Genomic DNA, 99014 nt, shown 5'->3' on the forward strand with positions numbered 1-99014 from the left:
GCTTAACGGCTTCCCTGCGGCACCAGACGGGCTCTAAGCCCGTCTGACACCTAGCCCGCATCGTTTACAGCCGGGACTACCGGGGTATCTAATCCCGTTTGCTGCCCCGGCTTTCGCCTCTCACCGTCGGGCGCGTTCTAGCGGGACGCCTCCGCCACTGGTGGTCCTCCCGGTATCTACGGATTTCGCCCCTACTCCGGGAGTACCTCCCGCCTCTCCCGCCCCCTAGCCCACCAGTATTACCCCCAGTCCCCGAGTTGAGCTCGGGTCTTTAAGGGGTAACTTGGTGGGCCGGCTACAGGCGCTTTAGGCCCAGTAAGCGCCCCGACCACTCGCGGAGCTGGTATTACCGCGGCGGCTGACACCAGACTTGCCCCCCGCTTATTCCCCCGCCTTATTAGAGCGGGGAAAAGCCTCCTTTCGGAGGCACTCGGGGTAGCGCCCTCACGCTTTCGCGCATTGGGGACGTTTCGCGCCTGGTGCGCCCCGTAGGGCCTGGGCCCTTGTCTCAGTGCCCAACTGGGGGCTCCCGCTCCCACGGCCCCTACCCGTTATAGGTTTGGCGGGCCTTTACCCCGCCAACAGCCTGATGGGCCGCAGCCCCATCCTCGGGCGGCTATGAGCGGGAACAGCCCATAGCCCTTTAGGGGAAGAACCGTTCCAGGACTCTTCCCCTATCGGGGATTATCCCCAGTTTCCCGGGGTTATCCCCGTCCCGAGGGTAGGTTAGCCACGTGTTACTCAGCCGTCCGCCACACCCCCTTCCCGGGGGTGTACAACTCCCATGGCTTAGCCCTACCCCGATAGCGGTCGGGTCCGGCAGGATCAACCGGAATCGGGGCGGGAGAGCTTTTCACCACCCTCTGGCTCTCCTCTGTCAGAGGCAAGATGACCGAGGTTATCCCCAGCAAGGGGTTTTTGACCCCGGCTTTCTTGCCCCTCCATTAGTAAGCGTGAGTCCCCCGCGGAAGTGTTTCCCCCGCGGGGTCGTCCGCGAAATATATCTTATACATAAACTATATTTAAAGCTTACTTAGCGGTAAGTTGATCCTATAGCCGTGATCTAACGTCGGTGAGTTTTATAAGTAATGGTTGTGTACTAGTAAAATTTCGCCTTTTTCGTGTCCGAGGTTTTTACTTGCCTAAGTAAATACCCCACGTTAATTTCACATTTTAGTACAAGGGACTTTTGAAAGGGCTGAGGTAGATTAGATAGTATATTCCCGCTTTGATCCTAGAACGACTCTTAATATTTTATATTTTTCAGACCTTATTTTGCGTTTTATAAGTAAACCCGGTAGCTCGAATGCCGGTACCTTGATAGGATACTGCTAGTTTAACCGTAAAAAAGAGAGATAACGATTTACTAGAGGGGCTTAATTTCTTCATAATAGGACAAGTAAGCTTTTTCCACATGCACATTGGACTGTAGCTTTAACTTGTTCGTCTATGTCTTCATAGGGGTTTTATGACTTCTAAGAAGCATTACCCTACTTAACTTAAAGCTTTATAACCTCTCGCTCTGTTGGTCTTCTCCCTAGCCTTTTCGTCTTTTTGGGCAGTATTTGCTTAACTCCGCCGTCTGTTTTTGCCTTATTCTAGTGGTCTGCCATAAAAGGTGAGACTTTCAGCCCTTAATCCCAGTTTATTATTAATTGAAACTTTATTCTGGTTCGGGTGCGGAATTTAAAAATCTGGAAATATTGCACAAGACACAGTAAACGGGATCAACAGTAACGCATCACTACGACCAAATCTCCCAAGAAGTACACAATGCATACATGTGTGCAGGTATACGCGATCGACCTACGATAAGGAAGAGTTTTAGACTACTCTTTTTAAGCCCTTACCGAGGTTAAACCTATCGCTATACGAAGTACTTAACCCGCATAAACCGCCATCGTGTATCCCGCTACGCTGTGAGGTGAGCACAATTATAACCGGCAGACGTGGGATTTTTAACCCTTTAAGTAAAAAACGAGGTTGCCGTTGACAACAGTTTCAGATAAACCGTGAATTTTATGTCATTTGATATCATTTAACATTCCTAGCTCTTCTATAGAAAGTTTATAAATTTTGTAGTTACGTACTGAAATGTGAAGAAAGCCCTACAGTGAACTCGATGAGCAATGCGAGGGAGAGGATGGGTTCGATGAGGCTCCCTATGTCCTTGAAGGGAGTAGTTTAACTCCCGTAGACGGCATGGGGAGGGAAATAAGGGGCATCAGGACGAGAGGATGAATACAAATTAATGAAACCTCAATGAAAGTCCGACCCCTATGTCACAAGAACACTTCTATTACTATCTCGTCCCCATCCTTAAGCCCCAATTTCTCCCTTAAGAAGTAGGGTGAGATCACTTCAATTACACTTTTAGGGTGGGTTGTCCTAGCCGGAATTACGATAGCAGCAGGCGATACGGAGTTTACATTAGCCGGAAACGCTTTTACGCTGCCCAAAACTCTATTCGGTTCCTTATGTTCGGGGATTACTATACCCTTACTTGCGTCGAGGAGTATTCTGTTCTCCATCGAGTTCTTGTCATATATTATAGCGTTTAATGTCCCGGGGTAGGGCTCGAATCCGAGGAACTTCTTAAAGGACTCGGCGTAGTACGGTAGGGACAAGAAGAATCTGCCTTCACCGAGCCCTGAAGTGACCTTGGCTTTGATCTTTATGATTCTGCTTATCTTCAGGATCTCCTCTAAGTCTTTAACACAATGGCTGAAAGCCCTCTCTCCTTCTTCCGTAAGCCTTATTGTTTCCCCTTCCTTAGATATGACCCTCGTTATTATACCGTTGTCCTCTAATTCCTTCAACTTCCTAGACACAGTCTGTTGTGATACACCTAGCGTCTTGGCTATGTCTTGTTGCGTTATGGTATTGTTTAAGGCTACCTTTAGGATCCTGATTACCTCACAAGAGATGTTAAGTTCTTTTCAACTCACACCCTCCGAACAATCTTGTTCAGCTTCCTTATATTCTCCGCTTATATCGTCTTCTACGTCTTTTGTAGACCAGTCCCACTTTTCACTCCACGCGTTCCCGATCTGTATGGGTCTGTCTAATTTGCTGAGTAGTACTATCCTGCTGGGCACGTGTTCGGACAAGAGTTTATATCCCGTGTAGTTTGATAAAATTTTTGCGAATTCTCTCACTTCGCTGTGTCTGGGCATCGCATCTTTAGTCAGCCTGTAAGTCGAGGGACCTACGTGCATGTAAGCTTTTACCTCTATGTAAGTGGGTTGGGATAACTCAATGAGCTTTGCGAACTCTCTTGCGTCTTCTTCACTCATATTGAAGCCCTTGATCATGGTCATCCTGATTACCGTGGGGGAGCTGAAGCTGGGTAGTATCTTTAAGGTCTCCATTACGAGATTCCAAGAGTTTGCTACTATGGGACGGTTTATTATTTTGTGTTTTTTCTCGTTAGGGGCTTGTAAGGATAAGAAGAGTTGTGTGGGCTCTTCTTCGAGGCTGGCCAAGACGTCGGGTCTCACACCGCTGGTGACAAGGAACGTCGTCATCCCCCTCTTATGATACTCACTGATAAGTTCTCCCAGCCTGTTGTAGAGTGTGGGTTCGCCGGTAAGGCTTATTGCTACGTGTTTGGGCATAGTTGCTTCTTTAGCCTTTTCTTTAGGTACTCCTTCTCTGCCGAAATAACCCGAGACTGCTCTCATATGTTCTTCGATACTCTTTTCGGCTATTATCTCCGGATCGTCTTCTATTGGTATCTTAGTCTCGTCCCATTCAAGCCCTATATCTTCTGGCTCGAGCCTCCAGCAGTGTACACACCTGAACCAGCACCAAGCTGCCGAAGGGGACATCTGTACGCATCTGTGACTTTCAATACCGTAGAACTTACCTTTATAACAGTACCTACCGCTTGTGAGGGCTTCGTGAGTCCAGTGGCACTTCTTGTAAACGGAGTGACTGCCCACTATGTGGTATTTCTCTTTCTCGAGTTCTTTCATGATTACGCTGAGCGTATCGATCCTGAAGGTGGGTTTACTTTCCATTAGACTCAAGTATGAGTGTGAGGTAAAAAACTTAAAGGTTAGCCGTAAGGTCGTGATAACCTAGAACTCTTTCTATGGACTTTGAGAGTGAAATGAGGTAGTAGTCAGATAGGTACTTGCCCATCATTTGTAAGCCCACAGGTAGGTTGTTATAAAAGCCTGCAGGTTGGGAGAGTGCCGGGATCCCTGCTAAGTTAGCTAACACCGTGTTTAAGTCCATGGCGTACATCCTCACTGGATCGTCTATGACTTCCCCTATTTTCGGTGGGAGGACGGGCATTGTGGGGGAGAGGATCACGTCGTATTTGCTTAGTATTAAGTCTATTTCGTCTTTTATTAACCTCCTGACCTTTAGTGCCCTTAAGTAGTACTGATCATAATAGCCCGCACTGAGAATGAAGCTACCCAAGAGTATCCTCCTTTTTACCTCGATCCCGAAGCCGTCGCCGCGGTTTTTCGCAAAGGTCTCCTTCCAAGTTCCTTCGTAGTACTTACTGTAACCGTATCTCACACCGTCAAACCTGGCTAGGTTCGAACTGGCTTCCGACATGGCTATGATGTAGTATGTAGGAAGGGCGTAGTCGGAGTACTTTAACTCTACTTCCTCAATCGTAGCCCCTTCACTGGAGAGCTTGTTTATTGCTTTTTTGAACACTGACTGTACCTCTGGCTGGGAGGCGTCCAAGATGTTCTTGAGCAACGCGAACCTGGTCTTGCTTAGGTCTGCCTCGGTTTTAGGAGGAGATTGAGAGATGGTGGTAGCGTCCCTCCAGTCCTCTCCTGAGATCACTGAATAAAGAAGTTCTAAGTCTTCGGCGTTTTTAGCCATCGGACCTATCTGTTCGAGGCTGTTGGCGTAAGCTACTAAACCGTATCTACTCACGGTACCGTAGGAAGGTTTTAGACCGAAGACTGCGTTAAAAGCTGCAGGAGCCCTTATAGATCCACCCGTGTCACTACCCAGAGCTATGTCTACTACCCCGGAAGCTAAAGCCGCTCCGCTACCCCCTGAAGATCCTCCTGGAGTCCTTTCCAAATCCCACGGGTTGTGTGTGGGACCGAAGTAACTGGTCTCGGTTGTCGAGCCCATGGCGAACTCGTCCATGTTCGTCTTTCCCAAGATCACAGCACCTTCTTGCCTGAGTTTTTGAATCACGGTAGCGTCGAAAGGTGGAACGTAGTCTTCCAGCATCCTCGATGCACAAGTAGTCCTTACCCCCTTAGTGGAGATATTGTCCTTTACGGCTATTAACACGCCCTTTAATCTCCCTTGTTTTCTGTTAATTGCTTCCTTTACCTCTTTGAGTACTTCTTCTTTTTTCCTTAACGTTATAAACGCCCTGACTTTTCCTTCGACTCTTTCTATCCTTTCGTAAGTTTTATCTACATATTCTTCTGCTGTTTTCTCATCTGGTGTGAACACTTTAATCACCGTATGTTCTGGGACCTACTATGTACCCGTCTTCTTTTCTCTTTACGTTCTGTAGTGCTTCCTCTCTATTCAACGGCTCTATTGGCTCGTCTTTCCTGAGTTTGCCTGAGGAGAGCGGGTGGAATAGGGGTTCTACATTTGCGAGATCTAATTGATTAATCTTGTTGAAGAATTCTAATATGTTCTGTAGGTCTCTTTTAATTTTTTCTTTTTCTTGACCTTTTATCTCTACTAGGGCTAGGGCTTGTAATTTTTTGAGGAGTTTATCGTCAATTTCCATCTTTTTTCACACTCTCGGTTAACCATTGTAAGTATTCAGGTAAGCCGGAATTAAAGTCGATCGCTATGACTTCAGGGACTTGGTACGTGTGAAGTTCTTTTACCCTTTTTATCACTTTTTCTTTAGCTTCCGCTGTGGTCTTGATAATGACTAGGATCTCATCGTCTTCTACTGTCTTCCCTTCCCATACGTAAAACGACTTTATGTAAGGAACTATGTTCACGCATGCAGCTAGCCTTTCGTCTACTAAGGTTTTAGCTATTTTTTTCGCGTTTTCCATTGTGTTTGTAGTAGAGAGTAGGAGAGAGTACACAAAGATAATTTAAGCATGGGGAGTTAAAAATAGTCCGTGAGGATTAAGGAGCTTCTTGAGTTAGCCCCTTGGAGGGGATTCGAGGAAGGCTTATTTTTGGGCTTGAGTGAGGCTGAAGAGCTAGGGAAGGAGTTTTTGGGCTTTACTCTTTCCAACGGTCATGGGTTGGTTTTACATGTCAACCCTTACGAAGGGGAGGTAAAGGGTGTTTATTTGGTTTTACCGGAGAAGATCGAAGCTAATTACCTGAATTATTGTTGTGTGTTCAACACCAGGTTTGGTAATACCATTTTTATTTACGAGATAATTAATTTATCGGAATACATAAATAGTGTTAGATCTGAAAGTGTTATTTACGTTGAAGTGATCAAAGGTGAGCTTGAAGACTTTTTACATACAGCGTTGGTTAGATGAAGAGACTTTCAAGAAGTTGTTAACCTTCTCACGTTTCGTAGTCAGGGATCCGGAAAAGGGGTCGGTCTTCGTAATAGACCCGGAAAGGGCTAAGAAAAACAGGCTGAAGCTTGACGATATAAAGAGTTTACTTGAAGAGATAGGCGTAGAAGTTGATGAGGGGGTGTTGAAGGAACTGGAGAAGGAGTTACCTAATTACGACGTCGAGTTCTACTTGAGGGGAGAAAAGGTAATAATAAAGCCTCACGTCTACTTGATGGACTTAGTTAAGGACTACTATGAGCAGGGTGTGTTGAAGTACAATAAAGGGAAAAAGGTCTTTGAGACGTACCCTTACTATTATAACTTCTTGAAGACGCGTTTTGAGGAGAACGGGCTTAAGGTAAAGGATCTGGAGTTAAAGGTCAAAGACGTCAACATCAACTTCAGAGGGGAGCTGAGGGAGTACCAAAAGGAGGCACTTGACGTCTGGTTGGAAAAGGGGAGCGGTGTAATTGCATTACCTACCGGTGCGGGAAAGACAGTAATCGGGATAGGGGCTATTGCTTACGTTAAAAAGTCAGCATTAGTTGTGACTTTCACTAAGGTGCAGATGATGCAGTGGAGGGATTCGATCCTTAGGTTTACTGACGTGGAAAAATCGATGGTAGGTCTGTATTATTCTGGGGAAAAGAACGTAAAACCGATCACGGTTACCACTTACCATACGGCTTATAGGCATATGGGGGAGTTGGCTGACAAGTTCGAAGTCCTCGTGATAGACGAGGCTCATCACTTACCCGCAGATAAGTTCAAGGTAATTGCCTTGAGTTCCTTTGCTTCTAGGAGGTTGGCTTTATCAGCGACCCCGGTTAGGGAAGACGGTAAGCACGAGGAGTTGTTTAAGCTGATGGGCGGGTTAATATACTTCAAGACCCCTCAGGAGTTGATACAGAAGGGCTTTCTTGCCCCTTTCGAAATTATCCAAGTTAAGGTTGAGCTAACTCCTCAAGAGAAGTTAGAATATAATAAGCTCTTGAATAAGTTCAGGAGCTTGGCTAAGGGTAGGAAAGTCTCACAATTACTCGAACTGGTAAAGAAAGGTGAGGAGGACGCTGTTGAGGCTATTAAGGTGTACAACGAGTTAAAAAAGTTGACTAACTTGGCTAAGAAAAAAGTGGAGAAGGTTAAGGAGATAGTGGAGAAGGAAAAGGGTAACAAGATCCTGATATTCACTCAGTATGTGGAGCAGGCTGAAGAAATCGCTAACTTACTCAAAGCTTTCCTCATAACGGGGAAGATGAGTAAGAGTGAGAGAGAAAGGGTTTTGTCAGTTTTTAAGGGTATAAAGAGCGGTGTTTTGGTACTGACTACTGTGGGAGACGAGGGGTTAGATATTCCAGATGCTAACGTAGGAATAATAGTGACGGGGACTGGTTCTAGGAGGCAGTTCATACAGAGGTTGGGAAGGTTGTTAAGACCTAGCAACGGGAAGAAAGCAAGGCTTTACGAATTAGTTACTAAGGGTACAGCTGAGGAGTACCAAGCCGTGAAGAGAAAGGAAATAATTTATGAAGACTCGTTATTTTCAGACGAGATGTAATAGTAGACAGAGTAGGCTAAAGGTTCTAAGTAGTTTTTCAGTTGTGTTGTAGTCACGGTGACTTGTCCCGCCTTAAGGAGGAGGATGGGTAGCTCGTTTATCCCGACAAGTACGATCCCGTCAAATCTTTCATCGTTTATTTTGAGTTTGACCTTGCCTAGGGCATGTTTGAGTGTTATCGCGGGTAAAAACCTGGGGCATTTTACCTCTATTTCCCCTTCTATTTCTTTTTTTCCTTCTAGAAATAATACCTTTTCTTTTCCTGTAACTGTGTACCCTTCTACCCAGTTCGGTGTCTCCATTTCTTCTTTACAACTTGGCGAGATTATAGAGAGTGGAGGGAATTCAATTATGTAGCCCCTAATCTTTAGTAGTGCCGGGTGTACTAGTATAATGTCCCCTATTTCTATCTTGCTTTTCTCTCCTGGTCTGCAAATTTTATCGTTTTTATCCACGTAGGGCATTGTGTTATGTTAAGTTTAAAACTACGTGTTTATAAATAATTGTTCGATGAAAGGACTTGTAAGGTCTGAATTATGATGAGTAACTAGGCTGTTGAGTGATCAAGATGAGATGGCTGAAGAAGAGGGAGGTCGTAATTTATTATTTGCTCGAGAAGAAGTTCGGTGTTAATGAGTTCAACTTAGGCGAGGCTATTGATTACCTTTCTCCTTATTTTTCAAAGAAGGTAACAATTAACGTTATTCGTTATTTTTACAAGACTGGGATCCTTGTAAAAACCGGGGAGTTAAGGTATAGAGTTATCCCGTGGGAAGAGTATATGTTAGACGTATCTTTTAAGTACTTGAGAAGGAGGGCTACTCTTCGTCGTAGAATTCGATAGTGATCTTGACTTTAACTTCTTTGTTGCTAAGGGGAGGGATGTTTTGACCGAAATCAACTCCTACTACTACGGGATTTCCTAAAGAGTCTGTAAATTTCACTTCCGCCACATATTTTTTCGATGGTCCTTGGTTTAAAGATCTCATTAATTCCTCGTATATTCTGCTCAACGCCATTTGGAATGAGAGTGGGCTGGACAAGTCTTCAGGTCTAAGCTGTATTGGTACAAAGCCTCCCATGATCTCTCCTATTTTTGCTTTGCCTTCAAATTCTACTTTATAAGATGGTTGTGAGGAACTCATAGTATTCTAAAGATATTATTTACGCCGTAATAATTAAAATTATGTCTAAGAAAAGCGCGGGATAAAAACGCTTTATTACCTTTATGCCTTCTTCCTAATAGCTATTTCTATTGTTGAAACTCTGGACTGCCTACCGTCTTGGCTTGTTACGGTCTGGCTACCGATCCTTATTTCCTTAACCTCTATTTTGTCTGGTAAGAATCTATTCCTAACTATTTCTACAGTGTCTACGGCTTTGCTGATTGCTCTGCCTCTTGCCTTTATTATTATTTCACTTACACCTTGGTTTAGTAGGGTTAGGGCTGCTAATACATAGTTCATTACAGGTTTTTTACCTACTAATACTACATTACTTGGAGTTGCGGCGGTGCTCACATATATCACCCGAATCGCATTATCAGATACTTACTAAGGTAATAAAGTTATCTAAGAGAGTGAAGTGGATAAACTTAGTATTTAAGCTAGACGCCACGATATCACCTACTTCTACGTTTTATAAAATCATACTCTACAAATGCAACATTTAGCATGGTTAAGATTAGGTACTTATTCGGTTGCCCCAATTGTAATGGCCCGATTGAAGTTGACAGACTGTTAAAGGGCTTACCTTGCGAGTCCTGTTTACCCGGATACGCGAAGGAATTAGACGTTAAGACGATCTACGACTTGCTAGTTAAGAATGGCACGTTGAAGAGCTATGCAGAACTATATTATAACTTGGAAATGTTAGAAGAGTTGTCTGAACTGTTCAGGAAAGTAGTAGGAAAAGACCCTTGGCCTTTGCAGAAGTATTGGTTGAGAAAATTGATAAGGGGAGAGAGCTTTTCCCTTTCAGCCCCTACTGGGATAGGAAAGACCACGACTTTGATGGTTTACTCAGTTTATAGAGGGGAAACCACACTATTCATAGTGCCTACAAACTCCCTTAAAGATCAGATTTGTCAGAGGTTAAAGGCTATCACTCCAGAGGTCTCCTGCGGTAATGCAGAGGAAGGAAAGATTAACGTAACTACCTTTTACTCAGTTAATAGAAACACTAAGACTTACGCTGAGATAAAGCCTAAGGTAGTCATCGTTGACGACGCTGATATGATATTAAAAAGCGGGAAGACTACCGAGAGGGTTGCCACTATTCTCCAAATACCTCCTGAAGTATTTGACAAAGCAGTGCAACTGGTAAAGCTGAAGAGGATAGTCTCAGCGAAAGAGGATAAAGAACTCATGGTGAAAGTCAGGGAGCTTGAGGCTGAGGTTTATTCTTGGAGACCCACGTCGCAGTTTGTAGTGTCTAGCGCAACTCTGAGACCAAAAGGGGCTAAGCAGTTAGCGTTAAGGACTTTAGCTGGGTTCGAGCCTTCTACTGTCCAGATATACAGTAGGAATATTGTAGACTCTTACTATAACTCGTTAGATATGGTAGGATTACTGGAAAAAATAAACGATAAAGGGGCTTTGATCTTAGTCTCTAAAGACTATGGTAGGAGTAAGGTTAAGAAAATAGTTGAAGAGCTTAACGGGAAGGGGTTTAGGGCTATTCAAGCTATATCGGGAAGAAAGTTCATGGACAAGTTCTCCTCGGGAGAGGTAGACTACTTAGTAGGATCGGCGAGTTATTACGGTGTGACCGTAAGGGGACTGGACGAGCCTAAGAGGCTGAAATACGTGATCTTTTACGGTGTTCCCAAGACTAAGTTGCCCCTAGAGGAATCTCTAAATAATCCATTCACTACCCTTAGGGTAGCAGAAGGGTTGTCTCTGGACGTGAGTTTACTCAGGAGGAAGTTACTAACATTATCACAGTCTGAAGTACAAGCCTTAAAGTTTGCCCTGAGGAACTCCGAGAGCCTGAACGGTAAATTGGAGGAATTACGCGTCTATTTGATGAAGTTGAAGGAGGAAGTAGTGGATTCGCTCAAGGAGAGGAAGTTGCAAGTGTTGAAACTGGATAACTTCATAGTCAGGAGAGAGGGTAGGAAATATTTCATCTTGATCCCCGATGCGATTACATACATACAAGGTTCGGGAAGGGCGAGTAGGATCCTTAATAACGGTTTTACCTTGGGTCTAAGTGTGGTAATGGTGGACGATAGGGACCTCTTTGAGTTATTGATAAAGAGAGTAAGGAGTTACTCAGGGGAAGCTGTGTTTAAGAGTATTGAGGAACTGGACTTAGACGACTTAAAGAAGGAGATAAGAGAGAGTAGGGAGGGAAAGTCTAGAAGCCTTAACCTAAAGACCGCGTTAATCGTAGTTGAGTCGCCGACTAAAGCAAAAACCATCTCCAGAATTTTCAGTAGAGGCGTAAGGAGGGAGCTTTACGGAGTTCCTGTTTACGAGACTATAATTATAGACGGTAATAATGTAATAGTATCCAATGTTGTAGCATCTAAAGGACATGTAACCGATTTGACTACTGAGAGTATAGGATACCATGGAGTTGAATTGGAAGACGGGATAAGGGTAAACTATTCTCCTATATACAAGTGTTACAATTGCCAGAAGACTGTCACAAGGAGGGCAGATACGTGCCCGTATTGTGGTTCCTCATTACTGTTTTCTTCAGAAAGGATCATTAACGCGATTAGGCTATTGAGCTCTGACGTGGATGAAGTTTATATTGCTACAGACCCCGACCAAGAAGGGGAGAAGATAGCCTTTGACTTATACGCCTTGGTCAGTCCGTACAACAAGAATGTGTATAGGGTATCGTACCATGAGATAACTAAGAGTGCCATTCTGGAAGCAATAAGGAATAAGTCAGGGTTTAATTATAACGCCGTTGATTCACAAATAGCAAGGAGGATTGAGGACAGATGGATAGGGTTTGAGTTGAGCAGTGTATTAAAGTCTGTAATCGGAGATCAAAACAACGGGAGCGGTAGGGTTCAGGGACCAGTCTTAGGGTGGATCGTCCAGAGGACTGAGGAGTATAAGAGAAACATGAGCTGGGTAGTGTACGTAAAGATCGGTAACTATAGCATTAAGAGAATATTCAAGAGTAAAGCTGAAGCTGATGAATTCGTTAAGAGTTTAAACGTTAAAGTCTACAAACTAGGGGAGCGAGTGGAAGAGGTAACGCCTTTACCGCCTTACACTACTGATTCCCTCCTCATAGATGCTTATAATAGGCTTGGGTTAAGTGCCCCTGTCACTATGAGGATCACTCAGGAATTGTTCGAAAGTGGTTTGATCACTTACCACAGGACGGATAGTAGTCACATCTCACCTTTAGGTATCGGTATTGCTAAGGAGTACTTAAGTAAGGTGAACTTGGAAAGTGAATTCCAAGGAAGGAGTTGGGGAGAGAGTGGTACACATGAGGGTATCAGACCTACAAACCCCATGGATTTAAACGATTTGCAGAGGGATATTGAGGAAAACCCGTTTAAGTATTACGTAAAGTTTACTTGGGCTCACTTTAAGGTTTATGACCTGATCTTCAGGAGGTTTATTGCGAGTCAAATGAAAAGTACTAGGGTAACTTATGCAAAGGTCAAGATAGTGTTGAAGGAAGGGGTTGAGGAATTGGTAGAGGTACCGATAAAGGTCGAAGGTGGTTTCTCTCAAATTTATCCTTTAAGGGTCTTTGTGCTAGACGAGAGTAAAGTAGCGAGTGAGATCAAGAAGGGTTCATCGGTAACTCTGTTGGGATATGCAGATGTGATAAAGATCATGAAGGAGAAGAACATAGGTAGACCGAGTACTTACGCAAAGACCGTATCTTCTCTAGTTAAACACGGTTATGTTGTGGAGACTAAAAAGAGGTATTTTCTGTTAGCTTCTAAAAGAGGTATGAAGGCTTATGAGGTGTTAAGTAATAACTTTTCGGACTTCGTAAGCGAAAACAGAACTAGGTTGTTGTTGGACACAATAGACAAGATCTCTAAGGGGTCGTTAAAACTTGACGTGTTTGTTAGAGATTTGTTCGCTGAGGTCAGCAGTGCTGTAAGACCCTTAATAAACTCTTCTGAGCTTGAGGAGAAGGTATGACACCCTTCTCTTGTCTTTTACCTCACTTCCTATGTCTACTTTCTCGAGTTTTACTCCCTCTTTAAGTCTGTCCACGAGTTGGTTGTATATGTCAACTACTTTGTTTATCTCAAAGCCGTTCCCTTTTATTTCCACTTCTTGGGAGCCTTGGTTAAAGAGGCTTATTATATCTAACACGTAGTCTTCTACACTTTTTGTCCTTCCAACTACAATTTCGTTTGACTTTTTCTCACTCATCTAGGATCGGATAGTTGATTACGTTTGAAAAAATAAATCTGTGCTTTGAAACTTACGTGCTTTATCAGTAACACGGGCCAGAATCACCGTTCTTTATCGAAGGGCTTCATCATCCGAACTTTAGGTTCTGAATATAACTTATGGCGTTCAAAACTAAAAATCTGGCTATGCTCTTTTTAACAAAATAGTACTTAGGAGATATCGAAGCTACTAGAGAATCGTTCGGGTCTTTTAATTTCAGCTCTAATATTTCGTCGTACGGTATCCTTTTTAGGAACTCTTCTGGGTTTTTGACAAGATCCTTTACCCTGAATACTGATTCTGTAGCTCCTTCTGACTGGTATGCCCTCATTACCATTACATAGGACTCGTCGAGGTTAATGGGGTTGAAGGAATTATAGTAATCATCGGATTCGGCTATCTCCTTTAAGTCCTCTAATAACGCCCATCTAGTCTCATGAGTGTCCACGTCTATGAAGTTGCAAGTCCTGTACTTAGAACTGGGCTTCCTCATCTTCTTCAGCCTTAATTCTAATGTCTTCTTCGATATTCCTAACATATCTGACAGTTCCTCTACAGTGTAGGCTCCGCCTTTGAGGGCTTGGTAAATACGGATTGAGAGGTCGGAGATCCACGGTTTTATAGGAGAGTGGCTCAGTACGGCTTTACCTAACGGGGATAGCCCGTTGATGTTTATGATCCTTATTTTTCCTTCCTTGATCATCTTTACGTATTTCATAGTTCCCTTAATGCTGAAGTATTTGTTAACGGTCTGCTTTAGGGCTTCTTCTAATATTATCTTATCTTCGCTGCTTACTTTATTTATCTTACCGAAACTGTATTGTATTTCCTTAAGTGTGGCAAAGAAGAGAGGAGACCTTTTTACGGATTTTATAAGCAGGGATTTTAGCTGCTTTTCGTCTAGGTTTATGAGGTCTTGTAACAGATCCTTGTCTACTCCCTTTATTGAAAAGCCGTAAATTGAAGACCTTGCAGAGACATTAAGTGAGTACTTTTTAGTGGCTAAATACAATAGGGCGTGAGATAGTGTATTTGCTATCTTCTCGTTAATAAGGGTTGCATAAACAATTTCATCGTTTTCGTTTTCTATGTAGATCGTCCTTGTATTGGGCAGAGGCAGTTGATGAATACGATAGAATTCCACTAATTTATTCAAAGCGTTCTTCGACTCTTCATCTATAAGACTATCCTCACCGTATAAGTAGTCGTCGATAATGTGTAAGACTTTCTCGATTTGCTTTGTTATTAGACTGGACTTTGATATGTTTTCTCCTTTCCATATTGGGATTTCTCCGTTACCACTTGTAGCAGGGGCTACGTTAATTTGCATTTTATTGATGTCTATATTTACAATCCTCCACAGTTTTCCACTTATCCTAATAATGTCGTTATTTCTCAAGTGTTTGTAGACGTATACCGCGTCTATTTCGCCGATTGTTTTGTTTTCGTAACGTAAGTTGAAGGTTTCGTCGGTACTTATAAAGGAGAAGAATTCGGAAAAGTCCTTCATCCACGTTATTTTGTTGTCTTTATCAAACCTCCAGATCTTGAAGAAGGTTTTGCCGATTTTCACCTTATCGTTCTCCTTCTTTAACAATCCGTTTTGTATCATGTACTCTACTAGCGATAAGAACTTATCGAATTTAAGTCCTTTATAATAGGAGGATTTTGTTATTAGGTTATAGAGTTTTTCAACATCTATTTCGCCGTATTGAAGGGTTATACCTATTATTTCCCTTGCCACGACGTCCATGTAAGGCATGGATTTTGGCGGTTCTACTATCCCCGCTTTAGCGAGCTCATATAAGGATATTGCTTCTAAGATGTCGTAATCGTATAGGCATACGATTTCACCTTTAGAGACTCTGTTTATAGTGTGCCCGCTTCTTCCGAGCCTCTGGAGGAATGAAGAAACTGTGGGAGGTGGTCTATACATTATTACTTTCTTAATGTCTCCTATATGTATTCCAAGTTCTAGTGTTCTTGTACAAATAACAACGTCAGCCTTTCCTTCCCTGAGGTTGTTCTCTACCCTTATTTTCTCTTCTTTAGATATTGAGGAGTGATGGATAAAGATATTTTTCAGTTTACTCCTTTCTAGTTCTTCATACAATCTCTCTGTACTAAATCTTGAATTAGTGAAAAGTAATGTAGGTCTTTCTACCAGTTGGTTTACCAGTTTCGCGGTAGAGCCCCAAAGGTCTTCTCCTTCTTTTTGTTTTACTTTTAGTATTTTTACTTCAAAGTCTCTCGCTCCTTCGACTTTTACTATTTTACTTTCCCTATTTGAAGAACCAAAAATGAGATTGGCTACCTTCTGTTCGTTACCTATTGTAGCGGAAAGACCTATTCTCTGGAAATCGTAATTTGTAAAGTCCTTTAATCTTTCAAGTAATACAGATAATTGTGCCCCTCTTTTAGAGTTTACTAACTCGTGAACTTCATCAATTATTATCCACTTTATATTTCTGTAATTTTCTCTGAATTTACTCGCCCAGTCTAAATCGATTTCCAACCCTTCAGGGGTTGTGACGAGTATGTGGGGTACTTTCTTCAGCCTCAGGCTTTTTTCCTTTTGGGGTACTTCACCGTGTTTTCTGCTTACCGAAAAACCGAGTTTTGAAGTCCACCATTCGATTCTCAAAGTTATATCGTTTATGAGGGCTTTTAGCGGTGTTATGTACAGTACGGCTACGGGCTTGGTCTCGTTACGTAGCATTATGTTAAATATAGGTAACAAAGCGGCCTCGGTCTTACCGTAACCAGTAGGGGCTACAACAAGTACGTTTTTACCCTCGATAATTGGGGTAAAGGTCTCCTTCTGAACGGTAGTGAGGTCGTCCCATCCTTTTTCCTTAATGAGCGACTGCAGTTTACAGTGTAATTTATGCACTAATAATCACCGTTATTTTAATGCACAATACACCGCTATTTTTAAAAATTTAAATTCTCCGTTTGTTGTATGAAAGCAAAATTAGAGTGTATTGTATGCGGGAGAAAATTCCCTGAAGGCCAAGGGATTAAATTAACAATGAAGGGAGAGGATTACTATTTTCACAGCAAGGCTTGTGCTTATACGTTTCTAAAGGAAGCGGTTTATAATGTTGATGTGGACGAGATTTCAGGGATTTTTAAAGAGTTAAGAAAGAAGTACGAGGAAATTGACGAAAAAAAGAGGCAAGCTGCAAAGAAAGTTATATGAATCCGTTACTCAGCCCTCATCATGTTTATTTCAGTGTCCGCTATACTCTTCACAATTTAAATCAGCTTTATTAAAGTTTAAAATAATTTTCATATCGGAATGCCGGGCATTCAACCCAAGAGGGTTAACACTTACGAGTGGAGGATTGAAAAGGGAACCCAAGAGTGTATGAAAGTACCCGTAACAGTGTTTGCTGACGATGTGTTAATTGAGAAAATGAAACAGGACTTAACGTTGAAACAAGCGATGAACGTTGCATGTTTACCCGGAGTACAAGAATCCGTTTACGTATTACCGGACGGACATCAGGGTTATGGATTCCCGATAGGTGGAATCGCTGCTACAGCTATAGACGAAGGAGGAGTTGTTTCACCGGGCGGAATAGGTTACGATATTAATTGCGGAGTCAGATTATTAAGGACAAACTTAGACTACAAAGACGTAAAGGACAAGCTCAAGGATTTGGTCGAGGAAATTTATAGAAATGTGCCTAGCGGAGTCGGAAGTGAAGGAAAGGTTAAGTTAACTTTACAACAGTTAGACAACGTATTGGCTGAAGGCGTTAGGTGGGCTGTAGATAACGGTTACGGTTGGGACAGAGATATGGAACGCATAGAGCAACATGGTAGTTGGGATTTAGCTGATCCGTCGAAGGTAAGCCCTATTGCTAAGCAGAGGGGTCACACTCAGTTAGGTACTTTGGGAGCTGGAAATCACTTCTTAGAGATACAAGTAGTAGACAAGATATACGACCCAGAAGTAGCGAAAGCGATAGGAATTACCCATGAAGGACAAGTAACAGTGATGGTTCACACAGGATCTAGAGGATTAGGACATCAAGTAGCAAGCGACTACTTGCAGGTTATGGAGAGGGCTATGAAGAAGTATAACATTCAAGTCCCAGATAGAGAACTTGCAGCTATACCTTTCAATACTAGAGAAGCTCAGGACTATTTCCATGCTATGGTCTCAGCGGCGAACTTTGCGTGGACTAACAGACAAATGATAGCCCATTGGGTTAGGGAGAGCTTCGGGAGGGTTTTCAAAGTAGATCCGGAGAAATTGGACTTAAACATAATTTACGACGTAGCACATAACATAGCTAAAATTGAGGAATACGATATTGAGGGAAAAAGGAAGAAAGTATTAGTTCACAGAAAAGGAGCTACTAGGGCTTTTCCTCCGGGGAGTCATGAGATTCCCCCTGACCACAGAAGTACGGGTCAGATTGTCCTGATCCCCGGAAGCATGGGTACGGCCAGCTATGTCATGGCTGGTATACCTGAGGGAAGAAGGACTTGGTTTACGGCTCCTCATGGTGCTGGACGTTGGATGTCAAGAGAAGCAGCGGTGAGAAGCTACCCGGTTAATAACGTAGTACAAAACTTAGAGCAAAAGGGAATTGTAATAAGGGCAGCTACGAAGAGAGTAGTTGCCGAGGAGGCTCCCGGTGCTTATAAGGATGTAGACAGAGTGGCAAAAGTTGCACATGAAGTTAAGATAGCTAAGTTGGTTGCTAGATTAAGACCAATAGGTGTGACCAAGGGATGAAAAGAGAAGATTTACTTAAGGAACCTATAGAGGATATAACACTAGAGGATCTTAGAGGAGTAGAAAAGATTTTACCAGTATTGGATAAAATATATGGTTTTTCGGCGGAAGCCATAGTAAGGGGGTCTAGGATCTTAAAAGACATGATGAAAGATGCGGACCTCCGTTTTCTTTCCTTTACCGCTAATTTAGTCTCAACTGGACTAAGAGGACTCTTTGCTGATCTCATAAGGAAAGGGTATTTTAACGTTGTAATAACTACTGGAGGGACTATTGATCACGATATAGCCAGAGGCAACGGCGGTAAATACTACAAGGGATTGTTCGAATACGATGACATAATGTTACGGGAGTTGGAAATACATAGGCTTGGAAACGTGATAGTCCCGTTTGAAAGTTACGGTAAGGTAATCGAGGAAGTAGTCAGGAAAAATATTGAAGAACTCGTAAGGATAAAGAAAGAGTGGCCGGTTTATGAATTATTATGGGAGTTTGGTAAGAGGATAGACGATAAGAACTCTATATTAAGAGCAGCTTATGAAAAGAAAGTACCGATTATAGTACCCGGTGTAGTTGACGGATCCTTCGGAACGAATCTCTTTATATTTTCCCAATTTGACGGGCTGAGGATTAACTTATTTGAAGATATGAAGATGGTCAAAGACCTTATTTTTTCGTGCAAGAAGTCAGGAGCCTTAATAATTGGTGGAGGGATCAGTAAACACCATACCATCTGGTGGAATCAGTTTAAAGACGGTCTCGATTACACTGTTTACGTAACTACAGCTCAGGAATATGATGGGAGTCTTAGCGGAGCTAAACCCAGGGAAGCAATATCTTGGAATAAGATTAAGCCGGTTAGTGAAAACGTAGTTATATACGGAGACGCTACTGTAATTCTTCCGATCTTGTCAGCATCCTTATTAATGTAATCATACTATAATTAAAAATACAGTTTATACCGCGTGGTGCTCATGTCTTCCGAGAAATATACAAGTATTTCACCTGCAGAGTTCTTCAAGAGAAATCCAGAGTTAGCTGGATTCAGCAACCCAGCCCGTGCCTTATATCAAACTATAAGAGAGTTAGTAGAAAATGCGTTAGATGCCACTGACGTCCATGGTATTTTGCCTTCAATCAAAATTTTGATAGACTTAGTAAATCCGGATAAGCAGGTCTACAAGGTAAACGTAGAGGATAACGGTATAGGTATACCTCCTCATGTTGTACCTAATGCTTTCGGCAGAGTACTTTACAGTTCGAAGTACGTTTTAAGACAGACCAGAGGAATGTACGGGCTGGGTGTCAAGGCGGCTGTACTCTACAGCCAGATGTATCAGGATAAACCGGTTGAGGTTTATACTTCTCCTTTAAATTCAAAAAGGATTTACTACTTTAAACTGAAGATAGACGTAACTAAAAACGAACCAGTAGTACTTGAAAAATATTCAGTTTCCAACGATAAGGGGTGGCACGGAACCTCTGTGACGTTATACTTGGTTGCAGATTGGCAGAGGGCTAGGTCGAGAGTATATGAATACATTAAGAAAACTTATGTTGTAGCACCCTATGCAGAGATCACGTTTAGAGACCCTGATGGTAATGTAGTGTATTATCAAAGGCTAACCGAGAAATTACCTAAACCACCAGAGGAAGTGAAACCACACCCCTACGGTGTAGATATAGAGTTGATTAAATACCTTATAACTAAGTTGAATAAGCCATTACCGGTTAGGGATTTCCTGATTAATGAGTTCCAGAGCATCGGTGATGTAACTGCTGATAAGATTCTAGAGTTAGTAAATATAAACAAGAACAAGAAGGTTACTGACCTCACTGACGAAGAGATCTCTAGGCTAGTAGAAGTGATGAAGAAGTTTGAGGACTTCAGACCGCCTTCAGCAGAAGCGCTTTCAGTAATAGGTTCTGACATAATTGAATTAAGCCTTAAGAAGATCTTTAACCCTGAGTTTGTAGCTGCTATAACTAGGAAACCGAAAGCATATCAAGGGCATCCGTTTATTGTTGAGGCTGGAATTGCTTATGGCGGAGCAATACTGCCATCTCCTGAACCCGTAGTGTTAAGGTATGCGAATAAGATCCCTTTAATATATGACGAGAAGTCTGACGTGATCTGGAAGGTAGTAAGTGAGGAGATGGACTGGAAAAGGTACGGTATAGAGGAAGAACAGCCACCTTTAGTTGTCATGGTTCACTTGTGTAGTACTAAAGTCCCGTATAAGAGTGCTGGCAAGGAAAGTATTGCAGACGTCGAGGAAATTGAAAAGGAGATTAAGCTTGCATTAATGGATGTCGCGAGGCAGTTAAAGGCTTATATTAGTGAAAAGAAAAAGGAGGAAGAGGCTAAAAAGAAGCTTATTACATACCTTAAATATATTCCTGAAGTGAGCAGGAGCCTGGCGATATTTGTTACAGGAGAGAAGGAAAAAGTCCCAGAGGTTCAGAATTCAATTAGAGAACAGTTGCTTAATCTCGTGCTAAAGAAACTTGAAATTGAGGATAAACAATTAGTAGAGGAAATTAAAAACTATAAGGTTGAGGAGTTATGACAGAACTTACTTCAAAGGTCGACCGCGAGGCTAGGAAGAAGGCTTCTCAAATTTTACGAGACACTTTTCTTAAAGTGATAGAACAAATTAATAAGAGAGAACCACCCGTAATGGAAATCCCCAAGAGGACTTTGTCTAACACTATATACGACGAGAAAAGAGGTTTGTTGATCTTAGGAAAGGAAAAGTTAAAGAGAAACTTCCTAGACCTTAATGAGGCAAAGCGATTTATGCAAACTACTCTAATGGCGAGTATTATATACGATGCGTTAGTGAACGATGAGTACCCGACAATACGTGATCTGTATTACAGAGGTAAGCACTCTATAATACTTAAAGGAACTAACAAAACTTATGAGGAGAACACTTGGGATGAACAAAAAGAGTCTGACAGTGTGATCGTAGATATAGAGGTCTTCACCAATCTCTTGAGGGAGGACATGTTAATTCTAAGCAAAGAGAAGGGAAAAGTGGTAGGGGATATGCAGATTAGAAGTGGTAACGACGTTATAGACTTGAGTAAGATGGGTCACGGTGCATATGCGATAGAACCTACTCCTGATTTAATTGACTTCGTGAACGTGAACGCTGAGTTCGTTTTAGTCGTGGAGAAGGACGCTGTATTTCAGCAACTTCACAGAGCTGGTTTTTGGAGGCAGTATAAGGCTATTTTGATAACTAGTGCCGGTCAGCCTGATAGAGCTACTAGGAGGTTCGTGAGGAGGTTAAATGAGGAACTCAAACTCCCCGTTTATATTTTAACTGATGCAGACCCCTACGGATGGTATATCTATAGTGTATTCAGGATAGGTTCGATCCAACTATCCTATGAAAGCGAGAGGTTAGCTACCCCTAATGCTAAGTTTTTAGGAGTCTCGATGACGGATATTTTCGGAGACAAGAATAAGAAGCCCTACCTTTCAGAGCAGGAGAGGAGGAATTATATCATCAAGGCTAAGGAAGCGGACGTAAAGAGGGCTCTTGAAATAAAGAACTACGATTGGTTTAAGACGAAAGGGTGGCAACATGAGATAGAGATCTTCTTGGATAAGAAATCTAAGTTGGAGATCGAGGCTATGGCTAGTAAGGGATTAAAATTCTTAGCATTCCAATATATTCCAGAAAAGATTAAGAGCGGAGATTTCGTAAGTTAGAAGTCAGCCGAGACAGGTTATATCACCGGTCAACTTTATTGGGCTCTTCATCCCTTATTCAATGTATTCCAAGATGTCATTAAAAGTGTTTCTTCTACATACTTTACAATATTGGTAGATCGCCGGTTGTTTGCTTATGTCGAAACTGATATTTATTACCCATTCTGTCTTACAGTTTCTGCACCTTACTTTCCACGGCATACCCTTATATATGATCGAAGGTAAAAATAAGTTGCTGTGAAGAGGTTAGACTGGCTGAAATATGATGAAGGGCCAAAGCTCGGAGCTTAAATCTTCTAAACTTCGTGACAATGACAAAAGAGTTTAAAACCTAATGTGAATTAGGATAATTGGGAGTAATCGTGAGCATTCAGTACACCACGGTTGGCGATTTAAAGGTTGGAAGTTACGTAGTTATAGATGGAGAACCTTGTAGAGTTGTAGACATCACTAAGGCAAAGACCGGTAAGCACGGTAGTGCTAAGGCGAACGTCGTGGCAATCGGTATTTTCACCGGTCAAAAGAGGACTATAATGGCTCCCGTTGATCAGCAGGTTGAAGTTCCAATTATAGAGAAGCATGTAGGTCAGATACTCGCAGACAAAGGTGACACTGTTCAAATAATGGACTTAGAAACTTACGAGACTTTTGATATTGAGAGGCCTAAAGAACCTGAACTTGCGGATAAAATAAGGCCAGGTGCCGAGATAGAGTATTGGGACGTAATGGGTAGAAAAAAGATTGTAAGGGTTAAGTAACCTTGCTTGATAATTTAAAAGATGCAGTAAAGAAATTTTTAGGTTCTTCTGATTATAATAAGGCTGTTAATGATTTCATAAAAGACCTCCAGATTTCTCTCATAAAAGCTGATGTAAATATTAAACTGGTTAATGAATTAACTACAAAAATTAAGAATAGGCTCGCAAATGAAAAGCCACCATCTGCTATCGAGAGAAGAGAGTGGTTTATCTCAATAGTTTACCAAGAGCTAACTAACTTGTTTGGGGGAGATAAAGAACCTAATGTAATGCCTAAGAAACTTCCTTACGTGATAATGCTTGTAGGTGTACAAGGAAGCGGTAAAACCACTACTTCAGGAAAATTAGCATTATTCTACAAGAAAAAAGGGTATAAAGTAGGATTAGTGGCTGCAGATATATATAGACCTGCTGCTTATGAACAACTTCTACAAATAGGAAACCAAATAGGTGTACCTATATATGGTGAGCCTGGGAATAAGGACGCTATACAAATAGCTAAGAACGGTGTAGAAAAGTTCCTCAAGGAAAAATACGACGTCGTCATAGTAGACACTGCAGGAAGACATGGTTACGGGGAAGAGGTTAAACTGTTGGAAGAAATGAAGAACATTTATCAGAGTATAAAACCGGACGAAGTAATCTTGGTGATAGATGCTTCTATCGGACAAAAGGCTTACGATCTAGCTTCTAAGTTCCACACCGCGAGTCCTATAGGCTCTATCATAATCACTAAAATGGACGGTACTGCTAAAGGAGGAGGAGCACTCTCTGCTGTAGCCGCTACAGGGGCTGCTATTAAGTTTATAGGCACTGGCGAAAAGCTCGATGAGCTCGAAGTGTTTAATCCTAGAAGGTTTGTCTCACGCATATTAGGAATGGGTGATATTGAGGCTATAATAGAGAAGATCAAAGGAATAGAGGAATATGAGGAGATAGAGAAGAAAATGGAGGAAGTGTTAACGGGTAAGACTAAACTCACTTTAAGGGATGTTTATAAACAGTTGAATGCGATGAGAAAGATGGGTCCCCTCAATAAGATTCTCCAGATGATCCCTGGTTACAATATTTTATCACAAATACCAGAAGAACAACTTAAGTTAGGAGAGGAGAAGATAAGAAAATTCATGAATATCATGAATTCAATGACTTATAAAGAACTCGATAACCCTGACATAATAGACAAGTCTAGAATAAAGAGGATCGCAAAGGGGTCTGGAACTACGCCCGAGGAGGTAAAGGAGCTCCTTAAACAATATGAAATGACAAACAACTTATTAAAAATGATGAGGAGGAAGAAAGGTCTTGCAAAGCTTTTTGAAGGGAGAGATATTAAATAAGGCTTTTACTCTTCTTTCTAAATATCCTCTTTGTAACAGTTGTTTAGGCAGATGCTTTGCCAGATTGAGTTATGGACATACTAACAATGAGAGAGGTAAGGCAATGAAGTTGGCACTTTTGATGGAGATCGATAAGATGATTAAAGATCATGAGATTCAAGACCTTACAGAGCTAAAGGAGGTATTCTTCAACATTGGAGAGCTTGCTTCGCCTCTATTTTCCCTCTATTATAATGAGGGGTTCCAAAAAAGAAGCTGTTACATTTGTGGAGACAAAATAGAAGAGATTAAGGATAAATTCGAGAGAAACGCGTTACAAATCCTCAAGGAGAAAGGTTATAAGACTTTCGTTCTAGGTGTCAACTTACCTACTTATTTGAAGAGGTTGGAAGAGGATTTCATAGTTAGTAACGACTTGACCTATTACGAGAGTATTAAGAACGAGATTAAGAGAGATGTAGGAAAGAGGATAGCTGAGAAGGGCTTTACGCCTGCTTTTGAAGATGCAGAGGTCGAACTGATTTACGACATCGAGTACGATGCGGTCTTAGAGGTAAAGAAGAGCTATAAGACATTAGTTTTCTATAACCGGCTATCGAGAAATGTACCTATATCTAGCTGGTATGCTAAAGATGGAATATCCTTGGAGAGTTCTCTCACTAACACTAAGTTATACGTACCGTTTTCGGAGCCATCTGAGTATAGAATTTTAGAAGAGTATCCTTTGATAGTTGAGGGAGAAGTTAAGGACGTAGCAGGGTACTATTTTAAACCTTACGGAAAGGTTCAGGGTAGGGAGCTTTCAACAATATTCACCCTAAAACCTACTAACAGAACTTATAGGATTACCGTCTACTCAGAAAAACCGGTTGAAGGAGGTATGAACATTTACCAAGGAGTTTATGACTTGTTTTTAACGGTGAAAGAACCAGAGGAGCTAAAGGCAAAAATAAACGAACTTGAGAATAGAGGCATGGTTATACTAGGCATAGATTTAGTAACCACTTCAGGTAAGGTGAATACGTTATATACAATCCTTTACAAGGATAAAATAGGATAAACGTGAACGTGAATATAAACGGTAAAAAAGTACTTATTACCGCTTCAAGTGAAGGTATCGGTTTCGGGATAGCAAAGAAGTTAGCTAGAGAAGGTTGTAGACTGGTTTTGACCTCTAGAAACAAAGAAAAATTGAATAAAGCCGTTGAAAGTTTAAAAAAGTATAACCCTGAGGTATATGGTTTCCAGTCTGATCTCAGTAAGCTCGATAGTTTGGATGACCTAGTTAACTTTGCGTTAGAGAAGTTAGGGAATGATATTGATGCTCTAATTTACAACACGGGGAATCCTCCTTCAGAGCCCTCTACTTTCGCTGAAACTACCATGGAGGATTGGTTTTATTCTGTAAATCTTTATCTGCTTAGTGCTATAAAGTTAACTAAATCACTGCTACCGTATATGGTAAGGAAGAGAAGTGGTAGATTGATATATTTATCCTCATGGACTGTGAAACAACCTCAGAGTATATTCGTGTTAGCTGATGTTTCCCGTTCCCCATTGATACAATTGGTTAAAGTAGTCTCTAAAGATTACGGTCAATTTAACGTAACAGCTAACGTGATCCTTATGGGAAGTTTTGAGACTGAGGGAGCTAAGAGGAGCTTAAGGAGATTAGCTGAAAAATTGGGAATAAGTTTTGATGAGCTCTGGCAGAAAGAGGTAATCTCTCGCTCGCCGTTAAAGAGAACTGGGGACGTGGAAAAAGAATTGGGATCATTAATAACTTACCTTCTTTCGGAGTTCTCTTCATATATAACGGGGTCTGTAATACAAATTGATGGGGGAACTAGTGATGCAATATAATTTAAGGAAGTCCTTCAAGTTATCTTTAGCTTACTATTGGTATTATCCTTTACATGAGTTGTAAAAAGGTTTTTAAAGTTGTCTAAAATAGTATAGTAATGATTGATATGGCTGATAAAAAAGTAAAAGTAAAAACTCCAGGGGGTAAAGAGATGGAGCTTGCACCGGAGAAAACATGGGTATTAGCTCCTAAAGGAAGGAAAGGTGTAAAGATAGGGTTATTCAAAGACCCCGAGACTGGAAAGTACTTCAGGCATAAACTTCCAGATGATTATCCAGTTTAACGCGATTTTTATATGCTTAAGCTAAAACTTGTTTTTACTTGTTCTTTTGTTTGTACGATCATACAGTTGAGCTTTAATTTTACCTCAAATGATTTATTCCTCAAATGATAGTGACATTGAAGATAAGCGGGAAATTTTTTGATGACGAAAATCCGACTAATTTGGAAATTATAAAAAAATCCGTACTCTCTCTACTAAATTCTGGACATAGAGTAGCTATTGTGACTGGAGGAGGAGGTACCGCGAGAAAATACATAAACTTGGGAAGAAAAGCTGGTATCAAAGAAGCTCACTTAGATCTTCTAGGTATTTGGGCGTCACGCCTTAACGCCTACCTGGTAGCTTTCTATCTGGGAGACCTTGCTTATTCCAAGGTTCCCGAAAGTCTAGAGGAGTTTATTGAAAAATGGAGTTACGGTAAGGTTGTAGTTACTGGAGGTTTTCAGCCTGGTCAATCTACTGCGACCGTAGCGTCTCTGGTTAGTGAAGCTACCAATAGTGATCTTTTAGTTCTAGCCACTAACGTAGACGGAGTTTATGATAAAGACCCTAAAAAGTTCTCCGAAGCTAGATTATTACCTCGACTTAGCACTATTGAGCTGAAAAAAATCTTAGAGTTAACGCAGTCAGTTAATGCAGGAACTTATGAGCTTTTAGACCCATTAGCGATTAAAATTATAGAAAGATCGAAAATAAAAGTACTGGTTGTTAATTTCAAAAACTTAGACAAGCTTTTAGATATTATATCAGGGAATATAAGTATAGGAAGTTTAGTCCTTCCGGTGTAAAATATGTCAATAATGGATGAAGAGGAGTTTAAATTAATTAGACAATACAAGAATAAAATAGATTTACAAACTGTTATATCAATACTAGAGGAGATCGAACAAGATTATATGCACAGTGAGAATCTGACTTCATCTATAATTTTTGTGTATACTAATCACCTTGATGTTATAAGGCAAAATAGAGAATTTTATGAATTACTCTCAAAAGTTTTGGAAAAATATTCAAAGAGAATTGGATTTGAGAACATTTCACAACTCGTAATAAACTCTCTTAAATAGTACGGTTTTGAAACCACTCTTTACCATTTTATTTATAACCACATTACTGTCATAGACATTACAAATGAAAGTAGGAATCCTTGATTCAACACTTAGAGAAGGAGAACAAACACCTGGAGTAGTATTTACCGTAGAACAGAGAGTTGAAATAGCTAAAGCGTTATCTGATATAGGCGTTACAATGATAGAAGCAGGACACCCTGCAGTGTCTGCTGACATTTACGAGGGTATAAAAAGAATAGTCAAAATGAAGAAGGAAGGCGTAATTACTTCAGAAATACTAGGGCACAGCAGAGCAGTCAAAAGGGATATTGAGGTGGCAGCTGAATTAGAAGTAGATAGAATTGCAATTTTCTATGGTATAAGCGATATTCATTTAAAGGCAAAGCACCATGTCACCAAGGAAGAAGCACTGAAGATAATTTCAGAGACCGTGAGTTACGCTAAAAGCCACGGAGTTAAGGTCAGATTTACTGCTGAAGACGCTACACGAGCAGATTACCAATATCTTCTTGAAGTAATAAAGACTGCCAAAGACGCAGGTGCTGATCGTATAAGTATTGCAGATACTGTAGGAGTTTTGTACCCTTCGAAAACTAGAGAGTTATTTAAGGATCTAACTTCTAGATTCCCAGACGTAGAGTTTGATATACATGCACATAATGATCTGGGAATGGCTGTAGCAAACGCTTTGGCTGCGGTAGAAGGAGGGGCTACTATTATTCATGCAACCGTAAACGGACTGGGAGAGAGGGTAGGAATTGTTCCTCTTCAAGTAGTAGTTGCCGCATTGAAATATCATTTCGGTGTAGAGGTCGTTAAACTAGAAAAACTACCTGAGGTAGCCAGTCTTGTTGAGAAATATAGCGGGATTCCGATGCCTCCGAACTTCCCGATTACCGGTGATTACGCGTTTGTGCATAAAGCGGGAATTCACGTTGCCGGAATTCTTAACGACCCGTCAACCTATGAATTTATGCCACCCCAAACTTTCGGAAGAAATAGAGATTATGTAATAGACAAATATACTGGAAAACATGCCCTTAAAGACAGATTCGAAAAGTTAGGTGTCAAGCTATCTGATAGTGAATTAGATCAAGTTTTAGCTAAAATAAAAGCAAACCCTAGTGCAAGATTCTATCGTGACGTAGATCTACTGGAGCTTGCTGAGAATGTTACCGGGAGAATACTAAAACCGAGACCTCCTGAAAACATTCAGGCTATCGTATCCGTAAAATGTGACTCGAATGTTTACACAACTGCTATAACTAGGCGCTTATCGGTAGTACAAGGAGTTAAAGAAGTAATGGAGATATCTGGAGATTATGATATAATAGTGAAGGTTGAGGCTAAAGATACTAATGAGTTAAATCAAATAATTGAAAGTATAAGATCCGTTAAGGGAGTTAGGTCTACTCTTACATCTTTAGTCCTCAAGAAGTTGTAAAGTTTTTAACACCTTCTTGCGAATTCGTGAAGCATATGCGGATGAAAAGATTTTATTTTTAACTTTCAACCTACCCTGCTCATTTTTAATTTTTCAGTTACTTCATGAGAAGTAAGAGAGGAATCTCAAGTATATTAGGTGCTGTAATACTAGTGCAAATAATAATAATGTCATTATTAGTAGTTTTATCCGTAGAGCAACAGCTAGGTTCATCATCTCAAAATCTGATAAAGAGATTAAATTATTATTCACAGAACTCTCCTCTTTCTATAATAGAAATTAATGGAAATTATTATATAACTTCTCCCAACCAACAATACATATGTTACATAATATATCCGAATGAGTTAAAACCAATACATGAGAAAATCAGTATACCAGTTTCTATAAACTCATTATTAGGGGGATATCCATGGGCTATTATTATTACAAATAAGGGCACTTGGTATAACGTAACGTCTTTAGGAATATATTCCGATACAGGTAACAAATTATACTCTTTACAGCAACTGGTTAGTATGGCTGGAATTCCGTATTCAGGGAACTTCCCAATAACTGAGGTTGAAAGTCCGGATTGGGATTATCTAAGAGGTATAAGCACACCAGATCCCTTTGCTTTAGCACCTTTAAACCTCACTCTGGTATTACTCGATAATAATTGTGTACCGATAGGTAATATTACTTATCCATATGAGATTACAAACACAATTTTGAAGATTATCCCACCCGGTCAATACCAATGGATAAATTTGACGTTCAAAAAACCAAATTTAAATGAGCAGTTGACCTTAAACCCGATTGCCCCAACCGATTTTAGTTACTGTTTAGGTGGCTTATATCTACCTGTTTATAGTGAAACTAAAAATCATTATAGTGTCGGTTATATATATTATGCAATAGGTGTAGCGGAAGGTTTAAATAATCTCGTACCGAGTATTACGGGTTCAAGCTATTCATACTACGGTACTATATGTTACGATTACAATTATTATGGTGAAACATTCGTACCAGACCCGTTCCTTTTCTACACAGCATTTTTCCAAGTTGATATAAACCCATCTAATTTAACAGTATACTACTACGTAGAGTATGGCACGTATCTATACACAAATGGAGTAATTAATAAATGGCATTATATAGGCTCTGTGAAGTTTACTAAAAACGTATTATTTAATAATGCACCTTTGTACATAGCTATTCCAGAAGGAGTTTATTTGTTAAACGTTAGTACTTGAAAAATAAATTAAGAATGCAAGTTTCTATTCCTTTTTATTATCATCTTTTTTATTACAATACCTTTTTATTATCTCTTGAATTATAGAAGATGTACTCGAATGTTCATACGTGGATATCCTTTGAGGTAATCGCATAATTTGAACGTTTTCTAAACCTCTTTTTTTAAGCTCATCAATTAATTTACTTTCATCGACTTTCTGATCTGGTCCTAAGAATAACACGTCAGGACGCACTCGTTCCACACTCTTTAGGAAGTCGTTTTCGTCGCCTAGGAAGGCTTCGTAAACATATCTTATGCTTCTTATTACCTCTAATCTATGATTTTCGTCATTTATGGGTCTTCTTCCCTTTATTTTTTCCGAATTTTTGTCCCTAGCTACAGCTACATGTACTAACCCGTATTTAGACGCCTCTTTAAGTAGTTCTATGTGTCCAGGATGAATAATGTCAAACGTTCCTGCTACAAATACTTTCTTCGGTATTTGTAATTCTAAATTTATATTCTCGTTGAAAGCAATAGAATCTAGCAGACCTTCAGCATAGACTATATCTACTAGAGCAGTTATATAGTCTCCCTTTTCCAGATAGTATTTGGCATCCTGCGTATATTGTCGTGCTAAATCATAAATCTTTCTATATTTTTCTATAAAGAATGATGGAACTTTCTTAAGTCTTTCCTCCATTCCTCTAATATACTTTTCAGCCCTATTTTTTACCTCTTCATCAAACATTTTAACCCCTCGCTTTCCATGAAGTGTAGGGACTTAGAGGGATAAACTATTATATGTGGTTGGGGCTTAAACTGATAATTAACCACATCGCTAAGTTTCATTGCTACGACTTCTTCGTCTTGACAGCCCAATCTTTGTCCCACAATTATCACATCGTCTCGTGAAATAACTCTCATTTTCTCCATTTCTTCCATTTTAAGTAATAATGACACAGCTTCTATTGCACTCATTGGTTTATCGTCTCTTATATCTAAGTAAAAAACAGTATGAAGCTTACGCTCTTGATTTTCCTTAAGGACATAATAGGGTGTCGTATCTATTTTATCACCAAAAGGGTAAACTATAGTTACGGACTTTCCGAAACGATAAGAGGATAACATGCTTTTCGAGATCATGTAACAGTGAACCGAAACACCCGGAACAATTAGAAATTCGTGACCTCTATTCTTAGCCTCTGTTATTAGACTAATATGGGTAGTTGCTATCATAGGATCACCTATGGTAGCGATGGCAACGTTTTTTCCTTCATCTAGATATTGGAGAATTGTCTTGAAATTATTCTCCAATAGTGAACGATTCGCTGTAAATACATGAACATTATTCCCCGTTAGACTCGAGATTAACTCTTCATCAATGTCACACGATAGGGATGTATAGGAGTCTAAATATATTATATCTGAAGAGGATAACTCTTCTATAGCCTTTTTAGTCAGGAACTTACTGGACAAGCCTAGGCCGATTAGCTTTAACAGAGACACTTATGAAAGAGAGATTTATTAGATTTAAGATTTAGTATTACACTCATAAGTAAGGATATGATGAATTTAGCTTCTGAGATTTTTATTGCTGAAGACTTACCTGTAGTTTACGTAAAACCACTGAACGCCGTAGTTTTATCTGACGTTCATATAGGTTATGAGGAGGACATGGCTTCCAAGGGAATTTTTATACCTAAAATTCAGAAGAAAAGATTCCTAACAGTATACAAGAGAGCTCTTAAAGTCTTTAAAACTAATAAGTTAGTCGTGAACGGTGATTTTAAACATTCATTTAGTAAATTAAGCAAGCAAGAGAGGGCTGAACTTACAGAAATACTTACAACGCTTAAAGAGGAAGGAGTGGAGTTAAAAGTTATAAGGGGTAATCATGACAATTACCTTTCCTCACTTCTAGAGAAATTTGATAATGTAGAACTTCTAGATGAAATTGTTTATGATAAAATAATCATCTTTCACGGTCATAAAGAGATATCAATAGAGAAGGGTCGTATTTATATAATAGGTCATGAACATCCAAGATTGAGCATAAGGGATAAGCTGGGATTTGCACATAAAATTCAGTGTTTCTTAAAGGTACCACTGAATGAAGGAGCAACAGCCATTGTATTACCTGCAACCGGAACTTATCAGTCTGGTAACGACATCTCGTTAATTCACACGAATTATATGTCACCTTTAATGAGAAAAAACGGAGTACTAGAAAAGACTAAACCTTACGGGATTATAGAAGGACAAGGAATAATGGAGTTCCCTGAACTCAGTCTTTTAAAAGACCTCATCCTTTAAAAAACAAGTTATTTATAAATGTCTTTATAAACTATTTTTAGGTGGTCTAAATATCAGAAATACCCTATAAGGCAGTAGTTAATATCGAGAATATAGTAGCTACTGTAACCCTTGAACAGTCGTTAGACCTTTACGCAATGGAGAGAAGCGTTCCAAACGTTGAATATGACCCTGATCAGTTTCCAGGTTTAATTTTCAGACTTGAATCTCCCAAGGTTACTTCATTAATTTTCAAGTCAGGTAAAATGGTAGTAACCGGAGCTAAAAGTACTGATGAATTGATCAAGGCAGTAAAGAGAATTATAAAGACGCTTAAAAAATACGGAATGCAACTTACCGGAAAACCTAAGATACAGATTCAAAACATAGTTGCATCAGCTAACCTTCATGTAATAGTTAATTTGGATAAGGCAGCATTTCTCCTTGAAAATAACATGTACGAGCCTGAACAGTTCCCAGGTTTAATATATAGAATGGACGAGCCTAGAGTAGTTTTACTCATATTCAGTAGCGGAAAAATGGTAATTACTGGAGCAAAGAGAGAAGACGAGGTACATAAGGCTGTAAAAAGAATTTTCGACAGGCTTGCCGAATTAGACTGTATAAGACCGGTAGAGGAAGAAGAGTTAGAGTTTTAAGAAAGTGTTGAATAGGTGAGAAACATGGCATTAAAACATCAGAAATATCAATATGTTCAAATAAGTCCGGATCATTTTGTAAAGATCCGTGTCTTCAAGTCTAGACTTGAAGAGTCTAATCCGCCAGACGCATATCTCATTTTAAACAGACTTGTAAAGAAGCTTCCTAGAAAAGCTAAAGTAATAAAAGTAGAAGATTTACCCGTCGAAATTAGGGATAAATTAGGGACAAAAACAGAAGAAAAAACTGAAACTAAGAAGGAGCAGAAGTAGAGTTGAACTTATATTTTTCTATTATATTCATAAGTATATACACAGAGATTAAAACGAGTGTAGTTATAGATAAGGAATAAATAGTTTGTAAACCTACTTCTGTTGAATTCTGTTCTAGGTTTTTAGCCACTACCACTATAATGTAATATATTATGACTGTCGAAAAGATCCTAAAAATATCATGCCACACTTTTATATCTTTAGCTATTATTTTGTTAACAGCCTTACCTCCGAATAGAACTACAGAAGCAAAAACAACATAGGGAAGTATACTTAATAGAACCTGAAATTCCGTGAGTGCATCATAAGTTTTCAAGCTGATAAAAACAAAATAACCGTTTACTATACCGGCGATAAGAGAAATTAATGCAATAATTGATACTATAACCATAATAGTAGAGTTTTCCCACCAACTTTCTATTAAATCATCTATTCCCAAACCTCTAATTATGAGTGCTGTTGCTATAACCATCATGATTATAGGACCGGCATAAGCTGTTAAATTAAGCAGGGAAAAGAGACCTAATATAAACAAAATGATCCCTGGTACTCCTAAAAAAATCCGTGAAAATCTGGGTTCTGATAAGGCTCTCTTTATATACCTCCCAAGCAGAGCATAAGTCTCTTCAACTCCCCTATACTGCTCTACCAAAACTCTCTCTATACCTGCGATGGGAAGCCTCGATTGAATTATTGGGATAGCTTTTGCATCTTCAGGACTATCATATACTACTATAGCCTTAGATGGATTTACTTTTTCTATTACATCATCCAGTTTTTTTGAAAATTGTAACTGACTTTCCAATGAACTGCCTTCACTACCTGAAATAAATGCGATATCTACGTTTTGCCCTTCATTGCGCATTTTCTTGAATATATTATAAGCCACTATCATAGTGTTTAGATCTGAGTCGGTGGGAATTTTCTCCTCAGCGATCCTAATCGCTTGAGATACTTCTGACTCTCCTATAACTGGTGTCTTGATTCCAATCCTGCCTAAATCATCGTCAATATCAATGTATATTACCAGAATCTTCTCCATTATCATCATTTTGGTTGTAGTATAGTATTAAAAGTTCATCAAACGAAAGCCTCTTGTTAGTCTTCAATTTCTCTTCGATCTCTTTCCTTTTGCTCTCAATCATCTCCTTATTCACTGGATTAGCCTTTATCTGATTTTGGTATATCTCTGTCACATTCTTAGCATTCTTTATACTTTCCTTGATCTTCTTTAACTCATCTTTGAGCTGTTGAATTTCTTTTGATTTATTTTCTATATCTGTCCTAATAATTACAATCTGATCACTTATTGTTTTTATCTGATTATTTATGTCCTCTAATTCTTTTTTGAGTTTGTCTCTCTCCGCTTTCAGTTGTTGCAGAAGTTTTCTTTTCTCAGCAACTTGGCTACCTAATTCTAACATTTTTTGCCTTATATTAGATAGTTCCACTCTCTTAGCTAACAATTCTGCTTTACTTTCTACGTTCTTTTCCTTTAAAGAAGCTAGTTTCTTAGCAGTCTGTAACTTCCTTTCGAGTTCTGCTATTTTAAGAATAATTCTCTTTTCTTCTTCAAGTGAAAGAGTAGATGTTTGTAACTTCCACTCAAGCTGTTCAATTTTTTTCATTATCTGAACCGGATCTAACTTCTCTTTTACTTTCTCTGCATTCTTAAGCTGTTCAAACTCCTTTCTTATCTCGCTGATTACTTGAACTAAGTTTTGCTTCTGCGCTTTTAGCTGTCTTATTTCCTCGACCTTGGACTTTAACTCCTCCCTAACTTGCATGAGCTGTTCTCTTATAGATCTTATTTTTTCTACTTTTTCCCTCCTTTTTTCTTTTAGTTTCTTAACTTCTTCAATCAACTTTTCCTTCTTCTCTTTTAACTTTCTTATCTGCTCATATGCTAGTGAGAGCTTTTGTTGAATCTCGTCCTCTGAGGATTCAGCTGTTGACATTCACTTATCACTTTAATGTATGAAGATTTATTTTTATTTATAAGTAGCCGTAGGTTAATAAAGTATTTAACCCATAATCTAAATCCCAAGCAGAACGCCATTTTTCGTTCTCTCATGCTGGTATTATTATAAATACTATCTAATATACAAAATGAGATGTGGATCCTATGACAAAAATTAGACTTCTTGAAACTGGAAATTTCTATAAAAACAGTCTAGTTAATAAATGGCTAATTGAAGGAAAAAGAGAGATGGACTACTCTAAGTATAACTATATAGGAAAGATTATAGTTACAGAAAGTGGAAAAAGGATAGCAAAAGTTTTAGACATTATAGGTAATGTAAATAGACCGTTCATTTTGGCTGAACCCCTTACTAACGAGAAGCCTACCGAGAAATTGTTCATTGAAATTGTAGAAAGAAAGAAAGGAGGTAGAAGAAAATGATTAAGTGTCCTAATTGCGGTTCTTCTGATTCGATAACTTTTGATCATGAGAGAGGATTTCACGTATGTACCCGTTGCGGGTTCGTCATAGAGGATATGATAATAGATCAGGGACCAGAGTGGAGAGCGTATACGACTGAAGATCGTATGGAAAGGGAGAGAACAGGGTCTCCGATAACGGCTAAGGTACACGATTTTGGCATAACAACAAAAATCGGATATACCAAAGTCAAGGACAAGGCTAAGATACATAGATTGATACTGATGCAAAACAAATTAAGAGTACTTGCTAAGGAGAGAAAGTTAGTAACTTACTTGTCGGTATTAAATAGCGAAGCCTCTAAACTAAACTTACCTGATCATGTAAAGGAAACTGCAGCGTTACTGACAAGGAGGATAATAGAAGAAGGAAAAGCTAAGAGAATCGATATGTATACTCTAATTGCTGGAATCCTATACTATTCTTGCCAGGTTAACAAGATTCCCAAGTCATTGCAAGAGATAAAAAGTTTATATAATGTCTCCTCGTCCGATTTGTGGAAAGCTCTAGAGAGAATTCAAAGCGTGGCTAAAAGCGTTCAAGGTTTTAAGCCTACTATCAAACCTACTGAATATATACCGAAAATAATTGAAAAGTTAAACTTACCTCCTTACGTCTCTACTAAAGCATCAGAACTAGTCGATTTAATGCATAAAAACGGACTTACGAGTGGAAAGGGTTATACTGCACTTGCGGCTGCCAGTGTGTACTTAATAAGTACATTGATGGATGTAAAGAGAACTCAAAAAGAGGTGGCCGAAGCACTAAATATTACAGAAGTAACCATAAGAAATAGATACAAAGAAATAATCAGCAACTTCGACATAGAAGTAAAATTATGAGAGGGAAAAATAAATAAGCCTTAAACTATATATATATTTATTGATAATTCGGTGATTTTAGAATGGAGTCAAGTTCTTCATCATATGAGGATCTTATTTATCAAAAGATAAAGGAGGCGGGCGAAAAAGGAATTCCCTTAAAAGAACTCATTAAGGAACTCGGACTTGATAGTAGGACAGCTAATCTCGCCATACGTAAGTTAATGAACAAGAAAGTTATAAGGAAGAACTCAGTTAAAGAAAATGGCAAGACAGTTGTTAAGTATTTTATTAATGAGGAGCCGACGCTCATAACGGTTAACTTAGACAATATAATTGAGATACCTTGTTTTACGTGCAAGAATTTGACTAAATGTGGAAATGGAAGTGTGGTCTCACCCACAACTTGTACCTACTTATCTAAGTTTATACTAATGAACATAAAAGGAGCTAGTTAACCTTAATACACTCTATAACTTCTTCAAAGTTTTTACTGGTTTTTATTCCTACAGTATCAAAGTGAGTAGCTGAAGCTTCATTTAAACATTTTATGACTTTATCTTTAGGTGGTACGTTTCTTTTCAATCTGGGCGAAATAAAATCAAGTTTATAATAAGGTTCTTTGTATTCTGCTTCGACTGAAATTATCGAGATTAACCTAGATATAGTACTAAATGTAGATAGATAATTAAAGTGAACTAATCCCTCTTTAATCTTGTTGATCATACTTTTATCGTAAATTTCCCCATCCCAAGCAGGGCCGTAAGCTTTCATTGATGTCCCACATTTGGGGCATGTGGCATGTTGATAATAAACTGACTTATCTCTATAACCACACTTTGGACATTCATAATAGTAAACTAGTCTAGAAAGTAAACTGTCTGCCTTTTTAGCACCACCTTCTACCTTAAAAAACACCCTATAATAGTAGTCATTATAGAAGGAGAATACTGGTATTGCAGCTTTCTCTACTACTGCAGCTTCCCTTATCGCTTTTCCTATTAGCCCCCTTATTCCTACCTCTTTCGAAAAACTTAGTCTATCACAAATAATATCATATTTTCTTCTGGCTGAGGATTTAGAGGAACAAACTAGAGCTGATAGATCAGTCGCAGTAATCCCAACATAGCCCCCTCTTATAACTGAGTGGAAAGATGCTGGTAGGAAAGGTGCAGGTGTTCCAAAGGGATCAATGTCTATGAAGTCAGCTTTAACTTCATAAAGTAAGGAGTTTGCATCTTTATTAAATACCTTACCTCTAATGTTATTGATCTTTATATTTTCATTTATTAATTCAACAGCTTCTTTACTTAAATCATTAAATATCACTTCTTCGACGCCTTCTACCTCTTTAAAGTACCTTATTCCTCTTATTCCAGTTGCTGACAGTGCATCTACTATGCGTCTAGGTCTAATTATATTCAAAAATAGCACACTTATGTCTCTATTCAATTCCATTCTTGGGTTGTAGAAAACCGGAGCCCAACTAGGATCGAACTTACCTTCTTTTTCATATTCTTTAGGATCTGGGACTAAAATTTCAGCTTTTCCTTCCCGTATTTTAGTTAATTTCATTTTCAATCTTATCTATATCTTCTACAGTGTATGCATTGAAACTCTCTTTTTCATAAGCCTTGAGCGTCTTAGATGTTTTGGCAATGACCACTAGTTCACCGTTAACTTTAGAAACTAACTTACTTGCCTCATTAAATTTCTTTAGAGAAGTTGAAACGTTTTCTGCTTCAATACAGAAGAACATCTTTTTATTATCTCTGGAAGCCGCAAGGTCTACAGTAGTAAAATTAAATCTGACTATCTTATATCCGTTTCCCGCTAACTTTTTAACTAATAAGCTTGTTACATCTCTATCATTCCCTACATCCAAATCCTTGTCATCAACTTTTACATCTTCTGTCTTAAAATCACTTATTATGTCCCCTAATATTCTCTCTCCGAACATATCTACTAGTTTTTCGGCTACGTCAATTGATACGTAGGAGTCCTCTTTTTCATAATCATAAATCGAAATCCTAGATACTCCCAGCTTCTCTGCTAATTCACCCAAGCTCATACCTTTTTCTTCTCTTATCTTTCTAAGTTCTTTAGAGTTTATCTTTACGAAAATACCCCCTCTGGTTTTTAGCAAGAATATTTTCTCACCGCTAACTACTTTCTCAAACGTAGTGGAGCTCATTACCAACACCTTATCCCTATCATTTATAACTTCCTCGTCTACCTGATCGTCTATTAAGATAGGTAATGCGCCACTTAACGTAGCCATTTTCTTTAAGTCTTTTACTAGTTTGCTGTTATGGACGTATTTGCTGGAAGTTACTTTTAATATAAATGAACGCGAGTTATCTGCACTATCGCTCTTCTTTCTTGCAATTATATCTATAGATTTGTTTTTTTCTGGATAGTGAATGATAGAATAATCATAATACCCCCTTAACAAAACTCTTTCTATCTCGTTAATAGTACTCATCGTTTTCATCACCACTACCAAGAGAGCCTAATGGACTTAATGTAATAAACACGAGAGACTTATATTCTTTTATAATCTTTTCTACATCACCTATTGTCATATAACTTTTTATATCTTTCTTCAATAACATAGAAATTGCCTTATTTTCCCACTCTGAACCATTTAAAACATACTCACCTGGATTTAGAGTTTTAACAATTACAAAAGGGATCTTAACTAAATCCCATAAGTAAAGGGGGAGATTTTTAGATAGTTTTTCTAACTCTTCCTTCTTGAAGTAGTGTTTAAAACCGCCATTAACTTTTACGTAATTGTTACCGTCTAGAGCTTGCTTTAACGTTACGAATTCTTGTGGGTAATAAGAAATAGTTCCTTTAATTCCTATGTCGAAAATTTTATCGAACATGGTTTCACTTAAGTCTCGCCAATACCATCGCGTGATCTTTGTCGTAAGGGTCTAGTTGAATTACTTCGATCACATCGAATCCTTTTTCTTCTAATTTTTTAGCCTCACTCTTATAGATTTCTTTGGGATCTTTAGTTACGTCTATACTTCTGGCTTTTATTGCCATCATTAGATAACCTTTATCCTTCAAGAAAAACTCAGCGTTATAAATTGCTATATCGGTCTCATCTGGCTGTGCAATATCTACATAAACCACATCAACATCCTCAACTAGAGCCCTATAGTATTGTGGAAATCTAGCGTCTGCCAAAATAGGGAATAAATTAGGTCTGTGCTGTGCAACCAGAATAAGTTCCCTGACTACTCTAGGAGAGAACTCAACAGCATAAACTTTACCTTGCATTTCAACAATATCCGATACGTGACTTGGAGTTGTTCCTGAAGCAGCTCCTAGATAAAGAACCTTTGCATTCCTTGTTATTGGATTGTGTTTAAGCCCTTTCTGAATTGCTCCTGCAAGCTTACTTCTAAAGGAGTTCCATTCCCTATATTCAATACCGTTTACTTTGATCAATCTCTCGCCGTAAACATTATGGCCTGGTGCTAGATTCTTCGTACAAAGCCTTACAGTCCCGTCATTGTATACGCACTCATAGATGTTATCAAACTCGCTTTTCTCAACCTTGACTACTTCTGACATAATTTCTCACTCTCGCTTGTTCTTCTTTTTTCTCTTTTCATCCTTTTTACCTTTTTGTTTCGGCTTAGGTTGCTGTTGCTCCTGGACTTTTTTAGGTGGAGGCTGAGCATACTTTGTCTTAATCTCTTCGATCCTCTTCTTAAGTTCCTCATTTAACTTATCACCAATGAACCTACCGCTGAACTGATCTACTCTAGCAGCTATTGCTAACTTTGCTGCTAAAGCTCTAGCAATTTTACCCCTCTGCCATCTGGGGGATGTGTGAATATCGGGATATTGAAAGATGACACCGTGCTTTGGTGGTCTACCTTTCTTTCTTAACGCCCTAAAGAGTGCTTTTTCAGCTCCTAAGACTTGTATAGTACTTGCTGGCATTTTAGCTAAGTCCTCAAGACTTCCTGCTAAACTTAAAAGCCTAGCTCCCAGAGTAGGCCCCACAAGTGCGGTTATATTCGGAGCAACTTCTTTCATTACCGACTCTATATAATCAGTTAGCTCTCTTCTAATTCTGTATAACTCTAAGATAGTATCACTTAGCATTCTAACTGACTTAATATCTACATCTGTAACATCTGCTCCAATACTTTTTTTAGCCGCAGTAAGAAGTCTCTGTGATTTCTCTTTGCTTAATCCCAATTCTATCAGTCCTTCCTCATTTATCTCGTCTCTATAGCCGAACTTGGAAACTATTGATGCATATAATTCATGATCGTCAATTAAATTATCCAATTCTGGGAAATGGATGCTGTACCATTCCCTTAATCTCTCGGAGAATAAGTTGATAGTCTTATCTATATCGTCAATTGCTCTTATAGCCTGAATCGCTAGTAGATCCCTTTTACTTGCTGCGCCCCTTAGTTTCCTTCTTGTATATTCAAAGGATACTTCATACAAGAAGGAGTAAAGTTCTTCTTCCGACGAGACAAACTTAGTTTCTAAAGCTACTTTAGGAAGAGATTGCCTGAAAGTCTTACTTCCAATATTATGAATTTCTACTGATGCCTTCACTCCGCTCTTTTGAAGCTCTGGTATTTCAGCCTCATTCTCGACTACAACCTCGTCTGACCTTAACTTACTTATTAATTCTTTTGCTGAGGGTAGGGGAGTTCCCTTCTCGTTTTCTATAAGAGCTTCCACAACCTTACCTAAATCTTTAGGATTTAATACATAATCTAATAGCTTCCCTTGCTCGTCATATGCAAAGGATCCTATCGCGTGCTCTACTAAGTATATTTTCATCAATTATCAAACCCATTATTTAACATTTAAGTTTAAATTTTTCCTTTACCACATTTTATTTATGCCATCTCACGGTTCATTAACAAAGGCTGGTAAAGTAAGGAACGCTACACCTAAAATGCCTAAAAAGGAGAAGCACAAAGAAGTGCCGAGAGTTAGGAACAAGCTAGAGTACGAGAAGAGAGTACTTAAGGCATCACAAGCTAAAGCTAGGTAAAGATTTTTAGTCCCAGTTTTTCTCCTTTTATTATGTCTGAAACTTACGCAGGTAAGGCACTTGATTTTTTAAAGAAATTTAACTTACAAGAAGGGGATACCATAGAGCTTACAAAAAATGGGGTAATACTAAAAGGAATTATAATGCCCTCTTATTCTTCATCTGATGACATTTTAGTCATAAAACTTGATAACGGATATAACATCGGTATATCCGTAGATAGTATATCCGAAGTTAAGCTGATAAAGAGAGGAGAAAAAAGAGAGGAGAAAAGGGCAGAGGAGAAAGCGGTTAAAGACAAGAGTGAAGTCGTTATAATCAGCACTGGAGGCACTATAGTAAGCAAAATAGAATACGATACCGGTGCTGTAAGACCTGCTTTGACAACTGAAGAAATTCTCAAGTTCATGCCTGAGATAAACGAGATAGCTAAAATTGACGCAAAAGTTTTGTTTTCCATACTTAGCGAGAATATGAAGCCTGAATACTGGATAAAAATAGCAAACGAAGTAAAGAATGCTTTAGATAAGGGAGCAAAAGGAGTAGTTGTCGCTCACGGAACTGATACTATGGCTTACACAGCATCAGCTTTAGCATTCTCGCTTAAGAGCCTAACCGGACCGGTAGTTATGGTAGGGTCTCAGAGGAGTAGTGATAGACCAAGCAGCGACGCGCCTATAAACCTTTTGACCTCCGTTCTGGTAGCAAAAGATGCTCCGTTTGCTGAAGTTACGGTTAATATGCATGGGGAATCATCCGATACTTACACCCTAGTCCACAGAGGTGTAAAAGTTAGAAAAATGCATACAAGTAGAAGAGACGCATTCCAAAGTGTTAATGACCTCCCATTAGCTAAGGTGTATTATAGGGAAAGAAAAATGGAGATTCTCAGAGACGATTACATAAGGAAGAAGGACGCAAACGAAGTAGACGCTAAGTTCGACCCTAACGTCTTCCTATTAAAGTACTACCCTGGTCTATTGCCGGACATAATCGATTACTTAATGAATAAGGGTGTAAAAGGTATTATAGTCGAGGGAACTGGTTTAGGACACACGTCCTCCGAATTTTATAATGCGTTCAAGAAAGCTACTAAGGACGGTATATTTGTAGGGATGACTTCACAGTGCTTGTTCGGGAGGGTAAACATGAACGTTTATACTACGGGAAGACTCCTTCAGGAAGCTGGGGTAGTACCTTTAGAGGATATGTTACCTGAAACAGCTTTGGTCAAGCTCATGTGGGTTTTAGCTCATGAAACAGACTTAGATAAGGTTAAAGAGCTTATGCTCACTAATTTTGTAGGAGAAATTAATCCGATTCACGTTCCCGAAATGTATCCCAGGTGGTATCATGACAGAATTAGATTACAGTAAGTTAGGGTTAAAAGTAGGATTGGAAATACATCAGCAATTAAATACCTCTCACAAACTCTTCTGCAACTGTGATACATCTCTAAATGAAACCTTTCATGCATCATTAGAGAGGTATTTAAGACCCTCATTCAGCGAGTTAGGAGAAGTAGATATAGCTGCTTTGTTCGAGTGGCAAAAAGGTAAGAAATATGTTTATAAGTTACCCAAAAACTCATGCCTTGTCGAATGCGACGAGGAGCCCCCTCATTTGATCAACGAAGAGGCTTTGGGCATAGTCACGGCCATAGCCCTTTCACTCCACAGCACGTTAGTTGACGAAGTTTACGTAATGAGGAAAATAGTTATAGATGGCTCCAATACTTCCGGATTTCAGAGAACAGCTATTATAGCTTTGGGAGGATACATAGAAGTAGATGGTAATAAGATAGGTATACAAACAATTGCCCTAGAAGAAGACGCATCGAGAAAAATAAGTGATAATAAAGATGAAATCGTCTACAACCTAGATAGGCTAGGCGTACCGTTAATAGAGATCTCCACAGCCCCAGACATACATACACCAGAACAAGCTGAAAAGGTAGCCTTTGCAATTGGTCAGTTATTGAGAATGACCGGAAAAGTAAAAAGAGGAATAGGGACAATAAGACAAGACCTAAACGTATCTATTCAGGGTGGAGTTAAGACTGAAATCAAGGGAGTTCAGAGATTAGAGCTCGTCCCGGAGATAATAAGAAACGAAGCGAGGAGACAGTACGAGTTATTAAAGATCAAAGAAGAGTTAACTCAGAGAAGAGGAGTTACTAAAGAGTTGATTCTTGAAAATTATAAGCCTACAGACCTAACTTCGATCTTTGCTTCCACAAATAGTAGACTGGTAAAGAAAGAACTGGAAAAGGGAGCTTTAGTCTACGGAGTTAAGATACCTAAGTTTAGAGGGATTTTCGGATGGGAACTAATGAAAAACAGAAGGTTCGGAACGGAAGTTGCAGATTACGTGAGAGTTTTAGCCGGTCTAGGGGGACTATTTCACTCAGATGAATTACCCAATTATGGAATATCTCAGGAAGAAGTAGACAAGGTAAAGAAAGCATTAAATGTAAGTGAAGAAGACGCTTTCGTACTGGTAGTCGGGGATAAAGCTAGGTTACAACTGGCTCTCGATACGATAAGAGACCGTATTTTATACGCTCTGGAAGGGATCCCAAAAGAGACGAGGACTGCTCTAGAGGACGGAACTACAAAGTTTATGAGACCTCAGCCCGGTTCTGCCAGAATGTACCCAGAGACAGATATACCGCCTAGAAGAATTGACTCTAAGATAATAGAATTAGCAAAGACTTTTATGCCTGAGAAGCCTGAAAGTAAACTGAAAAAGTTTGTGGATCTGGGGTTAAGTAAAGAGCTTGCTACTGCGATGTTAAACAGTACCAAAATAGACCTTTTTGAAGAGCTTGTGAATAAATATTCTCCTAAAGTTTCTCCATCCGTGATTGCCTCAGTACTGGAGGTCAACTTAAAGTACGTAAAGTCTAAGGGAGGAGATATATCAATAATTACCGATGACTTATTAGAGTACATGATAAAGTTACTTTACGAAGACAAGATAAGTAAGGACTCAATTCCTGAAATATTGCTAGAATATTCCTTAACGAAGGAAGATATAAATAAACTCATGGAGAAATATTCTAAGATTAGTGATGAACAACTGGAGAAGATCGTAGATCAAGTAATCCAAGAAAATATAAGAATTATCGAGGAGAAAGGGGATAAAGCATTTAATGTAATAATGGGTAAAGTAATGTCCAAAGTTAGAGGTAAAGTGGAAGGCAAGAAAGTGGCGGAAATAATATCGAAAAGAATGAAGAATTACCCCCGATCCTGAATTTATGATGAAAAGGCATTTGTCGGATCTCTTAAGATGATGAGCTTGACCGCTTATGAAGCCAAATGATTTGTTAAAGGTAGCCGCTGATTACCCATTACCTTATTTTCCAATAGTGGAATTAGAAGAAAGTGACCTAAACATAGAACAGCTCCCACAATTGTTAAACTATCTTAGTCCAGAAAAAATATTCTGGAGTGAATATGCTAAAATAATTGGACCTGATGGGAGTTCGATAACTACCAGTATGAGTCTTAGAAATAATACTGAACCTATATACGTTAGGACACCGATCAAGAAAGAACAGAGAGGCTGGGACTTTAAGATCAACAGCGAAGTGTTAGTAGGATTAATCCGAGATCTAATAAATTGTAAAGAAGGAGAGAGCTATTTTAATCCTTCTCCTTGGACAAGAAAGGATTGGCTAGAAGGTAAAAAAGTCATTATGGAAAGTGGAGAGCTGACAACAATCGACGGTTTAAAGTTTAGAGAACATGAACTAGACAAGAAAACTCCTCCGTTTTCGATAGATATACCCTTCTACAACCCCACCTACTATTATATGAACCCGTTTATACTAAATTTTGACGAGAAAGTAGAAGGAAAATCTAATTTCTTCTCAGTGGAACTTCATAAAGCAATAACCTTTGCCACTGCATCAGAGATCGTACTGTTTAAAGACAACAGATCATTAAGAGTTGAGGGTAGCTCAGAAGTAATAGTAACTAAAAGTACCACGTGGAAAGAAGCCAAACCGTATGAACTAGTGTGGAACTTAAAGGTTCCAATTATACACTTGGACTGTAAACCGCCTTTTAATCTCTCTCTTTATAAACTATATCCTAGCGGCATCGTCCCATTTCTCTTTAGATACAAGAATTACGAACTTACTTTAGGATTAGTGAACCTAAACGACGAGCCTGTAACAGCTAACCTGATCTTATCTGCTAGAATTTCTTCCGCATCTATACTTGATGGAAAAGGAAATGAGGCTGAGAAAATAGAACCTGAGTTCGACAGAGTTAAAATACCTATTCGGAAAAACGGTATAATTTATGTAAAACTCACTCTCAGAAAATTACTTGAAAGTTTTCTCAAGCGAAAAATCATAAGTTGAAGATAGAGTCTCTACTATACAATGTGACATCTGATAACCTTGTTTAATCAGTACTCTTTTTCCTTCAGCACATAACATACAATAATATGATGATATTGAAGCACCGTCTTTACCGTTCTTAGATGAAATAATCCTTATAAAACCTTCTATCATTTCCATAAACTTCTTATCTTTTTTCAAGACATCCTTTATTGCATTACCTCTTCTCTTTTTTATATAATTCTCTACAGCTGCCGGTGTTAAACCCATTAATTCCGCCGTCTTGTAGATCGAAACGTTATTTTCGACAACTAGTTTCTCAGCTATCAAAGCCCTAACAGCAGGTAGAATCTCTTTAACCGAATATTCACAAGGTAATGTAAGTTGCAAACCTTCTCAAGAATATGATACACCGTCATAATTAAAAAATATTAATATTATAATGCTTAGCGTTTCACAACTCACAAGTCTTACAACCACCGCTGTAGGTTTCCGAGACCTCCACATATTTGCTTTGGGATATCCTAAGTGAGGAGGGCAGAGGAGACTGTATCTTCTTTTCCTCTTTCATCTTTTTCTCAGCTTCTTCCCTCTCCTTCTTTATGCCGAAGTATATGACCTGTTGCGATTTAGATCTATCTCTGTAAACCGTCACACCTTTGATACCAAGTTTCCACGCCAGCAAGTACACCTTCTCAACAGTTTCTGGAGGCTCTTCACTTCTCAAGTTAATAGTCTTTGACGTACCGCTGTCGTTCCACTGTTGCCACGAGGCTTGGTGTAGTAAGTGGAACTCTGGTGGCACTTCGTGTGCAGTCCTAAATATCCTCCTCATACTCTTGGGCATGAAGGGATTCTCTCCTATCATGCCAGTTTCAGCAACTTTCTTAACTACTTCTGGGTCGTCAAGCTCGTATTTTCTCAGGTACTCGAGGAATAACGGGTCTATTTCTATAAACTTACCCACAGCTACGTTCCTGATGAAGGCTAATGCGAATAGTGGTTCGATGGAGGACGATGTTCCTGCTATGATTGAGATAGTACCAGTTGGAGCTACCGAGACGACGGTCGAGTTTCTCACACCGTGTTTAATTCTCTCTCCTTTAAGTTGGTCAAAATCGAGTTTGTCAACGACCTCGGTCAGTTTTTTAACTTCTGAACTTACTCTACCTTCAACACCTACCGTTGAGAGGAGTTGGTCAAATGGTAATGCACTCTCCCATATGTCTTTGTAACGTCTTGGGTCGTATGCAGGGAAGACGCCTTTCTCCTTAGCCAGCTCTATTGACGTTTTGAAAGCGTGGTAGTAGATGAACTTGGCTAGCTGGTAAGACAAGTATACAGCATCTATACTGTCGTATTGAATGCCTAACTTGATTAGCATTCTAGCTAAGCCCATAACGCCTAGTCCTACCTTTCTAGTTCTCTTTGTAGCTTCCTCAATCTGTTTGAGCGGGTAACGGTTTGCATCGATCACATTGTCTAACAACCTCACACCGTAACGTATAGTTTCTGCTAATCCTTCCCAGTCAATTACTGGTTTGCCGTTCCTCTCTACTACGAACTTCTCTAAGTTAATTGAACCTAAGTTACAACTCTCCCATGCTAATAACGGCTCTTCACCGCACGGGTTAGTAGCTTGTATCTTGCCCAAGTACCATACGGGGTGCCTTCTGTTAATAGTGTCTATGAAGAGTAGACCAGGGTCACCGCTGTCCCAGGCACCTTTAACGATCTCATCAAACAGATCCTTAGCATTTACCCACTTCACTATAGCCCCCTCTTTTTCTGCAATAGCCAAAGCCTCGTCAACTGTTATAATAATGCTTTCATCGAGGTAAACTGAACCTCCTCTCTCCTCTAATTCTCTTAGTATTTCTTCTTGTATCCATTCCTCATCCATGTAACCTCTAGCCTTAACAATGTAGTACTCGTAGTCTTTACCAGGGATCTTGGTCTTTCTCGGGTTAATTAGCGGGACTGTCTCACCTCTCTCCACTGCTTTCATGAAGTAGTCGTAAACGCCAACTGATATGTTGAAGTTCTGTAATTGTACGTCCTTCAGCTGACCAGTCTTAGCTTTAATGAAGTCCTCTATGTCGGAATGCCAACAGTGCATTACTCCCATATTTGCCCCCCTCCTCTTTCCACCCTGCTTTACTACGTCAGTAGACACGTCAAAGATCCTCATGAAGGATATGGGGCCTGAGGCTACTCCAGCGGTTGAGGCTACTACATCTCCTTTAGGTCTTAGCTCTGAGAAGTCGAAGCCTGTACCTCCTCCCTGTTGATGAACTACTGCCATAGCCCTTAATGCGTCGTATATTCCTTCACCGTTTTGGGTTACCATTGAGTCTCTGACTGGTATTACGAAGCATGCTGAGAGTATACCTAGCCTTGTACCACTGTTCATTAAGGTAGGTGTGTTTGGTAAGAACTTAAGTTCTGACATTATCTCGTAGAACTTCTCCTCTACTTCTTTCCTCCTTTCCTCGTTTTTTGCCAGAAATGAGGCTACTCTTCTGAACATCATTTGCGGGGTTTCTATGTAGCGGAGTGTGTCGGGGTTCTTAAGTAGATACCTAGCTTCTAGGACTTTCAACGCATTGTATGTTAACAGTAAGTCCTTTGGGTCGAAATCCTTCCATTTGCCTTTGCCGAAAACGTGATTGTAAATCCTTGCTAGGACGAAACGTTTGGCCGTCTCCATCAACTCTGGATAGTCTAATGAGTGTTCTATGAGGTTCCTTTCAACGATATCGGCTATCGTCCTACTGTCTATTGCGTTGTCCTTTGCATTTTGGGCTATGTCGTTTAGTATCCCGTCAATCACTTCTTCTGGTAATGATAGCTTTGAAAAAATCTTTTCGGACTTAAACTCTTCGACTGAGTTATTACGTTTGATGACCTTAAGCTTAGCGAGAGAGAGTACACTGATCTGTACTTTTTGCATTAGTTATCATCTATTCTTCTCAAATGATATAAATAAGTCATAGCCGAATTAACTATGGTATTACCATATACCACAACTTAAAAAGGTAAGATACGCTCGTTGTATCAAAAATTAAGGAAAAAGTGAGTTTATTGTTGATTCTTCTGACTCTGAATCTCTTTAGAGAATTCCTCTGCGATCTTTTTCAGTTCGTCAACTGATGTTTCGTCCTCTAGTGCAGTTATATCACCTAACGTTTGCCCAGAGATTACGCTTCTTACAATTCTTCTCATTATCTTCCCTGACCTGGTCTTCGGTAATTTACTTACGAAGTATAACCCGCCAAACACTACTATGGGACCTAAGTTATTCCTAACGTATTCAATTAACGTCTTTCTCAATTCATCTGAGGGTTGATATCCTTGTTTCAATACTACTGCTGCAACAGCTACCTCTCCTCTAACGGGATCTGGTATACCTATTACGGCTGATTCTGCGACAGCCGGATGTGAGATTAAGACGTCTTCTATCTCCCTAGTTCCAATTCTATGCCCTGCTATCTTCAACACCTCATCTGCTCTTCCCAAAATGTAGAAGAATCCATCTTCGTCCTTTACTGCATAATCCCCTGGATAGTAGACTCCTTGGAACTTAGAGAAATAAGTCTTTATATATCTCTCTGGATCTCCCCATACTCCAGCCAACATACCTGGCCACGGTCTCTTGATAACTATATAGCCTTTCTCTCTCGGTTTCGTGGGTTTACCTTCATCATTAAACACATCAGCGTCTACTCCGGGTAATGGAAGTCCGTTAGCACTGGGCTTAAGCATGTAATTCCCTAACCCTGGAGTTGCTGAAATCATTATACCTCCCGTCTCCGTTTGCCACCAAGTGTCTACTATAGGTAGTTGAGACCTTCCGACATTCTTGAAATACCATCTCCATGCTTCAGGATTGATAGGCTCTCCTACGCTTCCTAATAATCTCAAACTTGATAAGTCGTGCTTCTTTACCCACTCTTCTCCGTATCTCATTAATGTTCTCACAGCCGTTGGAGAAGTGTAAAATACTGTTACATTATACTTCTCTACTAACTCCCACCATTTATCGGGGTTAGGATAGTCTGGAACTCCCTCATACATCAGCACTGTGGCACCGTTCTGTAAGGGACCGTAAACTATGTATGAGTGTCCGGTGATCCAACCTATGTCTGCAGTGTTGAAGAACACGTCTTCGTCTCTCAAATCAAAAACCCACTTAGTGGTTAAGTAAGTCCAGAGACCGTAACCGCCATGTAAGTGATAAATACCTTTAGGCTTTCCAGTTGTACCAGAAGTATATAAGATGAATAAGGGATCTATTGCATCAGTCATTTCTGGCTCTACTTTCTTATAACCCACTCTCTTTATCAATTCTTGATATAGTACGTCTTTTTCTTCATTTAATTCTATCTCTTCGTCCCTCTTAATGACCAGAACCTTTTCTACTGTTGGAGTTTGAGAAACAGCTTCGTCTATTATTCTCTTGAGTTCTACCCTCTTACCCCTCCTCATAGTATGCGAAGTAGTTATAACGAGTTTTGCCTTAGCATCATTTATTCTGTCAACTACAGCTTGTGTGGAAAAGCCTGAGAACACTACGCTATGAATTGCACCGATTCTTGCACACGCTAACATTGCTATAGGCAATTCCGGCATCAAAGGAAGGTAGATCAGGACTCTGTCTCCCTTTTGAACACCTAAATCTTGTAGTATTTTTGCAAACCTGTTTACTTCATTATAGAGTTGTGAGTAGGTTAAACTTCTGCTCTCGCCCTTTTCGTTTTCCCAATAAATTGCTACTTTATTCCCCTTAGTCTTTAAGTGACGATCTAAAGCGTTATACGTTATGTTAACTTTTCCTCCTATAAACCACTTGTAGAACGGTGCATTACTCTCGTCGAGAACTTTCTGGAATGATGAAAACCATTCTATCTCTTCAGCCATTTTTCTCCAGAATTTTTCTGGTTCTTCGAGTGATTCTTTGTAAAGTTGTTTATAAGGCGGTTGGTAATATCTCTCCTCAAAAGGTAGGTTTTCTACCATTATAAATCTCTTTAAGTTTGCCGTATTTAAATATAAAATAAATTAAAACTGTTAGGTTTGTAATGACGGAAGAAAAAGAGTAAATCCAGCTCCTCTAGGGCTTTCCGGATTCGCCTTAACTACGCTAGTACTCAGCTCTTTTAACGCGGGGTTGTTATCTGCACAAGGAGAGGGTGTAGTATTAGGCTTAGCCCTTTTCTACGGTGGACTAGCTCAATTAGTAGCGGGAGTAATAGAGTGGAGGGCCGGAAATACGTTCGGTTATGTAGCGTTATTTACTTACGGAGCCTTTTGGGAATGGTATTTGTTTACGGCTATGGGTTTTACCGGAAGCGTAACATCGCAAGGAATAGGCTTATTGTTAATAGCGTTTGGAATATTCACACTGATAATGTGGTTTGGGACTTTTAGGGCTAATCTATCGCTTTTCCTAACGTTTCTGTTTTTATGGATAACTTTCTTCTTGCTAGGTATAGGGTCAATAAATGGTAATCAATCATTGATTCACGCTGGAGGTTATATGGGTATATTAACCGTAATAGTAGCGTGGTATACTGGTTTATCACAAGTTATAGCTGAGATCATAGGTAAGAAGGCTCCCTTAGGTAAAGCTGTATTAAGTTAGATTGTTTTTTGTTATTATTCTTTATTCATTCTAAATTTTATCTCCGTTAAATATGAAAATCAGTAGAAATGAAGTTTATCTCCAAGTAAGTAAGGAGTGCAAAGAAAACGTAAGCCGAGACCACTTGACTTAACTCATGTTCCTTAGCTTTAACCCTAGCCCACGCTACTATGGCTGTCATAAAATACATTATAACAAAATACTCGCTTACAAGAAACGAAAGGACAGTTGAAACACCTGAGAGCACTGCAACGTGAATGCTTATTTTATATTTTAATGTAATTAAAAGGATAAGGAAAGAATTTAAAGTATACAAAAGTGCCACGTAAAAGAGCAAATTTATTCCATAAATGTAAATCAATGCTATCGCAATAAGGTAACCCAGTATTGATAATGTTATTACTCTTCCTCTCTGTTCTCTTCTTGTAACTAATAGATCAGAAACCCTGCCTCTTCTCATTAAAATTAAAGTAATTAGAAAAGGTGTAAAAGAGAAAAATATTAAGGATATTAATAGATCTGGTAGGTTTTTACAACGTATTAAGTAGATTATAATAAAACCTAAAGCGGTTGAAACAGAGGGATGAAAAATAAGGGATATTAAGTTTTCAACTCGCATTGTGTTCAGTTTCACTGAACACATTAATAACTTTCCTTTTACCTTCTTTTTTATGAGATTAAATCAACTGGGTTTTTTCCTTCTGTACTCGATATCTTAAAGTTAGGAAAGCCTAGTATAGCGGACCCGCCGGGACTTGAACCCGGGACCGCCGGCTTTCTCCAACTTTCCGCAGGCCGGCGCTCTATCCTGGCTGAGCTACGGGTCCGTATTTACATTCTCTCAAGAGGTTTTATTCCTATCGCATTGAGCCCATTAAATAGAACTCTCTCGACACCTTTGACGAGAAATAGTCTGGTCATTCTCTTTCCCTGATCCTGCTCTTGCAAAACCCTCTCGTTATTATACCATCTATTAAAGGTATCTGACAACTTTTTCAAAAAGTCTATTAAGTCTTCAGGTCTCATTTCGTCTGAAGCTTTTGACAATACTTCGGGGAACTTAGCAATCAGTATTAACAACTTCCTTTTGTCTCCTTCGAGGTCTTTCAGGTCAGCTTTCTCTATTTCCAATCTTTCATTATTCTTATATAGAATGTTAAAAGCCCTAGCATATGTGTATTGCAGATAAGGTCCGCTGTTTTGGTCAAAGTCTACTACATTATTGACGTTAAACGTTACTGGCTTATTTGCCGACACAGAAAGGATTGCAAAGCGAATAGCTGCATTTACAACCTCTCCGACATTTTCCATGTTGCCTCCTTTTTCTTGTATCTTCTTCCTTGCTACCTCCTCAACCTTTTCTATTATCTCGTCAAGTGCAATAAACCTCCCTAATCTACCGCTCATCCTCATGCCTTGTAAATTGACCATTCCGTACGAGTAGTGTACTAAATTCCTAGCGTATTTTGTGTACCCTAGTATATATAGAGAAGCCCTTAACTGCATCTGTGGAACGGCTTGTTGCTCCGCTATTACATTAATTACCTTGTCCGCCTCGAATACGTTAAATTTCCTTATTGTGTATGCTATATCCCTTGTAGTGTAAAGAGAAGTTCCGTCGGATCTAACCAAAACTAATGGCGGTAGTTGAAGCCCAGTAGGTATAGACAGCCCTTCCTTTTCCTCTTTGCTTAGCTCAAGGCTAAGTGCTTTAGTACCCTTATAATCGATAGACTTACTTAAGGCTTCGCTCACTATCTTACTTACTTCCCCGTTCCACAACAAGTCACTTTCATAATCATATGCATCGAACGTGATGTGAAGTTTTGACAGACTTTTTTCGAACGCGTTCAGATTGTATTTCACTATCTTTCTTATTACCTCTACTATCTTTTCATCGCTTTTGCTTTCATATTGTCTTATTATATTTTGTATCTCTACCTCTAAATCTTCTATTTTGTTTATTTCATCTGCTAATTTGTTAAATATATCGGGATACCTCTCCTGCTGTTGGGCTGCAATAGCTACAAGTTCGACAAGCCTCTTCACTTTTTCTTTGTATTTTTCGTCATCGTTGTTTTTCAACAAACTAAGTTCTTTCTTTATGCTTTTAATTTCTATCAAAACATTGGTTATTGAATAAATTGTTCCAAACCAGTGATCAGACTTAACATTAGAGGGTGGTTCAGGTTCTCCAAGTAGCATATAACCCAATGCTAATATAGCGACTTGTCTACCAGCGTCGTTTACGTAAAATCTCACGTTAACGTTGTGTCCTCTTAACCTCAGCATTCTGGCTATCGTATCGCCGATAATAGAATTCCTTAAATGCCCTATATGTAAGGGGTGAATAGGATTAGCGCTAGTATGTTCAATTACGATCTTTGAGCCTTTTTCAATCTTTTCTATTCCATAATCGTCCTGAAGATTAGAAAATGTAAGTTTGAATAGACTACCCTCGTCAAGAAAGGCGTTTATGTAAATCCCCATCTTCCTTATTTCTCTTATTAACATCAGACCCTTATCCGAGCATTCCTTACTTATCAAAGCCTTATCTTTAGTAACTGCCGGTAATGGTAATGCCAGATCTCCTATGTCGTCCTTAGTAGGATATTCGATGTTTTTAAATACTTCATCGTAGCTAATACCGAGCTTATCCGATATGAGCTTAGAAAACTCAATCTTTGCATCTCTTATAGGATTCACAAGATGGCATAAGCCAGTGCGTTTATATCTTTTTCTGACTGAATGTTTAAACCATGAAAAGAGTAGAAGTCCTAATAGTAGATGATATGAAGGGATCTACAAAAGTAGATGAAACCCAAATAACTGAGTTACTTAAGCAGATTAACGAAAAAGTAGACAAAGTTGTGATTAATAAGGTTACTATACCCACGGCTTCGGAGGACGAGGATAATTTATTAGGAGTACATATTATAGTGAGAGAAGTTGCAGAAACGTAATATATGCCCTCATTACAAAGGAGGTTTTTGTACTTCTCCCGTACTGGAATCTCCTTCCGATTCGGTTACATCACCTTCAAGGTGTCAGGGTAACTATAAGTCTTGCAGGTATTACATGGGTAACGAAGAGGAAAAGGCCAGAAAAGACGGACTTGAACAATACACAGAGGACGAGAGGGTAGAACAAGAGATCTCATTTTACCATAAGATTAACGTGCTAGAAAGCACTCTAGATAGTGAGTGTCCAAATTTTGAATTGTTTAGAACTGAAAAAGGTTTAGTTGCGAGATGTAAGGCTATGGATAGAATATTAACAGTGTCACAAGCGGAGTTATGTTCAAAAGTATGGAAAACTTGCCCAGTAAGAATTCTAACCTAACTTAGCATACTTCCCGTCTTCGGATAATGTGACCAAGTTTTTCTCCGCTAAATCCGATAATGCTTTTCTTATCTTATCTTCGCTAGCTATACCTGATAAAGCGGAATGAAGTTCTTTTAGATTCATAGGCTTTTGACTTAATAAGTCCAATAATATCTCCTTCAACTCCTCTTCATTAGGTGCAGTCATTACAACTACTTCTTTATCGGAATACAATACACGAAGTTTTTTCTCAACCTCATTTAAAGGTTCTTCTTCTTTACCTATAGACCTCTTTTTTCTCTTCGAGGATGACATCTTGACTCCTCTCACTTCCTATGTTATTAATTAAAATATCTACTTATAAGTGTTGATGAAAAGAGCAAATAACTTCTTAACTACAGTTTTTATATGGCTAGTTAAAATTAGTTATAATAGGCGAATCATTTGGGAGAACCTGACTTCTTACGGCATATAGTGAGTAAGGTATTAACGCCCGTAAGTCTGGATATGAAAAAATTAGATGAAGCTCAGAAATTACTTGCAAAAGCAGAGTCAAAATATGGTTTTTCATCTTATGGAGGAGACCCAGAAAAATTAGCTAATTATATCCTAAGTCCAGACTTTATAAATCTGGTTTTAATTATTGGAGTAGACCTCTCAAAGAAATTACTTTATTTAACTCGTGACAACTATTCAAGCCCAAAAATAAAAGAAGCAGTCCAGAAGATGCTTGAAGAACTAGATGGGTATTCAGGAGAAGAAACAAATCAAGTTATGATGTATAAGTAAAGTAAAAAGTAATATGTATACTAGGAAACAACACTCATGCGTTCATAATTTATTACAATTTATTAATTAATTATACAAATTAATTATATTTTAATAATTTCATAATCTGACTATTATATAGATAAAAATTATAATGAGAGTAAACAATTAGAATAGAATTTTGAATAAATGAGATAAAAAAGAAACTAATCATTCAAATGAGGGTTTGTTACTTCCTTCTTCTCCGCCTTCTTCTTTACCTTTGCTTCCTTCTTTCTTCTCGCTCTTTAATGCAGAGGCGGCAATCAAGTCATCAATCTTCAGAATCGCAGTAGCTGCTTCAACAGCGCTCTTAAATACCTGAGCTTTTACTCTCACAGGCTCAATTACGTTGATTGACATCATATCATCGTTAAGTCTTCCGTTCATTACATCAACTCCAGCATTCACTAGACCTTTAGAGTGCTTGGATCTCAGATCCATTAAAGTTTGTATAGGCTCCATACCTGCAGTCTCTGCTAATATCATCGGTATCTCCTCTAATGCCTCAGCGAATTTCTCAATTGCTAACTGCTCCTTACCTCCTACGCTTCTTGCATATTCTCTTAATCTTAATGCTAACTCAGTCTCAACGGCTCCACCACCCGCTACAATCATGGGCTTTGATAATACGTTCCTTAATGAATGTAATGCGTCGTTAATACTCCTCTCTGCTTCATCAAGTGCCATATCATTGGATCCTCTTAATAAAATGTTCACAGCCCTCGGGTTCTTTGCACCTTCAATGAATACCATCTTATCGTTTCCTACTCTCCTCTCCTCTACTAGCTCGGCGTAACCTAGATCCTCAGGAGTCGCATCCTTTATACTACTTATAATCCTTGCTCCTAAAGCCTTCTCTAACTTCTCTATATCGCTCCTCTTTACCCTTCTCACTGCGAGTATTCCTTTCTTAGCTAGGAAGTGCTGTGCTATATCATCAATACCTTTCTGGCATATAACAACATTAGCTCCAATTGAAGCTAGTTTGTCTACCATCTCCTTAAGGTACTTAGCCTCTTCATCTAGGAAGGCCTTAATTTGGTCTGGGCTAGTGATGCTTATCTTAGCTGATATCTCAGGCTTTTCAACCTCCAGTGCAGCATCTAATACAGCGATCTTTGCCTTTTCTACCCTCCTAGGCATTCCAGGGTGAACCACTTCTTTGTCGAGTACTAGACCTCTTACCAACATACTATCTTCTGTACTTCCACCCTTCTTCTTATCTATTTTGATTAAATCAAGAGGAACGTTATAGCTACCGTCTGGCCTCTTCTCAGCTACAATTGATACAGCATCGAGTACTAAGTTAATGATTTTGTCCATCTCTTCTCCACCAGCAACGAACTTGCTCGACATTGTTGTATATACAATCTTTCTCAGCTGGTCTCTAGCTACTTGTGAATTAAGATCACTTACGTCGATCTTCAAAGCTAACTGATCTAGAATTTCTAATGATTTGTTTAATGCCTTCTTATAACCTTCAATTATTATGGTTGGGTGTATATTCTGGTCTAACAAATCATCTGCTTTGTCGAGTAATAATCCAGCAAGGACTACTGCTGAAGTGGTTCCATCTCCTACTTCAGCGTCTTGTGCCTTTGCAGCCTCAACAAGGAGCTTTGCAGCCGGGTGCTGGATTTCCATCTCCTTTACTATAGTAGCACCGTCATTAGTAATAGTTACGTCGCCGAAACTATCGACTAACATCTTGTCTAATCCTCTGGGTCCTAACGAGCTCTTTAACATCTCTGATAGTGTTACAGCTGCTAGTATATTGTTCCTTAAAGCATCCCTTCCGGAGGATCTATTTGTACCCTCTTTAAAGAGTAATACTGGAGCACCTGCCATTTAGCTCACCGTAGCTGGTTTTCATTAGGAGCGGTTATATATAAATTTTTCTTTTTTATGGCCCAATACTAATGAGGTATGGGAGAAAAGAGAAAGTCATCATTGTTCTAGAGAAAGAATGGAGATATTTTAAACAGTTTTTAATTCTACACTCGAAGTTGTTGATATATGAACCTTTGCCAGAGATGTAACAAGAGAGAAGCGAAGTACGTCGTCGGTGGAAGGAAATTATGTGAGATGTGTGCACGAGACGAGATTGTTAAAAGGGTCAGAAAGGAGATTCATAACAGTAAAATGTTTAATTACAATGATAAGGTTGCTATTCTAGCACCAAATAACATGGACCAAATAGCAGAGCTCCTAATACATATCATAGGCAAGGCTTGTTACACTTGTAATTTAAAGATCGACAAAGTTAGCGTACAGTTTGACTACCAAGATATTAACGAGTATATCTGGAGTCTAATAATGGAAGCTAAAAATCTCAAAGAGTATAGTGTGAAAGTACTTCCTTTTCCTTCAAACTTCTATTTAGCTTATCTCCTCTACTCAGTTACAATGAAAAATTATTCTTATCTTAATTACGTTACAAGTTCTAAGACATTAAACGATGGAACTAAAATCTTTATTCCTCTTTATTCAATACCGTTATCAGAACTCAGTGCTTTCGGTATAATAAACGAGATTAGCTTTAATGACGACGTTTTTAACTCAATCTTTTCTTGGGTTAACACACAGTTAGCTGAGAACTACGAGCTTTTTCATACCTTCATAACCTCCACTTCGTTATTCAACTACCCCAAGTGTAAGTCTTGTGACGCTTTCATTGAGTCTGGGGAGTACTGTGTTCGATGTAAAAGGACTTTAGCTTCTCCTTCTCCTCCTTATTAAGTACGATCTCGAACCTTAGAAGATCTTTGGGTTGTTTACTGGGGGGTAAAACGCCGTCCCATGAATAGTAGAAGTAACCAGCTGTCATTATCTCCTTGTAACCTTGAGGATCCGCTTTGAAATAATCGAAAAGCAACTGTAACACGTTTAGTTGTTCTTTTAGTTGTTTCATACTGATTGTGTACTTACATATATAGCAAGACAAGTCAGGCATAATGGCGTTAAACATACATTTCGGACATTTTACCGGGGAGTTAATTCCGTATATAGTCCAGTTAGCCCTGAGAATATCTATTAGGTCACTTCTGCCTTTCTTACTACAAATCTCATACAGTCTCGGGCCCAGATCCTTAATTGCATTCTTTGTATTATATACAACAAACTCTAATTGTTCATCTGTCATTTTTTCTAAATCCTTAATTTTCACAAGTTTCATAGCTAGGAACTCCATTAATGAGTCTTTGTTGGCAGATAGTCTGTTTATTATAGTCTTAGATTTAGGCTTAGTCTTCACTTCGCCTACAGCACCCGCAAAAGGCTCCTTTATAAGTTCCTTATACTCCTCTCTCGACAATTCGAGATAAGCGAGACCAAGAGCATTTATCACTTCGTCTAAATATTCGTCTAAAAGTTCATTAGGATCTACATACTTTACAGGGGATGACCTCTTTTTCTTGCTCTTGGTTTGTGAGGTAGTATCCTTTTCTTCTTGTTCTTCACCTTTTTTCCTCCTGGGCAACTGCTCCCCCTGGGCCAATCAGACAATGTGGGATAAGTCCAGGTAGTCCATAGGAAGCATTTTGCCTTTTGACACTATTTCGTTATACTTCTTTTCTAAATCTTCTATAAATACTGGACAGTTCTCAAATTTTCCCTCTCTAGTGCATTTAGCTCCTCCTAAGGTTAAGAAGCAAATTTGAGACTTCTTATCATAGTGCGGACATAATTTGTGGTATGTTTTTGCGCTTTTTATCATCTTTTCTATCCACTGTTTCTTATGGTCCTTCTTCTCTGCCTCTTTCTCAGCCTTTGCTAACACTTTGTTCATCTCCTCTTCCGAGATCTTAGAAGACCTCGTATTATCAGCCATAATTAACACCGCATTATGTAACTTTACACGTCTCCTCTAATATATATTACTACTACTACAAGAGATGAACAATAGACTAGACCTGAGTGAAGTAATTAAATATAGTTTGTATATTGTAAGTATTATTGATTAGAATTGCTTCGTATAGGCATTATTCATAGTTGTAGTATATGTATGTAGTTTTGATTAAGTAAACCCCTACAACTCTTATTAAAGAAACAGAGAGAGTTCATTTATAAAAATTAACACTCATTAATCTTGTTTTTAAATGACTGTGTAAAACCTATCCTTAAACCCAGTTTTGGATCATGATAAAGGTACAAGATCCTCTTAGTCTGAAGTTTTCTCAATACCCGAAAGAGCCAGCCTGTATCGGCTCCGAACTCCTCTTGTAGCTGGTCGATGTATACGTATGTTGAACCCCATTGCGTATATTTTGTCAGTAAATAGGATAATAACTCTTTCTCTTCTTCTTCTAGTTTTTGAAGAATTTCATCTAAACAATTCATCAAATTCTCTTTTTGTGGTTTATTTTCTTTAGGACTGGTTTTTGCTTCAATAAACGACAAAATTTCTTTTCTCTCTTTGTCATCTTTTTCCTTATTCTTGTTGTTTATTGTAGGTTTAACTTTTTCATTGAATATATCTTTAGCAATAGCCAAGTATTCGGTAAACTTAGTGTTGTTCTTACTCTCCACTATTTCCTTAGCCAAGTCTTCTCCTTGTGGGGTCAAATGCCACCTTCCTGCTTCCTGATAAACGAGCCCTTTCCTCTTCCAATAGCTCAGATAACTACTAACGTACTTGGTCTCTAGTCCCAAGTTTACCGCTATTTCTGATGTTCTAAGAGGTCTCGCGAGAAGTAGAACGAGTATTGCTTCCACTAACTTAGACCTGGGGTTAATACTTTTGCTCTCTTGAACTCTGATAATATCCGTAATGTCAGTATCGTCAGTAGTCATCATATATTATTCGCCAAACTAAAATTAATAATAGTGGAAAGTTTCAGCCTAGGTAATTCCATGCTTTTTGTTAATCAGTAATATCACAAGTTTTCATCGCTACAAATTCTCCATAACCAACTATTATCTTGTATACTCCTCTCATTAAAACATCAAGTTCGGGATCACCAGTGTCTATCCTGAGACAGTTGAAAGTGTTCAACTTACTCCTTGTAGATACGATGATTATGTTATCTTTCCTATTGGCCCCTTGAGATACTTTTAGTAATTTCCTGAGAAATTCGGGTCCTATCTCTTGATTCCCCCTCCCGATGAGAAAGCCCTGCTTACCAATGGGAGTGAGGATAAGCTTTAACTCCCCGGTTAAACCCAGTAACTCTTCGTACTTCACACAACTCTTTAGAAGTTGACGATTTTTTATGACATCAGTACAGAGGAAATTACTTTCTATTCCGAGCTTTTTCAGTATTGTTTTTGTCGTACTCCCTGGGCCTACTACGAAGACTTCGTTAGACGATGTTAGGTAAGTATCAATCACATATTGGGCTATTTCATCTAATTCCTCCTTATCGTTTATGACCTCCTCTTTATTAGGTGTTAATAAGTTGGAGTAATTTACTGTCTTAGCGTAACCATATAACTTAACAACATATTTACCTTGTCTATAGGCTTGTTCATCTATATCCAAGATTTCAGTTAAGATTTCTTCAGTCTTGTCCTCAACGAAGTGTCGTAAAAGAACTCCTGCTGACTCGGGGTTTGTAGTAAAAACACCGCTGTGCATTTTTACACCTGCAGGAATTCCCAGGATTGGTAACTTGTCCTTTACGACACTGAAAACATCCCTTGCTGTACCATCACCTCCGGCAAAAACTATTATATCACATTGCTTACTCTCTATAAAGTAAGTTACGGCTTTGATTGTATCCTCTCTTGATGTGGGTGTATTGATGTTGATTTTAGCGACTTCATACTTAACTTCGCTTCCCTTAAAGTAGTTTTCTCCCATTTCACGTGGAGCAACAATATAATTAGCGTTTTTAGGGGCTGTATTTAAAAACCTTAAAATTCGAGATGGTGTTTCTGTGTTGTAAATTTGTAAATTATCACTACCTTTATTCCCTATTCTTCCTCCGCTTCCGGCTACAGGGTTAACCAGTAGGCATATCGTTTTGCTCATTCGCATAATATAGGGTCAGGATTATTTTATAAGCTAAGTAATTACTACTAGGCTCGAAGAATACTACTAAGTCGTGAGGTTGTATGGACTCCTTCAGTTTTTCTTTTATCTCCTCTTTCAGTTTCTTCACCTCGTCACTTTCGTCAAAGGTTTTAGGTGGTAGTTCAATACTACTTTCTTCGGTTACTGTTCCGATCAGTGTTTTAGAAGCCCCCGACTTAATTATTAGGTCTCTGAGCTGTAGTATCCCGATCTTATCGACTAAGTGGGACAAGTTTCTCATAATTACACATCCAGCATTCCAATTTATTGTCCTTAATTCCATATTTTCGAGAACTGAAGCTTTTTCTGTAAAATATTTCAGGATGCTTTTACCTTTTTCGGACAAGATTATTCCAGCTACCTTATCTATGTTCACTAAATCTAGTTCCCTCAACCTTTTAATTAGCGTCCTGGTACTGGCTTCACTGAGACCCAACTTTCTCATTAGTAAGTGTCTCCCTATAGGCTGTTCCTTCCTTATAGTTTCTAGGGCGAGGAGTACGTGAGCTTCATCAAAATTCGGTTTATTCCCCTTTTTAGGGGTTACAATTTGCCCTAGCAATGTTACGAATTCCACATTTATAAATGGCATAGATAACATAAAAATATGTTGAGAGGAAAAAGCCTTCTTTGTCTCTTGGATTTTTCTAAACAAGAAATAGAAAAAATGATGGAAGTATCGTTCATGATGAAGAACTACGTTTATACTAGTAATATTCCTAAAGTCCTTGAGGGAAAAAGTGTTGCCTTGATCTTCGAAAAGCCCAGCACTAGGACTAGAGTTAGCACAGAACTCGCTGTGAGGTATTTGGGAGGTGTAAGTATAGTCTTAAGTAAGGGAGAACTTCAACTCAGCCGTGGTGAACCGGTAGAGGACACCGCCAGAGTTCTCGGAAGGTACGTGAACGGTATAGGTGCGAGAGTCCTCGACCATAAAAACCTCCTGATCTTGGCCGAGTATTCTAAGAAACCTGTAATTAATTTACTAAGCGACTTATCTCACCCCCTTCAAGCGTTGACGGATTATATGACTATAAAGGAGAAGTTCGGTAAGTACGAGACTGTGGCTTTTGTCGGAGACGGAGGGGATAATGTTTTGATCAGCCTTATGTCGTTTGCAGCTAAAATGGGTCTTGAGTTAAGGGTTGCAACTCCGAAAGAATATAAGCCTAGGCAGGACGTATGGAAGAAGATTGAAGAAGAGGCTGAGCAAAGTGGTGCAATAATAGAATTTTATGAAGATCATTATGAGGCGGTTAGGGGGAGCAAAGTTGTGTATACCGATGTGTGGGTCAGTATGGGTCAGGAGAAAATAGCTGAGGAAAAGAAGAAAAAACTGAGTAGCTATAAGGTGACGAAAGACTTAATGAGGTATGCGAGTAAGGAGGCAATATTCCTTCATTGTTTGCCCGCAGTTAGGGGAGAGGAAGTAGATGCTGAAGTGATAGACGGACAGCAGTCGGCAGTATGGGATCAAGCAGAGAATAGACTTTATACTGCAATGTCTGTACTGTCACTTCTTATCTAAAAATAAGTCAATAGTAGTCTGGGTAAGGAGTTTTTTGATACTCCTTACTTCCTCTAACATGATTTGGTTCCCCGCTTTTAGCCTTGAGTTCACGAATTTGATTGCTTCTCTCAGGTTGTAAAAAGTCCCAATCTTCTTTTCCTCCAGTGCACGTCTAGTTGTTTCTCTTATGTGCCAATTACCTACAGGAGCATAATATTCAGAAGTTATCTCCCTGATGATGATCACACCTGCTTGTCTCTTTCTTTCGTAAAGTTTCTCCAGAACTGCCAGTCTGGAAGCCATATACCCTCCGTCGAGGAAATCATACTCCCCCCAGAAGTTTTCACTTAAGTCGCTAACTATGAGCTCTTTAGTCCAGAGTGATAAGGGGTGCCATATTTCTACCCAGACACTCCTATATGTTGAGGGGAAGAAGATCACGTGGAAGTAATTGCCTAGGTACGATGAGTAGTATACTTCGATTTCGTTGATTTCGGGGTATTGTTTGACTTGAGATAATAGGAACTTACCTATTGCTTGGTCGACGGCTGTTATACTCCATCTTGTAGGGACTAATTTCCTGTTCTTCTTCAGCCCGAAAAGTCCTAGCGATAGTCCAGTAATTATCTTGTAGTAATCTTCTCCGTTTCGATAAAGTTCTAGAATAGCAGATTCTGCCTTGACGTCGTCAAAAATCAGTTTTTCGAATTGAGGGGAAAGTTTAGGATTATCTTGCACTTTGATATCATTAACTTCTACTGACGGTCCTCTGGGTATAAAAATACCATCGAACCTCAGTTTTGGCTCAATCCCTTTCTTATCGCTTACTGCGTTTGAATCAACGGGCTTGTACGAGACTCCAGCTAATGAAATCTCTTTTTCGTAAAGTCTGTAAGGATTTGTAATGTCTATTTTTTTAAGTATAGAAGATATCATTTGACTTCTCAATGACAAAATCTCGTTTAGGCTTTTCTTTCCCCACCAGCCTCTCGGGTCTTCATAATCTTTAGCACTTTCACCTTGAACGCCGGGGGGTATGTTGTAAAGTAACGAGACTTTAGGATACCCTCTTTCTCCGATTATTATACTAGGGGGAGTGGATCCCTCTATGACTTCTGAGTTGTGAATTTTACTTATTGCCAGTGTTACAGATCTAAACCTATCCATTATAGGGCAAGAAGGAAGTCCGCATAAGTATTTGTATCCCTTACATCTGATGCACAACTCTGCGGGAATTTTTCGCAATTTTGAGTTTCCTCAATATACTCCATTCTACGATCTTTAACTTAGCTTTTACTGTCAATCCTACTCCTACCGGGTTTATCTTGCCTTTTCTCAACTCCTCTAAGACCTCGTCTACGTTGAACTCCGATATCTCTAACTCGTTATATGCAGAACCCAAGGCTTCTTTTACGTGTGAATCACTGTTAGCTACTCCAGGTATGTTCAATTCTTTAGATATTTTTAACGCCTTTTCGTTTGCTGACCTAGGAGCCTTGGAGTTAAAAACTTCTATAGCGTCAAACTTGTAGTTATATACTTTTTCTCCTATTCCTGCCCTAAAGATATCGAAGGGATGGGACGGAAAAATGACGCAGTTGTTTTCTTTACTATAGTCTACTAGTTCCTCAATTTTTCTAGGAGGATCAGGAGGAAAATTACAGAGAATAACTACATGTCCGAACTGTGTAGTGACTTCCTGCCCAGGGATTATAGGATATCCTTTAACTCTTCTATGTGCTTCTGACGTATCATGGTCTGTTATGGCTATTCCGTTAAGACCTACTTTTAGGGAGTGTTTTACCATAACTTCTGGGGAGTATTTTCCATCGCTATAAAAAGTGTGAACGTGGAGGTCTATCTTAATCATATATATCCTAGCTCCTTCATGACCTCCACTGTCAGTATCGTTATTCCGGCAGCCCCTCTCACTAGGTTATCACCTAGAACTATTAGTCTTAATACATTATTTTCGTGTCTTATTCTCCCTACAGTGATAGCCATTCCGTGTTCTGCAGATACGTCTAGCATGGGCTGAGGTCTGTCCTCTTCATCTCTAACTATTATTGGTGATTTAGGTGCTGTGGGTAAGTTCTTAATTTGAGGTAAAGACTTAAAGTTTCTAAACCGCTGTTTTATCTCCTCTATGTTCACTTTCTCGTTAGTTAGTATGTTTATTACTCCCATGTGACCTACTCTAGTGGGGACTCTAATTGACGTTACCGAAGTGTCTAAGCTAGCGGGAATTATTTGTTGTCCTTCAAATTTTCCGTTAAGTTTTGTGAGTTCTTTTGCAATTTTGTCCTCTTCCCCTTTAATGTAAGGTATTATGTTCCCCTCTATTGACATGAAGGAAATTCCGTTATAACCAGCTCCGCTTACAGCCTGGAGTGTAGTGATTAATATTTTTGATTTCTCTACTATATCAAGCAAGGGTTTTAAGGGCATGGACATTATAGCTGCGGTACAATTAGGGTTTTTAACAAGTAATCCTTTCCATCCTTTTTTCTTTTGCTGTACCTTTAAAAGTTCTAGGTGCTCCCAATTTACCTCGGGGTTAATTAAAGGTACGTCTGGATCCATTCTAAAAGGACTTGCATTAGAAACAACAATTTTCCCGTTTTTTACTAACTCTAGTTCTATACTCTCTGCTAACTCATTAGGTAGGGCTGAGAGTACTATATCGACATCTTTGTGATCTTCATAATTTGTCGATACTATAGGTAGGTCCTTGACATTTTCCGGTATATCACCTGGCTCAATCCACTTGACCGAGTCCTTATACTTTTTACCTATTTTTGAGGGAGAAGCACTAACCTTAACTAGTTCCAGATAAGGGTGTTTAGAAAGTAATTTTACCATTTTTTGCCCTACCATTCCGGTTGAGCCGAGTAAGGACACTTTTATTTTGTCGACCATTCTAAAACCACCTCGTGTAGGTCTTTAGCGAGTTGCTCTGATTCTCTCTTGTTTGATATAAATGTTATACTGACTCCTTTCAACCCTCTAGATATAAAGAGTGGATTAAATGCCGAAGCCCTTGTGAGTACTTTGGATGAGATTTCTTTGTTTCTTAATCCGCATCCTACGATACTTATCGCGCCTACGTCCTCTACTTCCACTTCTTTTATTAAAGTGTCTAACTGATTTAATCTCTTCATCATCCTTTCGCTATCTTCATTGTTTACTACCAATTGAATTACAGTTTCTGATGCAGGTTGTGAAATCGCAACTATATTCACGTTAGCGTTTTTAACTTCAGTAGTTATTGTAGCAGCGGAACCGATCTTTCCTACGATTCTAGTACTTTCAATGGTGACAAGCTTTAAGTTGTCGTTCATAGTAATCCCTTTTAATAAATCATTAGGTGTACATAACCCTTCTATCACAGTATCTCCTTCTTCGTAAAGTCCTTCTATTATTACTTTCATATTTGATCCAAATATAGGGTCAAAGGTTCTAGGATGCAATCTCTTAGCCCCTAGTTGTGAAAGTTCGATTGCTTCTTCAAGGGAGAGTCTTGGAATAGTTATGGCGTTGTTGATCTTTTTGGGGTCCGCTGTCATTATTCCAGGTACTTCAGTAATTAGCCTTACCTCTTTAGCATTAAGGAGTTTTCCTATGAGGGTTGCGGTATAGTCGCTTCCTCCTCTTCCTATCGTAGTGAACTTATGTGATTTGCTGATGCCTATGAAGCCCGGTACAACCGTAATTGGTTTGTTTATTTCCTCAAGTTTTTTAGTTAAATAATCTGTAGACTCTGGTAATAATACGTTAGCCTCACCGAAATTCTCATCTGTTATCAAAGGTGGCTCTGGTAAATATCCAACGTTTAGTTTATTACTATCAAGGTATGCCGAGAGGACAATAACAGCGAGTCTCTCTCCGAAAGATAGTATGTAGTCTCTTACTTTCGGCGTGACTTCGTCTAATACTCTTATTGACCACGCTACTTTGTAAAGCTCGTCCGCAAGTTTGGAAAGATTCTTAAATGCTCTTTCAAATTCTATTCCGTCCACGAGTTTTGATAGGAGTCTTATGTGCCTATCATAAATATCGCTTATGATGTCCACTGATTTGTCAGTTTGATTTATTGCTTCTAGGAGCTGGTTTGTTACGTTCTTAATCGCTGATGTTACTACTATGTTCTTGTTAAAAGACGAGTCACTTGAATATTTTCTTATTTTTTCTAGGATTAATTCATAATCTTTTTCATCTTTTTGTATTGAACCACCTACTTTTACCACTCTCATTTTATAACTCACCTAAAACAACTTTGTCTATATGTTCGGGGTTGACTAGAATACGCTTAGCTTCAGATTTAGTCATAGCGTCAGGGTCTTTAAGCGCATGCCCTGTCAAGATCATAACTGTTTTATCCTTTGCGTCTAGTCTTTTTTCGTTAATAAGTTTCAGAAAGCCTGCGTAAGCTGCTGCAGATGCTGGTTCTGCTCCTACTCCCTCTCTTCTCGCTAATTGTCTTTGCGCGTCAAGAATCTCGTTATCGGATACTGAAATAGCGAAGCCATCAGAGCTTTTTATCGCTTTTATAGCTTTCTTCCAATTAACCGGTTTTCCTATTCTTATTGCAGTAGCAACAGTCTCTGGTGTGTCTACGAACTCTGGTTTGTCCAGCCCTTTTTCGAGAGCTTTTGCTATCGGTGAAGCACCTTCAGCTTGGACTCCTATCATTCTCGGTGTCTTTTCAATTATCCCAGCGTTCTTTAATTCGTTGAATCCCTTCCATATTGCGTAAATGTTTCCTGCATTTCCTACTGGGACTATTACGTTATCAGGGACTCCAATATCCTCGTAAATTTCAAATGCTATGGTCTTTTGTCCTTCCAGTCTCCACGGGTTAAAGGAATTTAGCGGGTAAACTATCTTTAATTCTCTATAAAGCCTCATAACGCTTGACATTGCTATATCGAAACTTCCATCTATCTCAAGTATTGTTGCTCCGTAAAGAATAGATTGAGCTAATTTTCCTAGAGCTACTTTACCCTTAGGAAGGACAATATAACTTTTGAGACCTGCTCTACTTGCATAGGCTGCAGCTGAGGCTGCGGTATTCCCAGTTGAAGCTGCGACGACAACTTTGTATCCTAATGAGAGTGCAGAGCTTATTGCTACCGTCATTCCCCTGTCCTTAAAACTCCCAGTCGGGTTAGCTCCTTCAAACTTGAAGTAAGCATTTTCATAACTAGTTGACTTTATCAGAGGCGTATTTCCTTCATTCAGTGTAACTATTTTCTTATATTCCCCTGCTATTAATTCCTTATATCTCCACACTCCTTTACCTTTAAGTGAGGAGAACGAAAAGGACTTAGGAGGCTCTACTACTATTTCTAGTAGTCCTCCACATTTAGGGCAAGTTATAAGGTCTTGCTTTATAGGGTACTCTTCCCCACAGTCTAAACATTTTAAATAGCCATTAATGTTTCCAACAATAACTCACCACTGTACGGTAAAGCTCTTTATTACACTAAATTATAAGCTTTATCTTACATCAAAAATGTGAGTAATTATGGCTTTTAAGGATCTTAGAGAATATATTCATTTTCTACGTCAAAAAGGAAAAATTGTAGAAATAGATGACGAAATTTCGCCAGACCTTGAGATCGCTTATATTTCGAGGCAAGCCACATATAGGAGGTTGCCTACACTTTTGTTTAAGCGAGTTAAAGGGTATCCTGATTGGAAGGTAATAACTAACATGTTCTATTCTATTAATTCGTTTTACGACATCTTTGGAACAGATAAATTAGACGAAATAAGCAAGAATTTTATAGAGAATTTTATGGGAAATATACCTATAACTCTAACCCAGAAAATAAAGAGTCTTGCAGAGTTTTCTAAGTTTGGGAAAATTTTACCTAAAAGTAAGAAGCCCGTTTTTGAGGAAAAAAGTAGGGCTAATCTTCTGTCTTTCCCAGCCTTAAAAACGTGGCCTAAGGATGCGGGAAAATATTTTACATTTTCAATAGCTATAACAAAAGACCCAGAAAGTGAAGTAACTAATTTGAGCGTTTACAGAGTTCAAATAGTTAATGAAAAGGAAGCAATAGTTCACTGGCAAGTTCTAAAGAGGGGAAATATTGCAGCTCATAAGTATAAGAGGCTGGGAATTAGGAAAGTTCCTATTGCTATAGTTAACGGTGTAGACCCAGCTATTGCGTTTATAGCATCCTCACCTGTACCTCCCGGTTTGGACAAGTATTTATTCGCTGGGATTGTTAGAGGCGAGGGAGTTGAGGTTCATGAACTAGATAACGGTATTTTAGTTCCTTCTAATGCAGAATCCGTCATCGAGGGTTATGTTGATCTAGACGATATGAGATTAGAGGGACCTTTCGGAGATCATTTGGGTTACTACACCCCTCAGGATTATTTTCCCACGTTTAAACTAGAAAAGGTGTACTTAAGAGAGAATCCAATATTTCACGCTACTTCTGTGGGTAAACCACCTTTAGAGGATGCGTGGATCGGGAAGGCTGTTGAAAGATTGTTTTTACCCTTCTTGAGATTAATAGTGCCTGAACTGGTTGACATGAACTTACCAGAATACGGTTTATACACCGGCATAGGTATATTTTCTATAAAGAAAATGTATCCAGGCCAAGGTAAAAGAGCTATGATGGCTCTATGGGGGACTGGGCAACTGAGTTTACTTAAAATGATTATTATTGTAGACGAAGATGTAAACGTTCATGATATTAATCAAGTAATTTATGCTATAGCTTCTACTGTAGACCCTAAGAGAGATGTGCTATTAATAGATAATGTAATTACGGATTCTCTAGACCACACAGTACCTAACCCACCTCTAGGAAGTAAAATTGGTATTGATGCAACGAGGAAGTTTAAAGAAGAGGTAGGGAGAGAGTGGCCTGAAGAAGTGAAGGATGATGAGGAAGTGGTTAAAAGAATGAATGTTTTACTGGACAAAATCGTTAAAGCTCATGATCTTCTCTCAAAGTGACGTCGTTTTCCAGATCCTTATATACAATGCTGACTTTCTTTACAGTATCTATAGTTGAGTTAATTTCAACTTTTTCGTTCTCTTTAAGTTCTCTATTTATAGAAATTTCGTCATGAAGCATTTTAGGTACTCTTTCTTGGTTATACGTAAGGGCAGATACTTCATAGGTCACTAGAATGAGCCTTAGTAATACTTTTTTAGGTGTAGTGTTTAGTATGATTATTTTGTTTGCGTCTTTCTTAACCGAAAAAACGTTCATTAATTTATTTTAATATAATGAGGTATTATAAGCCCGTCTATTTAAACAACTAAGTATAACTAGACTTAATTTGAGATAAATGGCTGGTGTAAACGATTTCATAAAGAACTGGAACGGCAAACAAGAACCCACGTTAGCTGAAAAGTTAAAAACTGCATTCAAGCCTCAACAACCACTACGTTACAAGCTTGTAATGGCTAACTACAGGCTTAAGACTACAATTAGCAGACTAGATGTTTACATCTCGAAACTGCAGGAAAGGGATAGGTCGTTATTTGAGAAAGTAGTAGAAGCTCAGATGTCTAAAGATAATATGAGGGCTGCAATGTATGCTAACGAGATAGCTGAAATAAGGAAGATCACAAAACAGCTGTTAGCTACGCAAATAGCTCTGGAGCAAGTGCAGTTAAGGCTAGAGACCGTAACCGAGTTAGGTGATGTGTTTAATTCACTGATACCAGTTGTTGGTGTAATAAGGGAGTTAAGGTATGCTATGAAAGGAGTAATGCCAGAACTTTCTGTTGAGCTTGCTGATCTAGAAGAGGGATTACAAGAGATTGTAATAGAAGCCGGAGAGTTCAGCGGTACTGGAGTTGACTTCACTTCAACATCGCCTGAGGCGAGAAAGATTCTTGAGGAAGCCACTATGGTTGCTGAGCAAAGGATGAAGGAGAAGTTCCCATCTCTACCATCATTTGTTACATCTGTAGCACAGAAATCCAATGAAGACCACAAATGAAAAATTAAATTGGTAGTGAGATTTTTCAAGGGTCAATAACATTTTTTAATGTATAAGTAAATATTTTAATGGGGAATATTATGACTTCTTCCGTTATTGAGGGAGACCTTATCCTCGATCTTAAATCCATAAGGAAAGACATGTTTTCTTTAGCCGGAGGTAAAGGGGCTAATTTAGGTGAATTAATTGCTTTTGGTATAAGGGTACCACCTGGCTTTGTGATTACGTCAAATGCATATAAGTACTTTATAGAATATAATAACTTAAAGGAGAAGATTAAAGAAGTTCTGGAAAAAGAGTCAGATGAAGAGAGTGCGAGCGAAAAGATTAGGTCTTTGATCTTGTCGGCATTAGTGCCTAAGGACTTAGAGGAATCAATATACAAGGGTTATGACTCATTGTCTAAGATGGTGGGGAAAGAAGTCTTAGTTGCAGTTAGGTCATCAGCTACTGCTGAAGACATAGGGGAAGCTAGTTTTGCAGGACAACAAGACACGTATTTAAATGTTTCACATTCAGAACTAATAGAAGCTGTAAAAAAAGTATGGGCAAGTTTATATGCAGCAAGGGCAATATCATATAGAAAAGCAAAGAGTATAGATCAATTAAATATATCTATGGCTGTAGTAGTACAAAAGATGGTTAATTCCAGATCTGCAGGTGTAATGTTTACTTTACATCCTTCTACTGGTGATAGGAACTATATTGTTATTGAGTCCAGTTGGGGACTCGGAGAATCTGTAGTAGGAGGAAAAGTTACTCCTGATGAAGTCGTAATTGAGAAGTCCAGTCTAAAGATAGTTGAGAGGAGACTTTCCCATAAAACCTCTAAGATAGTTTACGATCCGGTCGCCCGTAAGAATAAGACAGTGCAACTAACCGGTGAGGAAGCCGATACTATGTCCATAAACGACGAAGAAGCGATAGAGTTGGCCAAACTTGCATTAAAGATCGAGGAGCACTATGGGAGACCGATGGATATAGAATGGGCGATCGATTCAGACCTGAAGTTTCCTGATAATGTGTTTATAGTTCAAGCTAGGCCAGAGACCTATTGGAGTAATAAAGGTAAAGAAGAGCAGAAAGAAAAGAAGTCAAGCGGTTCTGGTAGAATACTCACTAAAGGAATACCGGCTAGCCCAGGCATTGCTGTAGGTAAAGCAAGAATTCTACTTGATCTTAAAGATGCAAAGAACTTCCAACAAGGTGAGATATTAGTTACTAAGATGACAGACCCTGATTGGGTTCCTATCATGAAGATGGCATCTGCAATAGTTACTGATGAAGGCGGAAGGACTAGTCATGCTGCAATAGTCTCCAGAGAGTTAGGTATTCCCGCTGTAGTAGGAACTGGTAACGCTACTAAAGTCATACAAGACGGGCAAGAAATAACTGTTGACGCAACTAGAGGAATTATTTATGAAGGTAAAGTGGTTCAAGAGGAGGGAGAGAAGTCTTCTGCTCAAACTGTTACTCCTCAAGCTTCTGTTTCAGGAATCTCACGTGAAGTACTATTAAGCCTATATCCAGTAACTGCCACTAAAATCTATATGAACTTAGGACAGCCTGATATAATAAACAAGTACTTAGATCTTCCGTTTGACGGTATAGGATTAATGAGGATCGAGTTCATAGTCAGTGAGTGGATTAAATATCATCCGCTTTACTTAATAAAGATAGGTAAACCTGAGGAGTTTGTGAACAAACTTGCTGAAGGAATATCAATGGTCGCTTCAGCAATTTATCCTAGACCGGTAGTAGTAAGGTTCTCTGATTTCAAGTCTAATGAGTATAAGAGCTTGCAAGGCGGAACCGAATTTGAGCCAGACGAGAGAAACCCAATGATAGGTTGGAGAGGAGTATCACGTTACATCAGTAAGCAATACGAGCCAGCGTTCAGGTTAGAGGTAAAGGCAATTCTAAAGGTTAGAGAGGAAATGGGACTAAGTAACGTTTGGGTCATGTTCCCGTTTGTCAGAACTACATGGGAGCTTAATAAAGCAATTAAAATTATGGAGGAAGAGGGGCTTAGGAGAAGTTCTGATTTCAAAGTTTGGATTATGGCTGAGGTTCCATCAGTAGTTGTTCTAGCAGATGAATTCTCTAAGATAGTCGACGGATTCAGTATTGGTAGTAATGACCTTGCACAACTCACGCTAGGAGTAGATAGAGACTCAGACCTACTTGCGAGAATGGGATATTATGATGAAAGAGATCCGGCAGTGCTCGAGTCTATAAGGAGGTTAATAAGGACTGCCCATAAGTATGGTAGGACAGTTTCAATATGTGGTCAGGCACCTAGTGTATATCCCGAAGTTGTAGAATTCCTCGTAAAGGAAGGGATAGATAGTATAAGTGTTAACCCAGACGCTGTGACCACTACTAGGCGTTGGGTAGCCTCTGTAGAGCAAAAAATACTGCTTCAAGGACTAAGAAATAATAATCAAGAAGATAAAGAATAATTTTTATCCTTAGTTCATTTTAAATAGATTTTCCCTTTTTCTTCTGGTTTAATATCGAGCCCCAACACCCTTTGCAATATCTCCTAGCTCCGTCAAAATATGCCGTACATGATTGGCATATTATTCTTCCGCAATTCTCGCACTTTCCTATTGACAAGTTCCTTCTACAAATTTGACAGAGGCTCATTTCACATACTTTGCATATGCCTTGAGTGATTACAAAATCTTCTAAACATACTTTTCTCCTACAAATTTTGCAAACAAAAAGTTGCGAATTTTCTTCACAAATTTCGCATTTCCAAAAATCTCTTAAACCATCTGTAAGCTTCTTCATCATCTTTCGCCTGGACAGGTGGATGTTTGAAGTAAAATGCTGATAATTCAATTAGAGGTCCGCTTATCTTCCTATCCAACGCTACCTTAACACCTCTTATCACGTCTACCAACACCGCAGCACAGTTAGATTTATCGTCAACTTCTAATGACGCTTCTATTTTTATTGGCATCCCAGCAAAGCCAGAGCCCTTAACGTAAATATAAGCTACTTTAGTATTTCCAAGGAAAGGAATATAGTCTGACGGACCAATCCTGATTTTACCTTCTTTCTCTAGATAATCGTTCTCTAAAGTGCTTGTTACTGCTTTGGTTTTGCTAACCCTTTTAGAATATAGTCTTTCTTCTGTTTTCATGTTTAGGAAGTCTGTGTTTCCTCCTACGTTAAGCTGGTAGGTTTCGTCTACCTTAACTCCCCTAAGTCTGAACAAAGATGTGAGTGTTCTGTGAAGAATCGTAGCACCTATCTGACCCTTAACATCATCACCAGCTATAGGAAGTCCCCTTTCTTTAAACATTCTGGGAAATTCGCCGGTAGGATCGCTTGCTATAAAAACGGGAATCGCGTTAATGAAGGCTGCTCCTGCCTCTAACGCAGCCCTAGCATAAGTTCTGCTGGCTATCTCACTACCTACCGGTAACATATTTACAAGGATCTCTGCTTTACTATCCTTGAGTTCTTGCACTACATCCTCTATCTTTCCGTCCATTGCAGGGTTAAAAACGTCCATCATATGAGGAGCTACTCCGTCAAATGTGGGTCCTTTAGAAACTTTTACGCCTTTTTTGGGCATTTCGACAATTTTAGGGGTTATATTAGGTTTCTCGAAGATAGCTTCGCTTATATCCTTTCCTATTTTGTTTTTGGATATGTCGAATGCTGCGACTATCTCTATGTCAGTCACCTTATATCTTCCTATTAGTGGTGTGATTAACCCCTCGTAATAACTCTCTCCTTTCTGTTTATAATATTCTATTCCTTGTATAAGCATTGAGGCACAATTCCCTAGTCCAGCTATTGCTACTTTAATCATTGATTTTAAAATGAGAGAAGATGGATTAAAATATATTGTGATGATAAGGAGAAATCAGATAGGTGAAGAAGTGGAGCGACACTGAGGTTGAGATTATGTTAAAAAGAATGTATGTAAGGGTATACGGTATAGTTCAGGGGGTTGGTTTTCGGCGTTTCGTTCAAATTCACGCGGTAAGACTGGGGGTAAAAGGTTATGCTAAAAATCTTCCAGACGGAAGTGTAGAGATAGTAGGAGAGGGTCACGAAGAAGCTCTTCAGAAACTCTTAGACCAGATAAGACGAGGACCTCCTCTTGCAAAGGTAGAGAATGTGGACGTAAGGTTTGATGAGTATAAAGGTGAGTTCGACACGTTTGATACCTATTAAAATTTTTAAATGTGGTAAGCTTTTATTGTATAAGGTGTTTTTGTTGCACCAATGGTAAACACGGATTTGATTCCAAAGTACTGGTACAATATAGTTCCAGACCTACCCAAACCTTTACCTCCTCCAAGAGACCCTCCAGATGCTGAATTTTCAAGGATTGAGCTCCTTAAGAAAATATTGCCCAAAGAAGTATTAAGGCAACAGTTCACTATAGAGAGATTTATAAAGATCCCTGAGGAAGTGAGGGATAGATACGCGGCTATAGGTAGGCCTACACCCCTAATTAGAGCGAAGAGGTTAGAAGAATATTTAGGTACTCCTGCAAAGATCTACTTTAAATACGAGGGTGCAACCCCTACGGGGTCTCATAAGATAAACACAGCTATACCTCAAGCGTATTTTGCGTATGAAGAAGGAGTAGAGCATGTAGTAACAGAGACGGGTGCTGGACAGTGGGGGACGGCGGTAGCACTAGCTGCTTCAATGTATGATATGAAATCCACTATTTTCATGGTGAAAGTTAGTTATGAACAGAAACCAATGAGAAAGACGATAATGGAACTTTATGGTGGAAATGTTTATCCAAGTCCCACGGACTTAACTGAATTTGGAAGGAAAGTTCTTAAGGAAAATCCGAATCACCCAGGGTCTCTAGGTATAGCAATGAGTGAAGCTATAGAATATGCACTAACACACGGCTACAGATACCTAGTAGGAAGTGTTTTAGATGTAGTACTTCTTCATCAGTCGGTAATCGGTATGGAGGCTATAGCCCAATTAGAAGAGCTAGGCGAGGAACCGGACGTACTAATAGGATGTGTAGGTGGAGGAAGTAACTTCGGAGGATTTGTTTATCCCTTTATAGGTGCTAAGAAAGGAAAGAAGTATATTGCGGTAGGCGCAGCGGAAGTACCGAAGTTTAGCACTGGTAAGTACGAGTATGACTTTCCTGATTCCGCAGGGTTATTACCTCTGGTTAAGATGATAACCCTAGGCAAGGATTATGTTCCTCCCTCGATATATGCAGGAGGACTAAGATATCACGGTGTTGCTCCGTCTCTTAGCCTATTAGTGAGAGAAAAGATCATAGAGTGGAGGGAATACGGAGAGGAGGACATATTTGAGGCTGCTCAACTAGTCATGAAAACTCAAGGTATTGTACCTGCCCCAGAGACCTCCCATGCATTGAGAGCTGTAATCGATGAGGCATTAGAGGCGAAGAAGAAAAACGAGAAAAAGGTAATTGTTGTAAATTTCAGTGGTCACGGGTTATTAGATCTTGGTAATTATGAATCTATAAGAAAGAGAATAGGGAGCAAGAAATGAAGAGAATGTTAGTAACGTATATGACATTAGGATATCCAAATTTGGACTCGTTCTATGAGTTTGTAGAAAAAAGTGTATCATTAGGGACAGACATATTGGAGATAGGCGTACCACCAAAGTACGCTAAATACGATGGCCCCGTGATTAGAAAAAGTTACAAAGTAGTTACTGAATGGCTTAAGGACTACTATTCAGTCTTAGCGGAGGTCAGAAAAAGGGTTTCAGTACCTATTATTATATTAACGTATTTAGAAGATTATATAAATCAATTGGATCAATTTCTTGGCAAATTAAGAGAAATAGGGATAGATGGGATACTATTTCCAGATCTATTGATTGATTTCGTAGACGATTATTTGTCATATGTTAATATAATTAAGAAACATGGGTTAAAGGCTGTGTTATTTACAGCTCCATCAGTTCCCGATACTCTCATACAAGAGGCGTCAAAGATTTCCGATATATTTCTTTATTACGGTGTAAGACCCACTACTGGAGTTATTATTCCCGTAAGTGTTGACTCCCTGATTATACGTGTTAGGAATTTAGTTCAAAATAAGTTAGTTGTAGGGTTTGGTCTTAACGATCTTAACGACCTCAGAAAAGCATTAGCCGCGGGGGCTGACGGGATAGCTATTGGTACCGCTTTTATCGAAGAAATTGAGAAGAACGGGATCAATAGTGCACTAGAACTAGTTAAAAAAATCAGGGGGATTTTAGATGAATACAGCTGAGTACTTGAAAAAACTTGTTTATGAGAAAAAGGATCTTTCAGAAAAAGAAGCTGAGGAAATAGCTAACGGTATAATGAGGGGAGAGATAAATGAGATTCAGAGTTCGGGAATTCTAGTAGCTTTAGCGTCTAAGGGAGAATCGGCAGAAGAGATTAGAGGGTTTGCAAGGGCTATGAGAAGTAATTCAATAAAAATAGACTTTCCCGATAGTTTGGACACAGCTGGTACTGGGGGGGACGGGTTAAACACCTTGAACGTTAGTACAGCTGCAGCTCTTGTACTTAGTCAGATTTTTCCTGTTGCAAAACACGGTAATAGATCGGTGAGCAGTAAGTCGGGAAGTGCTGACGTCTTAGAAGAGCTGGGATATAACATATTTGTTAGTAAAGATAGGGCTATTGAGCTTTTGAGAAAGTGCAATTTTGTCTTTTTGTTTGCCCAACTCTATCATCCTGCAATGAAGAACGTTGCTAATGTAAGGAAGAATCTCGGGATACGTACAATATTTAATATCTTAGGTCCGCTTACCAATCCCGCTTCAGCTAAGTACCAGATGATTGGTGTGTTTTCCATAAAATACATTGATAGAATAGCAGAAGCGGTTCAACATCTTAATTACGAGAGGGTATTTTTGTATCACGGAGACCCCGGAATTGATGAAGTAAGTCCTCAAGGAGATACTCTGATATATGAAGTGAAAGGACAGAGTATGGAAAAGTATAAGGTAAACTATACGGATTTCGGCATTAAAGAACCGGTCTCGATAGGTAAATTAAGAGTCGAAAATGCTCACGATTCAGCTCTTAAGATTATTAGGGGATTGTTGGGACAGGACAAAAATGTCAGAATTTTCATAGGAATTAACGTTAGTGTCGGCCTTAAACTACTAAGGAAAGTTAACGACTTTAAAGACGGATATGAGTACGCTGAGCAGCTCATGAGCAGTTCTGTAGAACATATAAGAAAGATAATGGAGTTAAACGGAACTTCTCAAAAATTTGAGGCTTTGGTGAAGGAAGCTGATAAGGGTTAAGTTCTGCGGTATATCTAACGTTAAAGACGCTATGCTAGCTGAAAAATTAGGTGCAGACTTCATAGGTGTAGTAACTGATACTGTAAGTCCTAGGTATGTCAAAAATGAGTTCGTAAGAATAGTGAAAAGGTATGTTACGAAACCCGTAGTAACGGTAAAGGTTAAAGGAGAACTAGGTAAAATACTGGAAGAAGGGAAAGAAGCGGATTTTGTACAGATACATAGGGTTTTAACCGACGAAGAGTTACAGTATTTAAATTCCTTCAAAAGGAATATCATTTTATACGTGCCTGCATCTGGTAAATTCGAAACGTACTTTAGAAAAGTGATCTCATCTTCAAATTACATGGTCTTATTAGATAAAGATAATGAAAACAAGGTCGATTTGTATATTGCTAAAAAATGGATTAGTGAGTACTCTAAGGTCGGTATAGGAGGAGGTATAAAGCCCGAAAATGTTAGGGATTACCTCTCACTGAACCCTTACTGGATTGATATCTCCAGTGGGATTGAATTATACAAGGGAAAGAAAGACCCGAGTAAAATGTCCTTAATTATAAAAGAGGTGAGAGAATGGACGTCTATCCGATAACCGCTTTCGCACAACCTAACGAAGTCTTTAAGTGTATTAAAGAAGGAGAGAATATTGCCGCATTACTTGAAAGCGGTTCTGGTCCTCAGCATAAAGCGAGGTTTAGTATAATTGCTTGGGGGAGGAAAGGCTATCTCAAGTTGAACAAGGACTCTAGCGAGGGAGAGATATCGACCTCATTTTATGATCCCGTGGAGGTTTTAGGCGAGTTTATGAAAAAAGCTCCATTGTTGAATTTACCTGGAAAATTTAAGGGAGGTATGATAGGGTATGTCAGTTATGACGCAATAAGGTATTGGGAAACGATAAAGGATCTGAAACCAGAAGCCGAGGATTGGCCATACGCTGAGTTCTTCATACCCGAAAACGTAATCTTATATGACCATGTTGAAGGGAAGGTTTACGTGGAAGGTGAACTCCAGCTTAAAGATGGTTGTTCGGATTCAGGACAAGTAAAGTTCGATCTCTATGACGAATCTTTAGGGAAAACGGAATTTGAAAATAGTGTTTCAGACATATTAGATTATATAAAACGAGGCTATGCTTTTCAAGTAGTAATTTCTAGGTTTTATAGGTATACATTTAAGGGTAATGTAACACACTTTTACAATACGTTAAGGAAAGTTAATCCTTCACCTTACATGTTTTACCTAAAGTTCTTTGATAGGGAGATAATTGGTTCAAGTCCCGAAACATTATTCAGTGTCCAAGATGGTATCGTTGAAACTTATCCTATAGCGGGTTCTAGGCCTAGAGGGAAGACCGTAGAAGAGGACTTAGAGTTGGAGAGGGAAATGTTGGCTTCAGAGAAAGAGAGGGCAGAGCATTTAATGCTTGTAGACTTAGCTAGGAATGACATAGGTAAAGTATGCTACATGGGTTCCGTGAAAGTACCGGAATTAATGTATGTAGAAAAATACAGTCATGTTCAGCATATAGTTAGTAAGGTAGTCGGAACATTGAAGAGGAACAACACTTCCTTTGACGTGCTGAAAGCTACCTTCCCTGCGGGGACTGTAAGCGGGGCTCCTAAGCCTATGGCTATGAATATTATAGAGATGTTAGAACCGTATAAGAGAGGTCCCTATGCTGGAGGTGTGGGATTCTTCTCAGCTAATGGTGACTCCGAGTTTGCTATAACGATAAGGAGTGCTTTCGTGAATAAAGATTTGTTTAGGATACAAGCAGGAGCTGGTATAGTTTACGATTCAATTCCAGAAATGGAATATTATGAGACTGAACATAAAATGAGAGCTTTGAAAGTGGCTATGGGGGTGGAAAAATGACAGATATTACACTTATAATAGATAATTATGACAGTTTCGTTTATAATATAGCACAAATAGTAGGAGAATTAGGAACTATTCCGATAGTGATAAGAAATGATGAAATTACAGTGAGGGGGGTAGAGAGAATAAACCCTGATAGGATCATCATCTCTCCGGGTCCAGGTTCACCTGATAAGAAAGAAGATATAGGTATAGTAATAGACGTAATAAAGCAATTGGGAAAAAGAATTCCGATTTTTGGTATTTGTTTAGGTCATCAAGCTATAGGATATGCTTTCGGGGCTAAGATAAGAAGGGCTAAAAAGGTTTTTCACGGTAAAATAAGTAAAATAGTTCATAATTCGACAGCGATTATTTATGACGGAATCCCTAAGCAATTCGAGGCTACTAGATATCACAGCTTAGTTATTGATGATGTAAAAGAGCCGTTAATTATTGACGCTTATTCCTTAGAAGATAACGAAATAATGGGGGTTCATCATGTCGAATATAGAATATATGGGGTTCAATTTCATCCTGAAAGTGTGGGTACACCGTTAGGTAAGAGAATACTTTATAATTTCATTAATAAAGTCTGATCAGATGCCTAGATTTTTACAAGGCTGGTTAGCGGATGTTATAAGATTTTCCCAACAAAGACCTGAAGTATACAAAACTAGACAGAGACCTATTTATTCGCTCAAAAGGAATATTATGGTAAAGAAAAGTGAGGGCAAAAACCCCATTATTGCTGAGTTTAAAAGGAAATCTCCCTCCGGGTTTAACGTGAATAGGGACATAATAGAGTATGTAAAATTTATGGAGGCTAATGATGTTGCCGGTATATCTGTTTTAACCGAGGAGAAATTTTTCGGAGGCAGTTACACAGACCTTGAGAGAGTTGCTGAAAATGTTAGTGTCCCAGTTTTAATGAAAGATTTTGTGGTCACTGAGAAACAAATAAATACAGCCTATAGTTTAGGTGCTGACGTCATTTTATTGATAGTAAGGGTTCTCACGGAGAGGGAGTTAATTAGTTTGTACAAATATGCAAAGAGTTATAAGTTAGACGTTATTGTGGAGGTAACAAATGAGGAAGAGGTAGAAATAGCTTTAAGGAATAATTTTGATATAATAGGCGTAAACTCCAGGGATCTTTCTTCTCTTGACTTAAGTTTAGAAAAGACTGAAAGGTTACTTAAACTTATCCCTTCAGATAGGATAAAAATTGCTGAAAGCGGGATAAGGTCTAGGGACGATATTCATCGTCTTAAAAATGCGGGAGCTGACGCATTTTTAATAGGTACCACATTAATGCAAGATCCGAATAAAATAAAGGAATTAATTTAGGTGTATAATTTATGTCAGTAGATAATTTTTCTACTGCGTCAACAAGTATAACCGGTGAATCGACGTTAGTTTATCAAGAAGTGGCGAGAAAAGTACAGAAGGAGAAAGGTATAAGAGTAATAAACTTCGGAATAGGACAGCCAGATTTACCTACATTTAGAAAAATAAGAAATGCAGCAATAAAGGCACTCGACGAGGGCTTTACCGGTTATACCTCAGCCTACGGTATAGATGAATTGCGTGAAAAGATCGCCTCGCATCTAAATTCGAGGTATCCTAGTGAGAGACCAATAAAGAAGGAGGAAGTAATAGTTACGCCTGGCGCGAAAACTGCATTATATCTCGCTTTTCTCCTTTACGTTAACCCCGGTGACGAGGTTATAATTTTCGACCCGTCTTTCTACTCCTATGCGGAAGTAATAAAGATGTTAGGCGGGAAACCTGTTTACATCAAGATGAGATGGACTGAAGAGAACGGTTTCTCACTCAATGTTGATGAGCTAAAAGAGAAGATAACATCTAAGACTAAAATGATAGTTCTTAACAATCCTCATAATCCTACTGGAATGGTATTTGATCCAAGAGAAATAGAGAAAGTAATGGAAATAGCGAAGGAGAGAAAAGTTATCTTGTTATCAGACGAGATATATGATTATTTTGTTTATGATGGAAAGATGAAAAGTGTTTTAGAAGATCCAGATTGGCGTGAGTATGTAATTTATGTTAACGGTTTCAGTAAGACGTTTTCAATGACTGGTTGGAGGCTGGGTTATATAGTAGCTAAAGATAGAGTTGTGAGGAAAATGGCAGAGCTTGCAGCTAATATATATACATGTCCGACAAGTTTTGCTCAGAAAGGAGCATTAGTTGCTTTTGATTCATTTGATGATGTAAAGGATATGATTTCGTTATTCAGAAGAAGAAGGGATGTAATGTATGAAGAATTGAAGAAAAATAAGTGGATAAGGGTTTACAAGAGTCAAGGGGCATTCTACATGTTTCCGTATGTAGGAGACATTCTAGCTAAGACGAAAATGCAGGTTAAAGACTTTTCAGTAAAGATGATAGAAGAAGCTGGGGTGACTACCATACCAGGGGAGGTCTTCCCGTTAGAGGTTGGAAGGAACTTTCTCAGATTAAGTTTTGCTGTAGACGAAAATGATATAAGAGAAGGAGTCAGAAGGATTAATGAATTCGTAATAAGGTTGATGAAAGAGTAACGAGTGAACGGTGAGCAAAACTCCCATGGGCTGACTATCTGTGATTAAATAATGTTTATTTTCTGTTTTTCACCTCTAATTCAGTTCTTCAAAACAAATAAAGAAGGCTTTGAAAAGCACGTTGGAAAAATATCCCTAATTTATTTTTTCACTATTGATAATAATTCAGCCTTAATCTCGTCGCCCTCTTGATACTCTATACTCTCGATTTTCAATGTTTTCTTTATGTCACTTTCTATACTTCTTATCTTCTCAATGAACTCTTTAGGGCCTACTAATTTAACATTAATCATAGATACAATTGATAATTGGTTCTTTATTTTCAATGTTCTAATTGTTGAAGTAGTTTTCTTTATGTACTCGCCCAGCTTCAGAATCTCGGGGTCTTCTTCAATGTCACTTACATCCGGAATTCTCTCTAACAAGATACTTATTTTATCTCCGAAAAGTTTACTATACATCTCTTCTGTTATGTGGGGTGCTAGCGGGTGTAATATTATCAGAAGATCCCTGAATATCCTTTGCAAAGTGTAAAGTGCTGACTGATCTTCCTCGAAGAGTCTGTGTTTGATCAGTTCTAGGTACTCATCAGCTATTGTCTCCCAGAAGTACGAGTACAAAGACTCCACAACTGTGTAAAAGTCATAATTATCGTATGCACTAATGACTTTTTCTATAAATCTCTTGTGCTCAGCTAAGATCCATTGGTCAATAGAGTTTAAGGTTAGAGGTTTTTCGAACTTCTTCTTTCCTATGAAGGGATATGAAAGTCTTCCAGCGTTCCACAACTTTTGAAGTAGCAGTTTCTTCGCCTTTACGGTTTCCCATTTGAATGGAAAGTCGTCTCCTATTCTTGCATCTAATAATGTAAGCCTTATTGCATCGGCACCAAATTCGTCTACCCTATCCAGTGGATTAACCACGTTCCCTTTACTTTTACTCATTCTAGTTCCGTCGGGTCCTAACACCTGCCCATTAATTAGTACCTCTTTAAACGGTATATTCCCAGTTAGCATGAGAGTTCTGAAAAAAGTGTAAAATAACCACGTTCTTATGATATCCGTCCCTTGTAACCTTATTGATGCAGGGAAAGTCCTCGAAAATCTATTCTTGTCGGTGTAAAAACCAGTTAGGTAAATCACTGTAACGCTGGAATCGATCCATACATCAGCTACATCGGTTATTGGCTTTAAAGGAAGACCGCATTTAGGACATTTATCTACAGGAGGAGAGATTTTCGTAGGATCTATTGGGAGTTGTTCTTCTTTAGCGGGGACTAGATGCCCGTTGTCACAATACCAGAACGGTAAGGGTGTTCCATAGACTCTTTGTCTGCTTATGTTCCAATCCCATTCCAAGCTATTGATCCAGTCTTCAAGATAATGAGACATTCTGGAAGGAATGAATTTCATTTTTTTATATTCTTCTAGCAATTGTGATTTAAACGGCAGAGTTCTTATGTATATTTGTTTCTTTGTAAGGAACTCTATGGGAGACAGACAGTCGCTTCTCTCAGTATGAGATAAAACGTTGTGCTTGATATTCTCTACTTTCACTAAGTAACCTTGTTGTTTTAATATTTCCACCATCTTCTTTCTGGCTTCGGTGACCTTCAACCCGTCCAACAACCCGTTAGTGTTTTTCATTCTGCCTTTCTCGTCCAGCAGTTCTGTTACAGGTAAGTTGTACATTAATTGCCACTTTATGTCTTGAGGGTCTCCGTAAGTGCTTATCATTACTGCACCAGTTCCGAATTCTTTTTCCACAGACTTATCGGCAATTATTTTTACCTCTTTATTAAACACGGGAACTATAACCGTTTTTCCTATCAAGTTCTTGTATCGTTCGTCTTCCGGATGTACTGCTACAGCTTGTGTTGCTCCCAATAATTCAGGTCTGGTTGTTGCTATTATTATATCTCCACCATCCTTGAGAGGGAATCTAATATAAGCTAGAATTCCTTCTTTCTCAAGGTATCCTACTTCACTTTGAGCTAATGCAGTCTCGCACTTAGGACACCAGTATACTGGGCCCTCCTTCATTTCTATTAGTCCGTTCTCATACATCTGCAGTAAGCTTTTCTGTATTACTCTTCTATACTTTTCTTCGTAAGTTCTGTACTCAAATCTTTCCCACTCTGGTCTGTAGCCAAGTCTAATCATAGCTTCTTTCATTCTCTTAATCATATCCTCTGTCCACTCAATGCATTTTTTGAGGAACAATTCCCTGTTATCCTTAGGAATACCGAGCTTGTACTGGACTTTCAGCTCGGTAGGTAACCCTTGTGTGTCCCATCCCTGAGGTAAAAGCACATTATATCCTTGGAGTCTCTTAAGTCTCGCTATAGTATCAGCAATGGAAACCCAATATGCGTGACCCATGTGAAGTTCTCCGCTCGTGAAAGGCGGAGGAGTATCTATAACGAAGGTGGGCGATTGCGTATCCTCATCCTTAAACCTGAAGACTTTCTCCCAAAACTCTTGGCTTAACCAGATTTTTTGCCACTTTAACTCAATCGACTTAGGATCATAATGCTTAGGCCATTCTTCCATCTTTTTATTAATCTCCTCCTGTGTTAGCATTGTTTCACCTATTTTACCACTATTTTATAAGGTATGAGGTTAAAAATTGTTGGAAATGAAGATTGCAGTTATTGGTGGTGGAGTATCAGGATCACTACTAGGTTACTTGTTAAAGGCTAAGACAAATCATGAGGTAAAGTTATTCGATGTAATAAACAAGTATGTTAAACCTTGCGGAGATATAGTACCTAACGTTTTTTCTACTCCGTATCCTTGGGAAGTCAAGTTCGGGATTAAGAGGTTCGCTTTTTATATAGATGGGGAGAGAGTTTACGACGTAGAATATAGGCATACGAAGTGGTTAGTAATAGACAAATGGAAATGGATTAATGACATGCGTAAAAATTTAGGTTTTAACCACGTAAGTGAATTTAGAAAAGAGGACTTTGATCTAGTCATAGACGCTAAGGGTCCATATGATATGGATAGGGATGTAGTGTACACGACAAGGGCTATTATAAAGACTGATAAATTTTCTGATGAAGCTATTTTTGAGTTCGATACTAAATACACGGGTTTTTATTGGATATTCCCAGCTGAAGAAGGGTTACTTAACATAGGAGCTGGTTTCATAGAGTATAAAAACTCAAAGGAGCTCTTACTTAAGTATATGAAAGAGAGATACGGTAATTTCGAATTGTTAGACATGAGAGGTGCTCCTATTTCCATTTCCCCAGTCCATAATAAGGTTGGAAGAATAGGTGAAGCTAGAGGGTTAGTCTTTCCTCTGAGCGGTGAGGGAATTAGGCCCTCTGCTATTTCTGCAATAAAGGCTTATGAGGTACTATCGTACGACTTTAATAGGTTTGAAGAGAGATTAGACTCCGCTTTGAAAAGCTTAGAGGACAGTATTATGTTACAGCATAAAATTCTTTTGTTATACAGAAAAAGTGGGTTATCTTTAAGGAAGGGTCTCCTGAAATTCTTGTTTAAGAACGAAATTCTTATAGACGCTTATTTAGAAGATAAATTAACTCCTGAAGGTATAACAGAGTCAGCGAGGTTTGTGAAAAGTGGAGGTATACTTAGAAAATAGTAAGAGTAAGACCGGTAAGCATGCAATAAGGAGTTTACTATACACCTTGGAGAACGGTAAACTAGTAGAATATAAAACCGTTAAGGTAAAGAGTAAAGTTCCTCCCACTTACAAGATAGGAGATAAAACGTTAGTTATAATACCAGATAAGGGAATTTTCATACATTTAGTTTTCTTAAAAAATCTAAAAAATAAGGTAAGGGGAAAGGTCACGGTCTATAAAGATGGTAATGTAGTTTCTGAATTCAATTATAGAAAATTAAAGTTAAAACTAGTGAAAGGAGAGCCAACCTACGCCGAGCAAGTTAGAGCCCTATTTGAAGAGCTCAAGATCCCGATTAAAGGAATTAACATAAAGCTTCCTAAGGGGTGAGATTATTTTTGAAGTGGAATACACTATACTTCCTTCAGATCCATCTAATGTTCTGAGAAGCACATATGCATTAGAACTTATTGAGAAGGAGTTAAAGGAGATCTGTAATGTTGTAAAAGCGGGAGCTTCGCTACTCTGTGCTCCTTCCGCTGATGTTTTGGTGTTAGTATTTACCTCGTTTAATGAAGGGAGACAGCTTAATGTTCGTTTAAAGGTTCAGTCTCATAATTCTCAGTCTTTAGTTAATATCTTATCCCAGCTAGCTACCAGACTTAGAGAACAAGGTTACGTAATGACTTTAGCTACTTCCTCCAACATCTTCAGGTAAATTTGTTTTATCTCTTCATCGTCTGTTATTTCCTTTTTCATCTCAGCTACGATATTACATAGGTAAGTGTGTATTCTCGATTTGCATAAAACTCCTTTCACTATTCTGTAAGAGTCGTTCTCAATATTTAATTCCACATAAATGACATTGTTAATGCTATTAGTGACTTTTAGTTTTTCTGTATTATTAACTATTAAATCTGTGTCCGCATAAAAAAGATTTCCAATTAATACGAGATCTTTGTTATTGAATAGAATTTTCTTAAACTGTTTGGACAAGTTCGCTCCCACAGTAAGGACATCTATACTTTAAACCCCTTGCATCAGCCTCACAGAAATAGGCCCTATACTTCTTTTCGCACTTTGGGCACTTATATACTATATCAGTTCCCATCTTTAATTTTCTGTTACATATTCTACAGTAAACTTGAACCCATCCTATATGTCCGTAAGCTGTGCTTCCTCTGCCTTTAATACTCATGCGATATACTACCTTCTATCATGTATTTATATTTATCGTAAGGATAAGGTGTTACCTTTTCCTCCAAGAGTAACTATTATTAGGAAAAGATTATAAATATAGTAGGAATAAAAAGTGCAGGCTGTAGTCTTGTATTATAAATTGGAACCAGTAGAGTTACTCCCTGGTCTAATCGGTTATAAAGTTGCTAAAGAGAAGGAAGAATTAGTTAACGTTAAAGATGAAGAAGAGGCAGAAAAAACTACTTCTCAAGATACTTCCCATGTGTCTCTCGTTATAGCTAATAAATTTAGAGTAGTTAATACTCCAGGTTTAATGAGGTACACTTTGCCTGAACCCTTGAAGTTACTTAGGATCGGTTATCCTAAAGATCTTCAGAATGTGGAATCAGTGGGAATGGAGTATCTTACGTTCTTTGATAAGGATTATAAACTAATAGGGGTGGATATCAATGAGAACTTTGATAAACCTTTTGTAGTCTTAGATTTCGAGAACGGATTTACTAAGATAATATCTAAAGGAGAAATAAACTCTAAGCCTAAGGGAACTAAGGAGTCAACAGCTAAAAAGTCTAAAAATAAAGCTAAGAGTAAGAAAAAGAAGAGTGCTAAGAGAGCTGGTTCAAGACAAAAAGCTAAGAGCAAGAGTGCTAGAAAGAGTTGAGGAATTTTTATTAAATAATAAAGCAGGAGAAGAAATTTGGTTTAGGGAATTAATACTTTGTTTACTTACCGCTAATTCTTCTTTCATATCTGCTTATAAGGCCTTAAATAACCTATACTCTCATGACATTAAATTATTAGATATAGAGCAGATCTCTGTAATTTTAAGAGATTCTGGATATAGATTTTATAATCTTAAATCCCGTTATATAAGAGAAGCAATAGAAAAATATTACGGAAGGATAAAGACATTAGTGAAACCTATAGCTGACATTGACCAATTTAAAGCTAGAGAATTTCTGGTAAATAACATTAAAGGTTTAGGTTATAAAGAAGCTAGCCACTTCCTCCGTAATCTGGGATACTTTGAGCTGGCTATTATTGATAGACACATTTTACGGTATGTTAATACTAATTTGTATGTAAGCGTTAAAAAAGTAGATAACAAACATAGATATTTATTAGTTGAAGGTTTACTTAGAGCTATAGCTTCAGCTTTGAATATGCAAGTGGGGTTGCTTGATCTTTTTATATTTTTTAAGCAAACTCAAACTCTCGTAAAATAAAATAAAAAAATATAAAAGTAAGAATTTAACGTATAAAGTGAGGGTAAAAATGCAAACAACTACAAATCCCTTGAATGTGCCTAAAGGCATACAACTTTACTTGTCTTACACTACGTCTTGGGCTTTTTCTTCATCACTTTCATCATGTTAAACATCTAATTCTATAAATTCTTCTTACGGTGAGTGTTATGCCTTCCGTAAAAGTATTAATTACAGATCCTATCAACGAAATCCTAATTAAAACGCTAAAAGAGAAGGGAGCAGAAGTAGATTATAGACCTGAAATTGAAAGAAAAGAATTGTTAGATATAATAGAAAACTATCAAGTCTTAGTGGTCAGAAGTAGAACTAGGGTAGATAAAGACGTAATCGAGAGAGGTAAAAACTTAAAAATAGTTGCAAGGGCCGGTATAGGTCTAGATAATATCGATACAGACGAGACTGATAAAAGAGGAATCAAGGTAGTTTATGCTCCGGGTGCTTCTACGGATTCTGCAGTAGAACTAACAATAGGACTAATGATAGCTGCAGCTAGAAAAATGCACGCGGCAATGAACCTAGCAAAATCTGGTATATTTAAGAAGTTAGAAGGAGTAGAGTTAGCTGGAAAAACCATAGGGATAATAGGTTATGGGAGAATAGGCACTAAGGTAGGTATAATAGCAAATGCTATGGGGATGAGAGTCTTAGCATATGACGTTGTAGATATTAGAGAAAAAGCAGAGAAACTCAATGCAAAAGCCGTAACTCTAGATGAGTTGGTGAAGGAGTCAGATGTTATAAGTCTTCACGTAACAGTAGGTAAAAATGCTAAGCCGATTTTAGATAGAGATAAATTTGAAAAAATGAAGAATAATGTGATAATTATTAACACCAGTAGAGCTGTATCGGTGGACGGTAAAGCTTTACTAGAATATATAAAGTCTGGTAAGATTTTAGCCTATGCTACGGATGTATTTTGGAATGAGCCTCCAAAGGAGGAGTGGGAACTGGAGTTATTAAAGCATGAGAGAGTTATTGTTACTCCTCATATAGGTGCTCAAACCAAAGAAGCACAACAAAGAGTAGCCGAAATAACACTACATAACTTACTCGATGCTATGAAAGAGTTGGGGATGATCTAAATGTTGTTAATACCCGGTCCGGTAGAAGTCCCAAAGAGCGTAAAGGAAGCATCTACGCTAGTAATCAACCATAGAAGTGATAAGTTTAGAGAGATAGTTAAAAACCTAGAGAGATTAATGAATGAGCATTTCAGTTCTACTAGAGTAGCATTATTAACAGGCTCAGGCACCTTGGCTGTAGAAGCAATGGTTTACTCTCTTGTAAAAAGAGGCGAAAAAGTTGTAACATTCCCATACGGTGAATTCGGCAATAGGCTTTTAGACTCACTAAAAAGGAGAGGAGCTAATGTAGTGAGCTATGAAAAACCACTAGGTCAAGGTTTTACCTTGGAGGAGATCAAGGAAGCGTTAGATAACAATAAAGATGCAACGGCAGTTGCTCTGGTTCACAACGAAACCAGTACTGGTATTGCGTTCAGAAATATGGAAGATATAACTCATGTAGTTAAAAGCAGAGGTTTAAAATTACTTGTTGACTCTGTATCGGGATTCGCTGCGTATAAACTTCTAGTTAACGAATGGAAAATAGATGCTGTGGCTACTGGAAGTCAAAAAGCTTTAGCGTCAGTACCTGGTTTAGGTTTCGTTGCACTATCTCAAGAAGGAGTAAACGAGCTCGTAAAAGATGAAGTCCCTGCTTATTTAGATATATCGCTTTACCTCAAATTCCAAGACAAATTCGAGACACCGTTTACTCCTGCGGTAGGAGTATTTAACGCTACATTGAGAGCAGCTGAGCTGATGAAAATGGAGGGAATTGAAAATAGATGGAGAAGGCATGAAGCTTGTGCACGTTTCGTAAGGAATATCACGAATTATCTTGGGTTTTCATTATTTGGCAATGAAAGTAACTTCTCCAATACTGTAGTTGCAGCTGAACCACCTATAAAGGATCTAAGAAGCAAGTTGAAGGAATTTAAGATCGAAATATCGCCAGGGATAGGAGAGTTGAAGGAGAAAATAGTGAGATTTGGATTACTTGGAATCGTAGATGATAGGGCAGTAGGTAAGTTAGCTAAAGCACTGGGAACTATATTCAATTCAGAGATACCGTTTACTCCTCCTCCAGAATGTAAGTTGCCGGAATTTCTCGCAAAAGAGATAGACTGGGATTAGAGTTAGATTTTTTTCCTACTTATTGGGTGTGAGTACTAATGACAATTAGTAAAATTAATGAGATTTTTCAGGAGAGTTGGAAAGGTAAGCTAACAAAATACGAGATAGCACGAATTGTCAGTGCAAGAGCTTTACAGCTTGCAATGGGTGCTCAACCTCTCATTGATACGTCTAATTTGTCTTTTGATGACGTTATAAGCATAGCAGAAGACGAATTGAAAAGAGGGGTTTTACCTATTACTATAAGACGTGTATATCCTAATGGTAAAGTAGAGTTAATGTCTATAAGAAAGATCGAATAAACATGGTCTGTAAGCCAAGTAATTATACATTAGTGGTTGCAGAGAAAAGCAAAGCGGCTAAAAAGATAGCCGAAGCATTATCTACTAAACCTCAACTATGTAAACAGTTTTCAGTGAATTATTGGGTTTTAAATTACGATAAAAGAACTTTAGTAATTGCTCCTGCTGCTGGACACCTTTTCAATCTGTACGGGAATTCTGGGTTTCCGGTATTTCATATGGAATGGAAACCCCTTTGGACAATAGATGATTCTGCTAGATATACTAAGAAATATTATGAGTTATTTAGATTTCTTTCGGAAAAGGCTTTAGATTTTATTAATGCTTGTGATTATGATATTGAAGGTTCTGTAATAGGTTACATAATAATAAAGTTCTTTGGGGATGAGAGAAAAGCTAAGAGGATGAAGTTTTCAGCTCTTACTAAAGAAGATATTAGGAAAGCAATTACTCATCTAGAACCTTTAGATTATAACATGATCAATGCCGGAATAGCGAGACATAAAGTAGACTGGTTATGGGGAATAAACGTCAGTAGGGCATTAATGAATGCTGTACGCGAGATATCTAGGAAGAGAATAGTGTTAAGTGCCGGAAGGGTACAAAGCCCCACGTTAATCCACGTGATAAATAATACAATGGAGAGGGAAACTTACGTCCCTCTTCCGTATTATACAGTGAGCGTAGAAGCAGTAATTGGAAAAAGGAAAGTGAAGTTCACAGTTAATAAAGTATTCGAAAGGAAAGAAGATGCCCAAAAGTTTGCAGAAAAAATAAAGAACGATAAGCTAATAGTCAGAGAAGTAGAATATGAAGAAAGAAATTTGCTTAGACCCCCACCGTTCAACCTAGGAGATCTTCAGGTAGAAGCCGGAAGAATTTTAGGTCTCTCACCTTATTATACAGAGAGATTAGCTGAAGAGTTATATTTAGACGGACTTATTAGTTACCCGAGGACTAATAGCCAAAAGATACCTCCTACTGTTAATGTTGATAAGATAGTCCAAGATATAGAGCGGAACAACTTCCCAAATTTAGTGAGGTTAGTGAAGAATATAACTAAAAGAGAGAATGGGTTTCAAGTTAGGCAAGGAGAGAAGGAAGATCCAGCGCACCCAGCTATCTACCCTACTGGAGAAAAAGCTAAGGGCTTAAAACTTAAAACGTACAAACTGTTCGAGTTGATAACGAGGAGGTTCTTAGCTAGCATATCCTCTGATGCCAAGGTTAAAGAACAAAAGGTAGACTTAATGTTTAAAGAAACGAAGTTAGACATAAGGCTAACTTTTCAGAAGGTAATTTTCAAGGGCTGGTTATTGTTGTATCCTTATCGTAACGTACCTGATGAGGAACTCCTAGATTTGAAAAAGGGAGATGTAGGGGAAATAGCAAAGGTCTCCGTTTCGATGAAAGTTACTAAACCATCGCTAAGTAGGCTTACGAAAATCGACTTATTGAAGTGGATGGAGAACAATAATCTAGGTACTGAGGCAACTAGAGGGAGAATTATAGAGACTTTATTTGACAGAAGATATCTGGTAAAAAAAGGAAGTTATCTAGTACCAACTGACCTTGGGATAACAGTGGCTGAAGTCTTAGATCAGTATTTTAAGGAATTAACAGACGTCTCTCTAACAAAGAAAATGGAAGAGAAACTTAACGCAATTATTGACGGTAAAGCTAATGACCAAGAAGTTGTAGACGAGACCGTCAAAATCTTAGAAAGCTACATGAGTAAATATCAGGAGGTTAAAAAGCATATTGGAGAGAAATTAGGAGGAGTATTGGGTCTCGTAAGTTATAAGCCTTGTAAAATATGTAAACTTGAGGCTATTTCGGTAAACGGATTATGCAAGTATCATAATGAAGCGCTGAGGAAACTTAGGGAATCTCTGCTCGTATGGAAGGAAAGAAGCGGTATGGGTGAGCCGCAAATAATCAAGAAACTATTGACTTCATCTTCTACTGGAAAATACGTTAAGGAGGTAATAGAGAAGAAACTAATTTAGGGATCTAGTGAAAGGAAATCAGTTACCTCAGGGTTTAACTCACCAATCGCTTTGGCATGACTCACATCATCTAAAAAGAGTTCTATCTAAGTGAGTTATTAAACTTAATGAGAGGATAAGAAAATTGAGTACACTCCCTTTTGTCTTATTGTCTAGTTTCCGCGTTTCCGCTAAATCTATTTATTAATTCATAGTTTTTTTTTTTTTCAATGAAAGAGGTAGGGTTAAGCGATTATCTCGATATCTGGAAACAAAGTATAAGTAACCCCCAAGAGTTTTGGGATAAGATAGCTAAGGAACTGATTTGGTTTCGGCGTTACGAAAAGATTCTAGACTATAAATCACCGGATAATTACCGTTGGTTTGTAGGCGGAAAGATTAATATTACATATAATGCATTGGACAGATGGATTTCTCAAGGTAAGGGGGACAAAACAGCTATAATCTGGTTAAATGAAGAAGGAAAAGAGAAGAGATATACTTACAAAGACCTATACGAATTATCGTGCAAAATATCTTCATTTATCACTCAGTATTCATCGAAATCCGATACAATACTGCTATACATGCCTATGGTTGTCGAAGCAGGAGCAACAATGTTAGCCTCAGCGAGATCAGGTACAATTCATACCGTAGTGTTCTCGGGGTTCGGTGTTAAAGCATTAGCAGAGAGAATAAAGAGCGCTAAGCCGAAAATAATTTTCACGGCTGATGTTACATACAGAAGAGGAAAAGTTATAGAGTTGAAGAGTGTCGTTGATGAAGCGATAAAGGAAAGCGGAATTAATGTAAACAAAGTCGTAGTTTTAAATAGAGAGGACAAGGCTAGTTTTAAAGAGGATAGGGATATAGACTTTAATGACGTTATTAAGCTTAATACTAGAATGGGGGTCGTAGAGACGAATTCGGAAGATCCATTGTTCATACTCTATACCTCAGGAACTACTGGTAAGCCTAAAGTTATAGTCCACTCAATGGGGTCTTATACCGTCTGGGATTATGCTCACGTTAAATGGTTATTTGATTTCTCTAACGAGAGGAAACTGTTAACGACTGCCGACCTAGGATGGATTAACGGTCACTCATATAGCCTTTATGGACCTTTACTTAACTACGGTACAACGATCTGGTATGAGGGTGTCTTGGACTATCCTCACCCGGGAGTTATGTGGGAAATAATAGAGAGATATAAAGTTGAAAATGTGTGGACTGCACCTACATTAGTTAAGATGTTAATGAAGTATGGAGAAGAGCACGTGAGGAAATTCGACACCTCGAGTTTAGAAGTCTTTGTCACAGCTGGTGAGAGTCTGGGAGTTGAAGCTATGAATTGGTTGCGTAGGAACGTTAAAGCAAAAAAGATTTTTGAGGTATGGGGACAGACCGAGAATTCCGGCTACATAGCATCTCCAGGCGGTTCTTACTTCGGCTTCCTCAAGATCAAGGATGGTAGTGTTGGTGTCCCGTTACCGTCTATAAATATTAAAATAGTTGATGATAACGGTACTGAACTACCTAGGGGGAAAGCTGGAAATATCATAGTTACCTCACCGTCCCCTGCTTTTATGATCGGTCTGTGGAATGATGAAAGGTATAAAAACTACTACGTCAGGTTCGGTTATTATGAGACCGGAGATTACGGTTATATGGACGAAGAGGGATATTTGTATATTCTAGGCAGGAGCGACGATATACTAAAAGTCGCAGGTCATAGGCTAGGAGTGGCTGAGATCGAGAATGCAGCTTACATTAAAGAAGTTGCTGAGGTTGCAGTAGTAGGAGTTCCTGACGAGATTAGGGGAGAGGTAATTGTGATATTCGCGGTACCTAAAGAAGGAGTTAAAGACTTGTCCCAAGTAAAGCAAAAGATCATTGAAAATGTGAAAAAGAATTTCGGGGCAATAGCTGTTGTCAAGGAAGTAATTTTCGTTAATAAATTACCGCATACGAGAACCGGCAAGATCATGAGGAGGGTTTTAAGGGCGTTAGCAACTGGAAAAGATGTAGGTGATGTTTCAACACTGGAGGACGAGACAAGCGTAGAAGAAGCTAAAAAAGCGTTAGCCGATATTAAAGTGGTGGATAGAGTTTGAGTAAATTAATAAGTATTAAAGACGCTGTCGACCTAGTGAAGGACGGAGATTCAATTACCATCAGCGGTATGTCATTTCATAGAAATCCTATGGCGTTTATCTATGAATTAATCAAGAGTGGTAAAAAGGGGTTATATTTTATCGACCGAGAGCCAGGTTTCGGATTAGAGGTTCTCCTCAAACACGGCGCGGTTAAAAAGATAAGGGCTGCTATGGCTACTCTCGAGTGGTTCGGGATTCCTCCGAATTTTAGGAAGATGGTAGAAAATAAAGACGTAGAGTTCATAGAAGACACATGTGGAGCTTTTATCGCCGGTATCAGGGCTGGTGCGTTCGGACTACCTTTCATGCCTGTTAAGGGGGTAATAGGTTCGGATCTCGTTAAAATACATGAAAAGTTAGAGACCTGGAAAGTTGTTAAAGATCCCTTTTCCGGTGAGGATATCCTCCTAGTTAAAGCTATAGTCCCCGATGTAGCAGTTATTCATGTCCATAAGGCAGATGAAGAGGGTAATAGTGAAATATTAGGACCTTTATACGAGGATGAGTATAAGGCTAAGGCATCCAAAATAACAATTATAACAGCCGAGGAAATTGTTGACAAGAGTTATTTCTATGGAAAAAGACCTACAATAAATGGTGAATATATAACAGCCGTAGTTCATGCTCCGAGGGGCGCTGAACCCACAAGTATGTTCGGGCTCTACGATGTAGATTGGAAAAGAGTTGTGGAAGAATTACAACCTATCTAATTATGCAAGTGCAGAGCGTAAGTTATAAGGATCTATCCTTTTTATGAATTCTCTTTCGTCGTTTCTGAGCGTAATAATTCGTAGAGTAGGTGACACAACTACTTCAAACGCTGTATTATTTAAGATATCTTCAACTGACGTGTTTTCATAAATAGCAGTTATGAACCAAGTTTTCTTCTCTCTGTCATATTTTAGAACCCCTAAGTTAGTAACCACTATCACCTTATTACTAGAATATTTTGCTGTACCCGTTACAAAGTCAACTTTTTCTACTAGAGATCTTTTTGAGTGTTTTAAATTCCACAATATAGCTTTTCTAACTAGGGGGAGGATGAAGGCAGTTGCAGCCCCTCCGGTAAGCCTTACTTTTGGATTATGGTAGTCCCCTATAACGGAGAGATTTACGTTAGTCTCTTTGTCGATTTGGACGGGTCCTAAAAACATAACATCCAGTCTCCCCTTCTGAGCTAAATCAAAAGCGTCAGCTGTTATAAATACTGGAGTGTTGGAGACCATAAAGGGATTACCAGTTGAGGGACTTATTTCTACGGACTTAGGGTTATCAGCCTCAGCAACTCCTATTATCCTTATTTTCTTGCCGTAAAGATCTCTTGCCATGAATGAGGCGATGAGACTTGGAATTGAGTTTAACCCTATGTAAACTAACTCATTATCTTCAACTTGTTCAGCAATAGCCTTTATAGCGTAGTCTACTTGACTCATTATTAAACTATTATTATGTAGATGCTAATTAATTCACTCAACGTTAACAATTCGTAAAATTTATCAGATGGCTCAAGTTTACTGTGAAATATCCGAAAAGGTTTCCTAAAAATAATTTGATATCAAGCCTGTAGAAGGCTCGCAATGAAAGCATAATATTTTTATTTTTAATAAGTTAAATTTGCTTTTTTTGTTTCCCTTATCTTCTTTTCACGTTTATCTTATTTATTTAAGCCTTGAATTAATTATCTCATTGTGCTGGGAGAAGAGCTTTTCAAGCTCGGTGAGGCTATTCATGGTTCTAACAGAGAGAAAGAGATCCTTAGTATCCTAAAGGAAAGACTCTCAGGTAATTATCCTACATATCGTGAATACTTGGTAAAGACTAAGGAATGGATGATAGACGAATTCCGTTTTGTAGTTAACGGAAAAGAAGTAAAAGCCAGTTTATTACCGTATACTTGCGGATACGTGAAAGGGGAAGTAGGAAAGGATATAGCCTTTAACGTAATGCCAGAGCACCCATTTCTCGTACCTTCAATACACGAGGAGAATTTAAAAAGGAAATATTCAGCTTCAGTATTTTATGACAAGGGGAAATTAAGGAGGATTAGTGTAAAGGATGAAAAACCGGCTGTTTTCAGTTCAATACCTTTAAAGCCAGGCGATGTAGTAGATATAGAATCTAAGAGCAGACTCGTCGATACGATATCTCATAACCTAGAGTTTACTGTTCAAGAAGGTGAAAAATATATCGTTATTGGAGCTCATGTAGATCACTGGCTATCAGGATATCATGATAATATTTTCGCTGTAGAATTTCTTTCTACTATAGAATTTCCAAAGTTTAAACACGGTCTCAAAATCGTTTTCTTTTCGTCTGAAGAGGGTCCCAGATGTTGCAACGGCTCTATTCAACAACCCAAAGATGACGTGTTTACTATGATATCTCTCGATGCTTTATACCCCGACAAAGTAGTCTTTTCGGCTACTCCTGATCTATGGGATTTATCGCGATTTTTTAACGTGAAAAGGGTGGAGATGCCCACACCTTATTCCGATCACTTTCCTTATGTAATGGAAGGTTATCCCGCTATGGTTCTCTATAACGACGATTTAATTCCTTTTTATCATTCGGATCGAGATTTACCGATAGAGTCAGATAAAGCTTTTGCAGAGGAGTTAAGAAAATCACTGATCAGATTCCTAATCGAGTTAGATAAGATGAGAGAGGAGGAGTTAAATGAGAAGTTCTTTAAGTATGCCGAAAGCAAAGGAATAAAACTTCTAGAAAGAAAAGGCAGTATAATTCCTTACGGTCTTACTTCAAAGTTGAGGGGCGAGAGGTGATTTCCCTCCCGCTCTAAGAAGCGTGGACTCCTCTCATCGATTTGGAATCACATTCTTCCTTCAGTGGTCAATCGAGAGGCTCAGAAACCCCTTCCATTTAAGTTCACCACCCTAATAACGTCACGGTCTTTCTCCTGATTGCAAGTACACTAAAACTAATGATAACTAATTTCTTCAATCTTTTTCACGTCCAAGGGAAACATTCTCTTTTCGAATTATTATACCATCCCTTGTATATCAGGAAGGTGTTTTCATAACAATCCTCAGTAACCTTTGAAAGTAGACTGAACTCAACTTTTAGCTTCTTATGTAGACTATTGGGGACTTTTGTAAATGTATCTTTCTCGTTCGGTTTGAGATATTCTCCTTAATTTCTATAATGCATGACAGAGTGCTTTTGAGTATTTAGTTACAAGGACTAGTAAGGGGTTGGATAGAGGTCGGACTTTCATTGAGGTTTCATGAATTTGCATTCAACCTCTCGTCCTCATTCCCCTTATTTCCCTCCCCATGCCGTCTACGGCAGTTAAACCACTCCCTTCAAGGACATAGGGAGCCTCATCGGACCCATCCTCCCCCTCACATTGCTCATTGAGTTAACTATAGGGCTCTCTTCTACGTCAGTATGGGAATCTCGTTTATTGCAAGATAAACTAAAACTTAGAATAAATTGAATTTAACTCAATTAATTTACAACAAAATATCATATATTTCGGGCTATTGTAGCTAATAAATAA

General features: G+C 38.7%; 99 protein-coding genes, 1 tRNA gene, 1 rRNA gene and 1 pseudogene (1 of these 102 only partly in view). 58 read left to right on the top strand and 44 right to left on the bottom strand.

Annotated elements, in window-relative coordinates:
- The 6 genes from WIW52_RS02130 to cutA all read right to left on the bottom strand — a co-directional run.
- Positions 1-836: ribosomal RNA gene (locus WIW52_RS02130) — 16S ribosomal RNA — on the bottom strand (it extends 657 nt beyond the left edge of the window).
- 1446 nt (positions 837-2282) lie between these two features.
- On the bottom strand, positions 2283-2879 hold the full coding sequence (locus WIW52_RS02135; RefSeq protein WP_443295465.1) for a DUF120 domain-containing protein: 597 nt from the start codon (positions 2877-2879) through the stop codon (positions 2283-2285).
- A 60-nt stretch (positions 2880-2939) separates the two neighbouring features.
- Positions 2940-4022: a 4-demethylwyosine synthase TYW1 gene (gene twy1 / locus WIW52_RS02140; protein WP_337701146.1), complete on the bottom strand. Its 1083-nt coding sequence runs from the start codon at positions 4020-4022 to the stop codon at positions 2940-2942.
- Positions 4023-4053: 31 nt separating this feature from the next.
- Positions 4054-5454: an Asp-tRNA(Asn)/Glu-tRNA(Gln) amidotransferase subunit GatA gene (gene gatA / locus WIW52_RS02145; protein ID WP_443295440.1), complete on the bottom strand. Its 1401-nt coding sequence runs from the start codon at positions 5452-5454 to the stop codon at positions 4054-4056.
- Positions 5447-5734 (bottom strand): Asp-tRNA(Asn) amidotransferase subunit GatC, encoded by a 288-nt coding sequence (gene gatC / locus WIW52_RS02150; protein ID WP_337708318.1) that lies wholly within the window; start codon positions 5732-5734, stop codon positions 5447-5449. The genes gatA and gatC overlap by 8 nt, the downstream gene beginning before the upstream one ends.
- A complete protein-coding gene (cutA, locus tag WIW52_RS02155; RefSeq protein WP_337701140.1) occupies positions 5724-6047 on the bottom strand; it encodes a divalent-cation tolerance protein CutA in 324 nt (107 codons plus the stop codon). Before cutA ends, gatC begins: the two co-directional genes overlap by 11 nt.
- Before the next feature lie 36 nt (positions 6048-6083).
- On the opposite strand from cutA, the gene WIW52_RS02160 reads away from it, so the two are divergent.
- Together WIW52_RS02160 and WIW52_RS02165 are read left to right on the top strand one after the other, a co-directional pair.
- Positions 6084-6461, top strand: a complete 378-nt coding sequence (locus WIW52_RS02160) for a hypothetical protein (protein WP_337701139.1) — start codon at positions 6084-6086, stop codon at positions 6459-6461.
- Entirely contained in the window at positions 6421-8043 is a 1623-nt protein-coding gene (locus WIW52_RS02165; protein WP_337701137.1) for a DEAD/DEAH box helicase, read from the top strand. Before WIW52_RS02160 ends, WIW52_RS02165 begins: the two co-directional genes overlap by 41 nt.
- Here the strand turns inward: WIW52_RS02165 and WIW52_RS02170 are convergent.
- Complete coding sequence (locus WIW52_RS02170) at positions 8010-8507, bottom strand: hypothetical protein (protein WP_337708320.1); 498 nt, start codon at positions 8505-8507, stop codon at positions 8010-8012. The two genes, WIW52_RS02165 and WIW52_RS02170, sit on opposite strands and share 34 nt — an antisense overlap.
- 104 nt (positions 8508-8611) lie before the next feature.
- Between WIW52_RS02170 and WIW52_RS02175 the strand changes: the two genes are divergently transcribed.
- On the top strand, positions 8612-8887 hold the full coding sequence (locus WIW52_RS02175; RefSeq protein ID WP_337701133.1) for a hypothetical protein: 276 nt from the start codon (positions 8612-8614) through the stop codon (positions 8885-8887).
- Here the strand turns inward: WIW52_RS02175 and WIW52_RS02180 are convergent.
- Both WIW52_RS02180 and albA read right to left on the bottom strand, forming a co-directional pair.
- A complete protein-coding gene (locus tag WIW52_RS02180; protein ID WP_337701131.1) occupies positions 8862-9188 on the bottom strand; it encodes a hypothetical protein in 327 nt (108 codons plus the stop codon). The genes WIW52_RS02175 and WIW52_RS02180 overlap by 26 nt on opposite strands.
- A gap of 81 nt (positions 9189-9269) precedes the next feature.
- Positions 9270-9563 carry a DNA-binding protein Alba gene (gene albA / locus WIW52_RS02185; protein ID WP_156005863.1) on the bottom strand — a complete coding sequence of 98 codons (294 nt, stop codon included), beginning with the start codon at positions 9561-9563 and terminating at the stop codon, positions 9270-9272.
- Positions 9564-9716: 153 nt separating this feature from the next.
- On the opposite strand from albA, the gene rgy reads away from it, so the two are divergent.
- Complete coding sequence (gene rgy, locus WIW52_RS02190) at positions 9717-13178, top strand: reverse gyrase (RefSeq protein ID WP_337708322.1); 3462 nt, start codon at positions 9717-9719, stop codon at positions 13176-13178.
- Here rgy and WIW52_RS02195 read toward each other — a convergent pair.
- Both WIW52_RS02195 and WIW52_RS02200 read right to left on the bottom strand, forming a co-directional pair.
- The gene (locus tag WIW52_RS02195) at positions 13143-13415 is read right to left on the bottom strand and encodes a DNA-binding protein (RefSeq protein WP_156005867.1); all 273 of its coding nucleotides are present in this window, start codon (positions 13413-13415) and stop codon (positions 13143-13145) included. The genes rgy and WIW52_RS02195 overlap by 36 nt on opposite strands.
- A gap of 109 nt (positions 13416-13524) precedes the next feature.
- The gene (locus WIW52_RS02200) at positions 13525-16329 is read right to left on the bottom strand and encodes a DEAD/DEAH box helicase (RefSeq protein WP_337708324.1); all 2805 of its coding nucleotides are present in this window, start codon (positions 16327-16329) and stop codon (positions 13525-13527) included.
- Positions 16330-16398: 69 nt separating this feature from the next.
- Here WIW52_RS02200 and WIW52_RS02205 point away from each other — a divergent pair, with 69 nt between their 5' ends.
- The 14 genes from WIW52_RS02205 to WIW52_RS02270 all read left to right on the top strand — a co-directional run bounded on the left by WIW52_RS02205 (position 16399) and on the right by WIW52_RS02270 (position 29907).
- On the top strand, positions 16399-16638 hold the full coding sequence (locus WIW52_RS02205; RefSeq protein ID WP_337708327.1) for a hypothetical protein: 240 nt from the start codon (positions 16399-16401) through the stop codon (positions 16636-16638).
- Between the two features lie 99 nt (positions 16639-16737).
- A complete protein-coding gene (locus WIW52_RS02210) occupies positions 16738-18189 on the top strand; it encodes an RtcB family protein (protein WP_337708329.1) in 1452 nt (483 codons plus the stop codon).
- Positions 18186-19121, top strand: a complete 936-nt coding sequence (locus WIW52_RS02215; RefSeq protein WP_337708331.1) for a deoxyhypusine synthase — start codon at positions 18186-18188, stop codon at positions 19119-19121. The genes WIW52_RS02210 and WIW52_RS02215 overlap by 4 nt, the downstream gene beginning before the upstream one ends.
- A gap of 42 nt (positions 19122-19163) precedes the next feature.
- Positions 19164-20759, top strand: coding sequence for a DNA topoisomerase VI subunit B (locus tag WIW52_RS02220; protein ID WP_337708333.1), 1596 nt, complete (start codon positions 19164-19166; stop codon positions 20757-20759).
- Complete coding sequence (locus WIW52_RS02225) at positions 20756-21913, top strand: DNA topoisomerase IV subunit A (RefSeq protein WP_337708334.1); 1158 nt, start codon at positions 20756-20758, stop codon at positions 21911-21913. Before WIW52_RS02220 ends, WIW52_RS02225 begins: the two co-directional genes overlap by 4 nt.
- A gap of 362 nt (positions 21914-22275) precedes the next feature.
- Positions 22276-22671 (top strand): translation initiation factor IF-5A, encoded by a 396-nt coding sequence (locus tag WIW52_RS02230; protein WP_337701114.1) that lies wholly within the window; start codon positions 22276-22278, stop codon positions 22669-22671.
- A 2-nt stretch (positions 22672-22673) separates the two neighbouring features.
- The gene (locus WIW52_RS02235) at positions 22674-24011 is read left to right on the top strand and encodes a signal recognition particle protein Srp54 (protein WP_337708336.1); all 1338 of its coding nucleotides are present in this window, start codon (positions 22674-22676) and stop codon (positions 24009-24011) included.
- Entirely contained in the window at positions 23989-25071 is a 1083-nt protein-coding gene (locus tag WIW52_RS02240) for a pseudouridylate synthase (RefSeq protein WP_337708414.1), read from the top strand. Before WIW52_RS02235 ends, WIW52_RS02240 begins: the two co-directional genes overlap by 23 nt.
- A gap of 2 nt (positions 25072-25073) precedes the next feature.
- Entirely contained in the window at positions 25074-25874 is an 801-nt protein-coding gene (locus tag WIW52_RS02245; protein WP_337708338.1) for an SDR family oxidoreductase, read from the top strand.
- Between the two features lie 107 nt (positions 25875-25981).
- Positions 25982-26158: a chromatin protein Cren7 gene (locus tag WIW52_RS02250; RefSeq protein WP_156005889.1), complete on the top strand. Its 177-nt coding sequence runs from the start codon at positions 25982-25984 to the stop codon at positions 26156-26158.
- Positions 26159-26262: 104 nt separating this feature from the next.
- Positions 26263-26946 (top strand): UMP kinase, encoded by a 684-nt coding sequence (gene pyrH, locus WIW52_RS02255; RefSeq protein WP_337701107.1) that lies wholly within the window; start codon positions 26263-26265, stop codon positions 26944-26946.
- 3 nt (positions 26947-26949) lie between these two features.
- Positions 26950-27225, top strand: coding sequence for a hypothetical protein (locus WIW52_RS02260; RefSeq protein WP_156005893.1), 276 nt, complete (start codon positions 26950-26952; stop codon positions 27223-27225).
- 64 nt (positions 27226-27289) lie between these two features.
- A complete protein-coding gene (gene lysS, locus WIW52_RS02265; protein ID WP_337708340.1) occupies positions 27290-28672 on the top strand; it encodes a homocitrate synthase in 1383 nt (460 codons plus the stop codon).
- Positions 28673-28776: 104 nt separating this feature from the next.
- On the top strand, positions 28777-29907 hold the full coding sequence (locus WIW52_RS02270) for a hypothetical protein (protein WP_337708342.1): 1131 nt from the start codon (positions 28777-28779) through the stop codon (positions 29905-29907).
- 24 nt (positions 29908-29931) lie between these two features.
- On the opposite strand, the gene WIW52_RS02275 is transcribed toward WIW52_RS02270, so the two are convergent.
- Positions 29932-30639: a DUF357 domain-containing protein gene (locus tag WIW52_RS02275; protein ID WP_337708344.1), complete on the bottom strand. Its 708-nt coding sequence runs from the start codon at positions 30637-30639 to the stop codon at positions 29932-29934.
- Positions 30621-31397, bottom strand: a complete 777-nt coding sequence (gene dph5, locus WIW52_RS02280) for a diphthine synthase (RefSeq protein ID WP_337701100.1) — start codon at positions 31395-31397, stop codon at positions 30621-30623. The genes WIW52_RS02275 and dph5 overlap by 19 nt, the downstream gene beginning before the upstream one ends.
- Positions 31398-31454: 57 nt before the next feature.
- Between dph5 and WIW52_RS02285 the strand changes: the two genes are divergently transcribed.
- Genes WIW52_RS02285 through WIW52_RS02295 form a run of 3 tightly spaced genes read left to right on the top strand, consistent with a single transcriptional unit; the run spans position 31455 to position 33115 of the window.
- Entirely contained in the window at positions 31455-32204 is a 750-nt protein-coding gene (locus WIW52_RS02285; protein ID WP_337708346.1) for a metallophosphoesterase, read from the top strand.
- Positions 32205-32263: 59 nt separating this feature from the next.
- On the top strand, positions 32264-32842 hold the full coding sequence (locus WIW52_RS02290) for a TATA-box-binding protein (protein ID WP_156005905.1): 579 nt from the start codon (positions 32264-32266) through the stop codon (positions 32840-32842).
- Between the two features lie 24 nt (positions 32843-32866).
- Positions 32867-33115, top strand: coding sequence for a DUF5622 domain-containing protein (locus WIW52_RS02295; RefSeq protein ID WP_337708347.1), 249 nt, complete (start codon positions 32867-32869; stop codon positions 33113-33115).
- Here WIW52_RS02295 and WIW52_RS02300 read toward each other — a convergent pair.
- Both WIW52_RS02300 and WIW52_RS02305 read right to left on the bottom strand, forming a co-directional pair.
- The gene (locus WIW52_RS02300) at positions 33096-34157 is read right to left on the bottom strand and encodes a DUF373 family protein (protein WP_337708349.1); all 1062 of its coding nucleotides are present in this window, start codon (positions 34155-34157) and stop codon (positions 33096-33098) included. The genes WIW52_RS02295 and WIW52_RS02300 overlap by 20 nt on opposite strands.
- Positions 34129-35073 (bottom strand): coiled-coil protein, encoded by a 945-nt coding sequence (locus tag WIW52_RS02305; RefSeq protein WP_337701093.1) that lies wholly within the window; start codon positions 35071-35073, stop codon positions 34129-34131. Before WIW52_RS02305 ends, WIW52_RS02300 begins: the two co-directional genes overlap by 29 nt.
- A 167-nt stretch (positions 35074-35240) precedes the next feature.
- Here WIW52_RS02305 and WIW52_RS02310 point away from each other — a divergent pair, with 167 nt between their 5' ends.
- From WIW52_RS02310 to WIW52_RS02320, 3 genes are all read left to right on the top strand, one after another.
- Positions 35241-35519, top strand: a complete 279-nt coding sequence (locus WIW52_RS02310; protein WP_337708351.1) for an H/ACA RNA-protein complex protein Gar1 — start codon at positions 35241-35243, stop codon at positions 35517-35519.
- On the top strand, positions 35519-36400 hold the full coding sequence (locus tag WIW52_RS02315) for a transcription initiation factor IIB (RefSeq protein WP_337708416.1): 882 nt from the start codon (positions 35519-35521) through the stop codon (positions 36398-36400). Before WIW52_RS02310 ends, WIW52_RS02315 begins: the two co-directional genes overlap by 1 nt.
- Positions 36401-36462: 62 nt before the next feature.
- Positions 36463-36837: a winged helix-turn-helix domain-containing protein gene (locus tag WIW52_RS02320; RefSeq protein WP_337701087.1), complete on the top strand. Its 375-nt coding sequence runs from the start codon at positions 36463-36465 to the stop codon at positions 36835-36837.
- Here WIW52_RS02320 and WIW52_RS02325 read toward each other — a convergent pair.
- From WIW52_RS02325 to WIW52_RS02345, 5 genes are read right to left on the bottom strand one after another with little or no spacing between them, the layout of a single operon-like run.
- Positions 36830-37954: a tRNA (guanine(26)-N(2))-dimethyltransferase gene (locus WIW52_RS02325; RefSeq protein ID WP_337708352.1), complete on the bottom strand. Its 1125-nt coding sequence runs from the start codon at positions 37952-37954 to the stop codon at positions 36830-36832. The two genes, WIW52_RS02320 and WIW52_RS02325, sit on opposite strands and share 8 nt — an antisense overlap.
- Positions 37941-38864 carry a helix-turn-helix domain-containing protein gene (locus WIW52_RS02330; protein ID WP_337708353.1) on the bottom strand — a complete coding sequence of 308 codons (924 nt, stop codon included), beginning with the start codon at positions 38862-38864 and terminating at the stop codon, positions 37941-37943. The genes WIW52_RS02325 and WIW52_RS02330 overlap by 14 nt, the downstream gene beginning before the upstream one ends.
- Positions 38851-39270: a DUF61 family protein gene (locus tag WIW52_RS02335; protein ID WP_337708354.1), complete on the bottom strand. Its 420-nt coding sequence runs from the start codon at positions 39268-39270 to the stop codon at positions 38851-38853. Before WIW52_RS02335 ends, WIW52_RS02330 begins: the two co-directional genes overlap by 14 nt.
- Positions 39271-39274: 4 nt before the next feature.
- Positions 39275-39970, bottom strand: coding sequence for a fibrillarin-like rRNA/tRNA 2'-O-methyltransferase (locus WIW52_RS02340; protein ID WP_337708355.1), 696 nt, complete (start codon positions 39968-39970; stop codon positions 39275-39277).
- A gap of 6 nt (positions 39971-39976) precedes the next feature.
- Positions 39977-41209: a C/D box methylation guide ribonucleoprotein complex aNOP56 subunit gene (locus WIW52_RS02345; RefSeq protein WP_337708356.1), complete on the bottom strand. Its 1233-nt coding sequence runs from the start codon at positions 41207-41209 to the stop codon at positions 39977-39979.
- A 61-nt stretch (positions 41210-41270) separates the two neighbouring features.
- On the opposite strand from WIW52_RS02345, the gene WIW52_RS02350 reads away from it, so the two are divergent.
- Genes WIW52_RS02350 through WIW52_RS02365 form a run of 4 tightly spaced genes read left to right on the top strand, consistent with a single transcriptional unit; the run spans position 41271 to position 45801 of the window.
- The gene (locus tag WIW52_RS02350) at positions 41271-41426 is read left to right on the top strand and encodes a 30S ribosomal protein S30e (RefSeq protein WP_156005929.1); all 156 of its coding nucleotides are present in this window, start codon (positions 41271-41273) and stop codon (positions 41424-41426) included.
- Between the two features lie 32 nt (positions 41427-41458).
- A complete protein-coding gene (gene gatD / locus WIW52_RS02355) occupies positions 41459-42802 on the top strand; it encodes a Glu-tRNA(Gln) amidotransferase subunit GatD (protein WP_337708358.1) in 1344 nt (447 codons plus the stop codon).
- A complete protein-coding gene (gene gatE / locus WIW52_RS02360; protein WP_337708360.1) occupies positions 42780-44684 on the top strand; it encodes a Glu-tRNA(Gln) amidotransferase subunit GatE in 1905 nt (634 codons plus the stop codon). Before gatD ends, gatE begins: the two co-directional genes overlap by 23 nt.
- A 55-nt stretch (positions 44685-44739) precedes the next feature.
- Positions 44740-45801: a hypothetical protein gene (locus WIW52_RS02365; protein ID WP_337708362.1), complete on the top strand. Its 1062-nt coding sequence runs from the start codon at positions 44740-44742 to the stop codon at positions 45799-45801.
- On the opposite strand, the gene WIW52_RS02370 is transcribed toward WIW52_RS02365, so the two are convergent.
- The 3 genes from WIW52_RS02370 to acs all read right to left on the bottom strand — a co-directional run bounded on the left by WIW52_RS02370 (position 45763) and on the right by acs (position 50799).
- On the bottom strand, positions 45763-46170 hold the full coding sequence (locus tag WIW52_RS02370) for a transcriptional regulator (RefSeq protein WP_337708364.1): 408 nt from the start codon (positions 46168-46170) through the stop codon (positions 45763-45765). The two genes, WIW52_RS02365 and WIW52_RS02370, sit on opposite strands and share 39 nt — an antisense overlap.
- A gap of 64 nt (positions 46171-46234) precedes the next feature.
- Positions 46235-48733 carry an adenosylcobalamin-dependent ribonucleoside-diphosphate reductase gene (locus WIW52_RS02375; RefSeq protein ID WP_337708365.1) on the bottom strand — a complete coding sequence of 833 codons (2499 nt, stop codon included), beginning with the start codon at positions 48731-48733 and terminating at the stop codon, positions 46235-46237.
- Positions 48734-48861: 128 nt separating this feature from the next.
- Complete coding sequence (acs, locus tag WIW52_RS02380) at positions 48862-50799, bottom strand: acetate--CoA ligase (RefSeq protein WP_337708366.1); 1938 nt, start codon at positions 50797-50799, stop codon at positions 48862-48864.
- A gap of 70 nt (positions 50800-50869) precedes the next feature.
- Here acs and WIW52_RS02385 point away from each other — a divergent pair.
- A pseudogene (locus tag WIW52_RS02385) lies at positions 50870-51424 on the top strand (acetate uptake transporter); the annotation flags it as partial.
- Between the two features lie 46 nt (positions 51425-51470).
- On the opposite strand, the gene WIW52_RS02390 reads toward WIW52_RS02385, so the two are convergent.
- From WIW52_RS02390 to WIW52_RS02400, 3 genes are all read right to left on the bottom strand, one after another.
- Positions 51471-51884: a hypothetical protein gene (locus WIW52_RS02390; RefSeq protein ID WP_337708367.1), complete on the bottom strand. Its 414-nt coding sequence runs from the start codon at positions 51882-51884 to the stop codon at positions 51471-51473.
- Positions 51885-52164: 280 nt separating this feature from the next.
- Positions 52165-52251, bottom strand: a tRNA-Arg gene (locus WIW52_RS02395).
- A gap of 4 nt (positions 52252-52255) precedes the next feature.
- Positions 52256-54130 (bottom strand): arginine--tRNA ligase, encoded by a 1875-nt coding sequence (locus WIW52_RS02400; protein ID WP_337708369.1) that lies wholly within the window; start codon positions 54128-54130, stop codon positions 52256-52258.
- Between the two features lie 53 nt (positions 54131-54183).
- Between WIW52_RS02400 and WIW52_RS02405 the strand changes: the two genes are divergently transcribed.
- Positions 54184-54387: a hypothetical protein gene (locus WIW52_RS02405; protein WP_156005950.1), complete on the top strand. Its 204-nt coding sequence runs from the start codon at positions 54184-54186 to the stop codon at positions 54385-54387.
- Positions 54374-54766 carry a hypothetical protein gene (locus tag WIW52_RS02410; RefSeq protein WP_337701059.1) on the top strand — a complete coding sequence of 131 codons (393 nt, stop codon included), beginning with the start codon at positions 54374-54376 and terminating at the stop codon, positions 54764-54766. The genes WIW52_RS02405 and WIW52_RS02410 overlap by 14 nt, the downstream gene beginning before the upstream one ends.
- On the opposite strand, the gene WIW52_RS02415 is transcribed toward WIW52_RS02410, so the two are convergent.
- Entirely contained in the window at positions 54758-55063 is a 306-nt protein-coding gene (locus WIW52_RS02415; protein ID WP_337701057.1) for a hypothetical protein, read from the bottom strand. The genes WIW52_RS02410 and WIW52_RS02415 overlap by 9 nt on opposite strands.
- 129 nt (positions 55064-55192) lie before the next feature.
- Here WIW52_RS02415 and WIW52_RS02420 point away from each other — a divergent pair, with 129 nt between their 5' ends.
- Positions 55193-55537: a hypothetical protein gene (locus WIW52_RS02420; protein WP_337701055.1), complete on the top strand. Its 345-nt coding sequence runs from the start codon at positions 55193-55195 to the stop codon at positions 55535-55537.
- 189 nt (positions 55538-55726) lie between these two features.
- Here the strand turns inward: WIW52_RS02420 and thsA are convergent, their stop codons facing one another.
- Complete coding sequence (thsA, locus tag WIW52_RS02425; protein WP_337701054.1) at positions 55727-57406, bottom strand: thermosome subunit alpha; 1680 nt, start codon at positions 57404-57406, stop codon at positions 55727-55729.
- Between the two features lie 168 nt (positions 57407-57574).
- On the opposite strand from thsA, the gene WIW52_RS02430 reads away from it, so the two are divergent.
- Positions 57575-58297, top strand: a complete 723-nt coding sequence (locus WIW52_RS02430; RefSeq protein ID WP_337708371.1) for a hypothetical protein — start codon at positions 57575-57577, stop codon at positions 58295-58297.
- On the opposite strand, the gene WIW52_RS02435 is transcribed toward WIW52_RS02430, so the two are convergent.
- From WIW52_RS02435 to WIW52_RS02455, 5 genes are all read right to left on the bottom strand, one after another.
- On the bottom strand, positions 58230-59036 hold the full coding sequence (locus WIW52_RS02435; protein ID WP_337708373.1) for a hypothetical protein: 807 nt from the start codon (positions 59034-59036) through the stop codon (positions 58230-58232). The genes WIW52_RS02430 and WIW52_RS02435 overlap by 68 nt on opposite strands.
- An 18-nt stretch (positions 59037-59054) precedes the next feature.
- Positions 59055-59387, bottom strand: a complete 333-nt coding sequence (locus tag WIW52_RS02440; protein WP_156005962.1) for a hypothetical protein — start codon at positions 59385-59387, stop codon at positions 59055-59057.
- 242 nt (positions 59388-59629) lie between these two features.
- Entirely contained in the window at positions 59630-60349 is a 720-nt protein-coding gene (locus WIW52_RS02445; protein WP_337708418.1) for a winged helix-turn-helix domain-containing protein, read from the bottom strand.
- 70 nt (positions 60350-60419) lie between these two features.
- Positions 60420-61529, bottom strand: coding sequence for an ATP-NAD kinase family protein (locus tag WIW52_RS02450; protein ID WP_337708375.1), 1110 nt, complete (start codon positions 61527-61529; stop codon positions 60420-60422).
- The gene (locus tag WIW52_RS02455; RefSeq protein WP_337708376.1) at positions 61501-62163 is read right to left on the bottom strand and encodes a DUF4443 domain-containing protein; all 663 of its coding nucleotides are present in this window, start codon (positions 62161-62163) and stop codon (positions 61501-61503) included. The genes WIW52_RS02450 and WIW52_RS02455 overlap by 29 nt, the downstream gene beginning before the upstream one ends.
- A 15-nt stretch (positions 62164-62178) precedes the next feature.
- Between WIW52_RS02455 and argF the strand changes: the two genes are divergently transcribed.
- Positions 62179-63099, top strand: a complete 921-nt coding sequence (argF, locus tag WIW52_RS02460) for an ornithine carbamoyltransferase (protein ID WP_337708378.1) — start codon at positions 62179-62181, stop codon at positions 63097-63099.
- On the opposite strand, the gene WIW52_RS02465 is transcribed toward argF, so the two are convergent.
- From WIW52_RS02465 to thrC, 5 genes are read right to left on the bottom strand one after another with little or no spacing between them, the layout of a single operon-like run.
- Positions 63085-64326 carry an Nre family DNA repair protein gene (locus WIW52_RS02465; protein WP_337708380.1) on the bottom strand — a complete coding sequence of 414 codons (1242 nt, stop codon included), beginning with the start codon at positions 64324-64326 and terminating at the stop codon, positions 63085-63087. The genes argF and WIW52_RS02465 overlap by 15 nt on opposite strands.
- On the bottom strand, positions 64289-64948 hold the full coding sequence (locus tag WIW52_RS02470) for a PHP domain-containing protein (RefSeq protein WP_337708420.1): 660 nt from the start codon (positions 64946-64948) through the stop codon (positions 64289-64291). Before WIW52_RS02470 ends, WIW52_RS02465 begins: the two co-directional genes overlap by 38 nt.
- Entirely contained in the window at positions 64948-66000 is a 1053-nt protein-coding gene (gene asd / locus WIW52_RS02475) for an aspartate-semialdehyde dehydrogenase (protein WP_337708382.1), read from the bottom strand. The genes WIW52_RS02470 and asd overlap by 1 nt, the downstream gene beginning before the upstream one ends.
- Complete coding sequence (locus WIW52_RS02480) at positions 65985-67334, bottom strand: aspartate kinase (RefSeq protein WP_337708383.1); 1350 nt, start codon at positions 67332-67334, stop codon at positions 65985-65987. Before WIW52_RS02480 ends, asd begins: the two co-directional genes overlap by 16 nt.
- Before the next feature lies 1 nt (position 67335).
- A complete protein-coding gene (thrC, locus tag WIW52_RS02485) occupies positions 67336-68520 on the bottom strand; it encodes a threonine synthase (protein ID WP_337701243.1) in 1185 nt (394 codons plus the stop codon).
- A gap of 88 nt (positions 68521-68608) precedes the next feature.
- On the opposite strand from thrC, the gene WIW52_RS02490 reads away from it, so the two are divergent.
- On the top strand, positions 68609-70063 hold the full coding sequence (locus WIW52_RS02490; protein ID WP_337701037.1) for a UbiD family decarboxylase: 1455 nt from the start codon (positions 68609-68611) through the stop codon (positions 70061-70063).
- On the opposite strand, the gene WIW52_RS02495 is transcribed toward WIW52_RS02490, so the two are convergent.
- Complete coding sequence (locus WIW52_RS02495; RefSeq protein WP_337701035.1) at positions 70035-70322, bottom strand: hypothetical protein; 288 nt, start codon at positions 70320-70322, stop codon at positions 70035-70037. The two genes, WIW52_RS02490 and WIW52_RS02495, sit on opposite strands and share 29 nt — an antisense overlap.
- A 79-nt stretch (positions 70323-70401) precedes the next feature.
- Here WIW52_RS02495 and cdvB1/B2 point away from each other — a divergent pair, with 79 nt between their 5' ends.
- On the top strand, positions 70402-71061 hold the full coding sequence (gene cdvB1/B2 / locus WIW52_RS02500) for a cell division protein CdvB1/B2 (RefSeq protein WP_337701033.1): 660 nt from the start codon (positions 70402-70404) through the stop codon (positions 71059-71061).
- Between the two features lie 68 nt (positions 71062-71129).
- Positions 71130-73523, top strand: coding sequence for a pyruvate, water dikinase (gene ppsA / locus WIW52_RS02505; RefSeq protein ID WP_337708384.1), 2394 nt, complete (start codon positions 71130-71132; stop codon positions 73521-73523).
- A 281-nt stretch (positions 73524-73804) separates the two neighbouring features.
- On the opposite strand, the gene WIW52_RS02510 is transcribed toward ppsA, so the two are convergent.
- A complete protein-coding gene (locus tag WIW52_RS02510) occupies positions 73805-74890 on the bottom strand; it encodes an inositol-3-phosphate synthase (RefSeq protein ID WP_337708385.1) in 1086 nt (361 codons plus the stop codon).
- A 95-nt stretch (positions 74891-74985) separates the two neighbouring features.
- Here WIW52_RS02510 and WIW52_RS02515 point away from each other — a divergent pair, with 95 nt between their 5' ends.
- The 9 genes from WIW52_RS02515 to WIW52_RS02555 are packed head-to-tail and all read left to right on the top strand — an operon-like array spanning position 74986 to position 82781.
- The gene (locus WIW52_RS02515; protein WP_156005984.1) at positions 74986-75258 is read left to right on the top strand and encodes an acylphosphatase; all 273 of its coding nucleotides are present in this window, start codon (positions 74986-74988) and stop codon (positions 75256-75258) included.
- Positions 75259-75309: 51 nt separating this feature from the next.
- Positions 75310-76584 (top strand): TrpB-like pyridoxal phosphate-dependent enzyme, encoded by a 1275-nt coding sequence (locus WIW52_RS02520; protein ID WP_337701027.1) that lies wholly within the window; start codon positions 75310-75312, stop codon positions 76582-76584.
- Positions 76581-77318 carry a tryptophan synthase subunit alpha gene (trpA, locus tag WIW52_RS02525; protein ID WP_337701025.1) on the top strand — a complete coding sequence of 246 codons (738 nt, stop codon included), beginning with the start codon at positions 76581-76583 and terminating at the stop codon, positions 77316-77318. Before WIW52_RS02520 ends, trpA begins: the two co-directional genes overlap by 4 nt.
- The gene (gene trpD, locus WIW52_RS02530; RefSeq protein ID WP_337708386.1) at positions 77305-78351 is read left to right on the top strand and encodes an anthranilate phosphoribosyltransferase; all 1047 of its coding nucleotides are present in this window, start codon (positions 77305-77307) and stop codon (positions 78349-78351) included. The genes trpA and trpD overlap by 14 nt, the downstream gene beginning before the upstream one ends.
- Positions 78338-78943 carry a phosphoribosylanthranilate isomerase gene (locus WIW52_RS02535; RefSeq protein ID WP_337708422.1) on the top strand — a complete coding sequence of 202 codons (606 nt, stop codon included), beginning with the start codon at positions 78338-78340 and terminating at the stop codon, positions 78941-78943. The genes trpD and WIW52_RS02535 overlap by 14 nt, the downstream gene beginning before the upstream one ends.
- Entirely contained in the window at positions 78925-80229 is a 1305-nt protein-coding gene (locus WIW52_RS02540; protein WP_337708387.1) for an anthranilate synthase component I, read from the top strand. Before WIW52_RS02535 ends, WIW52_RS02540 begins: the two co-directional genes overlap by 19 nt.
- Positions 80226-80810, top strand: coding sequence for an anthranilate synthase component II (locus tag WIW52_RS02545; RefSeq protein ID WP_337701018.1), 585 nt, complete (start codon positions 80226-80228; stop codon positions 80808-80810). Before WIW52_RS02540 ends, WIW52_RS02545 begins: the two co-directional genes overlap by 4 nt.
- 4 nt (positions 80811-80814) lie before the next feature.
- The gene (trpC, locus tag WIW52_RS02550) at positions 80815-81561 is read left to right on the top strand and encodes an indole-3-glycerol phosphate synthase TrpC (RefSeq protein WP_337708388.1); all 747 of its coding nucleotides are present in this window, start codon (positions 80815-80817) and stop codon (positions 81559-81561) included.
- A gap of 11 nt (positions 81562-81572) precedes the next feature.
- Complete coding sequence (locus WIW52_RS02555) at positions 81573-82781, top strand: pyridoxal phosphate-dependent aminotransferase (protein ID WP_337708389.1); 1209 nt, start codon at positions 81573-81575, stop codon at positions 82779-82781.
- A gap of 140 nt (positions 82782-82921) precedes the next feature.
- Here the strand turns inward: WIW52_RS02555 and WIW52_RS02560 are convergent, their stop codons facing one another.
- Positions 82922-85363: a valine--tRNA ligase gene (locus tag WIW52_RS02560; RefSeq protein WP_337708390.1), complete on the bottom strand. Its 2442-nt coding sequence runs from the start codon at positions 85361-85363 to the stop codon at positions 82922-82924.
- A gap of 55 nt (positions 85364-85418) precedes the next feature.
- Here WIW52_RS02560 and WIW52_RS02565 point away from each other — a divergent pair, with 55 nt between their 5' ends.
- The 3 genes from WIW52_RS02565 to WIW52_RS02575 are packed head-to-tail and all read left to right on the top strand — an operon-like array spanning position 85419 to position 87100.
- On the top strand, positions 85419-86399 hold the full coding sequence (locus WIW52_RS02565; protein WP_337708392.1) for an NAD(P)/FAD-dependent oxidoreductase: 981 nt from the start codon (positions 85419-85421) through the stop codon (positions 86397-86399).
- On the top strand, positions 86377-86772 hold the full coding sequence (locus WIW52_RS02570) for a hypothetical protein (protein WP_337701008.1): 396 nt from the start codon (positions 86377-86379) through the stop codon (positions 86770-86772). The genes WIW52_RS02565 and WIW52_RS02570 overlap by 23 nt, the downstream gene beginning before the upstream one ends.
- A gap of 13 nt (positions 86773-86785) precedes the next feature.
- Positions 86786-87100, top strand: coding sequence for a hypothetical protein (locus tag WIW52_RS02575; protein ID WP_337708393.1), 315 nt, complete (start codon positions 86786-86788; stop codon positions 87098-87100).
- On the opposite strand, the gene WIW52_RS02580 is transcribed toward WIW52_RS02575, so the two are convergent.
- Entirely contained in the window at positions 87058-87378 is a 321-nt protein-coding gene (locus WIW52_RS02580) for a hypothetical protein (protein WP_337708394.1), read from the bottom strand. The genes WIW52_RS02575 and WIW52_RS02580 overlap by 43 nt on opposite strands.
- Positions 87362-87580 carry a hypothetical protein gene (locus WIW52_RS02585; protein ID WP_156006008.1) on the bottom strand — a complete coding sequence of 73 codons (219 nt, stop codon included), beginning with the start codon at positions 87578-87580 and terminating at the stop codon, positions 87362-87364. The genes WIW52_RS02580 and WIW52_RS02585 overlap by 17 nt, the downstream gene beginning before the upstream one ends.
- Positions 87581-87694: 114 nt before the next feature.
- Here WIW52_RS02585 and WIW52_RS02590 point away from each other — a divergent pair, with 114 nt between their 5' ends.
- The 8 genes from WIW52_RS02590 (at position 87695) to WIW52_RS02625 (ending at position 96204) form a co-directional block, all read left to right on the top strand.
- A complete protein-coding gene (locus tag WIW52_RS02590; protein ID WP_337708395.1) occupies positions 87695-88243 on the top strand; it encodes a hypothetical protein in 549 nt (182 codons plus the stop codon).
- Entirely contained in the window at positions 88185-88808 is a 624-nt protein-coding gene (locus WIW52_RS02595) for an N-glycosylase/DNA lyase (protein ID WP_337708397.1), read from the top strand. Before WIW52_RS02590 ends, WIW52_RS02595 begins: the two co-directional genes overlap by 59 nt.
- 188 nt (positions 88809-88996) lie before the next feature.
- Positions 88997-89932, top strand: coding sequence for an NAD(P)-dependent oxidoreductase (locus tag WIW52_RS02600; protein ID WP_337708399.1), 936 nt, complete (start codon positions 88997-88999; stop codon positions 89930-89932).
- A complete protein-coding gene (locus WIW52_RS02605) occupies positions 89933-91048 on the top strand; it encodes a pyridoxal-phosphate-dependent aminotransferase family protein (protein WP_337708401.1) in 1116 nt (371 codons plus the stop codon).
- A 38-nt stretch (positions 91049-91086) separates the two neighbouring features.
- Positions 91087-91350 carry a DNA-directed RNA polymerase subunit K gene (locus WIW52_RS02610; RefSeq protein ID WP_337708403.1) on the top strand — a complete coding sequence of 88 codons (264 nt, stop codon included), beginning with the start codon at positions 91087-91089 and terminating at the stop codon, positions 91348-91350.
- 2 nt (positions 91351-91352) lie between these two features.
- Positions 91353-93359 (top strand): DNA topoisomerase I, encoded by a 2007-nt coding sequence (locus WIW52_RS02615; RefSeq protein ID WP_443295462.1) that lies wholly within the window; start codon positions 91353-91355, stop codon positions 93357-93359.
- A gap of 209 nt (positions 93360-93568) precedes the next feature.
- Positions 93569-95452: an AMP-binding protein gene (locus WIW52_RS02620; protein ID WP_337708404.1), complete on the top strand. Its 1884-nt coding sequence runs from the start codon at positions 93569-93571 to the stop codon at positions 95450-95452.
- Complete coding sequence (locus WIW52_RS02625) at positions 95449-96204, top strand: CoA transferase subunit A (RefSeq protein WP_337708407.1); 756 nt, start codon at positions 95449-95451, stop codon at positions 96202-96204. Before WIW52_RS02620 ends, WIW52_RS02625 begins: the two co-directional genes overlap by 4 nt.
- Here WIW52_RS02625 and WIW52_RS02630 read toward each other — a convergent pair whose 3' ends face one another.
- Positions 96205-96927, bottom strand: a complete 723-nt coding sequence (locus WIW52_RS02630) for a CoA-transferase subunit beta (RefSeq protein ID WP_337708409.1) — start codon at positions 96925-96927, stop codon at positions 96205-96207. It lies immediately after the preceding gene.
- Positions 96928-97182: 255 nt separating this feature from the next.
- Between WIW52_RS02630 and WIW52_RS02635 the strand changes: the two genes are divergently transcribed.
- Positions 97183-98277: a M28 family peptidase gene (locus WIW52_RS02635; protein WP_337708411.1), complete on the top strand. Its 1095-nt coding sequence runs from the start codon at positions 97183-97185 to the stop codon at positions 98275-98277.
- The last annotated feature ends 737 nt before the right edge of the window (positions 98278-99014 follow it).

Origin of the sequence: Stygiolobus sp. RP850M, from assembly GCF_037389295.1 — an archaeon.
Classification (GTDB): domain Archaea; phylum Thermoproteota; class Thermoprotei_A; order Sulfolobales; family Sulfolobaceae; genus Stygiolobus.

What these genes read in the sequence shown, in the direction of transcription:
- twy1 (WP_337701146.1), bottom strand. Translation starts at nt 4,022, where the DNA reads ATGGAAAGTAAACCCACCTTCAGGATCGATACGCTCAGCGTAATCATG.
- gatC (WP_337708318.1), bottom strand. Translation starts at nt 5,734, where the DNA reads ATGGAAATTGACGATAAACTCCTCAAAAAATTACAAGCCCTAGCCCTA.
- WIW52_RS02170 (WP_337708320.1), bottom strand. Translation starts at nt 8,507, where the DNA reads ATGCCCTACGTGGATAAAAACGATAAAATTTGCAGACCAGGAGAGAAA.
- WIW52_RS02175 (WP_337701133.1), top strand. Translation starts at nt 8,612, where the DNA reads ATGAGATGGCTGAAGAAGAGGGAGGTCGTAATTTATTATTTGCTCGAG.
- WIW52_RS02180 (WP_337701131.1), bottom strand. Translation starts at nt 9,188, where the DNA reads ATGAGTTCCTCACAACCATCTTATAAAGTAGAATTTGAAGGCAAAGCA.
- rgy (WP_337708322.1), top strand. Translation starts at nt 9,717, where the DNA reads ATGGTTAAGATTAGGTACTTATTCGGTTGCCCCAATTGTAATGGCCCG.
- WIW52_RS02195 (WP_156005867.1), bottom strand. Translation starts at nt 13,415, where the DNA reads ATGAGTGAGAAAAAGTCAAACGAAATTGTAGTTGGAAGGACAAAAAGT.
- WIW52_RS02205 (WP_337708327.1), top strand. Translation starts at nt 16,399, where the DNA reads ATGAAAGCAAAATTAGAGTGTATTGTATGCGGGAGAAAATTCCCTGAA.
- WIW52_RS02210 (WP_337708329.1), top strand. Translation starts at nt 16,738, where the DNA reads ATGCCGGGCATTCAACCCAAGAGGGTTAACACTTACGAGTGGAGGATT.
- WIW52_RS02215 (WP_337708331.1), top strand. Translation starts at nt 18,186, where the DNA reads ATGAAAAGAGAAGATTTACTTAAGGAACCTATAGAGGATATAACACTA.
- WIW52_RS02220 (WP_337708333.1), top strand. Translation starts at nt 19,164, where the DNA reads ATGTCTTCCGAGAAATATACAAGTATTTCACCTGCAGAGTTCTTCAAG.
- WIW52_RS02225 (WP_337708334.1), top strand. Translation starts at nt 20,756, where the DNA reads ATGACAGAACTTACTTCAAAGGTCGACCGCGAGGCTAGGAAGAAGGCT.
- WIW52_RS02250 (WP_156005889.1), top strand. Translation starts at nt 25,982, where the DNA reads ATGGCTGATAAAAAAGTAAAAGTAAAAACTCCAGGGGGTAAAGAGATG.
- pyrH (WP_337701107.1), top strand. Translation starts at nt 26,263, where the DNA reads ATGATAGTGACATTGAAGATAAGCGGGAAATTTTTTGATGACGAAAAT.
- WIW52_RS02260 (WP_156005893.1), top strand. Translation starts at nt 26,950, where the DNA reads ATGTCAATAATGGATGAAGAGGAGTTTAAATTAATTAGACAATACAAG.
- lysS (WP_337708340.1), top strand. Translation starts at nt 27,290, where the DNA reads ATGAAAGTAGGAATCCTTGATTCAACACTTAGAGAAGGAGAACAAACA.
- WIW52_RS02270 (WP_337708342.1), top strand. Translation starts at nt 28,777, where the DNA reads ATGAGAAGTAAGAGAGGAATCTCAAGTATATTAGGTGCTGTAATACTA.
- WIW52_RS02275 (WP_337708344.1), bottom strand. Translation starts at nt 30,639, where the DNA reads ATGTTTGATGAAGAGGTAAAAAATAGGGCTGAAAAGTATATTAGAGGA.
- WIW52_RS02285 (WP_337708346.1), top strand. Translation starts at nt 31,455, where the DNA reads ATGATGAATTTAGCTTCTGAGATTTTTATTGCTGAAGACTTACCTGTA.
- WIW52_RS02295 (WP_337708347.1), top strand. Translation starts at nt 32,867, where the DNA reads ATGGCATTAAAACATCAGAAATATCAATATGTTCAAATAAGTCCGGAT.
- WIW52_RS02300 (WP_337708349.1), bottom strand. Translation starts at nt 34,157, where the DNA reads ATGGAGAAGATTCTGGTAATATACATTGATATTGACGATGATTTAGGC.
- WIW52_RS02305 (WP_337701093.1), bottom strand. Translation starts at nt 35,073, where the DNA reads ATGTCAACAGCTGAATCCTCAGAGGACGAGATTCAACAAAAGCTCTCA.
- WIW52_RS02310 (WP_337708351.1), top strand. Translation starts at nt 35,241, where the DNA reads ATGACAAAAATTAGACTTCTTGAAACTGGAAATTTCTATAAAAACAGT.
- WIW52_RS02320 (WP_337701087.1), top strand. Translation starts at nt 36,463, where the DNA reads ATGGAGTCAAGTTCTTCATCATATGAGGATCTTATTTATCAAAAGATA.
- WIW52_RS02325 (WP_337708352.1), bottom strand. Translation starts at nt 37,954, where the DNA reads ATGAAATTAACTAAAATACGGGAAGGAAAAGCTGAAATTTTAGTCCCA.
- WIW52_RS02330 (WP_337708353.1), bottom strand. Translation starts at nt 38,864, where the DNA reads ATGAGTACTATTAACGAGATAGAAAGAGTTTTGTTAAGGGGGTATTAT.
- WIW52_RS02335 (WP_337708354.1), bottom strand. Translation starts at nt 39,270, where the DNA reads ATGTTCGATAAAATTTTCGACATAGGAATTAAAGGAACTATTTCTTAT.
- WIW52_RS02340 (WP_337708355.1), bottom strand. Translation starts at nt 39,970, where the DNA reads ATGTCAGAAGTAGTCAAGGTTGAGAAAAGCGAGTTTGATAACATCTAT.
- WIW52_RS02345 (WP_337708356.1), bottom strand. Translation starts at nt 41,209, where the DNA reads ATGAAAATATACTTAGTAGAGCACGCGATAGGATCCTTTGCATATGAC.
- WIW52_RS02350 (WP_156005929.1), top strand. Translation starts at nt 41,271, where the DNA reads ATGCCATCTCACGGTTCATTAACAAAGGCTGGTAAAGTAAGGAACGCT.
- gatD (WP_337708358.1), top strand. Translation starts at nt 41,459, where the DNA reads ATGTCTGAAACTTACGCAGGTAAGGCACTTGATTTTTTAAAGAAATTT.
- gatE (WP_337708360.1), top strand. Translation starts at nt 42,780, where the DNA reads ATGACAGAATTAGATTACAGTAAGTTAGGGTTAAAAGTAGGATTGGAA.
- WIW52_RS02365 (WP_337708362.1), top strand. Translation starts at nt 44,740, where the DNA reads ATGAAGCCAAATGATTTGTTAAAGGTAGCCGCTGATTACCCATTACCT.
- WIW52_RS02375 (WP_337708365.1), bottom strand. Translation starts at nt 48,733, where the DNA reads ATGCAAAAAGTACAGATCAGTGTACTCTCTCTCGCTAAGCTTAAGGTC.
- acs (WP_337708366.1), bottom strand. Translation starts at nt 50,799, where the DNA reads ATGGTAGAAAACCTACCTTTTGAGGAGAGATATTACCAACCGCCTTAT.
- WIW52_RS02390 (WP_337708367.1), bottom strand. Translation starts at nt 51,884, where the DNA reads ATGAGAAGAGGCAGGGTTTCTGATCTATTAGTTACAAGAAGAGAACAG.
- WIW52_RS02405 (WP_156005950.1), top strand. Translation starts at nt 54,184, where the DNA reads ATGAAAAGAGTAGAAGTCCTAATAGTAGATGATATGAAGGGATCTACA.
- WIW52_RS02415 (WP_337701057.1), bottom strand. Translation starts at nt 55,063, where the DNA reads ATGTCATCCTCGAAGAGAAAAAAGAGGTCTATAGGTAAAGAAGAAGAA.
- thsA (WP_337701054.1), bottom strand. Translation starts at nt 57,406, where the DNA reads ATGGCAGGTGCTCCAGTATTACTCTTTAAAGAGGGTACAAATAGATCC.
- WIW52_RS02430 (WP_337708371.1), top strand. Translation starts at nt 57,575, where the DNA reads ATGAACCTTTGCCAGAGATGTAACAAGAGAGAAGCGAAGTACGTCGTC.
- WIW52_RS02440 (WP_156005962.1), bottom strand. Translation starts at nt 59,387, where the DNA reads ATGGCTGATAATACGAGGTCTTCTAAGATCTCGGAAGAGGAGATGAAC.
- WIW52_RS02445 (WP_337708418.1), bottom strand. Translation starts at nt 60,349, where the DNA reads ATGACTACTGACGATACTGACATTACGGATATTATCAGAGTTCAAGAG.
- WIW52_RS02450 (WP_337708375.1), bottom strand. Translation starts at nt 61,529, where the DNA reads ATGAGCAAAACGATATGCCTACTGGTTAACCCTGTAGCCGGAAGCGGA.
- WIW52_RS02455 (WP_337708376.1), bottom strand. Translation starts at nt 62,163, where the DNA reads ATGCCATTTATAAATGTGGAATTCGTAACATTGCTAGGGCAAATTGTA.
- argF (WP_337708378.1), top strand. Translation starts at nt 62,179, where the DNA reads ATGTTGAGAGGAAAAAGCCTTCTTTGTCTCTTGGATTTTTCTAAACAA.
- asd (WP_337708382.1), bottom strand. Translation starts at nt 66,000, where the DNA reads ATGGTCGACAAAATAAAAGTGTCCTTACTCGGCTCAACCGGAATGGTA.
- WIW52_RS02480 (WP_337708383.1), bottom strand. Translation starts at nt 67,334, where the DNA reads ATGAGAGTGGTAAAAGTAGGTGGTTCAATACAAAAAGATGAAAAAGAT.
- WIW52_RS02490 (WP_337701037.1), top strand. Translation starts at nt 68,609, where the DNA reads ATGGCTTTTAAGGATCTTAGAGAATATATTCATTTTCTACGTCAAAAA.
- WIW52_RS02495 (WP_337701035.1), bottom strand. Translation starts at nt 70,322, where the DNA reads ATGAACGTTTTTTCGGTTAAGAAAGACGCAAACAAAATAATCATACTA.
- cdvB1/B2 (WP_337701033.1), top strand. Translation starts at nt 70,402, where the DNA reads ATGGCTGGTGTAAACGATTTCATAAAGAACTGGAACGGCAAACAAGAA.
- ppsA (WP_337708384.1), top strand. Translation starts at nt 71,130, where the DNA reads ATGGGGAATATTATGACTTCTTCCGTTATTGAGGGAGACCTTATCCTC.
- WIW52_RS02510 (WP_337708385.1), bottom strand. Translation starts at nt 74,890, where the DNA reads ATGATTAAAGTAGCAATAGCTGGACTAGGGAATTGTGCCTCAATGCTT.
- WIW52_RS02515 (WP_156005984.1), top strand. Translation starts at nt 74,986, where the DNA reads ATGTTAAAAAGAATGTATGTAAGGGTATACGGTATAGTTCAGGGGGTT.
- WIW52_RS02520 (WP_337701027.1), top strand. Translation starts at nt 75,310, where the DNA reads ATGGTAAACACGGATTTGATTCCAAAGTACTGGTACAATATAGTTCCA.
- trpA (WP_337701025.1), top strand. Translation starts at nt 76,581, where the DNA reads ATGAAGAGAATGTTAGTAACGTATATGACATTAGGATATCCAAATTTG.
- trpD (WP_337708386.1), top strand. Translation starts at nt 77,305, where the DNA reads ATGAATACAGCTGAGTACTTGAAAAAACTTGTTTATGAGAAAAAGGAT.
- WIW52_RS02540 (WP_337708387.1), top strand. Translation starts at nt 78,925, where the DNA reads ATGGACGTCTATCCGATAACCGCTTTCGCACAACCTAACGAAGTCTTT.
- WIW52_RS02545 (WP_337701018.1), top strand. Translation starts at nt 80,226, where the DNA reads ATGACAGATATTACACTTATAATAGATAATTATGACAGTTTCGTTTAT.
- trpC (WP_337708388.1), top strand. Translation starts at nt 80,815, where the DNA reads ATGCCTAGATTTTTACAAGGCTGGTTAGCGGATGTTATAAGATTTTCC.
- WIW52_RS02555 (WP_337708389.1), top strand. Translation starts at nt 81,573, where the DNA reads ATGTCAGTAGATAATTTTTCTACTGCGTCAACAAGTATAACCGGTGAA.
- WIW52_RS02560 (WP_337708390.1), bottom strand. Translation starts at nt 85,363, where the DNA reads ATGCTAACACAGGAGGAGATTAATAAAAAGATGGAAGAATGGCCTAAG.
- WIW52_RS02565 (WP_337708392.1), top strand. Translation starts at nt 85,419, where the DNA reads ATGAAGATTGCAGTTATTGGTGGTGGAGTATCAGGATCACTACTAGGT.
- WIW52_RS02585 (WP_156006008.1), bottom strand. Translation starts at nt 87,580, where the DNA reads ATGAGTATTAAAGGCAGAGGAAGCACAGCTTACGGACATATAGGATGG.
- WIW52_RS02600 (WP_337708399.1), top strand. Translation starts at nt 88,997, where the DNA reads ATGCCTTCCGTAAAAGTATTAATTACAGATCCTATCAACGAAATCCTA.
- WIW52_RS02605 (WP_337708401.1), top strand. Translation starts at nt 89,933, where the DNA reads ATGTTGTTAATACCCGGTCCGGTAGAAGTCCCAAAGAGCGTAAAGGAA.
- WIW52_RS02610 (WP_337708403.1), top strand. Translation starts at nt 91,087, where the DNA reads ATGACAATTAGTAAAATTAATGAGATTTTTCAGGAGAGTTGGAAAGGT.
- WIW52_RS02615 (WP_443295462.1), top strand. Translation starts at nt 91,353, where the DNA reads ATGGTCTGTAAGCCAAGTAATTATACATTAGTGGTTGCAGAGAAAAGC.
- WIW52_RS02620 (WP_337708404.1), top strand. Translation starts at nt 93,569, where the DNA reads ATGAAAGAGGTAGGGTTAAGCGATTATCTCGATATCTGGAAACAAAGT.
- WIW52_RS02630 (WP_337708409.1), bottom strand. Translation starts at nt 96,927, where the DNA reads ATGAGTCAAGTAGACTACGCTATAAAGGCTATTGCTGAACAAGTTGAA.